Genomic DNA, 89,598 nt, shown 5'->3' on the forward strand with positions numbered 1-89,598 from the left:
CCCCGGCGCATCGCGCCGGGGCCGTTTCTCGTGCGCCGGCCGTGAGCGGCGCCAACGGCACCGTCTCGCGCAGCCTGCCGCCGACCTGAGGTCGCGCAGACGGTCGCACGGCGGGGATGTTGCGGGCAGTTCGCGCGACTCCACGATGTGGGATCGCGTGAACGGTCGCACCGCGGGGATGCCGCGGGCAGTCCGCGCGACTCCGCGATGCGAGTCGCACGAACGGCGGGGAGCGCCCCGGTGCCGGCCGAACGCGCGACTCCACCTCGCGGACGTCGCGGCCGCGGAGGCGGCGACCCGGCCCCGCGGACATGGGAACGGGCGGATGCCGCAGCATCCGCCCGTTCGTCGTGGTTCAGGAGCGGGTCACTCCTCGTCCTGACCGAGCGTGCCCAGGTAGAGGCCGATGACCTTCGGGTCGTTGAGCAGCTCACGACCGGTGCCGGTGTAGGCGTCGCGACCCTGGTCGAGCACGTAGCCGCGGTCGCAGATCTGCAGGCATCGCCGGGCGTTCTGCTCGACCATGATGGTCGTCACGCCCGCCTTGTTGATCTCCTTGACGCGGAGGAAGGCCTCGTCCTGCCTGACCGGCGAGAGGCCGGCGCTCGGCTCGTCGAGCAGCATCACGTGCGGGCCCATCATGAGCGCCCGCGACATCGCCACCATCTGGCGCTCGCCGCCCGAGAGCGAACCGGCCCGCTGGCTGAGTCGCTTTCCGAGCTCGGGGAAGATCGCCGTGACGAACTCGAGTCGCTCGCCGAGCCCCTTCGGGCGCAGGTAGATGCCCATCTCGAGGTTCTCGCGGATGGTGAGCGACGGGAACACGTTGTTCGTCTGCGGCACGAAGCCGACGCCCTTTGCGACGAGCTTGTTCGCCTTGAGGTTCGTGATCTCCTCGCCGTTCAGGAAGATGCCGCCTTCGCGCACCTTCACGAGGCCGAAGATCGACTTGAGCAGCGTCGACTTGCCGGCCCCGTTGGGGCCGATGATGCCGATCAGCTCGCCGGGCGCCGCGGTCAGCGAGCACCCGTTGAGGATGTTCACGCCCGGGAGGTACCCGGCCGTGATGCTGCGCACGTCGACGACGAGGTCGCCCGCGGGCGGCTGCTCGACGGCGGGGGCGGGGCTACTGTTCGTCATCGATGAGCTCCTTCAGCGCTTCGACGTGGCCGGTGTCGGTCGCGCCGAGATCCTGGTCGTGGTGCTGGCCGAGGTACGCGTCGATCACCGCCTGATCCTGCATGACCGTGTACGGGTCGCCCTCGGCGACGACCTTGCCCTCGGCCATCACGATCACCCAGTCGGCGATGTGGCGCACCATGTGCATGTCGTGCTCGACGAAGAGCACCGACATGCCCTGGGTCTTCAGGTCGAGGATGTGGTCGAGCAGCGACTGCGTCAGCGCCGGGTTCACACCGGCCATCGGCTCGTCGAGCATGACGAGCGTCGGATCGCTCATGAGCGCCCGCGCCATCTCGAGGAGCTTGCGCTGGCCGCCGGAGAGGCTCGCCGCGTAGTCGTCCTTCTTGGCATCGAGCTTGAACCGGCCCAGCAGCTCGAGCGCCTTCGCCTCGATCTCGTCGTCCTGCTTGCGCCAGAGGAACGGCAGCATGGCGCGGAAGAGGTTCTCGCCCCGCTGGCCGGTCGCCCCGAGCTTCATGTTGTCCATGACGGTCAGGAGCCCGAGCGCCTTGGTGAGCTGGAACGTGCGGATCAGCCCGAGCCGCGCGACCTTGAAGGCCGGCACGTGCGCGAGCGACTTGCCGTCGAAGCTCCACGTGCCGTGGTCGGGCTTGTCGAACCCGGTCAGCAGGTTGAAGAACGTCGTCTTGCCGGCACCGTTCGGCCCGATGAGGGCCGTGATGGCGCCGCGCGGGACCTCGACGTGCGCGACGTCGACCGCGGTGAGGCCGCCGAAGGTGCGCTTGACCCCGTCGGCGATGAGGATCGGATCGGTCTTCTTGCAGCCCGGCACGGCGTCGCCGACGTGCAGGCCGACGCTCTTGACCGGCTTCTTCGTGGGGATGGCGTCACTTGACAAAGGACATCTCCTTCTTGTTCCCGAGCATGCCCTGTGGTCTGAACACGACCATGAGCATGATCGCCACGCCGACCAGGATGAAGCGGAGCTGGCCCGACTGCACCTCGGAGATCGGCAGCCAGCCGGCCTCGACCGCACGGGCGACGAATCCGGAGAAGAACGAAAGCGCGACCCAGAACACGATCGAGCCGAGCACCGGGCCGAGCACGGTCGCAGCGCCGCCGAGCAGCAGGATCGCCCAGGTGAAGAACGTGAGCGACGTCGCGTAGTTCGAGGGCACGACGGCTCGCGGCAGGATGAAGATCATGCCGGCGAATGTGCCGAAGACACCACCGAGGATGAGGCTCTGCATCTTGTACGAGTAGACGTTCTTGCCGAGCGAGCGCACCGCGTCCTCGTCTTCGCGGATGCCCTTGAGCACGCGGCCCCACGGGCTCCGCATGAGCACCCAGACGAGCACGCACGCGAGGGCGACGATCGTCCACGCGACCACGATGTTCCACCAGTCGTTCGCGCTGAACATCCAGGGCCCGAAGCCCGCCTTGCCCGAGAAGCTGAACGGGTTGAGCGCCCGGAAGCCGGCCTTGTACTCGCTGAGGCCGTTCGCCGAGCCGGTGACGTCGCGGAAGGTGTTCGTGGTGAACAGCAGTCGCAGGATCTCGGCCGCCGCGATCGTGACGATCGCGAGGTAGTCGGCTCGCAACCGCAGGGTCGGGATGCCGAGGATGAGCGCGAACACGACGGATGCGCCGACGGCGACCAGCACGGCGGCCCAGACGGGGAAGCCGAAGGTGAGCACCGAGATGGCGTAGCCGTATGCGCCGAGCGCCATGAAGCCGGCCTGGCCGAAGTTCAGCAGGCCCGTGTAGCCGAAGTGCACGGCGAGGCCGAGGGCCGCGAGGGCGTAGGCGGCGGTGGTCGGGCTCAGCACCTCGACGGCCGCGTTCGAGAAGATTGCTCCCCAGTCGATCATTTCGGGCCTCCTAGCCGATCCGCTCTCGGCGACCGAGGATGCCCTGCGGACGCAACAGCAGCACGAGGATGAGGATCACCAGTGCCGCGACGAACTTCATGTCTGCCGGAAGCCAGAGCGTCGAGAGCTCGACGAACAGTCCGACGATGAGCGAGCCGACGAGTGCGCCGAACGCCGTGCCGAGCCCGCCGAGGGTGACGGCGGCGAACACGAGCAGCAGGATCTGGAAGCCCATGTCCCAGCTCACGCCCGGACGGTAGTAGGCCCAGAGGATGCCGCTGAGGCCCGCGAGCGCTGCGCCCAGCACCCACACAATGCGGATGGTGCCGTCGACGTCGATACCGCTCGCGGAGGCGAGGCTCGGGTTGTCGGAGACGGCGCGCGTCGCCTTGCCGATGCGGGTGCGCAGGAGGAACCAGGCGACGCCGAGCAGCACGATGATGCTGATGCCCATGCTCGCGACATCCACCCACGACAGCGACAGCGGACCGAGGTGGAACTCGGCGGGCGACGCACCCGGCAGCTGCCGGGTCTGGCCGCCGTAGAAGAACTGGAACGTGTAGCGCATCGCGAGCGCGAGGCCGATGCTCACGATCATGAGCTGGATGACGCCGACCCCCCGCTTCCGCAGCGGTTTCCAGAGTGCGGCGTCGAGCCCCCAGCCGAGGCCCGCGCTCAGCAGGATCGCGATGAGGATCGCGATGCCGATCGGCAGGCCCACGTCCGACGAGAAGGTCAGCGTCATGAGCGCGCCGAAGGTGATCATCTCGGAGTGCGCGAAGTTGCTGAGCCCGGTGGTGCCGTAGATGAGCGAGAGCCCGATCGCCGCGAGCGCGAGCAGCAGGCCGAAGTTCAAGCCGTTCACGACGCGATTGATCAACTGGTCGAAGAACGACACGGTCACCCGGGTGCCCTCGCCGAGGAAGAAGTTCACGGACTTGTTGTTCGTGAGCCCGAACTCCGCGGTGCGGGGGTTCTCGCCCTTCGCCACCACGACGCCGTCGGGCAGCGTGTCCTCGTCGAGCTCGACGGTGTACTCGGTCTTCTCGGGCACGCCGATCGTCCACTTGCCGTCGGCGTCGGTCTCGGTGTCGGCGGAGAATCCGCCGCCCTCGACCGTGATCTTCACGCCTTCGAGTGGTTCGTCGTTGTACTGCACATTGCCCGAGAAGTGGTACTCGTACTCATCGGAAGCCGAGGCCGCACTCCCATCCTCCGCCACCGCAGGGGACGCTGCGATGCCGGACAGAGTGAGTGCGGACAGGAGTATTCCGAGGAGTAGGAGCCACCTCCCGCGAGAGCGAGTCTGGACAGATCTCGTGGGTTCCACTGCACCTCCAAGGGGCCACCGGAGGGCATGGTGTGGACCTCCGGGACCGGTCCTTTCCGCCGACGGCGTCGTCGACGGTACCTGCCGATTATGGCCCATGCGCATCGCACGGACCCACATCAGGCCCTCGATTGTTATCCGGGGAATGCCCGCGGTGCAAACTCGCTTAACATTGATGCACCGCCACCCCCACCCACGATGCGCAGCGATCGGGTGTTCCGACACGAAGGGAAGTCATGGATCAGGCAGATCCGTTCGGATTCACGGGACTCACGTACGACGATGTCCTCCTCCTTCCGGGTCACACCGACGTGATCCCGTCCGAGGCCGACACGGCCTCGCGACTCACCCGCCGCATCACCGTCGCGACGCCGCTGCTGTCGGCCGCGATGGACACGGTCACCGAGGCGCGCATGGCGATCGCGATGGCGCGCCAGGGCGGCATCGGCATCCTGCACCGCAACCTGTCGATCGAGGACCAGGCCGACATGGTCGACCGCGTCAAGCGCAGCGAGTCGGGCATGGTCTCGAACCCGGTGACGACGACGCCGGATGCCTCCGTCGCCGATGTCGACGCGCTGTGCGCCATGTACCGCGTGAGCGGGCTGCCCGTCGTCGACGACGACGGCAAGCTCGTCGGCATCATCTCGAACCGCGACATGCGCTTCGTCGCCGACTTCGAGAAGGCGTCGACGAAGGTCAGCGAGGTCATGACCAAGATGCCGCTGATCACGGGCCGGGTCGGCATGAACCCCGACGAGGCGCTCGCGATCTTCGCGAAGCACAAGGTCGAGAAGCTCCCGCTCGTCGACGACGAGGGCCGGCTCACGGGTCTCATCACGGTGAAGGACTTCGACAAGAGCGAGCAGTACCCGAACGCGACGAAGGACGACGAGGGGCGCCTCCGCGTCGGCGCGGCGATGGGCTTCTTCGGCGACGCGTGGGAGCGCGCAGAGGCGCTGCGCGACGCCGGCGTCGACGTGCTCGTCGTCGACACGGCCAACGGCGAGTCGGCCGGCGTGCTCGACATCATCCGCCGGCTGAAGGCCGACCCGACGTTCGCCCACATCGACGTCATCGGCGGCAACGTCGCGACCTACGAGGGCGCGAAGGCGCTCGTCGAGGCCGGCGCCGACGCCGTCAAGGTGGGCGTCGGGCCCGGCTCGATCTGCACGACGCGCGTCGTGGCGGGCGTGGGCGTGCCCCAGATCACGGCCGTGTACGAGGCATCCAAGGCGACGAAGCCGGCCGGCGTGCCGCTCATCGCCGACGGCGGCCTGCAGTACTCGGGCGACATCGCGAAGGCACTCGTGGCCGGCGCCGACACCGTCATGCTCGGGTCGCTCCTCGCCGGAACGGCCGAGAGCCCGGGCGAGCTCGTCTTCCAGAACGGCAAGCAGTTCAAGGCGTACCGCGGCATGGGCTCGCTCGGCGCGCTGCAGACCCGCGGCAAGAAGACGTCGTACTCGAAGGACCGCTACTTCCAGGCCGACGTGCCGAGCGACGACAAGCTGATCCCCGAGGGCATCGAGGGGCAGGTGCCGTACCGCGGGCCGCTGTCGGCCGTCGCGTACCAGCTCATCGGCGGACTCCGCCAGTCGATGTTCTACGTGGGCGCGCGCACCATCGCCGAGCTGAAGACGAAGGGCCGGTTCGTGCGCATCACGCCCGCCGGGCTCAAGGAGTCGCACCCGCACGACGTGCAGATCGTCGTCGAGGCGCCGAACTACACCCGCTGATCACCCGCTGACGCGCGACGGGCCGGGCCCGACTCCAGCTCTCGGATGTAGCAGAGCATGCGGTAGTCGGTGCCCGGCTCGATGTTCACGAACCCGTGGCGTTCGTAGAACCGGCGGGCGTCGGTGTCGACCTCGTCGACGTTGATGTGCATCTCGCCGCCGCCGCGCCGGAGCACCTCGTCGACGGCGCGTTCGAGCAGTGCCGTGCCGATGCCGGCGCCGCGGAGTCCCGGCACGACGTACAACTCGTCGAGCACCGCGAGCGGGCCCTCGCAGTAGACCGTCGGCCGCAGCGTCACCACGGCGTAGCCGGTCGGGTCGGGGTCGCCGGCGAACAGCACGAACCCGTCGGGGTCGGCGATCAGCCGACGGAAGCGCGGCTCGAGCACGTCGCGGCTCGGCGTCGGCGAGTCGAACTCGAGCGCGAACTCGACCTGCAGCCGCGCCGCAGTCGCGGCGTCGGAGGGGTCGGCGAGGCGGATGCCTCGGGCCCGAGTCTCATCGGTCATCGTCGTGTGCTCTCGGCGGCGTCGGCGAGGCGCGCGATCGCCTCGCCGAGCACCTCGGGCGTGCAGGCGAAGTTGAGCCTGACGTGGCCCCGGCCCACGTCCTTGCCGAACATCGTGCCGATGCCGAGCGCCACCCGTGCGCGCTCGAGTGCGACCGCGGCTGGGTCGTCGCCCCAGCCGAGCACGGAGAGGTCGAGCCACGCGAGGTAGGTGGCGTCGGGGATGCGGTAGCGCACGCCGGGCAGTTCGTCGGCGAGCAGTTCGGCGAGCAGGCGCCGGTTGTCGTCGAGGCTCGCGAGCACGCCGTCGAGCCAGTGCCCGCCGTCGCGGAATGCGGCGACCGAGGCGATCGAGCCGAACTGGCTCATGCGCCACTCGACCTCGTACGGGAAGGCGCGCCGCACGGCGTCGCCGCGGTCGGAGGCCGTGACCACCATTGCGGCCTTGAGCCCAGCGAGGTTGAACGCCTTCGAGGCTGCGGTGACCGTGACGCCGTGCTCGCGCGCGGCGTCCGACACGGTGAGGAACGGGGTGTAGACCGTGCCCGGCTGCGAGAGCGGCCCGTGCACCTCGTCGGAGACGACCGTCACGCCGTGGCGCGCCGCGATCTCGGCGAGGGCCGCGAGCTCGTCGCGCTCGGGCACGCGACCGATCGGGTTGTGCGGGTTGCAGAGCAGCATGGCCTTCGCACCGGCGGCGAACGCGGCGTCGATGCCGTCGAGGTCGAGCGACCAGCCCTCGTCGATGCCGCCGCGCATCGGCACCTCGACGACCCGTGCGGATGCCTCGGTGACGATGTCGAAGAACGGGGGATAGATCGGCGGGGTGACGATGACCGGGTCGCCCGGCCCCGTCACCTGCCGCAGCACCTCGACGAGCCCCATCGCCACGTCGCCCGTGCAGGTGATGCGAGCGGGGTCGACCTCCCAGCCGAATCGTTCGGCGGCGAACGGGGCGAACGCCTCCGCCACGGGGCGGCTGCCGGCGGCGTACCCGGTGTCGGAGCGATCGATCGCCGCGTGCAGGGCGGTGGCGATCGGCTCGGCGAGCGGGTAGTCCATCTCGGCGACCGGCAGCGGCAGCACGTCGGCGTCGTAGTGGCGCCACTTCTCGCTCGTGCGGGTGCGGAGGACGTCGAGAGGCTCAGCGGCGATGCGATGCATGCCTCCAGCTTGCCGCAGATCGGACGGGACTGGCAGGGGGCACCCGAGCGCTGTATTCTGGTCGGCTGCCCAGCTCTGCGCGTCATCTGGCGGCGCGACCGCGGGCGTCCCGATTCCGGTCGCAGACCGATCGGATCACTGACCCATGGGCTTCATCGACGTCAACGGCGTCTCCTATTCGCTTCCCGACGGGCGACCGCTGCTCGCGCATCTCGCCTTCCGCGTCTCCGAGGGCGCGACGACGGCGCTCATCGGCGCCAACGGCGCGGGCAAGTCGACCCTGCTTCGCATCGTCCGCGGAGAGCTCAGGCCCGACGAGGGCAGCGTGCAGGTCGACGGCGGGCTCGGCGTGATGGACCAGTTCGTCGGCACGGGGCGTACGGTCGACGGCACGGATGCCTCGGTGGGAGGGCTGCTCGTCTCGGTCGCGCCGAGCCGCATCAGGGAGGCCGCGCTCGAGCTCGAGGCATCCGAGAACGCCCTCATCGAACGCGACGATACCGACGCGCAGATGCGCTACGCGACCGCGCTCGCCGAGTACGCCGAAGCCGGCGGCTACGAGCAGGAGGTCGTGTGGGACCACTGCACGCTCGCGGCGCTCGGCGTCCCCTACGAACGGGCGAAGTGGCGCGAGCTCTCGACCCTCTCCGGCGGCGAGCAGAAGCGCCTCGCCCTCGAGGCGCTGCTGCGCGGGCCGGAGCAGGTGCTGCTGCTCGACGAGCCCGACAACTCGCTCGACGTGCCCGGCAAGCGCTGGCTCGAGGATCGACTGCGCGAGACGCCGAAGACGGTGCTGCTCGTCTCGCACGACCGCGAACTGCTCGCGCGGGCCGCCGACCGCATCGTGACGCTCGAGCTCGGCGCCGCCGGCAACACCGCCTGGGTGCACGGCGGGAGCTTCGAGGGGTACCACGAGGCGCGCGATGCGCGGTTCGCCCGCCTCGACGAGTTGCGCCGCCGATGGGACGAGCAGCACGCGGCGCTCAAGACGCTCGTGCAGACGATGAAGGTGAAGGCGACGTACAACGACGGCATGGCCTCGCGGTACCAGGCCGCGGTGACCCGGCTGCGCAAGTTCGAGGAGGCCGGTCCTCCCGAGGAGCGACCACCCGCGCAGGCGGTCTCGATGCGGTTGCGCGGCTCGCGCACCGGCAAGCGCTCGATCGTGTGCGAGGGGCTGGAGCTCACGGGGCTCATGCGCCCGTTCGACCTCGAGGTCTGGTACGGCGACCGGGTCGCCGTGCTCGGCTCGAACGGCTCGGGCAAGTCGCACTTCCTGCGGCTGCTCGCGGGTGGCGGCACCGAACCCGATCGCACCCTCGGACACGTCACGAGCGTGGGAGAGCAGCTCGCCCGCGTGCCGCACGAGGGGCGGGCGGTGCTCGGCGCGCGCGTCGTTCCCGGCTGGTTCGCGCAGAACCACGAGCATCCCGAGTTCCGGGGGCGCACCCTCCTCGACATCCTGCACCGCGGCGACGCGAACCGGGAGGGGATGGCGCGCGAGGCCGCGAGCTCGGCGCTCGATCGATACGGGCTCGCCGGCGCGGCGCTGCAGACCTTCGAGTCGCTCTCGGGCGGGCAGCAGGCGCGCCTGCAGATCCTGCTGCTCGAGCTGTCGGGTGCGACCCTCCTGCTGCTCGACGAGCCGACCGACAACCTCGACCTCGTCTCGGCCGAGGCGCTCGAGGACGCCCTCGGGCGATTCGACGGCACGGTCGTCGCGGTCACGCACGACCGGTGGTTCACCCGCAGCTTCGATCGCTTCGTGGTGTTCACCGAGGCGGGCGAGGTCGTGGAGACCGATGCGCCCGTCTGGGACGAGGGGCGGGTCGCCCGAGCGCGCTGACCGCTGGAGGATGCGGTGGCGCTCAGCCGAATGCGACGACGAGGCAGGCCGCGATCCACACGATCTGCTCGATCGTGCGCGGCAGGAGCGGCGAGCTCAGGCTGCCGACGCGCTCGCCGAGGCGCGCCGCGCGCACGTTCGCGGGGAACACGGCCACGAGCAGCAGCGCGAGGCAGAGCGCCGCGAGGTCGTGGGTCGCGGGCACGAGGAGGCCGATCGCGCCGGCGGCCTCGAGCACGCCGGTCGCCGCCACGATGAGGTCCGGGCGCGGCAGCGCCGGCGGCACCATCGCGGCGAGTCCGGCGCGGAGCTTCGGGTGGAGCCGGCCGGACGCCGCGATGAGGAACATCGCGACGAGCCCTCCGGTCAGCCATGCCTGCCAGGCCGCGGCGGCGTCGGTGGCACCGAGCGCGGCGAGCACTGACCCCGTGAGCGCGGTGCCGAGGGTGCCGACGGCGAAGGCGATCGGCACGGGCGACACGAAGGTCTGAACCCAGGGGTTGCGGCCGGTCGGCCGGCGCGAGGCGGCGTCGGTCGCGGCCGTGGTCGCGGAATCGGATGAGGTGGTCATGCGCGGCTCCTTCCAACAGAACTTGTCAGTGACTAGATTGCAGGGCGCAAGGGAACTTGTCAATGCCTAGATTGGTCGCGTAGGGTCGACGCATGCCGTACCACCACGGGGACCTGCGTGCAGCGCTCATCGACGCCGCCGTCGACGCGATCGAGTCCGACGGCGTCGACCGGCTGAGCCTCCGCGACCTCGCGCGACGTGTCGGCGTCTCGCACGCGGCGCCCGCCCACCACTTCGGCGATCGCACGGGCCTGTTCACCGCCATCGCCGCCGACGGGTTCGACCGGCTGGTGCGCGAGCTCGAGGCATCCGGCGGCGACTTCGTGGCGGCCGGGGTCGCCTACGTGAGGTTCGCGACCGCCGAACCGGGTCGCTTCGCCGTGATGTTCCGGCCCGAGCTGCTGCGCGAGGACGACCCGGCGCTCGCCGCGGCCCGGGATCGCGCCGGCGACCTCCTGCGCGCCGGCGCGGGCGCCGCAGCCGGTGACACCCGGGCGAACGCGCTCGCGGCATGGTCGCTCGTGCACGGCTTCGCCACGCTCTGGAACGCCGGTGCGATCGACGCGCCTGCCGGCGCGGCACCCGACGAACTCGCCCGCGCGGTCGCGTCGCGGCTCTTCCTCCGGGGAACCGACGCGCCGTGACGTGAGCGGCGAGTCGTGGGCCGGGTATCGCCTCACCCGATCGGGTGAGGCGGGAAGGGGTGCCGACACCCAGACTCATCGGCATGACCAACCGGAGCATCGACAGTCCGAAGGCGCTCGCCGGACCGGCGTCCGTCTCGACGATCGCACTGGGGGCGGCGATGCTCGGCGCGCTCGGGATCGTCGTGTTCGCTGCGGTGAACATCGCGTTCGAGGCGACGGACCACTTCGCCGGCGGACCACTGGCGGCCTACGCCTCCGGTCTGGCCTTCATGAACTGGCTGGTCGTGGGTCTCAAGCTGTTCGGGGCGGTCGTCCTGGTGCTCTCGGTGCTCCCGCGGACGGCCGCGCGTGCATCGAACACGATGACGCTGCTGCTGTGGGGAGCCTTCGGAGCCTTCGCCATCTATGCACTCGGCACGATCGGCGAAGCCGCCGCGCTCGCGACCGGGATCACCGGAAGTCCCGACGAGATCGATGCGGCCGGCGTCGTCTACCTGCTGGGCGCGGTGTTCTTCGCAACCAGCTTCGGGGTCGTCGCGATCTCGCACGCGCGGCGCACGCGCTGGCGACCGGTCCCGATCGTGGCCGGCCTCCTCGGCGCGCCGGTCCTGCTCGCCGGCATCCTGGTGCTCGCGCCGATGCTGCTGGTCGCCGTGGGCGTCATGCCACCGTTCTAGATCGGGGCGCGGTCCGGTGCGCACGCTGTTCCTCTCAGCCGGCGGAGTATCGCCCGGGTAGGGTTGAGTGGTGACCCAGGAGATCGAGATCGGCCGCTCCAAGCGGGGCCGGCGAGTGTATGCGTTCGACGACATCGCGATCGTGCCGAGCCGGCGCACGCGCGACCCCGAAGACGTATCGGTCGCGTGGTCGATCGACGCCTACCAGTTCGACATCCCGTTCCTCGCCGCGCCGATGGACTCGGTGGTCTCGCCGCAGACCGCGATCATGATGGGCCAGCTCGGCGGCCTCGGCGTGCTCGACCTCGAAGGCCTGTGGACCCGCTACGACGATCCCGCACCGGTCCTCGCCGAGATCCGCAACCTCCCGGCCGACCGCGCCACCGAGCGAATGCAGCAGCTCTACGCCGAGCCGATCAAGCCCGAACTCGTGACCGAGCGCCTCGCCGAGATACGCGCGGCAGGGGTGACCGTCGCCGGCGCCCTCTCGCCGCAGCGCACGCAGGAGCTCTACGAGACCGTCGTCGCCGCCGGCGTCGACCTGTTCGTCATCCGCGGCACGACCGTCTCGGCCGAGCACGTGTCGAAGAACCAGGAGCCGCTGAACCTCAAGAAGTTCATCTACGAGCTCGACGTGCCCGTCATCGTCGGCGGTGCGGCGACGTACACCGCGGCGCTCCACCTCATGCGCACGGGTGCCGCCGGCGTGCTCGTCGGCTTCGGCGGCGGCGCCGCCTCGACGACGCGCACGACGCTCGGCATCCACGCGCCCATGGCCACGGCCGTCGCGGATGTCGCGGGCGCTCGCCGCGACTACCTCGACGAGTCGGGCGGCCGCTACGTGCACGTCATCGCCGACGGCGGCGTCGGCACCGCCGGCGACATCGTGAAGGCCGTCGCCTGCGGCGCCGACGCGGTCATGCTCGGCGCGGCGCTCGCGCGCGCCACCGACGCGCCCGGCGGCGGCTACCACTGGGGTGCGGAGGCGCACCACGCGAAGCTCCCGCGCGGCCGTCGCGTGCAGGTCGGCCAGGTCGCCCCGCTCGAAGAGGTGCTCTACGGGCCCGCGCCGGCCGCCGACGGCACCGCGAACCTCGTCGGTGCGCTCAAGAAGTCGATGGCGACGACCGGTTACTCCGACCTGAAGGAGTTCCAGCGCGTCGAGGTCGTCGTCGAGCCGTATCTCGGGTCGTAGTTCCAGCGGGGCTGAGTTCGAACGTGCCGTCGTCGAGCCGTATCTCGGGTCGTAGTTCCAGCGGGGCTGAGTTCGAACGGGTCGTCGTCGAGCCGTGACCCGGGCCGTCGTCCTCGCACGGCCGGGCTCGAAGCAGCCATCGTGACCCGCCGCAAGAGGCTTACCCATCCGCGGTCGCTCGGGTAGCGTGGAAACGGATCACGCGGCCGAGCCACGAGGCCGCGGGGATGGGGTGGCACGATGGCGCAGCTCAAGTCGGTGACGCGTTCGCAGAAGCTCGGACCGGAGGAACGCGACGCCGCGATCGCGCGACTCAAGGAGAAAGAGCTCGACGTGCTCGTCGTCGGCGGCGGCATCGTCGGCACCGGCGCGGCGCTCGACGCCGTCACGCGCGGGCTCTCGACCGGCCTCCTCGAGGCCCGCGACTGGGCCTCGGGCACCTCGAGCCGGTCGTCGAAGCTCGTGCACGGCGGCATCCGCTACCTCGAACAGCTCGACTTCCGCCTCGTGCGCGAGGCGCTCATCGAGCGAGGGCTGCTGCTGCAGCGCATCGCGCCGCACCTCGTCAAGCCCGTGCGCTTCCTCTACCCGCTCCAGAAGCGCGTGTTCGAGCGGTTCTACGTCGGCGCCGGCATGATGCTCTACGACATCTTCAGCTACACCGGAGGGCGCCCGCCCGGGGTGCCCCATCACCGGCACCTGTCGAAACGGCAGGTGATGCGTGCCATCCCATCGCTCTCGAAGGACGCACTCGTCGGCGGCCTGACCTACTACGACGCTCAGGTCGACGACGCCCGCTACGTCGCATCGCTCGCCCGGACGGCGAGCTTCTACGGCGCGCACGTCGCGAGCCGGGTCAAGGTCGAGGGCTTCATCAAGGTCGGCGAGCGGGTCGTCGGCGTGAAGGCGCACGACCTGCAGACCGACGAGCACTTCGAGGTGCGCGCGAAGCAGGTCGTGAACGCGACGGGCGTGTGGACCGACGACACCCAGCGCATGGTGGGCGAGCGCGGCACCTTCAAGGTGCGCGCGTCCAAGGGCATCCACCTCGTCGTGCCCCGTGACCGCATCCAGTCGGCGATGGGCATGATCTTCCGCACCGAGAAGAGCGTGCTCTTCGTGATCCCGTGGGGTCGGCACTGGCTCATCGGCACCACCGACACCGACTGGAACCTCGACAAGGCGCACCCCGCGGCGACCGCCGCCGACATCGACTACCTGCTCGAGCACGTCAACCGCGTGCTCGCGATCCCGCTCACCCGCGAAGACGTCGAGGGCGTCTACGCCGGGCTGCGGCCGCTGCTCGCCGGTGAGAGCGAGCAGACGTCGAAGCTGTCGCGCGAGCACCTCGTGGCGCACACCGTGCCCGGGCTCGTCGTGATCGCGGGCGGAAAGTGGACCACCTACCGAGTCATGGCGAAGGATGCGATCGACGCCGCCGTCGACGCGCTCGACGGCAAGGTCCCGGCGTCGACCACGCAGGACATCCCGCTGCTCGGCGCCGAGGGCTACCAGGCGGCGTGGAACAAGCGCGGCAAGATCGCGCGGGCGTTCGGCGTGCACAAGGTGCGCATCGAGCACCTGCTGAACCGCTACGGCACCCTGACCGACGAGCTCCTCGACCTCATCCGCGCCGACCCCGAGCTCGGTGAGGCACTGCCCGGTGCCGACGACTACCTCGCCGCCGAGGTGGTCTACGCCGCCTCGCACGAGGGGGCGCTGCACCTCGACGACGTGCTCGCACGTCGTACCCGCATCTCGATCGAGTCGTGGGACCGCGGAGTGTCGGCAGCGCCGGTCGCGGCGAGGCTCATGGGCCGGGTGCTCGGCTGGGACGAGGCGCGCGAGACGCTCGAGGTCGAGCGCTACCTGCAGCGGGTCGCCGCAGAGCGCGCGTCGCAGGAGCAGCCCGACGACGAGTCCGCCGACCGGGTGCGGCTCGAGGCGCCCGACATCGTGAAGGTGGACTGAACAGGGAGGCCGGTGGTCTCGACACGGCGCTGCGCGCCGACTCGACCGGCCGCTGGCCGAACGACCTCCCAGCCGCGCGCCGGTAGGCTTGTCCATCGTGTCCGCCGACTCACGCCGCGCCGTCGTGCGCATGATGCTGCGCCCGCGCTGGATCGCCGCGCTCGTCGCCGCGCTCGCCGTCGCCGCAGGGTTCGCCCTGCTCGGCCAGTGGCAGATCGAGCGGGCCGTCGAGCAGGCGGTCGTCATCGAACGGCCGACCGAGCAGGTGATGCCCTTCGACGGCATCGCCGAGCCCGACTCGCCGACGCGGCAGGCGGTCACCGCGCAGCGCGTCGAGGTCACCGGCACCTACGTGCCGGGCGACACGGTGATCGTCGAGGGGCGCCTGAACGACGGCGTCCTGGGGTACTGGGCGGTCGCCCACCTCGAGGTCGCGGAGGCGCCGGCCGGAGGCCTCCCCATCGCGCTGGGCTGGGCGGCCGACGAGCCGACCGTGCGAGCCGCGCTCGACGAGTTCGAGGCCGGGCTCGACGGCAGCACGCGGGTGAGCGTCGTCGGCCGGTTCCTGCCGACCGAGGCGCCGGTGCCGCCCGACACCGACGACGACCCGTTCGCGATGAACACCGTCGCGGTCGCGCAGCTCATCAACCTGTGGGCCGACTACGACGACCGGCCCGTCTACTTCGGCTACGTCACGGCCTCCGACCCCGTCGCGGGACTCGACGCGATCTCGTCGCCTCCGCCCGAGCAGACCACCGAGCTCAACTGGCTCAACGTGTTCTACGCGGTCGAGTGGGTCGTGTTCGCGGGCTTCGCGATCTACCTCTGGTACCGGCTCGTGCGCGACGCCGTCGAGCGCGAGCGCGACGAGGCGGAGGCCGCCGCGGACGCGACCTCGGCACCTGCGTCGGCCGCGGGGGCGCCCGGCGACGACTGATCGTCCGTCGGGAAGCGCGGCCGCTCACGCCCCGAACGCCGCCGCGAACTCGGGCGACGGCTCGATCTCGGTGATGACGTCGACGAGCACGCCGCCGGGGTCGCGCACGATCACGTGCCGCTGGCCGAACGGCTCGCTGCGCAGCTCCTGCACGATCGGCACGCCGGATGCCTCGAGCCGGGCCGCGATCGCGTCGACGTCGTCGACCTCGAGGTTGACGAGCACGCCGCGGGCCGTCACGCCGTAGCCGGCGGGGACCGACACGTGCGCGGGGTCGAGCAGCGCGAGCTCGTGTCCTGAGCCGGGGTGTCGGAGGCTCACGTACCAGCCTGACTCGAAGGCGTTCTCGAAGCCGAAGTGATCGCGGTAGAAGCGGGCGCTCGCCGCGACATCCGCGGAGCAGAGCACGGGATAGCAGCTGTGCAGCATGGGTTCCCCTGACGATCGAAAGATGCATACAGACTGTATGTATGTGTCATGATGGGTGACGTACAGTGTGCATGTCAACCGGGAGGCGACGTGGCGACGAAGGCCGAGCAGCGCGACCGCACGCGCAGCGAGATCGTGCGCCTCGCGACCGCCCGATTCGCCGTCGACGGCTACGCGGGGGTGGCCCTCGAAGACCTGATGGCCGAGGCGGGCCTCACCCGCGGGGCGCTCTACCACCACTTCGGCAGCAAGCGCGGCCTCTTCCAGGCGGTGGTCGAGCATGCGCAACTCGGCGTCGCCCGGGCCGTCGAGCAGGCGGCCACCGGTCACGACGACGTGCTCGACGACTTCCTCGCCGGCTGCCGCGCATTCCTCGAGGCGAGCCTCGCGCCCGAGGTGCGGCGCATCCTGCTCATCGAGGGGCCGGCCGTGCTCGGCTGGGGCGAATGGCGCGAGGGCGACCTCGAGTCGAGCGTGCGCCTGCTCGACGAGGGCGTCGCCGAACTCGCCGAGGCGGGCGTCATCGACGACCGGTCGCTCGACACGGTCGCGACGATGCTCTCGGGGGCGCTCAACGAGGTCGCGATCGCGAACGCGGCCGCGCCCGACCCGGCCCGCGGCATCGACGACGCGGTCGCCATGCTGCGCCGGTTCGTGCTGAGCCTGCGCCCAGCCGACGCCACGTAGACTGTGTTCATGCCCCTCGAGCCCAAACTCGCCGATCTGCCGCGCATTCGCGGGGCGCTGAAGTTCTACCAGGTGGCCTCGGTCATCACGGGCGTCATGCTGCTGCTGCTCTGCGCCGAGATGCTCGTGAAGTACGTCTGGCACTACGAGCTCTTCGCGTTCGGCCCGAACGGCGTGCTCTCGCTCGAGCCCGTGCTCGAGACGGCCTCGGGGCTCGAGTCGACCGGGCAGGGCGTGAACCTCTCGACCGGCATCCTCATCGCGCACGGCTGGTTCTACGTCGTCTACCTGTTCAGCGACTTCAGGCTGTGGAGCCTGATGCGCTGGCCGTTCACGCGGTTCATCGTCATCGCCCTCGGCGGCGTCATCCCGTTCCTCTCGTTCTTCCTCGAGGCGCGTATCGGGCGCGAGGTGCGTGCGTACCTCGACCGGCGCGAAGCCGACGCCGCGGCCGGCGACGACGCCGGCGCGGCGGGCGGCACCAGCCCCGAGGCATCCGACCCCACCCCCGACTCCGTGGAGGCCCAGCAGTGACCGACCAGCAGACCGAGCAGCGGCCCGTTCTCGTCGTCGACTTCGGCGCGCAGTACGCGCAGCTGATCGCGCGGCGCGTGCGCGAGGCATCCGTCTATTCCGAGATCGTGCCGCACACGATCTCGGCCGACGAGGTGCGCGCCAAGAACCCGATCGGCATCGTGCTCTCGGGCGGACCCAGCTCGGTGTACGAGCAGGGCGCCCCTCAGCTCGACGAGACGATCCTCGAGCTCGGCGTGCCCACCCTCGGCATCTGCTACGGCTTCCAGGTGATGGCGCGGCACTTCGGCGGCGAGGTCGCCGAGACCGGCGCCCGCGAGTACGGCGCGACCGCCGCGACGGTGACGGATGCCTCGGGCAACGCGCTCCTCGTCGACCAGCCGGCCGCGCAGACCGTGTGGATGAGCCACGGCGACTCGGTCGCCCGCGCGCCCGAGGGCTTCGAAGTGCTCGCCTCGACCGAGTCGACCCCGGTCGCCGCGTTCGCGAACGACGAGCGCAAGCTCTACGGCGTGCAGTGGCACCCCGAGGTGAAGCACTCGCCGTTCGGCCAGGGCATCATCGAGAACTTCCTGCACCGCGCCGCCGGCATCCCCGCCGAGTGGAACTCGGGCAACGTCATCGCCGAGCAGGTCGCCCGCATCCGCGAGCAGGTCGGCGACGCCCGCGTCATCTCGGCGCTCTCGGGCGGCGTCGACTCGGCCGTGTCGACCGCACTCGTGCAGCGCGCCGTCGGCGACCAGCTGACCGCGGTCTTCGTCGACCACGGGCTGCTGCGCAAGGGCGAGCGCGAGCAGGTGCAGAACGACTACGTCGCCGCCACGGGCGTGCGCCTCGTCACGATCGACGCCGAAGCGACCTTCCTCGACGCGCTCGCCGGGGTCACTGACCCCGAGGAGAAGCGCAAGATCATCGGTCGCGAGTTCATCCGCGCGTTCGAGGCCGCCGAGCGCGACCTCATCGCCGAGGCCGCCGCCGACGGCAAGCCGATCAAGTTCCTCGTGCAGGGCACGCTGTATCCAGACGTCGTCGAGTCGGGCGGCGGCTCGGGCACCGCGAACATCAAGAGCCACCACAACGTCGGCGGCCTCCCCGAAGACCTGCAGTTCGAGCTCGTCGAACCGCTGCGCACCCTCTTCAAAGACGAGGTGCGCGCGATCGGCCGCGAACTCGGGCTTCCCGAGGCGATCGTCGGCCGCCAGCCGTTCCCCGGCCCTGGCCTCGGCATCCGCATCGTCGGCGAGGTCACCCGCGACCGGCTCGAGCTGCTGCGCGACGCCGACGCGATCGCCCGCGAAGAGCTCACGAAGGCCGGTCTCGACGGCGAGATCTGGCAGTGCCCGGTCGTGCTGCTCGCCGACGTCCGCTCGGTCGGCGTGCAGGGCGACGGCCGCACCTACGGCCACCCGATCGTGCTGCGCCCGGTCTCGTCGGAGGATGCGATGACCGCCGACTGGACCCGACTGCCCTACGACGTGCTCGCTCGCATCTCGAACCGCATCACCAACGAGGTGCGCGAGGTCAACCGCGTCGTGCTCGACGTCACCTCGAAGCCGCCGGGGACCATCGAGTGGGAGTGATCGCTCCCGTCCCCGTCGTGCTGGGTGGGGGGGGGCGAGGGGCGCGGGCGGTGGGGCGGGCGCCCTTCGGCGTTCACGGGGAGTGCGGCAGACTGGCCGCATGGGAGTCGTCGAGAACAGCAAGCTCACCGTCGTCGGCGCGGGGGCGGTCGGATCGAGCCTCGCCTACGCCGCGCTCATCAGGGATTCGGCAGCCGAGATCGTGCTCTACGACATCGCCGCCGAGAAGGTCGAGGCCGAGGTGCTCGACCTCGCGCACGGCACCCAGTTCACCCGGGCACGGGTCACGGGCGGTGCCGACGTGTCCGTCGTCGAGGGATCGCACGTCATCGTCGTCACCGCCGGGGCGAAACAGGCTCCGGGCCAGAGCCGCATGGATCTCGCCGCGACGAACGTCGGCATTCTCGAGCGGCTGCTGCCCGCCCTCCTCGAGCGGGCGCCGGACGCCGTCGTCGTGCTCGTGACGAACCCGGTCGACGTGCTCACGGTCGCGGCGCAGCGCATCACCGGGCTCCCTGTCGAGCGCGTGTTCGGATCGGGCACGGTGCTCGACACCTCGCGACTGCGCTGGCGGCTCGCCGAGCGGGCGGGCGTGTCGACGTCGAGCGTGCACGCCAACATCGTCGGCGAGCACGGCGACACCGAGTTCCCGCTGTGGTCGGAGGCGCGCATCGGTCCGGTCCCGATCCTCGACTGGGAGGGCGGTCGACGGTTCACCGCCGAGGAGCTCGACGGCATCGCGCGGGAGGTGCGCGATGCCGCCTACACGGTGATCCGCGGCAAGGGGGCGACGAACTACGCCATCGGGCTGACCGGTGCCCGCATCGTCGAGGCCGTGCTGCGCGACGAGCACGCCGTGCTGCCGGTGAGCACGGTGCACGGTCCGGAGATCCCCGAGCTCGAGGGGGTCGCGTTGTCGCTGCCGAGCGTCGTCGACGGCGAGGGCGCGCGCCCGATCGTCGGCACCCCGTTCTCCGATCGCGAGCGGGCGCAGCTCGCGGCATCCGCCGAGGCGATCCGAGCTGCCGCGTCGGCCTTCGGGTACTGAGCGCCGGAAACGCCGAACGGCCGCCCGAGGGCGGCCGTTCGGGTCTCGATACGGCGCTGCGCGCCCACTCGACCGGCGAGGAGCCTAGTCGCGCGCGATCGCGAGCATGCGCAGGATCTCGAGGTAGAGCCAGATGACGGTGACCATGATGCCGAAGACGCCGGTCCACTCGTACTTCTTCGGAGCGCGGTTGCGCACGCCCTGCTGGATGAAGTCGAAGTCGAGCACGAGCGAGTAGGCCGCCATGATCACGACGAGCACGCCGATGATGAGGCCCCACTCGATACCGAAGATGGGGCTCGGCATGGAGCGCACGTCGCCCACCACGCCGAAGAGCTGGAGGCCCCAGGTGACGAGCGAGAACACGAGGTAGCCCACCATCGCGATGAGGAACACCTTCGTCGCACGCTTCGACGCCCGGATCTTGCCGGAGGCGAACAGCGCGAGCGTCACGCCGAACACGACGAGCGTTGCGATGACGGCCTGAGCCACGATGCCGCCGCCGTACATCATCTCGTACCAGGCCGAGATGCCGCCGACGAAGACGCCCTGAACGCCCGCGTACGCGAGGATCAGCGCGGCCGACGGCTCGCGCTTGAAGACGTTGACCATCGCGAGCACGAAGCCGACGATGCCGGCGCCGATCCAGAGGAACGGCACGCTCTCGACGGTGAGCCAGCCGATCGCTGCACCGACGAGCAGCAGGCCGAAGCCGGCGACCGACTTCGCGAGCGTCGACTCGACCGTCATCGTCTCGCCGGCGGGCGGCGTCGCGGGCTGGTTGTACATCTCCTGCAGCTGCTGGGCCGAGATGTCCTGCGATGCGGCCACGGCTCCCTGCTGCGAGAAGGCGGAGTTCCGCGAGAATGCGGGGTTGTCGAGAGCCATGGGTTCCTCTGCTTTCGGCTGTCGTCGGATGCGGGGGATCGGCGACCGGATGCGGCATCCGCGCCGGTTAACAAACCTACCCGAGTTGTTCGAGACAACGCCGAGAGTTCCCGCGGAATTCCGGGCCGCGCGCACGGCCGCTGGCTACGCTGGGCAGATGCAGCACGACCTGGCCGGGCGCCCCCTCGTCATCGGGCACCGCGGTGCGCCGGGCTACCGGCCGGAGCACACCCGTTCGGCCTACGAGCTCGCATTCGCGCTCGGCGCCGACGCGGTCGAGCCCGACATCGTGTCGACCCGCGACGGCGTGCTCGTGCTGCGCCACGAGAACGAGATCTCGGGCACCACGGATGTCGCGTCGAGGCCCGAGTTCGCGGGCCGGCGCACGACGCGCGAGGTCGACGGCGCCCCGCTCACCGGCTGGTTCACGGAGGACTTCACGTGGGCCGAGCTCGCCACGCTGCGCGCCCGCGAACGGCTCGGCTCGCTGCGTCCCGCGAGCGCGAGCTTCGACGGGCGGTACCCGGTCATCAGGCTGCGCGACCTGTTCGGCCTGATCGACACCGCCGCCGACGAGCAGCGCCGTCTCATCCGCATGGTCGCCGAGTTCAAGCACGCCGCCCACTTCGCCGCGCTCGGGTTGCCGCTCGACGAGCTCTTCGCGGCCGAGCTCGAGGCCGCGGGCTGGGGGAGGGGCGACGAACGGCTCATCATGGAGGCGTTCGAGCCGACCCTGCTCGAGCGGCTCGCGGCCCGAGGCATCCGGGGCAAGCGGGTCGCGCTCATCGAGAACACCGGCAGCCCATGGGACCTCGTGCTCGCACAGGGCCGGCATGCCCCACGCTACGACGCGTTCCTCACCGCCGACGGCCTGCGCGGGCTCGCCGGCCGGTTCGACGGCGTGAGCGTCGGCAAGGGCCGCCTGGTGGGCGCGCCGCCGAAGCGCGCGAAGGATGCCTCGGCGCCGCCCCTGCGTGGGGCGGCGCTCGTCGTCGCGGCCCATGCGGCGGGGCTCGAGGTCTACACGTGGACGCTGCGACCCGAGAATCGATTCCTCGTACCGGCGAACCGGAAGGGTTCCACTCGAGCCGGTTACGGCGACTGGGCGACCGAGTTCGCCGACGTGCTCGCGACCGGGGTCGACGGCATCTTCGTCGACCACCCAGATCTGGGCGTCGAGGCGCGCGCGGACTTCGTGAGGCCGGTCGAGTAGCGACGAAGGAGCGTACCGAGACCACGTCCGCGGCGTGGTCTCGATACGGCGCTTCGCGCCTGCACGACCGACGGGCGGCGTGGTTTCGAGACGGGCGCCGCTTCCCGACGGCGAACCTCATGTCGGGGGCCGCGCCTAGACTTGAAGGCGACATGACGCTGATCCTCGACCCCGACGACCCGGCCGGCTGGCGCGAGGCGCCGCCCGCACGTTCCGCCGACGCATCCGGCCCCGGTTCCCGCCTCACCGACGGGCTCAACCCGCAGCAGAAAGAGGCCGTCGAGTACCGCGGACCGGCCCTGCTCATCGTCGCCGGAGCGGGGTCGGGCAAGACCCGCGTGCTCACCCACCGCATCGCGCACCTCATCGAGACGCGCGAGGCGTGGCCGAGCCAGATCCTCGCGATCACCTTCACGAACAAGGCCGCAGCCGAGATGCGCGAGCGCGTGCAGGCGCTGCTCGGCGACAGCGCATCGGGCATGTGGATCTCGACGTTCCACTCGGCGTGCGTGCGCATCCTGCGCCGCGAGGCCCAGTCGCTCGGCCTCTCGTCGACGTTCACGATCTACGACTCGGCCGACCAGCGCACGATCCTCAAGCGCATCATCAAGCAGCTCGACGCCGACACGATGGGCTTCACGCCCGCGAGCGCGCAGGCGAAGATCTCGAAGCTCAAGAACGAGCTCGCCGACGTCGAGACGCACGCGCGGAACGCGAACATGAACGACCCGCAAGAGGCCATGTTCCTCGAGATCTTCCGTCAGTACACGCGGCGCCTGCGCGAGGCATCCGCCCTCGATTTCGACGACCTGATCGCCGAGACCGTGTATCTCTTCCGTGCCTTCCCGAAGGTGGCCGCGCTGTACCAGCGCCGGTTCCGGCACATCCTCGTCGACGAGTACCAAGACACGAACCACGCGCAGTACGCACTGATCCGCGAGCTGACGCGGCCGATCGAGCCGGCCGTCGTGCGCGAGCTCGACGAGCACGGCATCCTGGTGCGGGGCCTCGTGGATGCCTCGGGGTCGATCCCGGGCGCGAGCCTGACCGTCGTCGGCGACTCCGACCAGTCGATCTACGCGTTCCGCGGCGCCGACATCCGCAACATCGTCGAGTTCGAGCGCGACTTCCCGGGCGCTCGGGTCGTGCTGCTCGAGCAGAACTACCGGTCGACGCAGAACATCCTGTCGGCGGCGAACGCGGTCATCTCGAACAACTTCGACCGCAAAGACAAGAAACTCTGGACGGCCGACGGAGACGGCGACCAGATCGTCGGGTACACGGGCTACACCGCGCACGACGAGGCGCAGTTCGTCGCCGACGAGATCGAGGCGCTGCACCGTGACGGCATCGCCTACCGCGACATCGCCGTGTTCTACCGCACCAACGCGCAGACGCGTGCGCTGGAGGAGATCTTCGTGCGGTCGGCGCTGCCGTACCGGGTCGTCGGCGGCACCAAGTTCTACGAGCGCGCCGAGATCAAAGACGCGATGGCCTACCTCATCTCGGTCGCCAACCCGCTCGACGAGCTCGCGCTGCGGCGCATCCTCAACACGCCGAAGCGGGGCATCGGCCCGGCCACCGAGACCGCGATCGCGACCTTCGCCGAGCAGAACGAGGTGAGCTTCCGCGAGGCGATGCGCGCGGCCGGCGGCCTCGGGCTCGGGCCGAAGGTGACGGGCGCGATCCTCGCGCTCGCCGACGTGCTCGACGAGGCGGCGGCCATGCTCGCCGCGCCCGGCGGGTCGACCGACGCCGAGGGCGACCCGACCGCGGGCGCCTCGGCCGGGGCCGCGACGGGCGTCTCCGGCACCAAGGTCTCCGACGTGCTCGTCTTCCTCATGGAGCGGTCCGGCCTGCTCGAGGCCCTCCGCAACAGCCGCGACCCGCAAGACGAGACGCGCGCCGAGAACGTCGAAGAGCTCGTGGCGCAGACCCGTGACTTCGACCGCGAGAACCCGGGGGCGACGCTCGTCGACTTCCTCACGCAGGTGTCGCTCGTCGCCGCGGCCGACGAGCTCGACGACGCCTCGGGCACGGTCTCGCTCATGACGCTGCACACCGCGAAGGGGCTCGAGTACCACGCGGTGTTCCTCACCGGCATCGAAGAGGGACTGCTGCCGCACCAGATGTCGGCCTCCGAGCCGGGCGGTCCTGCCGAAGAGCGACGCCTGTTCTACGTCGGCATCACGCGGGCGCGCAAGCGCCTCTACCTCTCGCTCGCGATGAGCCGGGCGCAGTTCGGCGAGGTCGCCGTGGCGATGCCGAGCCGCTACCTGCAGGAGATCCCCGAGGGGCTCATCGACTGGCGGCAGTCGCCGGGCATGGCCACGAGCCGGGGCGGAACCCAGCCGCGCGCACTCAACGCACGTCGCGACGGCGGCGCCTGGGGCACTCGTGATCGCGATCTCGAGCGGTTCAGCGTCACACGCTCGGCCAAGCCGAAGGCCGAGTGGGCGAACAAGGTCACCGGCACGGTTCGCGACAACGGCGACCTGACCCTCGAGGCGGGCGACCGCATCCGCCACGCCGACTTCGGCGAGGGCAAGGTGACCCAGGTCACGGGCGAGGGCACGAAGAAGATCGCGCACGTCTCGTTCGACCGCGCGGGCCAGAAGAAGCTGCTCATCAAGATCGCGCCGATCGAGAAGCTCTGAGGCCCGCCCGCATGTCCTGGCCGACCCGTTCGTCGCGCACCGTCTACGAGAACCGGTGGATCCGGGTGGTCGAAGACGAGGTCGTCCGGCCCGACGGCGAGGCCGGCATCTACGGCGTCGTCGAGCTGGCGCACCCGGCGGCGTTCGTCGTCGCCGTCACCGACGCCGACGAGGTGCTGCTCGTCACGGTCGACCGCCACACCGTCGGCACGAGCGTCGAGGTGCCGGCCGGCGGCACCGACGGCGAAGACCCGCTCGTCGCTGCGCGACGAGAACTCGCGGAGGAGACCGGGTACGAGGCAGTCGAGTGGCGTGAGATCGGTCGCATGACCGCGCTCAACGGCATCGCCCGCGCCGTCGAGCACGTGTTCCTCGCCACGGGGCTGCGCCGCTCCCGCGCTTCCGACGACGGCAGCGTCCCCCAGGCCTCGCACGCGACGCGGCTCGAGGAGGGCATCACCGGCGTGCGGGCGGTGCCGTGGCCCGAGGTCATGCGCATGGTGCGCGAGGGCGAGATCGCCGACGGCGAGACCATCGCCGCGCTGGGCTTCGCGGCGCTCGAGCTCGGCCGCCTGGCGTGAGTCGAGTGCTCGCGACCCTCTCAAGGTGGTGGCGTTCGGCACGCGCGCTCGACCTCGAAGTGGCATTGCGCGCCGCCGTCGCCGCGGCGGTGCCGCTCGCCATCCTCGTCGCGGTCGGCCGCATCGACTGGGCGTCGTACGCGGCGTTCGGCGGCATGGTCGCCATCTTCGGCCGAAGCGAACCGTACGGCATCCGGTTGCGCACGGTGACCGCGGCGGCAGCCGCGCAGCTCATCGCGACCGGGCTCGGCATCCTGCTCGCGGCCTCGGGTGCGCAGCCCGCCGCACAGGCCGGTGCCCTCGTGCTCGTCGTCGGCACGGTGATCGTCGGCTTCAACCTGCTCGGTGTGACGCCCTCGACGCCGCTCTTCGCGGTGTTCGGCCTGCTCGTGTGCGCGGCCCAGCCCGTCGACGACGGAACGGGCTGGCAGCGATGGGGCGTGGCATGGGCCGCGGCCGGTTTCGCGTGGCTGCTCGCGATGTCGGGCTGGCTGCTGCGCCGGCTCGCCGGCGATCGTGCCCGCCGCGCCTTCAAACCTCTGCCACGTCGCACGCCGACCCGCCTGCGCGGATACGCCGACCCCAGGCTGTGGCTCAACGTCGCGCAGAACGCGCTCGCCGCGCTCGCCGCGGGCGGCATCGCCGCCGCGCTCGGACTCGGCCACCCGTACTGGGCCGTGGTGAGCGCGATCGCGGTCATCCCGCCCGCCCGGGCCGCGCACACGATCTCCCGCGCGGTGCACCGCGTGCTCGGCACGATCGCGGGCGTCGCGGCGACGGCGCTCGTGCTGTGGCCGGAGCCGTCGGTCTGGGTGCTGGTCGCCGTCGTGGCGGTGTGCCAGTTCGGGGCGGAGGTGCTCGTCACCCGCCACTACGGCACCGCGCTCGTGTTCGTCACCCCGATGGCGCTGACGGTCGCCCACCTCGCTTCGCCCGTGCCGGTCGCGACCCTCATCGGCGATCGCGTCGTCGAGACGCTGCTCGGCGCCGCCGTCGGCGTCATCGCGGTGCTCGCGGCCCGCCGGTTCGTCGAGGCGGTGCCGATGCCGCCGCCGACGACCGCGACGCCGAGCGTCGGCCCGCACGGTCCGCCGAGCGGATGACCGGGATCCGCGTGCTCGACCTCCCAGCCCGCGCATAGCGAACTCACCGCCCCGCGATAGCTCGGCGGCGCACGATATGGCCATGGCATTCCTCGTGCATGACGCCCGGCACCTCGAGCGGCCCTCGCGCCGACTCGTGGACCGCGCCGCGCGGGGCACGAGGCGACTGTGGCGCGTCGACGTGCTGCAGGCGCTCGCGGTGGCGTCGGTCGCCGTCGCGCTCGCACTGTTCCTCGCCGACGGCGGGGCGACCCGCTTCGCTGATCCGGGTGCGGCGCTCACCTCGCTCGGCATCATCGCCGGGCTCGTCGCGACCGACCTCGTGCTCGTGATGCTGCTGCTCGCGGCGCGGGTACCGCTCATCGAGCGCGCGGTCGGGCACGACGCCGCGATGGCGCTGCACGGCCGGCTCGGCAAGCCCGTGCTGTACCTGTTGGTCGCCCACGGCATGCTGCTCGTCGCGGGATACACCGCCGCCGACGGCATCGACGTCGTCGCGGAGGTCGTGACGATCTGGAACCTGCCCGACCTCCCGCTCGCGATGCTCGGTTTCGCGCTGTTCGTCGTGGTCGTCGTCACCTCGCTCGTCACAGTGCGCCGGCGCCTGCGCTACGAGGTCTGGCAGCTCGTGCACCTGCTGTCGTACGCCGCCGTGCTGGCTGCGCTGCCGCACCAGTTCAGCGTCGGTGGACTCTTCGCCGAGGGCGGTTGGCAGCGCTGGTACTGGCTCGTCTTCGCCGTGGGCAGCTTCGCCGCGATCGTCGTGTTCCGGGTCGTGGTGCCGATCGCGACGTCGATGCGGCACCGGCTCGTCGTCGAGTCGGTCGTGCCCGTCGGCCGCCCGATCGACGGGGTGTTCTCGATCACGATGCGGGGGCGTCGGCTCGAGACGCTCGCGGCCTCGGGCGGGCAGTTCTTCATCTGGCGCTTCCTCGCCGGGGGCCAGTGGTGGCAGGCGCACCCGTACTCGCTCTCGGCCGTGCCGCACAGCGACCGGCTGAGGATCACCGTCAGGGCGCTCGGGGACGGCTCGTCGTCGCTCGCCCGCATCGCGCCCGGCACCCTTGTCGCCCTCGAGGGGCCGTACGGCATCTTCAGCGAGGCCGCGCGCACCCGTGACCGCATCGCCCTCGTCGGGGCGGGCATCGGGGTCACGCCCATCCGTTCGCTCCTCGAGCAGGCGACGTTCCGGCCGGGGGAGGCGACGGTCGTGCTTCGTACCACCGCACCCGGCGACGGCTGGCTGCTCGACGAGGTCGCCGACCTCTGCCGGTCGCGCGGCGCCACGCTCCTCACCGTTCCCGGGCCGCGCGGCCGCGGCTGGCTGCCGGATGCTGCCGAGCGCGAGGGGCTCGGCCTCGCCGCGCTCGTTCCGGCGGTCGCCGACAGTGACCTCTACGTCTGCGGCCCGCGCGGCTGGGCCGAGCAGCTGATCGCCGAGGCACGTGCGGTGGGCCTCGCACCCGAGCAGATCCATCACGAGAGGTTCGACTGGTGAGACGACGCGCGGTCCTCCTGGCCTCGGCGGCGTCGGCCGCCGCGATCCTCGGTGGCTGGCAGCTCGGCGAGGTGGCGACCGACGGTCTGACCGCGACCGGCACGCCGACGGTGACGAACGCGTCCGCGGGCTCGGCCGACGACGGAACCGGTGGAAGCTCGGGCTCGGGATCGGGTTCCGTCGACTTCAACGCCCTGACGCCGAAGGGCACGACCTCCGGGACCGGCGGCACGGATGCGGGCGGCACCGGCGCAGTCGCGACCACCGTCGACGGCACCTTTGAGGGCCCGACCGTCTCGACCCGCTTCGGCGACGTGCAGGTGCAGGTCACGATCGCGGGCGGGGCGATCTCCGACGTGACGGCGCTGCAGCTCACCGACCACGACGGCCGCAGCGTGCAGATCAGCAATCGCGCCGAGCCGGTGCTGCGCTCCGAGGTGCTGCAGGCGCAATCGGCATCGGTCTCGCTCGTGAGCGGTGCGACCTACACGAGTGCCGCCTACCTGCAGTCGTTGCAGTCGGCGCTCGACGCGGCGGGTTTCCCAGGATGACGACCGTGCCGCCCACGATGAAGCTGCCGCCGGGGGCGTTCGCCGCGATGGGCACGGTCGTCAGCGTGCGGCCGGGCACCTCAGCCGTCGGCGACCGCGATGCGTCTGCGTCACCGCCGCTCGACGACCAGGGGGCGCTCGGCCTGGTCGCCGACATCTTCGCCCGCTGGGAGCGCCGGTTCAGCCGCTACGAGGCGGGCTCCGAGCTGAGCCGGGTCGCGCGCGGCGAGCTCGCGCTGCCCGAGGCGAGCGCAGAACTCCGTGCGGTGTACGCGCGGGCGCTCGCGTGGCGCGCCCGCACCGACGGGTGCTTCACGCCTCACCGGGCCGACGGCGTCATCGACCTCGACGGCATCGTGAAGGCGCTCGCCGTCGAAGACGCGGGCGACGCCCTCGACGCCGCGGGCCGCACGGGCTGGGCGCTCGACGCGGGTGGCGACATCCTCATCGCCGAGGGGTCGACGGTGCGGGTCGGCGTCGCCGACCCGCACGACCGCAGCCGCCTGCTCGCCGGATTCGACCTCGACGGGGCGCGACGCCGCGCGCTCGCGACCTCGGGCAGCGCCGAGCGCGGCGATCACATCTGGACGACCGCGGGGCTCGAGCACACCCCGTTCGTGCAGGTGAGCGTCGCCGCAGCCGACCTCGTGACCGCCGACGTGCTCGCCACCGCGATCGTCGCGGGCGGGTACGCCGCCCTCGACGAGCTCGCCGAGCGATTCGACGTCGACGTGCTCGTCGTGGGGCATGGGCGCGAACTGCGTGCGACGCCAGGATGGCCGCGGGCCGGCGAGGCGCGGGCCGACTGAACGGGCCGGAAGGCCCCGGTATCAGGGCAGCGCCGGCCGCAGCTCCCGTGAGAGCGGTTCGTCGGGCTTCACTGGGCGAGCCGGGCGTCAGACCACGCCGCCGAGCAGCCCGCCGATGACCCACGTCACCACGAGCGCGAGCGCCCCGCCGATGACGACCCGCAGCACCGCCTTGCCGCGCGGGGCACCGCCGATCCAGGCCGAGAGCCAGCCGGTGATCGCGAGCGCCACCACGACCGCGACGAACGTCGTCGCGATGCGCCACTCGGGCGGCGGCAGCAGGATCGCGAGCATCGGCAGCACCGCGCCCACGAGGAACGACAGGGCCGACGCCCCGGCGGCGTGCCACGGGTTCACGACGTCGTCGGCCGAGATGTGCAGCTCCGCCTCGAGATGGGCCGCGAGCGCATCGTGCGCGGTGAGCTCGCGGGCCACCCGGTCGGCGGTCTCCTCCGAAAGGCCCTTGGCGCGATAGATGCCGACGAGTTCGGCGAGCTCCTGCTCGGGCATCTCGGCGAGCTCGCGGGTCTCCTTCGCGATGAGCGCGTGCTCGGTGTCGCGCTGGGTCGACACCGAGACGTACTCGCCGAGGCCCATCGAGATGGCTCCCGCGACGACCGACGCGATGCCCGCGACGAGGATCGCGCCGAGGTCGGTCGTTGCGGCTGCGACGCCGACGACGAGCGCGGCGACCGAGATGATGCCGTCGTTCGCGCCGAGCACGCCCGCGCGCAGCCAGTTGAGCTTCTCGTGCACCTTCGGGTCGTGCGGGTCGTCGCCGTGCGCGGGTTCGATCGAGGCATCCGTCATGTCGGCAGTCTTGCAGCGGTCGCCCGGCGCCGCCAGCGTGGCGAGGCTCGCCTCACCCCGGTGCGCCGGGTCGGGGAAGCCGCGCGATGAGCGCCATCGCGTCGAAGGGGGCGCGGACCTTCACGTCGTTGTCGAAGAAGAGGTACGCGTCGCGGCCGGCGTCGAGCTGCGTGCGCGCCCAGTCGGCCCAGCGGTCGAGCGCCTCGTCGTCGTAGCCGGAGGCGTAGAGCTCCTCCTCGCCGTGCAGCCGGGCGTACGCGAAGTCGGCGGTGACGCGATCGATCCGCGGGTACCGGCCGGCCGTGTCCGCGACGACGCTCGCCACGCGGTGCGCGGCGAGCAGGTCGGCCCATTCGTCGCCGGCCGCTTCGAACGACGGATGGCGCACCTCGACCGCGTGCCGGAGCGGCGCCTCCTCGCCGGCGCGGTAGGAGGCCCGGCCGCGCATCCGGTCGTCGTGCCGGGCGGCGAGGCGCGACGCCGCCGACCGCGTCGGGGGCAGCGAGCCGAGGAACCGCTCGAGCAGTCCGCGGTCGTAGGGAAGGGTCGGCGGCAGTTGCCAGAGGATCGGACCGAGCTTCGCGCCGAGGTCGAGCACACCCGAGGCGAAGAAGTTCGCGAGCGGTGCGTCCGACTCGTGCAGTCGCTTGATGTGCGTGATGAACCGCGGCCCCTTGACGGCGAACACGAAACCGTCGGGAACGGTGTCGCGCCAGCGCGCCCAGCTCGGCGGCCGCTGCAGCGCGTAGAACGAGCCGTTGAGCTCGATCGCCGACATGCGGTCGGCGGCATACGCGAGCTCGTCGGCCTGCCGGAGTCCGGCCGGGTAGAACTCCCGGCGCCAGCGCGGGTACACCCATCCCGAGATGCCGATCCGCACCTCCGGATGCCGCGTTCCACCGCCGCCGCGCGCCACCCCGCCAGTCTCGGGAAGCGCGCCCGCGCCGCCAAGGGGGTTGCCGTCCGGACACCGAGACACCGAGGCATCCCGCCCGATTCTCGGCCCGCCGAGGCGGGGAGTAGCATGGTAGTCGGCCCACTTGTCTTGACGTCGAGATGTTTTTCGTCGCCCTCCGGGCCGAAACCCACCAGCCCCTGTGCGCGATCGCGCGTGCGGACCGATTGGAAGTAGAGCGTGGATCTTTACGAGTACCAGGCCAGAGACCTGTTCGAGCAGTACGGGGTCCCGGTGCTCCCGGGCATCGTCGCCGACACCCCCGACGAGGTGCGTGCGGCGGCCGAGAAGCTCGGCGGCGTCGTCGTGGTCAAGGCCCAGGTGAAGACGGGCGGCCGCGGCAAGGCCGGCGGCGTCAAGGTCGCGAAGAACCCCGACGAGGCGTACGAGGCGGCCAAGGCCATCCTCGGCCTCGACATCAAGGGCCACGTCGTCAAGCGCGTCATGGTCGCCGGCGGCGCCCGCATCGCGCAGGAGTTCTACTTCTCGGTGCTGCTCGACCGCGCCAATCGCTCCTACCTCTCGCTCACGAGCGTCGAGGGCGGCATGGAGATCGAGCAGCTCGCCGTCGAGAAGCCCGAGGCGCTCGCGCGCATCGAGGTCGACCCGATCGCCGGCGTCGACGCGGCCAAGGCCCGTGAGATCGCGGTCGCCGCGAACTTCCCGGCCGAGCTCGTCGACAAGGTCGCCGACGTCTTCGTGAAGCTCTACGAGGTCTACAAGGGCGAGGACGCGACGCTCGTCGAGGTCAACCCGCTCATCCTCGACGAAGACGGCAACATCATCGCCCTCGACGGCAAGGTCTCGCTCGACGAGAACGCCGAGTTCCGTCACCAGAACCACGCCCTCCTCGAGGACAAGGCCGCGGCCGACCCGCTCGAGGCCGCCGCGAAGGCCCTCGACCTCAATTACGTCAAGCTCGACGGCGAGGTCGGCATCATCGGCAACGGCGCGGGCCTCGTCATGTCGACGCTCGACGTCGTCGCCTACGCGGGCGAGAAGCACGGCGACGTGAAGCCCGCGAACTTCCTCGACATCGGCGGTGGCGCCTCGGCCGAGGTCATGGCCAACGGCCTCGGCATCATCCTCGGCGACCCGCAGGTCAAGAGCGTGTTCGTCAACGTCTTCGGCGGCATCACCGCGTGCGACCAGGTCGCCAAGGGCATCGTCGGCGCGCTCGCCGAGCTCGGCTCGGCCGCGAACAAGCCGCTCGTCGTGCGCCTCGACGGCAACAACGTCGTCGAGGGCCGCCGCATCCTCGAAGAGGCCGCGCACCCGCTGGTGACGCTCGCCGAGAACATGGACCAGGGCGCCGACAAGGCCGCCGAGCTGGCGAACGCGTAAGGGACTCACAGAGAAATGACGATCTTCCTCAACAAGGACTCCAAGGTCATCGTCCAGGGCATCACCGGCGGCGAGGGCTCGAAGCACACCGCGCGCATGCTCGCGGCCGGCACCCAGGTGGTCGGCGGCGTGAACGCCCGCAAGGCCGGCACCACGGTGCTGCACACGGATGCCTCCGGCAACGCCGTCGAGCTCCCCGTCTTCGCCACCGTGGCCGAGGCCATGGCCTCCACCGGCGCCGACGTCTCGATCGCGTTCGTGCCTCCGGCCTTCACGAAGGACGCTGTCGTCGAGGCGATCGACGCCGAGATCCCCCTGCTCGTCATCATCACCGAGGGCGTGCCCGTGCAGGACTCGGCCGAGTTCTGGGCCTACGCCAAGGAGAAGGGCGGCACGACCCGCATCATCGGGCCGAACTGCCCCGGCATCATCAGCCCCGGTGAGTCGCTCGTCGGCATCACCCCGGCGAACATCACCGGCAAGGGCCCGATCGGCCTCGTGTCGAAGTCGGGCACGCTCACGTACCAGATGATGTACGAGCTGCGCGACCTCGGCTTCTCGACCGCGATCGGCATCGGTGGCGACCCCATCATCGGCACGACGCACATCGACGCGCTCGCCGCGTTCGAGGCCGACCCCGAGACCAAGGCGATCGTCATGATCGGCGAGATCGGCGGCGACGCCGAAGAGCGCGCGGCCGACTTCATCAAGGCGAACGTCACGAAGCCGGTCGTCGGCTACGTCGCGGGCTTCACCGCGCCCGAGGGCAAGACGATGGGCCACGCCGGCGCGATCGTCTCGGGCTCGGCGGGCACCGCGCAGGCGAAGAAGGAGGCCCTCGAGGCCGCCGGCGTCAAGGTCGGCAAGACCCCGAGCGAGACGGCGCAGCTCCTCCGCGAGGTCTACGCCGCGCTGGGCGCGTAGGGCCGACGCCGAGGCATCCCGGCCGGATCGACAGAACCCCGCAGACCGATGGTCTGCGGGGTTCTGCGTTCGGCGGGGCGAATCGGGGGGACGCACCCGCCGGGTCGGTTACCTCATTTCGGTTACATTGCCTCCGATCACGGGTCGACGACGACCGTGCACACGTAGGTGCCCGGCTCGAGGTCGTTCATGCTGAACGAGCCGTCGCCGTTCGCGCCGGTCGACGCATCCGGGTCGTCGGCACTCGCGCCGCACTCGATCGTCGAGGCCGTACCGCCGTCGACCTGCGAGTCGACGCTCACCGTGATGTTCGTCAGCGGCATGTTCGTGAACGAGACCGTGGCAGCCGCACCGACATCGGAGCAGTCGTCCTCGCTCGTCGCGACCGCGGCGTACTGCGGGTTGTCACTCGTGACCTTCTCGCCCGCGGGCACCGTCTCGGTGACGGTGTAGGTGCCGGCGAAGGCGCTCACGAGCAGGCCGGGTACGCACACGGTGCCGTCGCTGCCCGTCTCGACCACGATCGGGTCGACGAGCCCGCCGCCCGTGACCGTGAACTCGACGCCCGACTCGGGGTGATCGCCGGGGCCGTCGGCCGCGTGCTTGTGCGTCTTCTCGATCAGGATCGCGCCGACGTTGCGGTCGTTGTGGAAGGTGCAGACCACGTCCTCGCCGGGGTCGAGCACGATCGTCGCCGGGTCGGTTCCGTCATCGTCACCGGTGCAGCTCGCGCTGACCAGGTGCCAGTTGGCGGGAACCGTCTCAGCCACGTCGTACGGTCCGGGAACGAGGTTCGTGAACTGCTCCGAGTCCTTGCCCGCATCACCGGCGCCGGTCGTCGTCAGCGTGAACGGCGAAGTGAGCGTGCCCGATGTGAACTCGAACGCCCCCTGGCCGCTGTCGGTGACCTTCTCGACCGTGATCGATCCGCGCGCCTTGTTGTAGTACGTGCAGTCGACCGTGTCCGCCGCGGTATCGAGGCTGAAGGTGATCGTCGTCCCGTTGGTGGAGACGTTCGAGCCGTCGGAACTCGCCGTGCAGTCGATCTTGTCGAAGTCCCAGCCCGGAGGCAGGGCGGACTCGCTCACATGCCCGGTCGTGTTGATGGGCACCTTCGAGAAGGACGCCGACTCTCCGTCGCTGAGCGTGAACGTGGTCCCCGCCGGATCGCTCGAGAAGTCCTTCGTGTAGCTGAAGTCCTCGGTCGAGGGACTCGGATCGGTGACCTTGCGGATGATGACGCCGCCACACGTCGGGAAGTTGGTATCGATCGGGGCGATGAAGTCCTTCAGCGCTGCCGTGAACGAGTCGGAGGACCGGCTCTTCAGGTAGGCGCTGCCGAACGTCGCGCATTCGTCGAGGGTGCTGGCGAGCGCCGTGAAGTCGAGCGACGCCTCCCCGAAGGTGCGTGCCGAGATCGAGCCGAGTCCGTCGGCGTTGCCGCTCGTGATCGCGGTCGTGTTGATCGACCCGGTCGCGAGCCCCTGGGCGGTGAAGTTGACCTTCGTGGACCAGCACGGCAGGCTCCCCGCCTCGCAGGCGTTGAGCGGTGGCGCCTCGAAAGCGGTGAGCCATCTCGACACCGAGAGCTGGGGGTTGGTGCCGCCGTTCGACAGGTCGTACTGGATCAGCACGTCGCCGGGCGTCCGTTGAGGCGTGACGCCGTTGCCCGAGTCGATGCTCGACTGGTTGAACTCGAAGTCCATGTTCGTCGTGCCGGTCGGATCCTGGACGCGATGCCAGAACAGGTGCAGGTACTGGTGTCCGCCCGCAGTCGTCTCGAGGTAGAACCCGAAGTTCTTGAGGTCGCTCTTGTTCGGCGGGATTCCGCCGGTGACGACCGAGGGAACCTCGGTGTCCTCCTTCGTGCCCTGACCGAACGAGTTGTCGTTCTTCGGGTTGGTGATGTCGGACGTCCGCTCCTCGGTGACGGTCGCCCAGTCGAGGTTGCCGGCGTGGTCGACGACCAGGTTCGCGTTGGTGTCGATCTCGAAGGAGCTCGTGCCGAACGGGACGTGGCTCGCATAGGCCGGCGAAATCGCGAGGCCGGCGAGCACGAGCCCGCCGACGGCGGCCACGGCGATCAGCGGGGAGCGCCGACGTCGCCGGCGCACGGGTGGGGTGGGACAGATCTCGGGTTGGTTGCGCAGTGGCATCGTCGCCTCCGGGTTCGCGCAGCGTCGTCCGGTCCGGGCGGACCGGACGGTCCTCCGCGGGGCGATGGGTTGCGAGGCGGCTGTGCGCGGGCGTGGCAGGGCGTGCGGGTGAGAGTCGTCGGGCCCGTCGTCGCGGGTAATCGACGGCGGGATTCATCGGACCCGAGGGGGAGTCTCAGGGCTCATCTGAGACGGTACACCGGCCCGTGGCGATATGACAGAGTAATCGAGCATTGCTCATGAACCCAGAACAGGGGGTACCGCGCACCCTGTGAGAGAGTGGCGGAATGAGCATGGAGAACCGGGATGCCTCGGCCGGGGCGTCGCAGGCGGGACAACCACGGGAGAGCCTCGTGCGCACCGCGTTCGTGACCGAGGAGTCCGTCTACGGAGTGCTGCTGGTCTCGGGCATGATCGTCGTCGCGGGCTCGCACGGGTCGAGCTCGTGGCAGGTGTTCTGGACGGTGATCGTCACGGTGATCGTCTTCTGGGCCGCGCACGTCTACGCCGGCACCGTGGCCCGCCACGGCCTCGCAGTCGAGGGGGTGATGGGCCTCAGGCAGGCGTTCTCCGAGGCGTTCCGACGCTCGCTCGGCCTGCTGTTCTCGGCGCTCATCCCCTCGGCCATCCTGCTGCTCGGGGCGCTGGAGGTCGTGCCCGACGCCCTGACCATCTGGATCGCCCTGTGGGCGGGCGTCGTCGTGCTCGCAGTGCTCGGATTCGTCGCCTACCGTCGTCGGGGCGCGCCCCTGCACCTGCAGCTGCTCGGCGCGTTCGGCACCGCGGCGTTCGGGCTCGTCATGATCTTCTTGAAGGCCGTCGTCCACTGACGGTGTGTTCGCGGCCCGCGAACCGATATCGTCGTGCCAAAGGGGGCACGATGCCGAAGATGACGAACGCCGAGCTGCAGGCTCGGATCGCAGAACTCGAGGGCGAGAACGCACGGCTTCGCGACGCGGCCGAGGCCGCCGAGGCGGCGGCCGCAGCCGAGTCGGAGGGGGCGGGCGCGGCGCTCGAGCCGGCCGCCGTTCCGCGTGCGAAGCGCGGCCGCGGCCGTACGGCCGGGGCGATCGTGCTCGTCGTGATCGGCCTGTTGCTCGCGCCGGTCGCGGTGGTGACCGGCTGGGCAAGGGCCGAGCTCGTCGACACCGACCAGTTCGTCGCGACCTTCGCTCCGCTGGCCGACGACCCTGCCGTGCAGAGCTTCGTCGCCGACGAGGTGACGGCGGCGATCGAACAGCAGGTCGACATCCCGCAGCTCACCTCCGACGTGTTCGACGGCATCCGCTCGCTCGACCTGCCCCCGAAGGCCCAGCAGGCGCTCGGCCTGCTCGAAGGGCCGGCCACGCAGGGCCTCCAGTCGCTCGTCTCCGGCGTCGTCGACCGGGTCGTGACGAGCGACGCGTTCGCCGACATCTGGGCGAACGCACTGCGCGTCTCCCACAAGCAGTTCGTGGCCGCCATGCAGGGCGATCCGAACGCCGCGCTCGAGATCGGCGGCGACGGCACCCTGTCGGTGCAGCTGGGGCCGATCATCGAGGCCGTGAAGGACCGGCTCGTCGAGAACGGGGTCGGCTTCGCCGAGCAGATCCCGGTCATCGACAAGAGCATCGCGATCGCACAGGCCGACGCCTTCGTCTTCGTGCGCACGGTCTACTCGCTCGCCGTCGCCGTCGGCACGTGGCTGCCCTGGGTCGCGTTCGGCTTCATCGTCGCCGGCGTCTTCGTCGCCAAGCGGCGCTCGGCCGCCCTCTTCTGGACGGCAGGTGGGTTCGCACTCGCCATGGGACTGCTCGCCGCGGGCTTCGCGGTCGGCCAGATCGTCTTCCTCGGGCTCGTGAGTCCGAGCCTGATCCCGGCCGGCGCCGCGACCGCGATCTACGGCTACGTGACCGAGGCGATGTCGTCGACGGCTGCGGCTGCCCTGGTCCTCGGCATCCTCGTCATGATCATCGCGTGGTTCGCCGGCCCATGGCGGCCGGCGCGCGCCGCTCGCTCGCTCGCGGGTTCGGGCTTCTCCGCACTCCGGCGCACGGCGGCCGCGCACGGCATCACGACGGGTGCCTTCGGCATCGCGCTCGACCGCGGGCGCGGCTTCGCCTACGGTGCGATCGCGCTCATCGCGGCCGCCGTGCTCATGTTCAACCGTCCGGTCACGACCGGGTCGGTCTGGGGCACGATCGTCGTCGCGCTCATCGCCGTGCTGCTCGTCGAGCTCCTGCGGCGGCCGGCCGACGAGATCGAGGCGGACGCCCTGGCGGCGACGGCGAGCACCGGCAGCAGCACCGGCGGCGGCGAACCGTCGGGCGACGTCGACGGCGATGCCGACACCGCGGTGCTCGACGTCGACCGGCAGGAGACGGAACCGCTCGACACCTCCCTGCGCGGGTGATCGACGTCCCTGCGCGGGTGATCGACCTCGCCGCGGCGCGGTCGGTCGAACCATCCGCACGCCTGTAGGCTCGACGGCGTCATGAGACGCACGACGATCGCCCTGCTCGCCGCCCTCGAAGCCGCCGTTGCCGCGCTCATCGGGCTCGGCGTCGCGCTCGTGCCGCTGCTCGTCGTGTGGGCCGTGCATTTCGGGCTGGCGGTCGACGTCTCGTCCTTCTTCCGCGCCGCCGCCGACGGCTGGCTGCTCGGTCACGGCGTCGACGTGGTCGTGCAGCTCGATGAACTCACGGCCGCGCGCATCGCGCTGCCGGGTGCGGGCGACCCGTTCCCCATCACGATCGCGCTGCTCGGGTTCGCTCTGCTGACCGTCGTCGCGGGCCGCCGAATCGGTCGCCGCTCCGCCGCAGGCGGGCACTCGATCACGGGCTCGGTCGCCGCGGTCGTCGTCTACGCGGCCGCCGGCGGCGTGCTCGGCCTCTCCGCGAGCACGGGTTCGGCAGCGGTGCCGTTCTGGCAGGCGCTCCTGCTGCCGGCGTTCGCGATGGCGATCGGCGTGGTGCTCGGGGCCGGCCTCGAGACGCTGCGCGAGGCCGGTGCCGGCGACCTCGCCGGCGGCTGGGTGCGCGCCCGCCTCGACGACCTCTCGCCCGCCCTCGTCGCCTCGGTGCGTCAGGCGACCCGCATCGGCGCGGGTGCCGCGTTCGGCGTGCTCGCCGTCGCCGGGGTCGTGGTTGCGGTGCTCATCGCGGCCGACTACGCGACGATCGCAGGGCTCGCCCAGGCGCTCGGCGCCGGCGTCGACGGCGGACTCCTGCTCCTCGTCGCCGAGTTGGCATTCCTGCCGAACTTCGTGATCTGGGTCGCGTCGTGGCTGCTGGGGCCCGGCTTCGCGATCGGGACGGGCACGACGGTCGCCCCCGGGGGCACGGTGCTCGGGCAGATCCCCGGCATCCCGCTGCTCGGCGCGCTGCCGGGCGATGCGCCCGCGTCGGGCGTGCTGTGGCTTCTCGTGCCCGTCGCGCTCGGGTTCGTCGGAGCGTGGTTCGTGCTGCGCGCCGGGTCGCCCGTCGACGAGCACGACCCGTGGTGGCGCCCCGTGGCCGTCGGAGCCGGCGCCGCTTTCGTCGCCGCGATCGTGCTCGGGCTGCTCGCCTGGTGGTCGGGCGGCGCGATCGGGCCCGGTCGGCTCGCGGTCGTCGGCCCCGATGCGTGGGCCGTCGCGCTCGTCACCGCGGCGACCGTCGGCACCGGGGCGATCGTGGGCGGCGTCGCCGCTCGCGTGCAGCAGCGCACGGGCCTCGCCGCCGCCGAGACGTCACGCCCCGATCTCGGCCGGTAGGCTCGAGGAGTGCTCAAGCTCGTCGTCCTGATCTCAGGTGGAGGGTCGAACCTCAAGGCCCTGCTCGAAGCCGCCGAAGACGCCGAGTTCCCGGCGCGCGTCGTCGCGATCGGCGCCGACCGCGAGGCATCCGGTCTCGTGCTCGGCGAGGACTTCGGCGTACCGACCTTCACGGTGCCCTTCACGGCCTACCCCGACCGCGACGCCTGGGGCGACGCGCTCATCGAAGAGGTGCGGCGCTGGGAGCCCGATCTCGTCGTGCTCTCGGGCCTCATGCGACTCGTGCCGCCCGCGGTCGTCGACGCGTTCTCGCCGCAGCTCATCAACACCCATCCCGCGTACCTGCCCGAGTTCCCGGGCGCGCACGGCGTGCGCGACGCACTCGCCGCGGGCGTCTCGCAGACCGGGGCGAGCCTCATCGTCGTCGACAACTCCGTCGACGGCGGCCCGATCATCGCGCAGGAGCGCATCCCGGTGCTGCCGGGCGACACCGAGTCGAGCCTCCACGACCGCATCAAGCCCGTCGAGCGCCGCCTGCTCATCCAGGCCGTGCTCGACATCGCCAATTCGCACCTCGACCTGAAGGACCTCGCACGATCATGAGCGGCCACGCCATCGACCCCAGCCTCTACCGCGAACGCGACCTCGTGCCCGTGCGCCGGGCGCTCATCGCCGTGAGCGACAAGCGCGGGCTCGTCGAGCTCGCGACCGCGCTCGTCGGTGCGGGCGTCGAGATCGTCTCGACCGGCGGCACCTCGAAGGCGATCGCCGACGCCGGACTTCCGGTCACGCAGATCGCCGAGGTCACGGGCTACCCCGAGCACCTCGACGGGCGTGTGCGCACCCTGCACCCGGCCGTGCACTCGGGTCTCCTGGCCGATCTGCGCCTCGAGCACCACGAGCGGGAGCTCGCCGGCCTCGGCATCGCGCCGTTCGAGCTCGTCGTCGTGAACCTCTACCCGTTCGTCGAGACCGTCGCCTCGGGCGCCGAGCCCGACGCCGTCGTCGAGCAGATCGACATCGGCGGGCCCGCGATGGTGCGCGCCTCGGCGAAGAACCACGCGAACGTCGCCGTCGTCGTCTCGCCCGACCGCTACGACGAGCTCGCCGCCGCGGTCGCCGCGGGCGGCACGACGCTCGCGCAGCGCCGCGAGCTCGCCCGTGAGGCGTTCCGGCACACGGCCTCGTACGACGTCGCGGTCGCGAGCTGGATCGGCAGCGTCGTCGCACCCGACCAGCCGGCGGAGGAGTCGCCGTTCCCCGCCTGGGTCGGCGGCACCTGGACGAAGGACGCCGACCTCCGCTACGGCGAGAACTCGCACCAGAAGGCGGCGATCTACGCCTCGCAGGGCGGCCGCCCCGGCATCGCCCAGGCCGTGCAGCTGCACGGCAAGGAGATGAGCTACAACAACTACGTCGACGCGGATGCCGCGGTGCGTGCCGCGTTCGACTTCGACGAGCCCGCGGTCGCGATCATCAAGCACGCCAACCCGTGCGGCATCGCGGTCGCCCTGCCCGGCGCCGTCGACGCCATCGCCGACGCGCACCGCCGCGCCCACGAGTGCGACCCCGTGTCGGCGTTCGGCGGGGTGATCGCGGCGAACCGCACCGTCACGCGCGAGATGGCCGAGACCGTCTCGGGCATCTTCACCGAGGTGCTCGTCGCCCCCGCCTTCGAGGCCGAGGCGGTCGAGCTGCTCACGCAGAAGAAGAACATCCGCCTGCTGACCCTGCCCGAGGGATTCGTGCCGACGGCGGTCGAGCTCAAGCAGGTCTCGGGCGGCATGCTGCTGCAGCAGGCCGACCGTCACTTCGCACCTGCGTCGGAGTGGACGCTCGCCGCGGGCGAGGCCGCCGACGAGGCGACCCTCGCCGACCTCGAGTTCGCGTGGCGCGCGTGCCGCGCGGTGAAGTCGAACGCGATCCTGCTCGCCTCCGGCGGCGCCTCGGTCGGCGTCGGCATGGGGCAGGTCAACCGGGTCGACTCGTGCAAGCTCGCCGTCGAGCGGGCCGGCGACCGTGCGGCCGGTTCGGTCGCGGCATCCGACGCGTTCTTCCCGTTCGCCGACGGCCTGCAGATCCTCATCGACGGCGGCGTGAAGGCGGTCGTGCAGCCCGGCGGCTCGGTGCGAGACGATGAGGTCGTCGCGGCGGCGAAGGCGGCGGGCGTCACGATGTACTTCACGGGGGAGCGGCACTTCTTCCACTGAGCGCGGCCGCGCGCGACGGCCGGTCGTCGTCGCCCGCGACCATGCGCCCTGCGGCATCTGCCCGGAGGTACCCTTGAATCGACCCTGCGCAGACCACGCGCGGGCCAGGTTCCGCCCACGAAGCGGATGATTCGAGGAGAACGATCGATGTCGATCACCCACGCCCCGGCGCGAGCCGCCGAGGTCAGCGCCACCCTGCCGAGCGACGCTCCCGACCACGAGCGGGTGCTCATCACCCGCGGTCCCCGCTCCGGTCTCACCGTCATCGTCGCCGTGCATTCGACCCGGCTCGGCCAGGCGCTCGGCGGAGCCCGCGTCTGGAACTACGGGCACTGGACCGACGGCCTCGCCGACGCGCTGCGACTCTCGCAGGCCATGACCATGAAGAACGCGGCCGCCGGCCTCATGCGCGGCGGCGGCAAGTCGGTCGTCGTCGTCCCGTCGGGCGTCGTGCTCGACGAGGCGCAGCGGCGTGACGCGATGCTCGACCTCGGCGACGCGGTCGAGTCGCTCGGCGGCGCGTACATGACCGCCGAAGACGTCGGCACGAGCGCCGAGCTCATGGCCGTCGTGCACGAGCGCACCGAGCATGTCTGCGGACTCCCGCCCGAGCAGGGCGGCGTGGGCGAGCCCGCCGACGCGACCGCCGCGGGCGTGCACGCCTCGATCCTCGCGACGCTCGGCCACGTGTTCGGCTCGACCGACGCCGCAGGTCGCCACTTCGTGATCTCGGGTCTCGGCCAGGTCGGCGGTCGCCTCGCGCGCAGCCTCGCCGCCGCGGGCGCACGGCTGACCGTGACGGATGTCGCGGAGTCGAAGCGCGCGCTCGCCGACGAGCTCGGCGCGACCTGGGTGGAGCCGGCCGACGCCCACCGGGTCGAGGCCGACGTCTTCGTGCCGTGCGGGCTCGGCGGCGTGCTCACGCCCGAGGTCGTCGACGAGCTGCGGGTCGCGGCCGTCGTCGGCGCCGCGAACAACCAGCTCGCCTCGCGCGACGTGGCCGAGCTCCTGCGTGCCCGCGGCATCGTCTGGGCGCCCGACTTCGTCGTCAACGCCGGCGGCGTGATCTACCTCGACGTGGCCGGCCAGCCCGGTGCCGACCAGGCCGCGCTCGACGCGCGCATCGCGGGCATCGGCGACGTGGTCGCCGCCGTGCTGCAGGACGCCGTCGCGACCGGTACGACGACGCTCGACGCCGCCGAGCGCCTCGCCCGCGCACGCCTCGACGCCGGGCGCTGAGCCGCACCGACCGAACCGATCCGGCCGGAGGGCGCACGAGCGCCCTCCGGCCGGAGCCGTTCGGGGTGGCCGAGCATCGACCGACGCGCCGGGGCATCCGATGCACCTGACGGCGCCGTGCCGAGCGCGCCGCCGGGCACCGGGCCGTCCGACCGGCCAGTAGGCTCGTCTCCATGACGTCCCCCGCCTCACCGTCTTCGACCGCGCCCGCACGACCGTCGGCGAGGTACGCGCCCGCGGCGGGCCGGGGGCGTCGGGTGGCGGCGGTGCTCGTGTCGGCGGCGGTCGTGGCCGTCGTCGCGATGAGCGTCGCGGCGCTGGCCTTCTTCATCGGCAACGGCCAGTCGCCCGCCGTCTTCCAGCAGGTGTTCGGGCACTTCGCCCTCGCCGCGTTCTTCGCGTGGGCGCTGCTCTCGATCGCGAACGGCCTCGGCGCCACCCGAGCCTGGTTCCTCGCGCTCATCACCGGGTTCACGTCGGCCTGCCTCGCCGCGCTCATCGCGACGAGCGTCATGATCGTGGTCGCGGCGCGACCGCTGTACGGTCCCGCGGTGCTCTTCGTGATCGGCTCGCTCGTGAGCCTCAACCTGATCTTCGTGATCGCGGTCGTGCTCGGCGAGGTGTTCCTCGCGCCGCGCATCATGCGGGGCATCATCGACCACCGCCGCGAGCGGGCGCCCCGGCGCCTCGCGCTCGTGCGCATCCCCGCCTCGAACCTCGACGAGGCCGAGCTCACCCACCTCGAACGCCGCCCCGTCGACCAGGCGCGCGCCGACGAGCAGTGGGACAACTACTGCGCCGCGCTCGTCGCCGAGGGGTGGGAGACGGTCGAGGTCGACGCCGCGCCCGAGATGGCCGACTCCGTCTTCGTCGAGGACGCCGTCGTCATGTTCGGCGACCTCGCGGTGCTCACCCGGCCCGGCGCCGAGTCGCGACGGGGCGAGGTCGACGGCGTCGAACGGGCGGTGCGCTCGATCGCGGGGGTGACCGTCCGCCGCATCGAGGAGCCGGGCACCCTCGACGGCGGCGACGTGCTGAAGGTCGGCGACGTGGTGTACGTCGGGGCGTCGGCCCGCACGAACGGAGAGGGCGTCCGGCAGCTGCGCGAACTGCTCGCCCCGCACGGATATCGCGTCGTCGGCGTGCCGATGACGAAGGCCCTCCATCTGAAGAGCGCCGCGACCGCACTGCCCGACGGCACGGTCATCGGCGACCCCGCCCTGCTCGACGCCGCCACGGTGTTCGACCGGTTCCTGCCCGTGCCCGAGCCGCAGGGCGTCGCCGTGGTCGAGCTGTCGGAGACGTCGCTGCTCATGTCCGCTTCGGCACCGCGCACCGCGGCGATGCTCGCCGGCCTCGGTTACCGGGTGGTCACGGTCGACATCTCGGAGTTCGAGAAGCTCGAGGGATGCGTCACCTGCCTGTCGGTGCGGGTGCGCTGACTCCGCCACCGCTGCGGCGTCGGGCGCGGGGTCATCCGGCTGCGGTCGCCGTCTCGGGCTCGCGCGTCCGCCCGTCGTGCAGTTCGATCACTCGATCGGCCCGGCGCACGAGCGCCGCGTCGTGGGTGGTGACGACGGCGGCGACGCCCCGTGCGTGCACGAGCTCGCCGATCAGGTCCATCACGGTCGCCGCCGTGCCGCTGTCGAGCTGGCCCGTCGGCTCGTCGGCGAGGAGCACCTGCGGGCGCGCGGCGAGCGCGCGGGCGATGCCGACGCGCTGCTGCTGCCCGCCCGAGAGCTCGTACGGACGCTGCGCGGCGTGCGCTCCGAGCCCGACGAGGTCGAGGGCTTCGGCGACGCGGCGGGCGCGGTCGGCGGGATCGGTGCGCTGCAGGCGCAACGGCACCTCGACGTTCTCGGCCGCCGACAGCACGGGGATGAGCCCGAACGACTGGAACACGTAGCCGACGCGATCGCGGCGCACCGCGGCGAGCCCGTCTTCGCCGAGCTTCGACAGGTCGTCGTCGCCGAGCAGCACGCGGCCCGAGGTCGGCCGGTCGAGCCCGCCGAGCAGGTTGAGCAGCGTCGTCTTGCCGGCGCCCGAACGGCCCGTGACGACCACGAGTTCGCCCGGCGCGACCTCGAGCGAGACGCCGTCGACGGCGTGCACGCCACCGCCCCGGCCTTCGAAGATGCGGCTGACCGATTCGGCGCGCAGGGTGGTCATCGTTCCTCCTCGGATGTCTCGGCGCTCGCGCCGTCGTCGGCGGTGTGCCGCCCGTGGCGTGGCGGAGCCGTCGTCTCCTCGCCCCCCGTCGCGGGCGGATCCGCATCGTTCGGGCTCGGCGCCGCGGCATCCGCCGGTCGCTCGTGCCCCGGCCAGACGCCCACGTGATCGCTCTCGAGGGCGAGCCTGACGCGGTCGCGCAGTTCGAGGCTCTGCATGAAGTCGTGCGGCAGCTGCAGGCGGCCGACGCGGTCGAGCACCGCGAACTCCTCGGCCACGTGCTGCTCATCGCCGTGCTCGTCGACGCGGGTCGAACGCAGCACCTCGGTCGAGGTGCGGCCGTCGCGGATCTGCACGGTGCGGCGGACGTGGCCTGACACGGCGGGGTCGTGGGTGACGATGAGCGTCGTGACGCCGAGCTCGTCGTTGACCCCGCGCATGGCCTCGAGCACGGCCGACGACATGCCCTCGTCGAGTTCGCCGGTCGGTTCATCGGCCAGGAGCACGAGCGGGTCGTTCGCGAGGGCCACGGCGATCGCGACGCGCTGCTGCTGTCCGCCGGAGAGTTCGCCGGGCCGCCGGTCGCGCTCGGCGCCGACCTCGAGCAGCTCGAGCAGCTCGTCGACGCGGCGCGCCCGCGCGGCACCTCGGCGCGTGCGGGCGACGTTCATCGCGAGTGCGACGTTCTCGGCCGCGGTGAGGTAGGGGAGGAGGTTGCGCGAGGTCTGCTGCCAGACGAAGCCGACGGTGCGGCGGCGGTACGCGACGCGCTCGCGCGAGCCCATCGTGAGCAGGTCGTGCCCCGCGACCCGGGCGACACCGGCCGTGGCGGTGTCGAGGCCGGAGAGGATCGTCAGCAGGGTCGACTTGCCTGATCCCGAGGCGCCGACGACGGCGACCATCTCGCCGGCGTCGACCCGCAGGTTGAGCCCCTGCAGGGCCTGCACCTCGACGCCGTCCGCGGTGAAGATGCGCACGAGGTCGGCGCACAGGATGTGCGGCTCGCCCGGTGACGCGGCGCGCGGGGTCGTCGCGCCGGCCGGGGCGCGATCGGCGACCCCGCTCTCGACGCCGGATGTCTCGGCCATGGTTCAGCCCTCCTCTTCCTTGCGCATCGCGCGGGCCGCGCTCTGCTCGCCGCCCATGCGAGCGGCGAGCAGCACGGCGACGCCCGTGACGATCACCGCGCCCACGAGCACGGCGCTGACCAGCCACGGGTCGAACACGACGACGGGCTGCTGGTCTTCGCCCGTGAACGGTCTGAGGTCGATGCCCTGGAGCACGATGAACGGCAGCGCCGCTCCCAGGGCGGCGCCCGCGACGAGTGCCGCGGTGACGACCGGCCCGATCTCCCAGGCCACGAGCGCCCGCTCCCCGCGGCGACGCAGGCCCAGCGTCGCGACGAGCGGCAGCAGTCGCTCCCGCGCGGGCCGTCCGACGACGAGGGTGAGCACGATCGCGAGGGCGGTGAGCAGCGACGAGAGCACGATCGCACCGACCAGCGACACGACGAGTCCCTGCGTCGCGGCCGTGGCACCGAGCTCCGAACGCACCATGCCGGGCGTCGTGACGGTCGAATCGGCGCCCGCGATCTCGGCGAGCCCGGCCGTCACCTCCGCGGTGTCGGCGCCGGGTTCGAAGCGAACGAGCACGCGCTCGGGGACGAACGTGCTCGCGAAGCCGTCGGCGTTCGCCTTGTCCATGAGCACCCAGCTCGTCCGCGGCCAGTAGGCGGTGCGTCCGTCGACGACCTCGAGCACCTCCCACGGCTTGCGGTCGAGCTCGACGTCGTCGGCGCCCTCGATCGAATCGGCGATGACCTGCGAGACGACGACGGGAACGGCCTCGCCGCCGGTCTTCGCCAGCCTCTCGGGCAGCGGGGTCGCACCCGTGCGGCCGGCCTGCACCTCGCGCATCTCATCGGAGTCGACGACGATGAGCGTCGTCGACCGGAGCCGCCCGTCGATGCCGACCTGGATCGACGAGGTCGAATAGACGGGTGCAGTGGCCTCGACGCCCGGCACCTCTGCGAACGCCGCCTGCTGCTCGAGCGTGAACGGACCGCCCACGATCGCCGCGTCGGCACCGACCCTCGCGTCCGCGGCGCGGTCGACCCCGGTCTGCACCGTGCCGAGGAGGACGGCCGAGAACATCGCGATCGAGACGCCGACCACGACGGTCAGCACGGGTACGACGCCCGCCGACGGGTCGCGGAGCGCGCGCGCCGAGCCGAGGAACGCGACGAGACCCCGGGCTTTCGCGGCCGCCCGCACGATCGCGGCGAGCGGATAGGGGTAGAGGCGCAGCACGATGAGGCACGCGAGCACGGCGAGCAGCAGCGGCACGGCGGCGAGCAGGGGGTCGACGCCGATCTCGGCGGACTGCGTTGCGAGGCCCCGGCGCAGGAGCAGGACGACCGCCGCTACGGCGATGACGGCGACGAGGGCCTCGAGGATCCAGCGGAGCCGCCCGCCGCCGCGCGGAGCGAAGTCGGCACGGGCGCGTCGCAGCGGGCTCAGGGAGGGAGCCGACGCGATGAGCAGCGCCGCCGGGGTCACGGCGAACAGCGCGGCGACGAACCATCCGAACGTCCCGCCCTCGGCCGGGACGGCGAGGGTGCCCGCGACGGCGCCCGCCACGGCGGCCGGCACGCCGATCATGACGCCCTCGATGGCGAGGATGCCCTGGAGCTGCCCGTTCGACGCGCCGCGCGCGGCGGCGAGCTCGAGGCCGGTGCGTCGACGCTCGAACACGACCCGCGCGCCGAGCACGAGCACCGCGACCATGACGCCGATCGGCCCCGAGGCGACGGTCGCGAGCACCGCGTCGCTCGCGCCGGCGGCGATCGCCGCGTCGGTGAGGGCGTCGCCGAGGCCGCTCGAGAATCCGACGACGCCGACGGTCGAGAAGTAGTACTGGAAGTCGCCCGGCCCGACCGGGTAGGCGACGCTCATGAACTCGTCGAGGTCGGTGCGGAGTTCCGCCGATCGGTCGGCGCGGATGCGGTCGGTCGCGACCGGATACCAGAGCTCGAGCGTCGACGGCAACTGGGCCTGCTCGAGCGCCTGCCACGAGTTCGGGTGCGTGAGGCCGAGGCCCGTGATGCGGAGGGTGCCGTCGGGGGTGAAGGCGACCGAGGGCTCGAGGGGCACGGGCAGGTGGGTCCAGAATCCGTCGTCGGGGTCGATCGCGTCGAACGTGCCGACGAGCTCGACCGGCTGCTCGTCGGTGCCGACCGGGATCGACCGCACCTCGCCGATCGCCCAGTCCATCTCATGTGCGAACGCCTCGGTGGCCACGAACTCGAGCGGTTCCGCGGTGGCGGAAGGCCCGAGCACCGTCGGCCACTCGCCGCTCGTGAGCTCGACGTGCTCGGCGATCCGCGGGTCGAAGCCGAGGTACAGCTCGTAGTCGGTCGACCCCGGCCCGGCGCCGTCGGGCAGGGCGCGGTTCGGCCCGGCGACGACGGTCGCGAGCGGGTCGTCGGTCACGCGGTGCAGCTCCGCGGGCATCTGCTCGCGGATGCCGAGCAGCGCCTCCTCCTGCCCGCCCCACACCGCGTCGATGTCGTCGGGCAGCGTGGTGCCGCCCGACGACGGGCCGAGGTCGGGCAGCGTCGCCCGGTTCGGCGACGACACGTCGAGCTCGCGCGCCGGGAACTCGGCCAGGTGCTCGTCGAGCGCCGCCGTGTGCTGCGCCGCGACGGCACGGGGCACGGCCGTCGCGAGGAACGCGCCGCCGGCGACGAGCAGCACGAGCATGATCGAGGCGACCGGTGCCGCGAAGAACTGCCGGCGCAGCAGCCCGGCCGGCGTCAGTCGCGAATGATGGCGCGCGCTCATCGCTCCTCCTCGCGAAGCCCGGGCTGCGACGCCGTCCGCCGGACTCCGCGCGCGGCGAGGCCGGCGGCGAGCGCCGCGAGCAGCATGAATCCGACCGTGCCGGCGAGCCAGGGCCACCAGTCGAGGGCGAACGGCGCATGCAACGACGACGGTGCATCGGCGATCGTCGCCCTCGCGAGCTCGCGTGCCGTGAACCAGGCGGTCACGGCACCGACGACCGCGCCGAGGACGATCGCGCCGCCGACGGTCGCGGCGAGCTCCGAGAACCTGGCTCGCGCCTGCACGCGCGGCGCGACGCCGAGCACGCGCAGCACGACGACCTCACCGAACCGGCTGGTCGACAGGGCGCTCGTGAGGGCGACGAGCGCGATGAGGGCGAAGAGCAGGGCGCCGGCGGCCCCCGTCCAGAGCGCGGCGACCGCGGGGCCGATGAGGGCCGCCGACGAGACGTCGCCGCGGGTCGTGGCGACGCTCGCGACGCTCTGGTCGCGTCCGATCTGCTCGGCCGTCCGGCCGGGGTCGGATGCCGCGAGCCAGCGCTCACCGAACTGCGGAACTCCGCTGCCTGCGTCGAAGGCGACGCGTTCGAGGGCGCCGAGGTCGGCGAGCAACGAGGTCGATCCCGCGGTCGGCACGGCGGGCACGACGCCCGCGACGACCGCCTCGACCTCGACCCCGCCCGCGATCGTGCGGAAGTCGAGCGGGTCGCCGACCTCGGCGTTCACGCGAGCGGCGAGCGCCGCGCCGATGACGACGGGCAGCCGCCCGCGATCGCCCGGCAGTGCGGCCCGAGCGGTGGGCGTCGTCGCCGACAGCTCGACGACGTCGAAGGCGCCCGCGAGCGCGGTCGAGGGCGCCTCGCCGTCGAGGCCGAGGCCATCGAACGAGACCCGCACCTCGCGCGCGCCGGGGGCGTCGACGAGCGCGGCCTGCAGGCCGAGCAGGCGGATGCCCGCGGCATCCGGCAGTTCGATCTCGACCGTGCCGCCGCCGTCGGCGATGGCGACCTCGCCGGCTTGGACGGGCGAGGCGGCGCCTCCCTCGGAGAGAAGCCAGACGTTCACCGCGACCTCGCCGGGCGTTCCGGCCGGGGCGCGGACGCCGACCTCGACCTCGAGCGTCGCCGCACCCTCGGGAAGGGGGACGCCTGCACCGGCCGCCGATTCGGCGAGCGCTGCCGATGCGGCGGCGAGCCCGGTACCCGGGGCGGCGCCGTCGAGGCCGGTGGCCGGTGCTGCCACGAGCGTCGCCGGATCGGACCCGAGGCGCACCTCGCCGCGGAACACGGGTGCGTCGACGGTGACGCCGGGCAGCTCGCCGAAGGGATCGGCGAAGGCGAGCGGGTCGGGCGCCTGCACCGTGTCGCGGCCGGGAAGCGCGACCCGCACCTCGGCGCCGTTCGCGAGCGCCGCGGCCTTCGCGTCGACCGACTGCCAGGCCCCGGCGAAGGCGGCCGCGAGCGTGAGCCCCCCGATCGCGAGCATCGCGACGAGCGACGCCGACGCGAACAGCGAGCTGCGCCGCGCGAGCTGTCGCATGGGCAGGGCGGGCACGAGCGCGGGCCCTGCCGCGGCGACGCGCTCGAGGACGGTGCCGATCGGGCGGGAGAGACCGAGTGCGACGAGCGCGAGTGCGAACAGCACGAGCACGGGTGCGAGCACGGCGATCGGGTCGACGTCGACGGAGCCCGACGCGCTCGTGACGAGCGGCGAACCGTAGAGGCTGAACTGCCACAGCGAGAGCGCCGCGACCACGACGACGAGCAGCACGCCGCCCGCGATCGCCGTGCGCGGTGCGCGCCCGACTTCGTCGCCGGCGCCGCGGTGGACCGGGCGGGCCGCGTCGACGAACGCCCGGCCGGCGACGAGCACGACGGCCGCCGCGACCGCGATCGCGGCGACGAGCCAGGTGATCGCGGGTTCTCGGGCGTCGCCGGGGCGCACGAGCCCGACGACCAGTGCGGCGGCCGCACCGCCGATCGCCGCCGCGGGCACGCCGACGGCGAGCACCTCGAGCGCGGTGTCGCGGGCGAGCCGGGTCGCCGAAGCGCCTCGCGCCCGCAACAGCACCGTCTCCGACCGGCGTGCGGCCCCGAGCAGCGCCGCGAGGCGCCACAGCGTGGCGAACCCCGTGATGGCGAGGAGCAGCACCGGCACCGGCGCCAGTGCGCGGACCGCACCGATGCCCGCGAGCAGTCGCGTGAGCGTGCCGCCGAGCCCGCCGGAGGCGCTGAGCCCGCTCGCGCCCATGTCGGGCTGGTCGCGGAGGGCGGGCTCGACGTCGGGCAGCACCGCCCGCAGCGCGGCGGCCTCGTCGACCGCGATCACCGGGTCGGCCGTGGCCGTCCACCGCACGATCGCCGCGGCGGGCACGCCGACCGTCGCCGGCTCGTCGACGAGGAACGGTCCGGAGCCGCCGTCGGCCGAGCCGGTCGAGACGATGGGTTCGCCGAACCACCTCGGATCGAGGACGTCCTCGGGCTGCCAGAGGCCGACGACCTCGAGCTCGATCCCGCCGTCGAGCGCGACCGTCGAGCCGGTCTCGAGCCCGAGCGCCTCGGCGGCGGCGGCGTTCACGGCCGTCGGCACCGCGTCGCCCGACGTCGCGGCGTCGGCCGGCCAGTCGCCCTCGACGAGCTCGGCGCGCCCGGGCACGGCCGGGTCCGCGGTCAGCACGGCGCCGAACGTCGCGTCGCCCGCGGTCGCCGCGACGGGCATCGTCTGCACGCTGCGTTCCCAGGCGGCGCCGTGCGGCACGATCATGCGGTCGAGCACCGCGGCCGCCTCGTCGGACTGCGCCTCGGCGTCGCTCGCGAGGCGGATCTGCCAGCGCGTCGCGCCGCTCGAGCCCGCGGCGGCGGCGACGCCGTCGCGCAGGCCGCTCGCGGCCGATCCTGCGAGCGACTCGATGACGGCGCTGCCGAGCCCCGAGAGCAGGAGCACCACGGCTGCGATGCCGGCCAGCACGCCGATCCGGGCGTTCGCGCGAGCGAATGCCGTACGTGCTGCTCCCACGCGCGCTCCTCATCGAATCGGGTCCGGGCACGCGGGCGGTGCAGGGCCGGGCGCGCCACCGAAGGGGAGAGCGGTTGCACGCGAGCCCGCGTGACGACGAATCCGCACAGCCTACTCCCGAGGACGGTCTTGCACGCCACAGCGAAATGGTCCTAGTCTGTAAGGCTGGCCGACGCCGCCCTACTGCGCGGCCACGAAGGTTTCGAAGACGACGACGCAGGAGGACATCATGCAGACAGACATCCACGCCCGCCCCGCGGCCGGTGGTGCTGCCCGCACCCGATCCTCGCTCGTCGGGGCCGTGCCCGCACCCGCCGAGTTCGCCGGGTAGCGCCGCCCGCACGCCCCGCAGGCTCCGCCTGCCGCGCTCCGCGGCTCCGTCCGCGCATCGACGCCGAGTGCGTCGCGACCTTCCATCCTTCCGCCGCAGAGGCTCGTCGACCGAGCCCGCGGCCACCCCCTCTCGAGAGGACCCGTCCTTGTCCGAACAGCCCACACCCGAGCGACTCGGCGCGGTGCGCGCGCTCTGGCGCCTGCGCGAGTTCGCCGGGCCAGCGATGCCCGCGTTCATGGCCAGCATGGCGGCGGCGCTCGTCGCGCAGCTCATCGCCCTCACCATCCCGCAGGTCTTCGAGCAGATCGTCGACGGCCCGCTCGCCGACGGCGACGCCTCGGCGATCGTGCCGCTCGCGCTGCTCGTGTTCGCGCTCGGTGCGGCCGAGTCACTGCTCTACGCACTGCGCCGCTGGCTCGTCGTCGGCCCGGGCACGAAGGTCGAGGCGCGCATGCGCAACGCGCTCTACGCGAAGCTGCAGGACCTGCCGGTGAGCTTCCACGACCGCTGGCCGAGCGGCCAGCTGCTCTCGCGCGCGGTGAGCGATCTCGGCCTCATCCGCCGTTGGCTGAGCTTCGGCCTCGTGCTCACGGGAGCGAACCTCGTCATCATCGTGGTCGGCGTCGGCATCCTCATGTCGATGAACTGGATGCTGGGACTCATCTTCCTCGTCTGCTCGCTGCCGCTCTGGTGGGCCGGCTGGCGGTTCGAGGGTCGCTATTCGGAGAAGTCGCGCCTCAGCCAGGACCAGCAGGGCGACCTCGCGACCGCGGTCGAGGAGTCGGTGCACGGCATCCGCGTGCTCAAGGCGTTCGGCCGCGGCAAGTACGCGCTGTCGAGCTTCCGCGCCCAGGCAGAGTCGCTGCGGTCGACCGAGATCGAGAAGGCGCGCCTCGACGCGAACATCTGGGTGTGGATCATGGTCGTGCCGACCGTGGCGCTCGCGCTCTGCCTCGTCGTCGGCATCTGGCTCTCCGCGAACGGGCAGCTCTCGGTCGGCGAGCTCGTCGCATTCTTCGCGACCGCGACGGTGCTCGCGTGGCCGATCGAGTCGATCGGCTTCATGCTCGCGTTCGCGCTCGACGCGCGCACGGCGACCGACCGGTTCTTCGACATCATCGACAGCGAGAACACGATCGTCGATCCGGCCGACCCGCAGCACGTCGACCGCCCGCGCGGCGAGCTCGCGTTCACGGGCGTGCACTTCCGCTACCAGGACTCGCCCGAGCGGTTCGGCGACCTGCTCGACGGCGTCGACCTCGTCGTCGAACCGGGGGAGACGATGGCGCTCGTCGGCCTCACCGGCTGCGGCAAGACGACGATGACGGCGCTCACGACGCGTCTCTACGACGTCACCGGCGGCTCGGTGACCCTCGACGGCGTGGATGTGCGCGCCTTCACGAGAGAAGAGCTGCGCAGGCACATCGCGATGGCGTTCGAGGACGCGACGCTGTTCAGCGCGTCGGTGCGCGAGAACGTGCTGCTCGGCCGGCCCGAGCTCGCCGGCGACGACCCCGACGTGCGCGCCGAGGCGGAGCGGGTGCTCGACGAGGCCCTGCGCATCGCCCAGGCCGGCTTCGCGTACGACCTCCCCGACGGCGTCGACACGAAGGTCGGCGAAGAGGGCATGAGCCTCTCGGGCGGCCAGCGCCAGCGGCTCGCGCTCGCCCGGGCGGTCGCGGCGAAGCCCGCGGTGCTCGTGCTCGACGACCCGCTGTCGGCGCTCGACGTCGCGACCGAGGCGAAGGTCGAGGCCGAGCTCCGCGCGGTGCTCGCCGAAACGACCGCGCTCGTCGTCGCGCACCGGCCGTCGACGGTCATGCTCGCCGACCGGGTGGCCCTCCTCGAGGCGGGTCGCATCACGGCCGTCGGCACCCATTCCGAGCTCCTCCGCGAGAGCGAGCACTACCGCTTCGTCATCTCGAGCCTGGAGGACGAGGAGCGCCGCGACCTCGAGTCGCGTCCGCACCCCTCGCCGGCGTCCCGGCCGGCAGACGGGGGCGATGCCGACGAGGCATCCGAATTCGAACGAGAGGAGGCCGCATCATGAGCGTCACCGGCGTGCAGGGCGAAGAGCGCGACCAGTACTCGAAGGCCGAGTCGCGACACATCCGCGTCCGATCGCGGCGTCTGCTCGGGTCGCTGCTGCGACCGCTCACGGGCAAGCTGTGGCTGACCGCGGCGGCGGTCGTGGTCTCGTCGGCGGCGCAGGTCGCGGGCCCGGCGATCATCGCGTACGGCATCGACCAGGGCATCCCAGCGCTCATGGCGCAGGACTGGATGCCCGCGGCGTTCGCCGGGGTCGCCTACCTCGTGACCGGCCTCGTCGGGGCGTTCCTCATCTCGGCGTACATCAGGCTGTCGGCGCGCGTCGCCCAGGCCGTGCTCATCGACCTGCGCACGCGGGTGTTCCTGCACACGCAGAAGCTGTCGCTCGAGTTCCACGAGACCTACACCTCCGGGCGCATCATCTCGCGGCAGACGAGCGACCTCGACGCCATCCGCGAGCTCATGGACGAGGGGCTCACGCTGCTCGTGCGCGGCCTCATGTACATGGTCTTCACCGCGATCATGCTGTTCATCCTCGACGCGCCCTCGGGGTTCGTGCTGCTCGTCGCCCTCATCCCGCTCGGCATCCTCACCCGGTGGTTCCAGGTGCGGTCGCAGTCGCTGTTCCGCCGCTCCCGGGTGGCGTCGGCGAAGCTCATCGTGCAGTTCGTCGAGACGATGACGGGCATCCGCGCGGTGCAGGCCTTCCGCAAGGAGCGCCGCAACGAGCACGAGTTCGGCGGCCTCGTCGAGGACTACCGCGACGTCAACGCGAAGGTGCTCGGCCTCTTCGTCGTCTTCAACCCGGGCCTCGCGCTCATCGGCAACACCGCGGTCGCGGTGACGATCGTGCTCGGCGGATTCCGGGTCATCGACGGCGGCCTCGAGGTCGGCGTGCTGCTCGCCGCGGTGCTCTACACGAAGCGGTTCTTCGACCCGATGGAGGACCTCGCGATGTTCTACAACGGGTACCAGTCCGCCTCATCGGCGCTCGAGAAGATCTCGGGCGTCCTCGAGGAGGAGCCGAGCGTTCCCGACCCGGCCCACCCGGTCGACCTCTGGAACGCCGAGGGCCGGGTCCGGTTCGACGGCGTCGAGTTCTCGTACGTCGAGGGCCGCAGCATCCTGCCCCGGTTCGACCTCGACATCCCGGCCGGCCAGACGATCGCGCTCGTCGGCTCGACGGGCGCCGGCAAGTCCACCCTCGCGAAGCTCATCGCCCGGTTCTACGACCCGAGCGAGGGCGTCGTCTCGCTCGACGGGGTCTCGCTCGCCGAGCTCCACCCGAAGGACCTGCGCCGGGCGATCGTCATGGTCACGCAGGAGGCGTACCTGTTCTCCGGCTCGGTCGCCGACAACATCGCGCTCGGCAAGCCCGACGCGACGTTCGACGAGATCGTGCGGGCGGCCATGGCGGTCGGCGCCCACGAGTTCATCGAGGGGCTGCCGAACGGGTACGACACCGACGTGAACAAGCGCGGCGGGCGCGTGAGCGCGGGGCAGCGCCAGCTCATCTCGTTCGCGCGCGCGTTCCTCGCCGACCCGGCGGTGCTCATCCTCGACGAGGCGACGAGCTCGCTCGACATCCCGAGCGAGCGACTCGTGCAGGAGGGCCTGACGAAGCTGCTGGCCGACCGCACCGCGATCATCATCGCGCACCGCCTCTCCACGGTCGCGATCGCCGACCGGGTGCTGGTCATGGAGCACGGCCGCATCGTCGAGGACGGCGCGCCCGTCGACCTCATCGGCGGCGAGGGGCGGTTCGCCGCGCTGCATGCCGCGTGGCGCGACTCGCTCGTCTGAGCGGCCGCAGCCCTGCTCGCGGAACGCCCCGCACCCGGTGACGGGTGCGGGGCGTTCCCGTTCGCGTCGACGCGCTCAGGCCGCGCGCCGGGCGACGACCCGGTAGCGCCGAGCGGCTCCGCGCACCGCCGCGTGCAGGTCGCGGCCGAGTCGCGCGCGGGATGCCTCGTGGCGGGCGTCGAGCCCGCCGAGGTCGAGGTCGAGCGTGTCGAAGGCGGACAGCCCGCCGCGTTCGAGCCGCCGCATGATGGCGACGGTCCTGCGGATCCTGCGTCCGCGCCGATGCGCGACTCCGTCGAGCTGGAGGGTGAACCCGGCCACCCGGATCCCCGCCGCCCGGCAGGCGCGGACGGTGCGTGCGGCGGCGCGCGGGGCGACGCCGCGGTCGTGACGCCGGACGCCGCCGAACGAGAGCCGCACGAGCACCGCGACCTCGGGAAGCTCCCGGAAGTTCGCGAGCTCGTCGGGGCCGCCGATGACGAACAGGCGGACTCCGCGCAGGTACGCGCCCGTGATCTCGGCGACGGGGGCGGCGGGCCGTGCGTGCAGGCACCGGCCGATCGTCACGCGCTCGCGCTCGAGGCGGTCGATCTCGCGGTGCGAGTCGACGGCGAATGCGGCGCCGAACGCGTCGGCCGCCCGGATGCCCGCCGGGTCCTGCAGCGACCGGGTCGACACGACGAGACCGGCCTCCGGCAGCTCACCCCGCAGGGCGAGCAGGCGGTCGGAGATCGGGGCGGTGGCGGTCGTCGCGGAGGAGGTGCGCCGACGGGCGCCGGCCACGCGGCGGCCCGCGGCGGGGGAGATTCGGAGGCGCTCGATCGTGGACATGCCGGAAGTGTCGCGCACGGTCGCGGTCGCCGCGTCATGGCCGCCCACGAAAACGATCAGGTGCTGACCCTGATCCTCCGGCGGCGCGCACGTCGCCCGGGCAGCCTGCCACACCCTCGCCCCGACCGGATCCGGGTACCCCCTGAATCGGGGGCGCGGCGCGGCGCGCGAACGCGCTACGGTCGAGTCAGGCGGGGGCGACCGGTCCGGTCATCCGCGCCTTCAGACCGGTTCGTTCCCTGCGGTCCGGATCGGCGAAACGAGAAGAGGTGCGATGGTCGAGGCATCCCGGCCGCTGCGGGTGGCCATCGCCGACGACGCGCTGCTGCTGCGCGAGGGCATCGCCAAGGTGCTCGAGGGCGGCGGCCTCGACGTCGTGGCCTCGGTGGGCACGGGCGACGAGCTCGTCGAGACGGTACGGGCGGGCGGCATCGACGCCGCGGTGCTCGACATCCGCATGCCCCCGAGCTTCCGCGACGAGGGCATCCTCGCGCTGGAGGAGCTGCGCGCGGGCGGATCGACCATCGGCGTCCTGCTGCTCTCGATGTACGCGACCCCCGAGTACGCGCTCCGCGTCATGGGCGCGGGCAGCGGCACGGGCTACCTGCTGAAGGAGCGGGTCTCCGAGCCGCAGACGCTCGTGCGGGCGGTCGAGACGGTCGCCTCGGGCGGATCGGTCGTCGACCCCGAGGTGGTCGAGCAGCTGGTGCACCGCACCCGGGCCGATGATCCGCTGTCGCGCCTGACCGAGCGCGAGCGCTCGGTGCTCGAGCTCATGGCGCAGGGGTACTCGAACGGCGGCATCGCGCAGACGCTCTTCCTCGGACTGAAGACGGTCGAGACCCACGTCCGGTCGATCCTGCAGAAGCTCGACCTCGAGGAGTCACCCGAGCACCACCGGCGCGTGCTCGCGGTGCTGACGCTCCTCGGCGCGAGGTGATGGCGCCCGGCCGCAAGGGCCGGATCATCAGGCGCAGCATCACGATCGGCATCGTGGTCGCGCTGAGCCTCGGCATGGAGGTCGCCGGCTTCGTCGCGACCCCCGCGGCCGAACGCCCCGAGGTCGGCTACACGACCCTGCACGCGATCGTGCCGCTCGTGTTCGCGGCGTGCGCGGGCGTGGCCTGGGCCATCGGGCCGTCGCGGGTGCCGGCCCGGCTCATGGTGCTGTTCCCCGTGTTCTGGATCCCGGTGCCGTTCCTCCGCGTCGTGGAGGGCCTCGGCTGGCTGTGGCCGCTGCTCTACGGCGTGCATCTCTGGTGGGGGGTGCTCACGGGCGTCCTCGTGCTGCTCTACCCGCGCGGCGACCTCGACGGGCGCCTCGCGCGCTGGGTCGCCGGCATCGCGTTCGGCGCCTCGCTCGTGTTCCTGCTCGGCACGGTGCTGCTCGCGCAGCCGCCGGAGGAGATCTGCTCGTGCGCACCGAACCCGTACGCGGTGGGCGAAGCGCCGGTCCTGTACGCCGCGATCGACATCGGGTACCGGCTCGTCGGGGTGCTCCTCGCCCTCGTCATCGCGGCGCGCCTGCTCGTTCGCTGGGTGCGCGGCAGCGTGCCCGCCCGCACCGTCGCCTTCCTCATGCCCCTCGCGCTGTTCGCGTGGGCGACGACGCTCGCCGCGCAGGCCGTCACGTACGCGGCGTCGGGCACCGCCGACCAGGTGCTCGCGACGGTCTCGCTCGTCGCCATCGCGTCGATCCCCGTGAGCTTCGTCGCGGGGATCGCGCACACCCGCAACATGCGTGCCCGCGTCGCCGACCTCATGCGCATCACGCGCGAGGGCGCCGACCGCGGACTCTGGGCCGAGTCGCTCGCCCGCACCCTGCGCGACGCCTCCGTGCGGGTGTACTGGTGGGACGAGGAGCGCGGGCGGTACGCGGATGCCTCGGGCGAGCCCATCGTGCACGATCCCGCCGACCGTCACGGAGACCACGGCCTGCTGCCCGTCGCCTCGCCGACCGGCATGCCGATCGCACTCATCCGCCACGACCGGGTGCTCACCGACAACATGCGCCTGCTCGACGGCGTGTCGAGCGCGCTCCGCCTCTCGGTCGACAACGGGCGGCTCCGGTCGGAGATCGAGCGCACGCTCGATCAGGTGCGGCAGTCGCGAGCCCGCATCGTCGAGGCGGGCGACGAGGCGCGCCGCCGCATCGAGCGCGACCTGCACGACGGCGCCCAGCAGCGCCTCGTCTCGCTCGGCATGCGACTCAGGCTCGCCGCGAACCAGGCCCGTGACCGCGGCATGGAGCCGCTCGGCGTCGAACTCGACGGCAACATCGCGATGCTGAACGATGCGCTCAAGGAGCTGCGCGAACTCGCGCACGGCATCCACCCGTCGCTGCTCTCGTCGGGCGGTCTCGCGCTCGCCGTGCCCGAGCTCGCCGGGCGCTGCCCCGTGCCGGTCGAGATCGACGTCCAGGCCGAGGGGCGGCTGCCCGAGGTCGTCGAGTCGACCGCGTACTTCGCCGTGGCGGAGTCGCTCGCGAACATCGCCAAGCACGCGCAGGCGACGCGCGCGTGGGTGCGCGCCCACCTCGTCGACGGGGTGCTCGAGATCGTCGTGCGCGACAACGGCGTCGGCGGGGCCGCGCCCGACGGCGGCGGCATGCTCGGCATCGCCGACCGAGTCGACGCCGTCGGCGGCGACCTCGCGATCGACAGCCCGCGCGGCGCCGGCACGACGATCACGATCCGCATCCCGGTGCCGTCACCCGCCGCCGGTTGAGCGGCGCCGACGCACAGGGGCGACGCGCATCGGAGCGGCGATGACGGCGTGGGTCGTCAGGGGCGCCAGCGCGCGGCGGCGAGGTCGACGCGGTAGCCGTCGTCGTCGCGGGTCGCGATGAGCGGCGTGCCCTCGCGGTCGTAGTGCTCGCGGGCGCGCTCGGCGTGGCCCGACGGCGGGCGGCCGCCGGCGCGGATCACGCGCCACCACGCGACATCCGCCCCGTACCTGGCCATCACCTGCCCGACCGCGCGGGCGCCGCGCGAACCGAGCAGCGCGGCGACGTCGCCGTAGGTGGCGACGCACCCCGGCGGGATGTCGGCGACGACGGCGAGCACCGCCTCCACGAAGCCCGCGGCCGGCCCCTCGACGTGCCCCGGGAACTCGTTCAGAGTTCGAGCGCCCCGATGATGTCGCCGTACTGGGTCTCGCCGACGTCGACGAAGCCGACCCGGTGGAAGAACTTCTCGGGGCCGAGCTCGCCCGGCTCCCACAGCACCGTGATGCGGTCGAAGCCGCGGCGCTTCGCCTCTTCGGCGAGCGCGGTCGCGAGGAACCGGCCGACGCCCTTGCCCTGCACCTCGGCGTCGACGTTGATGCGCCAGATGCACGCACGGAACTCCTCGTGCGGGTTCTCGGGGTCGAAGTTGCCGTGGATGAAGCCCACGACCTTCTCGTCGGCGTCGAGGGCGACGCGCTGCCACGCGGTCTGCGGATTCACGACCGAGGCCTCTGCGGAGTAGGTGACGGGTGCGATGAACTGTTCCTGGCCGGGCTTCAGCGACAACGTGTTCGCCGCCACGATGTTCGAGGCGGACAGTTCTTCCAGTCTCAGCTCAGCCATGCGCCAAGGCTAACCCGTCGATCGCGCACCGGGGTAGCAGGGATGACCCCGAGCCGACCCCGAGCGGACCCCGAGCGGTCGCATCACGCATGCACGAGGCATCCGGGTTTGTCTCGATGTCGAGATATCTGCGTGACGCGGTAAGCTGGCAGACGGCGTATCCGCCCTACGAGACTTCCTCGATTCCCCGAGAGATCCAAGGAGAGATCCACGTTGTCCAAGATCAAGGTTGAAGGCACGGTCGTCGAGCTCGACGGCGACGAGATGACCCGCATCATCTGGCAGGCCATCAAGGACCAGCTCATCCACCCGTACCTCGACGTGAACCTCGAGTACTACGACCTCTCGATCCAGAAGCGCGACGAGACCGACGACCAGATCACGGTCGACGCGGCCAACGCGATCAAGAAGCACGGCGTCGGCGTCAAGTGCGCGACCATCACCCCCGACGAGGCCCGCGTCGAGGAGTTCGGCCTCAAGAAGATGTGGCGTTCGCCGAACGGCACGATCCGCAACATCCTCGGCGGCGTGATCTTCCGCGAGCCGATCATCATCTCGAACATCCCGCGCCTCGTGCCCGGCTGGAACAAGCCGATCGTCGTCGGCCGTCACGCGTTCGGCGACCAGTACCGCGCCACCGACTTCCGCTTCGAGGGCGAGGGCACCCTCACGATGACCTTCACCCCGAAGGACGGCTCGGAGTCCCAGCAGTTCGAGGTCTTCCAGTCGCCGGGGTCGGGCGTCGCGATGGGCATGTACAACCTCGACGAGTCGATCAAGGACTTCGCGCGCGCGTCGCTCAACTACGGCCTCGCCCGCAACTACCCGGTGTACCTCTCGACGAAGAACACGATCCTGAAGGCGTACGACGGCCGCTTCAAGGACCTCTTCCAGGAGGTGTTCGACACCGAGTTCAAGGAGCAGTTCGACGCCGCCGGCCTCACCTACGAGCACCGCCTCATCGACGACATGGTCGCCTCCTCGCTGAAGTGGGAGGGCGGCTACGTCTGGGCGTGCAAGAACTACGACGGCGACGTGCAGTCCGACACGGTCGCGCAGGGCTTCGGCTCGCTCGGCCTCATGACGAGCGTGCTGGCGACGCCCGACGGCAAGGTCGTCGAGGCCGAGGCGGCGCACGGCACCGTCACCCGTCACTACCGCCAGCACCAGCAGGGCAAGCCCACCTCGACCAACCCGATCGCCTCGATCTACGCCTGGACGCGCGGCCTCGCGCACCGCGGCAAGCTCGACGGCAACCAGGAGCTCATCGAGTTCGCCGCGACCCTCGAGGACGTCGTCATCAAGACCGTCGAGTCCGGTGCGATGACGAAGGACCTGGCGCTCCTCGTCGGCCCCGAGCAGGGCTACCAGACGACCGAGGAGTTCCTCGACACGATCGACGCGAACCTCAAGGCGCGCCTGGGCGCGTAGGTCCCGTCGGCCGCCCGCGCGGCGCTCGACGAAGGGACGAAGGGGTGGATGCTCTCGGGCATCCGCCCCTTCGTCGCGTTCGCGGCCCGCACGGGGGAGGATGGGACGCATGGCTCGCCTCGTGAAGCTCGCCCGCCGGTACTGGGTCGTCACGCTCACGCTCGCGATCGGACTCGTGGGCATCGTGCTCGCGCTGTCCGGAGCGGGCGTCGCCGTGCAATGGCTGTTCAGCGCGTACGCGCTCGCCGTCGCCGCGTGGCAGGCGGTGCTGATGGTCCGCGACATCCTGCGCGGGCACTGGGGACTCGACATCCTCGCCGTGACCGCCATCGTCGCGACGGTGCTCGTCGGCGAGTACGTGGCGGCACTGCTCGTCGTGCTCATGCTCACCGGGGGAGCGGCGCTCGAGGACTACGCCAACCGCCGCGCGAAGCGCGAGCTCGACGCCCTGCTGACCCGGTCGCCGCAGCTCGCGCACCGGCTCGAGGGCGACGAACTCGTCGAGGTGCCGGTCGACCGGGTCGTCGCGGGCGACGTGCTGCTCGTGCGCCCGAGCGAGATCGTGCCGGTCGACGGCGAGCTGCGCTCGCACGAGGCGGCGTTCGACGAGTCGTCGATCACGGGCGAGAGCGTGCCGGTCGAGAAGCGCGCGGGCGACGCAGTGCTGAGCGGATCGGTGAACGGCCAGTCGGCGGTCGAGATCAGGGCGACGGCGACGGCCGCCGACAGCCAGTACCAGCAGATCGTCGCGCTCGTCGCCGGCGCAGCCGAGTCGAGGGCCCCCGTCGTGCGCCTCGCCGATCGGTACGCGGTGCCGTTCACGCTGTTCTCGCTCGCGCTCGCGGGCGTCGCCTGGTGGCTGTCGGGCGATCCGGTGCGGTTCGCCGAGGTGCTCGTGCTCGCGACCCCGTGCCCGCTGCTCATCGCGGCGCCGGTCGCATTCATCGGCGGCATGAGCCGCGCCGCAAGCAACGGCGTCATCGTGAAGGCGGGCGGCGTGCTCGAGTCGCTCGCTGCAGCGAAGACGGCCGTGTTCGACAAGACGGGCACGCTCACGCACGGCGAGCCGACGCTCGTCGCCGTCCGCCCGGCGGGCGGACTCGGCGACGACGAGCTGCTGGCGCTCGTCGCGTCGGCCGAGCAGTACTCGTCGCACGTGCTCGCCGCGTCGATGATCGACGCGGCTCGGGAACGCGGACTCGCGCTCGCCGAGGCCGATGCCGCGCGCGAGGAGGCGACGAACGGCGTCGTCGCGACGATCGGCGGACGCGAGGTCGTCGTCGGCAAGTTCGCGTTCGTCCGCGCGCACGCGCCGGAGGCCGAGCGCACGCCGATCGCCCCCGGCGAGCTCGCCGTCTACGTCGCGGTCGACGGCCGGTACGGCGGGGCGCTGCTCGCGAGCGACCGGCTGCGCGAGAATGCGCGATCGACCCTCGAGCGCCTCGACGAGCTCGGCGTGCACGACACGATGATGCTCACGGGCGACGCGAAGGCGACGGCCGACCACATCGCCGCCGAGCTCGGCATCTCGCGCGTGCACGCCGAGTGCCTGCCGGCCGACAAGGTGCGCGAGGTCGCCGCGATCGCCGCCCGGCCGGTCATCATGGTGGGCGACGGCGTCAACGACGCGCCGGTGCTCGCCGCCGCCGACGTCGGCATCGCGATGGGCGCGAAGGGGGCGACGGCGGCGAGCGAGTCGGCGTCGGCGGTGATCCTCGTCGACGACATCTCGCGCACGGCGAAGGCCGTCGAGATCGGCCGCGACACCGTGCGGATCGCACTGCAGAGCATCTGGATCGGCATCGTCGTGAGCGTCGCGCTCATGCTCGTCGCGGCCTTCGGCGTGATTCCGGCGACCGTGGGCGCGCTGCTGCAGGAGGTGGTCGACCTCGTCACGATCCTCGCGGCGCTGCGCGCCATCGGCGGCCGTCTGGATGCCGCGAGCGAGGCCCGCGCCGAGGCATCCGCCCCCGCTCGTCAGGCGGCCTGAGCGACGCCCGGCCGGTGACCGTCACAACTCGGTAACGGGCCGAGAAAATCCGGGCGAACACTTGCGCGAGGTTTGTTCGTAATGTTTACTAACAAACGTGACTGCAACGGAAACGCAGCGAGGCCCGGTCACCGCGGAGCCGACGCACACCACCTCGGTGGCGGCTTCCGACCTGCTCACCGTTCCGTTCGCGGGTGCGCCGATCTTCACCCGCTCGCGCGCCCTGCGGCCCACGAGCAAGGTGCTGCCCGAGCACGCCCGGAGCCACAACCGCGCGCTCGTGCTGCAGACCCTCTACACGGCGGGCGGCCAGAGCCGCGCCGACGTCGCACGTGAGACCGGGCTGACCCGGGTCACCGTCTCCGACCTCGTCGCCGAGCTCATCGCCGAGGGCCTCGTCGTCGAGCTCGGCCCGCGCGAGGGCGTCCGGCCCGGCAAGCCGGCGACGATCATCGACGTCGACCGCGCCGCGTTCCAGATCCTCGGCCTCGACCTCTCGGGGCACGAGGTGTTCCACGGCGTCGTGACCGCCCTCGACGGCACCATCCTCGAGCGGGTGTCGCTCGAGCGCGCCGGCGCCACCGGCGAGCAGGCCGTCGAACTCGTCGAGTCGATCGTCGAGCGCCTGCTCGGCCTCGCGACCGCGCCGGTGCTCGGCATCGGCGTCGGATCGCCCGGTGTCGTCGACCCGCTCGGCGTCGTGCGGTCGGCGCCGAACCTCGGGTGGTTCGACCTGCCGCTGCAGGCCCGGCTGGCGGCCCGCACCGAACTGCCCGTGCACGTCGCGAACGACGCGAACGTCGCCGTGCTCGCCGAGCACGGCGCGACCCCGCTCGACGACCTCCTGCTCATCAAGATCGGCCACGGTGTCGGCGCCGGCCTCATCGTCGGCGGCCGCCCGGTCATCGGCGGCGGCTTCGCGGCCGGCGAGATCGGCCATGTCGTGGTCGGCACCGACGGCGGCCCCCGCTGCGCGTGCGGCAAGGACGGATGCCTCGAAGCCTGGCTCGCCGTTCCGCGACTGACCGAGCAGCTCGACTCGCTCGCGGGCGAGCCCGCCGCCGTGCAGGCCGCGCGCGACGAGATCCTGCGCGAGGCCGGGCGTCGGCTCGGCATCGTGCTCGCGCCCGTGGTGGGCGCACTGAATCTGACGGAGGTCGTGCTCAGCGGCCCCGCCGAACTGCTCGACGGCCCGTTCCACGACGCGACCGTCGACACCCTCCGGCAGCGGACGATGGCGGTGCTCAACCGTGATCTGAGGCTCCGGATGTCCGAGCAGGCGGAGGACGTCGTCCTCCGCGGCGCGGCCGTCATGGTCCTCTCCGGACAACTCGGGGTCTCGTGAGGGACTCCACGCACCAAGGGTGACAGCGAACCCCCGCTGCCAGCCCAACCCCCATGAAAGGAAACGACAAATGAGGAAACTCGGCATTGTGGCCCTCGGTGCCGCGGCTGCCCTGACCCTCGCCGGTTGCAGCACCGGTGGCGGCGACAACGGTTCCGCCGACGGCGGCGAGATCACCGTCTGGGTCGTCGGCACCGACACCCCGAAGGAGGCCCGCGCCTACCTCAAGGACACCTTCGAGTCCGAGAACAAGGGCTGGACCCTCAACGTCGAGGAGAAGACCTGGGCCGACGTGAGCGACACCTACGCCGCCGCGCTCCAGTCCAACGACTCGCCCGACGTGGTCGAGGTCGGGAACACCCAGACGGCGAGCTTCGCCGACCAGGGCCTCTTCCTCCCGCTCGACGACTTCGACAGCTCGGCGTACCTGCCGGGCCTCGTCGACTCGGCGACCTACGACGGCGAGCTCTACGCCGCACCGTACTACGCCGGCGGCCGCATCGTGTTCTACAGCCCCGAGGTCCTCGGCGACACCGCCCTCCCCACGACGCTCGACGAGTACGTCGCGACGGGCGAGGCTCGCAAGACCGACACCGTCTCGGGCATCTGGGCTCCGGGCCGCGACTGGTACAACGCGCTGCCCTACGTCTGGGAGCACGGCGGCTTCATCGCCGAGCAGGAGGGCGACGAGTGGAAGGCCGGCTTCTCGAGCGAGGGCGGCATCGAGGGCCTGACGCAGCTGCAGCAGGTCTACCTCAAGGCGTCGAACGCGCCGAAGGACGGCGACGAGACGGACCCCCAGGTGCCGTTCTGCGCCGGTGAGGTCCTCTTCCTCTCGGCACCCGCGTGGGTGCAGTGGTCGATCACGGCTCCGGCCGACGCCGAGGCGCCCGGCTGCCCCGACACCTACGGCAAGGACCTCCAGGCCTTCCCGCTCCCGGGCGGCACGGCCGGTGAGACCGCGCCGATCTTCGCCGGTGGCTCGAACATCGCCGTCGCGACGAAGAGCGCGAACCCCGAGCAGGCTCGCGCCGCGCTCGACATCATGGCGGGCGAGGGCTACCAGAAGCTCCTCGCCGAGGGCGGACTCACCCCGGGTCTGACGGCGGCTGCGTCGTCGCTGCCCGACACCCCGATCGCGAAGGCCCAGGCCACCGCGCTCGAGAACTCGAAGGTCACCCCGACCACTCCGAAGTGGGCCGAGGTCGAGGCCTCGCAGATCATCCAGGAGGCGCTCGTGAAGATCGCCCAGGGTGGCGACGTGCCGACCATCGCGGCCGACCTCGACAAGCAGATCGAGGAGATCCTCAACAGCTAGCCTGTTGAGCCCCGCGGGGGCGGAGTCCCACACAGCTCCGCCCCCGCTCCTCTGCCCGGCCACGGCCGGAAGCGGATCGAGCGGCGCCGGTGCCGCGAGTCGTACCATCAGTCATACCCGCGTCCCCCTCGCGGTCACCCAGAGGAGCAGCCATGAGCGCAACCCTCACCGAGCCTGACGCAGCGCCGCGCACGCCGACCACCAGACCACCCCGTCCCCCGAAGGGCTCCTCCGCAGGCGCCCGCAAGAAGAAGCCGCTGCCGTGGGCGCCCTGGGCGCTGCTCGGCCCCAGCATCGCCCTCCTCATCGTGATGGTCGTCTACCCGACGATCGTGATGTTCATCACCTCGTTCACGAACCTCGAGATCAAGAACAAGATGCTCGGCACGGCGCCCGACTTCGTCGGGTTCGACAACTACCTCGAGATCTTCACCGACTCGCAGTTCCCCCAGGTGCTCGCCCGCAGCCTCGGCCTCATGGTCGTGCTCACCGTGCTCATCGTCGTGTTCGGCATGCTCATCGGGCTGACCCTGACGAAGCTCTCGAAGGCCTGGCGCCTCGCCGTCTCGATCGCGCTGCTGTTCGCCTGGGCGATGCCGCCGCTGGCCGCGACCGTCGTCTGGGGCTGGATGTTCGACACCGACTACGGCGTCGTCAACTGGGCCCTCAACACGATCACCGGCACGCAGGACTGGCGCGGCCACGGCTGGCTCGAGAACCCGTGGTCGTTCATGATGGTGCTCGTCATCATCGTCACGTGGCAGAGCATCCCCTTCGCCGCGATCACCTTCTACGCGGGCCTCGGCCAGGTCCCCGACGAGGTCATCGAGGCGTCGTCGCTCGACGGCGCGAGCGCCTGGCAGCGGTTCCGGCTCATCATCCTGCCGTACATGCGCAACGTCATCACCGCCGTGCTCGTGCTCGAGACCATCTGGAACCTGCGCATCTTCACGCAGGTGTACTCCCTGCAGCAGCAGGGCGGCCTCGCGAGCGAGACGAACGTGCTGCCGACCTACCTGTTCCGCCAGGGCATCGGCGAGTTCGGCACGACCGCCGCGATCGGCGTGTTCATGATGATCCTGCTGATGAGCATCTCCTACTTCAACGTCCGCAACTCCCTGAAAGACGAGGAAGAGCTGTGAGCATCAGTCCCGGAATGCAGCTCGCCGAAGAGCCCGGGTCGGTCGCGGCCGACACGCGCGCCGCCACCACGATCCGCGACGGCGGCCGCCTCGGCCGGCGCGCCGGCCGCCGCAAGGGCCTGTTCGGCCGCATCGGCCTCAACGCCTGGGCACTCGTCATCATCGTGTGCTCGATCTTCCCGGTCTACTGGATGGTGAACATGTCGTTCACCCCCTCGAACCAGATCATCAGCCGCAACCCGAGCCTGCTGCCGCTCGACTTCACGTTCAAGAACTACGTCACGGCATGGACCCGCGAGGCGGCGCCCGGCCAGACCGACTTCCCGCACGCGCTCGGCTCCAGCATCATCGTCGCCGTCGCGGTCGTCGTGGTGGGCGCGGTCTTCGCCTTCCTCGCGTCGATCGCGCTCTCGCGCTTCGCGTTCCGCGGCCGGGTGTTCTTCATCGTCGCGGTCCTCGTCGTGCAGATGGTGCCGGGCGAGGCGATGATGTTCACGATCTACAACATGATCGACGACTGGCGCCTCATGAACACCCTGCTGGGCCTGTTCATCGTGCACCTCGCCGCGGTCGTGCCGTTCACGATCTGGACGCTGCGCGGCTTCGTCAAGGGCGTGCCCGAGGAGCTCGAGGAGGCGGCCATGATCGACGGCTGCACCAAGGCCCAGGCATTCTGGAAGGTCACCTTCCCGCTCATGGCGCCCGCGCTCGTCTCGACCGGCATCTTCGCCTTCATCCAGAGCTGGAACGAGTTCCTGATGGCCCTGCTCCTGCTCAAGGGCTACAACCTCACCCTCCCGCCGTGGCTGAACTCGTTCCAGTCGGCGACCGAGGCGACCAACTGGGGCGCCGTCATGGCCGGTTCGACCCTCATCACCCTGCCCGTCGTGATCTTCTTCCTGTTCGTGCAGCGGCGGATGGTCGGCGGCCTCGTGGCCGGAGCCGTCAAGGGATGAGCGCCGCCACTCAGACCGGTGATGCCGCGGCGCTGCACCGGGACATCCTGACGACCCTGCTTCCCGCATTCGTGGGGCCGGTGGCCCCCGAGTGGGTGCTCGCCCGGCTGCGCGCCGGCCTCGGCGGCATCTGCCTCTTCGGCGAGAACGTCGTCGACCCCGAGCAGTTGCGCGCGCTCAACGCGAGCCTGCGCGAGGCGAACCCCGAGGCCGTCATCGCGATCGACGAGGAGGGCGGCGATGTCACTCGGCTCTTCTACGACCGCGGGGCGCCGTTCCCCGGCAACGCCGTGCTCGGCCGCATCGACGAACCCGAGCTCACCCGTCGGGTCGCGGCCGAGGTGGGTCGTGCGCTCGCCGCGACCGGCTGCACGGTGACCTTCGGGCCCGACGTCGACGTGAACGCCAACCCCGACAACCCGGTGATCGGCGTGCGGAGCTTCGGCGCCGACCCGGCGCTCGTCTCGCGGCACAGCGCCGCATGGGTCGAGGGCCTGCAGCAGACCGGCATCGCCGCGAGCGCCAAGCACTTCCCCGGGCACGGCGACACCGCGACCGACTCGCACCTCGCGCTTCCGGTCGTCGACGTGCCGCTCGCGACGCTGCGCGATCGCGAGCTCGCGCCGTTCGAGGCGGCGATCGCGGCGGGCACCCGCACGATCATGACCTCGCACATCCTCATCCCGCAGCTCGATGCGGAGAACCCGGCCACCCTCTCCCCGCGTATTCTGCACGGCCTGCTCCGCGGGGAGCTGGGGTTCGAGGGCGTCATCGTGAGTGACGCCCTCGACATGAAGGGGGCGAGCGGCGTGCACGGCATACCCGAAGCCGCTGTGCGCGCCCTCGCCGCCGGTTGCGACCTGCTGTGCATCGGCGCCGACAACACCGACGCCCAGATCAGCGAGATCGTCGACGCCGTCGCACAGGCGATCGCGTCCGGCCGGCTCCCGGTCGATCGGGTTCGCGACGCCGCGGCACGGGTGCGTGCCCTCGGGGCCACGGCCCCGGCGGTGCCCGAGGGCCCCGCCGCGCCCGATGTGATCGAGCCCGCCCACGACGACGAGGAGATCGCCCGCGTGGTCGGGGCGTTCGAGGTGTCGGATGACGCGAGCGAACGCCTCTCGCGAACGTCGGGCATCGGCACGGTGATCCGCGTCGACACGGTGGCGAACATCGCCATCGGCGTCGCGCCGTGGGGGCCGTTCGCGGCCGAGGCGGTCGCCGAGCGCCCGTCGTGGCTGAGCCGTGCCGAGATCGTCCCCCTCGCCGAGGGGTCCGGACTCGCCGACCCCGCCGCCCTCTCCGGCTCGGTGCTCGTCGTCGGCAAGGACCTGCACCGGCATGCGTTCGCCCGCGCCGCGATCGACGCGCTCCGCGCCGTGCGCGACGACGTCGTGACGATCGACATGGGCTGGCCGTCGCACGATCGCGCCTATGCGGACGTCGCGACCTTCGGGGCCTCCCGTCTGGTCGGCGATGCGGTGCTCGCCTTCGTCGACGGCGCACTCGCGCCGTTGGCGGCCCGGTGAGCCTCGGTGGCGTCGTGCGGCTCGGCATCGACATCGGCGGTACGAAGACCGCCGCAGTGGCGATCGGCGACGGCGGCGAACTGAGCGACCAGGTGCGCATGCCGACCGGGTTCGGCGCCGACGCGGTGGTCGAGACCGCCCTGCGCACCGTCGAACGCATGGCGGAGGTCTCGGGGCTCGGCACGGGCGCCTTCACCTCGATCGGCATCGGCATCCCCGGAGCCGTCGACAACGAGACGGGTCGGGTCGCGCACGCCGTGAACCTCGGGCTCGAGGGCCTCGACCTCGGCGCGCGGCTCGCCGACCGGCTGGGCATCGACGTGCGCATCGAGAACGACGTCAAGGCCGCGGCGCTCGGCGCCCACCACCTGCTCGGCCGCACGGACGACCGGGCGGACGCAGGCGTCGTCGGCGAACGGTCGATGGCCTACCTGAACCTCGGCACCGGTCTCGCCGCGGGCATCGTGCAGGGCCGGCGCCTGCTGCGCGGCGGGCACGGCGTCGCCGGCGAGATCGGGCACATCCCGGTCGATCCGGCCGGTGATCGGTGCGGGTGCGGGCAGCGCGGCTGCCTCGAGACGTTCGCGTCGGGGTCGGCGATCGCGAGAACCTGGCCGACGCTCGCCGAGCTGCCCGCCCGAGAACTCTTCGACGCGGCCGAGGCCGGTGACGCCGAGGCGGTGCGGGTGCGCGAGCGGTTCCTCTGGGGCGTCGCCGCCGCGGTGCGGCTCCTCGTGCTGACCGCCGACGTCGACGACGTCGTCATCGGCGGGGGGCTCGCCGCGCTCGGCGACCCGCTCGTCGTCGGCACGCGCCGTATCCTGAACGAGTGGGCCGCCGACTCGGCGTTCCTCGCCTCACTGGATCTCGCTGAGCGGGTCCAGGTCATCCCCCTCGGTTTCCCGGCAGCGGCAGTGGGCGCTGCCCTGGTTGGAGTAGCGCAATGGCAGAAGTCGTAATCGTCGACAGCGACGAGGCCGCCGGCGAGCTCGTCGCCGACGCGATCGTCTCGCTCATCAGGCGGAAGCCCGATGCGGTGCTCGGGCTCGCCACCGGTTCGACCCCGCTCGCGAGCTATCGCGCCCTCGCCGCGCGAATCTCGGCCGAGTCGATCGACGTGCGGGGCGTGCGCGGGTTCGCGCTCGACGAGTACGTGGGGCTCCCGGCGGGCCACCCCGAGAGCTATCGGGCCGTCATCACCCGCGAAGTCGTCGAACCGCTCGGCCTCACGCCCGAGCTCGTGCGAGTGCCGAACGGCGACCCGGCGACGATCGAGCACGCGGGCGCGGACTACGAGGCCGCGATCACCGCGGCCGGCGGGGTCGACCTGCAGATCCTCGGCATCGGCCGCACGGGCCACATCGGCTTCAACGAGCCGGGTTCGTCGCTCGCGTCGCTCACCCGCGTGAAGACGCTCACCGAGCCGACCCGCATCGACAACGCACGGTTCTTCGACTCGCCCGACGACGTGCCGATGCACTGCATCACGCAGGGGATCGGCACGATCCTGCGGGCGCGGCATCTCGTGCTCCTCGCCTTCGGCGAGGCCAAGGCCGAGGCGGTCGCCGCCGCGGTCGAGGGCGGGGTCTCCGCGAGCCAGCCCGGATCGGCGATCCAGCTGCACCCGCACGCGACGGTGATCGTCGACGCCGCGGCCGCATCGCGGCTCGCCAACCTCGACTACTACCGGCACGCCTGGGCGAACAAGCCGGCCTGGCAGGGCATCTGACCGCCGCTCCGCGGGTCAGTGGGGGAGGGCCTCGGGGAGGGCTGCGAGGTACGCATCCTCGTCGAAGCCGTCGACGAGCTGCCGTTGCACGACGAAGCCCGGCCCGAGGGCGATGAGCACCGGCGTGAGGCGAGCCGCCCATGCCTCGGGGTCGCCGTCGATGCGGTCGGCATTGGCCTCGCCCCACTCGACGAGCTGGGTGCGCAGCGTCTCGCGCAGGCGCACGAGCACGCCCTGCACGAGTTCGCGGATCTCGTCGTCGATCGCGGCCTCGGCCCAGAGCTGCAGCAGGATGCGGCTGAACCCCTCGTGGCGCATGCCGTCGACGATCGTGGCCATGACCTCGCCGGGCGAGAGCGGGCGCCCGTCGTCGGCGCGGCGGGCGAGCAGCTCGGATCGACGGGCCTCGAGCGTTCGCGCGGCGACGGCCGCGACGAGGTCGCGCTTGCCGGTGAAGTGCCCGTAGATCGCGCCCGCCGACAAGCCCGACTCCGAGATGATGTCGGCCATCGAGGTGCGCTGGAAGCCCTTCTCCGAGAAGGCGCGCAGCGCGGCGTCGAGAATCTCGTCGCGGCGGGCGGCGCGATGCTCGGCGGTGACCTTCGGCATGGTCGCCTCCTCGTCGCAAACAGAATGAACGTTCTTGACAAGCATAGGCTGCGGGCGCATCCTTATAAAGAACGAACATTCGTTTTATAGATGCCGATGAGGCAGGGCGGCCGGGCCGAACGCCGCTGCCCGCCGCCACGGCCGCTCGCCCTGAGGAGGCGCCAACCATGCCCCACGCCGATGCCGTGAACCGGCATACCCCCATCGCACGCGTCGTCGGACTCGGCCTCGCCCTCGCCGCCGTCGTCGCGGTCATCGTGCTCGGCTTCTCGTGGCCGTCGGTCACGGCGGAGGCGAAGGACCTGCCGATCGCGATCACCGGCCCGGCCGAGGCCGTCGATGCGGCCGAGGCGGCCGTCGACGAGCAGCAGCCGGGCGCGATCGCGTTCGTCGAGGTCGACGACCGTGATGCCGCCGTCAGCGCGATCGAGACCCGCGAGGTCTACGGCGCCGTGGTGCTCGGCCAGGCGCCAGAGGTGCTCACCACGTCGGCCGGGAGCCTCGTCGTCGCCCAACTGCTCGGCACGGTCGCGACGAACCTCGAAGAGGGCGTCAACGCGCAGGCGGCGGCGGCCGCAGAGGCGGCCGGTGCTCCGACCGCGCCGCCGCACATCGACGTCGCGGTCACCGATGTCGTACCGCTCGCCGACACCGACCCGCGCGGCACGGGGCTCGCGGCCGCGCTCTTCCCGCTCGTGCTCGGCGGCATGCTCGGCGGCATCGCCATCTCGCTCTCGGTGATCGGCGCGATGCGCCGGGTGCTCGCCGTCGTGGTCTACGCCGCCGCGGGCGGGCTCGTGCTCGCCGGCATCCTGCAGGGCTGGTTCGGTGCGCTGCAGGGCGACTACTGGCTCAACGCCGCCGCGATCGGACTCGCCCTCGCAGCGATCGCGGCGCCGATCACGGGCTTCGTCGCCCTCTTCGGCCGGGCCGGCATCGCCGTGGGTCCCGTCGTCATGCTGCTGTTCGCCAACCCGATCTCGGCGGCGGCGATCCCGAAGGAGTTCATCGCCGAGCCATGGGGCGAGATCGGCCAATGGTTCCCGCCGGGCGCCGCCGCGACGCTCGTGCGCGACCTCTCGTACTTCCCGGCGGCCGACACGACCTTCCCGTGGCTCGTGCTCGCCGCGTGGGCCGTCGGCGGGCTGCTGCTCAGCGTGGTGGGGCACTTCCGCACGGCGGGCGGCGCGGAGCCCGATGCCGAGGCGGCCGTGGAGGCCTGAAGGCTCGGCAGCGACCACGCACCCCGCCCGCCCGGCAGGCGGAGCGGGGTCGCGTCGTCAGCCCGCCAGTTCCTTGCGCCCGTTGATGATGCCGCTCACTGCGGCGATCACGGCGAAGACGACGGCGACGACGGGCTGGCCCATGATCCACCACGCGATCGCGGCCGACGAGAACACGGCGATCTCGACGAGCGCCTTCACGAACGGGTCGACCCGGAAGACGGCCTTGGGTGAGCGGAACAGGCCCCAGAGCAGGATCGCCAGCGCGGGGGCGCCGATGCCGACGAGGATGCCCGGCCACGGCAGCGCGAACGCGGTGAAGCCGAAGATGCCGAGCGAGACGATCGCGAACAGCTCGAGGAAGAACCGCAGGATGTCGTTCGGCCCGATCTTCGGCTGGGCGGACTGCGCGGGCTGGGGTGCGTTGCTCACAACCCTCGAGTCTACCCGCGCGACTCAGCGGAAGATGATGGTGCGGGCGCCGTCGAGCAGCACGCGGCGCTCGGCGAACCACTTGACCGCCTGGCTGAGGGTGCGGCTCTCTTCGTCTTGACCGATCGCGACGAGCTCGGCGACGGATCGCGAGTGGTCGACGCGCACGACGTTCTGCTCGATGATCGGGCCCTCGTCGAGGTCGCTCGTCACGAAGTGCGCCGTCGCCCCGATGAGCTTCACGCCGCGCGCGTGGGCCTGCCGATAGGGGTTCGCGCCCTTGAATCCCGGCAGGAACGAATGGTGGATGTTGATGCAGCGGCCCGCGAGGGCCTCGCACAGCTCGGGGGAGAGGATCTGCATGTACCGGGCGAGCACGACGAGCTCGATGTCGTGCTCGTCGATCGCGGCGAGCACGCGCCGCTCGAACTCGGCCTTCTCGGCGGGGCTCGTGACCGCGGCCGACTCGAACGGGACCCCGTAGAAGTCGACGAGGTCGCGCAGCGTGCCGTGGTTCGAGAGCACGAGCGGGATCTCGACCGGCAGCTGCCCCGCACGCTGGCGGAACAGCAGGTCGTTGACGCAGTGCCCGGCCGTCGAGGCGAGCACGAGCGTGCGCAGCGGCCGGCCGACCTCGTCGAGGTGCCACTGCATGCTCCACCGCTCGGTCACCGGCGCGAGCGCGGCCTCGAAGTCGGCACGGGTGGCCGGCGACTCGACCTGCAACCGCATGAAGAAGCGGCCGGTGTCGAGGCTCGCGAACTGCTGGCTCTCGGTGATGTTGCCGCCGGAGGCGACGATGGCACCTGAGATCGCGTGCACGATGCCCGGTCCGTCGACGCAGCTCAGGGTCACGACCCAGTGGTACAGGCGTTCTGGCGCGGCATCCGTCGTCATCCGCCCAGATTACCGGGCGCGCGGCCTCAGCCGGCGCTCGGGGAGGCCGTGACCGGCTCGTCCTGGGAGGACGTGGCCTGGCCGACGGGACCCACTCGGTCGCCGACGCGGTAGCGCACGGTCATCGACCGGAGCGACTCGGCGTCGTCGACGAGCCGGAAGCGCGCCGAACCGCGTCGGTCGAGCGTGAACGTGTGCCACGTCGAGCCGTCGACGACGAGATCGGCGTCGGCGCCCGCGATCCCGTCGCTCACGTCGATGCGCCAGAGGATGCCCTTCCAGACGAAGAGCTTGAGCCTCGGCGGCGTCGCGAGGTGCACCGCGAACTCGGTCGGTTCGGATTGGTTGCCCGCCACGTCGACCTGCACGGCGCGGTAGACGGAATCGCCTGCAGGCACGCCGTCGAGGGTCAGCGACCAGGCGCCATCGGCGTCGGCGGTGGTCTGCCAGCCGCCCGCGGTCGAAGACGTCGCCGCGATTCGTGCGGCTCCGGCGCCGGCGCTCACCGTGACCGTCGCTCCGGGCTCGGCGGTGCCCGAGACGACGGGCTCGACGAGCCCGCCGCCGGTGTCCGGTTCGAAGAGCTCGGGCGCCAGCGCCTCGGTGTCGATCGGCGTCGGCGTGGGCGTGGGCGTGGGCGTGGGCGTGGGCGTCGGCGTGGGGGTCGGCGTCGGCGTGGGGGCCGGCGTGGGCGACGGTGTCGGTGCGGGAGCCGGCGGCGTGGATCGCGCCTCGGTGTCGCCCGGCGCAGGGGCGGGGTCCGCGACGGCATCGTCGTCGGGCGGAACCGGCGCCGACTCGTCGACGGGTGGGGGCGGTGCGGCGGGGGCCGGCGCCTCGGCCGCCTCGGGGGCTGCCGGCGGCTCGCCGACGGCGTCGTTCACGGGAGCGGCGACGGGATCGTTCGTCGCGACCAGGCTCGGTGCGATGACGGCGATCGCGACGGCCGCCGCGGCGAGCACCAGTGCCCCCGCGCCGATCGCGACACCCGTGCCGACCGCGACCCCCGAGCCGGCGGCACCGGCCGAGCCCGCGGCTCCCGTCGACGACGCAGCACCAGAGGAACCGGCCGCGCTTGCCGCGCCCGCCGTCCCGGTCGACGCGGCGCCGGCTCCTGCAGCGCCCACGCCGCCGGCACCCATGGCGAGGGTCGTGACGGCCGTGCCCTGGGACAGCCAGGCCGAATAGGCGGTCGCACCGCCGATGCCGGCCGCGAGCGGCAGCAGCACGAGCGCGAGGCGCGAACCGACCTCCCGGGCCTCGGCCGCCACGATCGTGCAGCGGGCGCAGTCGTCGAGATGGGCCTCGAGCTTCGCCGTGTCGCGGGCGCGCAGCTTGCCGCGGGTGTACGTGCCGAGCCGATCGATCGTCCAGCGGCACTCTGGCTCGGTCGCGTTCTTGAGGTGCGCCTGGATCCACGCCTGGCGGAGACCCTCGCGCGCCCGGTACGCGAGCGCAGCCGTCGAGTTCGCGCTCATGCCGACGAGCGGAGCGATCTGCTGCGGCGTCATCCCCTCGACCTCGCTGTACCAGAGCACCTCCTGCCACCTGGTGGGCAAGGATCGGAAGGCCTGCGCCGTCGTCGAGCGGTCGAGCGCCTCGAGGGTCGCCGACTCGCTCGTCTCGGGGTCCTCGAACGACTCGAGGGTCTCGAGGTTCGTCTCGTGGCGTGCACGGCCCCAGCTCGCGGCCGTGTTCCGGATGGTCGTGAACAGATACGGGCGGAACGCGGCCGTCGGGCCCTTGCCCGCGAGGATCGCGTCGTAGATGCGCGTGAACGACTCGGCGACGAGGTCGTCGGGATCGAGCGAGCTGTACGAGCGGGCGACGGTCCTGCCCGAGGCCGCATGCCGCTGCCAGAGCTCGCCGTACGCCGCGGAGTCGCCCCGGCGGGTGCGCTCGATGAGCGCCGCGTCGGCGGCATGGTCGGTGCGCACGGGGGGCACGCGGCTCCTTCTGATCAGTGGGGTGCGGTCGGCGGATCGGGTCGTCACCCGCGGGCGCGAGTGGTGGCCCACCCGAGAGACGCGAGAACGGGCTGATCATGACGCGCCCGGGCGGATGTCACCAATTCCAGCAGATTTCTCCGGGAATCGCGTCATAGATCCGCATCGACCCCGTCTCATGGGGTGAGGGCGTGAGAATCGCCCTCCGAGAACCGCCGTCTCGGGGACCCGAAGACCGAGACGGCCGCCGGGTACCCGCCGGCGGAGCAGCGGTCGCGCCGGGGGAGGCGCGTCGCTCGATCGGGCTGGGGTCCGGAGGCGATGGGGAACACGCCTCGGGGCCCCGCCCTCGCTCTCGACTGGCCCACCCTCTCTCGTCAGACGCGATCGGGAACAGGGCAGCCCTCAGGACTGCGCGCCCCCGGAGATCAGACCAGCCGGACGCCGCCCGACCACACGGCCTGCACGTCGAGCTGCTCGCCGAGCAGCACCGCATCCGCCGCGTAGCCGCGATCGAGCCGGCCGAGGTCGTGCGCTCGGCCGATCGCCGCTGCGGGCACCATCGTGAGCGCCGCGATCGCCTGGTCGAACGGGATCCCGCACTCGACGACCGTGCGGCGGAGCGCCTCGTCGAGCGTGAGCGTCGAGCCGGCGATCGATCCGCCCTCGCGCAGGCGCGCGATGCCGTCGGCGACGACGACCTCGAGCGACCCCAGGACGTACTCGCCGTCGGCGGCGCCGGCCGCGGCCATCGCGTCCGTGATGAGGGCGACCCTGCCGGGGGCGCCCGAGAACGCGAGCCTCACGACGTCGGGGTGCACGTGCACGCCGTCGTTGATGATCTCGAGGGTCACGTGGTCGGCGTGCATCGCCGCCACGACCGGCCCGGGGGCACGGTGGTGGATGCCTCGCATGCCGTTGAACGCGTGCGTCAGGATCGACGCCCCCGCATCGAACGCCGCGAGCGCCGTCGCGAAGTCGGCGCCCGTGTGCCCGACGGCGACGACGACCCCCGCATCGACGAACCGCGCGATCGCCGCGGCGGCGCCGTCGTGCTCGGGGGCGATGGTGATCTGGCGCAGCGTTCCGCCCGCGGCGGCGAGCAGCAGGTCGACCGCCCCGGTGTCGGGCGCACGCAGGAGCGCCGGGTCGTGCGCACCGCGGTACCCGTCGTCGAGGAACGGCCCTTCGAGATGCGAACCGAGCACCCGCGGGTCGCGCGCCGCGAACCGCGCGATCGAGGCGACCTGCTCGGCGAGCCGATCGACGGAAGCGGTCACGAGCGAGAGCACCGAGCGCGTCGTGCCGTGCGCGTTGTGCACCGCGAGGATGGCCTCGATCGCCTCGTCGCCCTCGTCGACGGCGAAGCCGCCGGCGCCGTGGCAGTGCAGATCGATGAACCCGGGTACGAGGAACCGCCCCGAGGCATCCGTCACGCTCGTCGCCGGGTCGAGTGCAGCGCGCCATCCGTCGCCGAGCCCGCGCTCGGCGACGCGGCCGCCCTCGAACCGCACCCACGCGTCGGGGACGCTGTCGAAGCCCGACACGAGGCGCGCCGAGTGGATGACGGTCGAAGCAGGCGAGGATTCGTCGGGGGTGCTCACCTAAGCAACGATAACGTCGTACCCGTGGTCGGCGAGACGGGCCAGCTGCTCCTCGGTGACCCCCGAATCGGTGATGATCGTCGAGAAGAGCCGCCGCGGTCCGATCGCCGCGAATGCCCGCTTGTCGAGCTTCGACGAGTCGGCGACGATCACGGGGTGCGTCGCGCGCGACGCCATCAGCGCGTTGACGGCCGCCTCCCGTTCGTCGTGCGAGGTCGGGCCGAGCGCCGGGTCGATGCCGTTGACCCCGATGAAGGCGTAGTCGAGCGTGACGCTGCCGAGCACCGCGTCGGTGTAGGCGCCGACGAGCTCGTACGAGCGCGCGTGCACGACACCGCCCGTGACGACCGTCTTGATCTGGGGCCGGATCGCGAGCTGCATGGCGATGTTGATCGCGTTCGTCACGACGGTGAGGCTCGGGTCGGTCGCCGGCTCCATGATGTCGGCACGCGACATGAGCGCCTCGACGATCGCGGTCGCCGTCGTGCCGCCGCACAGCCCGATCACGGCGCCGCGCGGCACCATCGCGCTCGCGGCCCGCGCGATCGCGGCCTTGGACTCGGGGTTCTGCTGGTTCTTGTACCGGATCGGAAGGTCGTACGCGACCGAATGCGCGACCGCGCCGCCACGGGTGCGGGTGAGCAGCTGCTGGCTCGCGAGCGCGTCGAGGTCGCGACGGGCGGTCGCGGGCGACACGTTCAGCCGTTCGACGATCTGCTCGACCTCGACCTGCCCGCCGTCGGCGAGAAGATCGAGGACGGCGCTCAGCCGTTCCGCGCGATTCATCCGATCCCGTCCTTCCCGGCCCCGGCCCCGGCCGAGGCGAAGAGCCGCAGCATCCGGCCCGCTTCGATGCGCACCGCGTCGCGGCCCGCCGCGACGTACTTGCGAGAGTCTACGGCGGCGGGGTGCTCCGCGAGGAACTCCCGGATCGCCCCCGTGAACGCCTTGTTCAGGTGCGTCGACACGTTGATCTTGGTGAGGCCGGCGGCGATGCCGGCGACGATCGTCTCGTCGGGCACGCCCGACGACCCGTGCAGCACGAGCGGCACCGGCACGGCGGCGCGCAGCCGGGCGATGAGCTCGAGGTCGAGCGCGGCGACGCGCTCGGTCATCGCGTGCGACGAGCCGACGGCCACCGCGAGCGCGTCGACGCCCGTCTCGGCGACGAATCGGGCCGCCTCGTCGGGGTCGGTGCGGACGCCGGGGGCGTGCGCGCCGTCCTTTCCGCCGATCTCGCCGAGCTCGGCCTCGACGAGCACGCCGCGCGTCGCCGCTGCGTCGACGACCCGCTGCGTGGTCGCGACGTTGTCGGCGAAGTCGAGCTTCGCCCCGTCGTACATGACCGAGCCGAACCCGAGGTCGATCGCACGCAGCGCGAGCCCGGCGTCCTCCGCGTGGTCGAGGTGCACGGCGACCCGCGCCGTCGACGCCTCGGCGACCGCGAGCGTGGCCCGTGCGATCGGTTCGAACGCGCCGTGGTAGCGCACGCAGTTCTCCGAGAGCTGCAGGATCACGGGCAGCCCGGTCTCCTCGGCGGCGCCCGCGAGCGCCTCTGCCGTCTCGAGGTGGAGCACGTTGAACGCGCCGACGCCCGTGCCGGCGGCGGCCGCGGCCTCGAGGATGGTGCGGGTGGACGTGAGCGTCATGCGGTGGCCTTCGGTTCGGAGGTGGAGAGCGGGGTCTCCGGGCCGCCGTCGATCTCGACGACGACCCGGGACTCGAGGCTCGCGTGCTCGGGCGAGAGCGCGCCGGCGAGCGGCATGAGCACGGCCGACGCCGACCACGCCGTGGCCCGGCGTGCGAGCGCGACGCGCGCCCCGTGCTCGGCCGGGTCGGTCGCGAGTGTCGGTGCGGCGGCGAGGGCCGCGGCGATCGCGGCGACGGCGGCGTCGCCGGCGCCGGTCGCGTTGCCGCGCAACGGCTCGGCGAGGCGGGCGCGGATGCCTCCGACCGCCGCCGCGGCGACGACCATGAGCCCGTCGGAACCGAGCGAGACGACGACGAGGCGGGCACCGGCCTCGATGAGGACGCGGGCGCCCGCCATCGGGTCGGTGAGGCCGGTGACCTCGGCGAGTTCGTCGCGGTTGGGCTTCAGCACGGTCGCACCGGCACGGGCGGCCGCGACGAGCGCCGGGCCGCTCGTGTCGACGATGACGGCGGTGCCGGCCGCGACGAGCTCCGCCACGAGGGCCGCGAGATCGGCGGGGTCGAGCCCCGGCGGCAGGCTGCCCGAGACGGCGACGACCGAGGCCGTACGACCGAGCCGGGTGGCCTCGGCGAGGAACTGCGCGGACTCCGCGGCCTCGAGCGGGGCGCCGAGCTCGTTGAAGATCGTGGTCTCGCCGCTCGCCTCGTCGACGAACGCGAGGCTGCGCCGGGTCTCTCCCGCGACGGTCACGGTGCGGTGGGCGATGCCGCTGCGTTCGAGATCGGCGACGAGCCGGTCGCCGGCTGCGCCCCCGGCGGTCGTGAGCGCGAGCACGTCGTGGCCCTCGGCGGCGAGCACGCGCGCGACGTTGAGGCCCTTGCCGCCCGCGCGCGAGACTCCCGCCGGCACACGGTGGGTCTCCCCGGGGCGCAGCGCGTCGACGTGCCAGGTGAGGTCTTCGGCGGGGTTCGCCGTCACGGTGAGGATCACGATGCCGTCTCCTCGCCGGGGTTTCGAGGCACCCGCGCGTCGTTCTCCGAACCATGGGATGCCGCGAGGTCGCGCGCGGCGAGCGCCGTGCCGAGCAGGCCCGCATCGTCGCCGAGCGACGCGCGCACGAGCACGGGCCGCCGGTGGAAGCTCAGCAGCGCGTCGAGGCGGTCGCCCAGGGGGTCGAACAGCGCCGGGCCGGCCTGCGACAGGCCGCCGCCGATGACCACGGCCTCGGGAGCGAGGTTCGCGACGAGTCGCGCGAGGGCCTGGGCCAGAGCCTCGATCGCGTCGTCCCAGATGCCGCGCGCGGTGGCGTCGCCGGCGCTCGCGGCAGCGAGCACCGCCCGTGCGCCCGCGACCGGCCGACCGGTCGCGGTGGCGTACCGGCGCGCGATCGCGCCGGCTGAGGCGATCGTCTCGAGGCATCCGATCGCCCCGCACGCGCAGCGTTCACCCGCCGGGTCGGCGAGCGAGTGCCCGAACTCCCCGGCGTAGCCGCCGCCGGCGTACGGACGTCCTCCGATCAGGATCGAACTCGCGATGCCCGTGCCGATCGCGAGCACGACGGCGTCGTCGTAGCCGCGCGCCGCGCCGAGCCGGTGCTCGGCGTCGCCCGCGGCACGGACGTCGTGCCCGAAGGCGACCGGGAGGCCGAGCGCGCCCTCGGCGAGGTCGCGGATGGGCGCATCGCGCCAGCCGAGGTTCGACGAGAAGATGCCGATGCCGGCCACTTCGTCGACGAGCCCCGGAACACTGACGCCGACGGCGACCGGGACGACGCCGGGCGCGTCGGCGCGGAGCGCGTCGGCGAGCTCGGCGAACGATCGCGCGATCGCGCCGGCCGGGTCGCCCGCGTCGAGCGGGGTCGGCGTGCGGCGGAGCCCGAGCACCCGGCCCGAGGCATCCACGAGACCCGACTTGGTGTCGGTGCCGCCGACGTCGAATGCGAGCACGGCGGCGCCGGGACCCAGCGGAGCCGGGTCCTCCCTCATCGGCTCGGCGGTCATCGGGTCAGCCCTCGAGGATGACGGACCGCGTGAGGTTGCGGGGCTGGTCGGGGTCGAGCCCGCGGGCGAGCGCACGGGCGAGCGAGACGCGCTGCGCGCGCACGAGGTCGGCCATGGGGTCGAGCGTGCTCGTCTCGAACCGGGCGCCGGTCGCGGCCACATCGGCGGCGAGGCCCTCGGGCGCCTCGCCGAACTGCCAGGTCACCCGGCCGGGCGCGGCGATCGCGATCGGCCCGTGGCGGTATTCCATCGACGGGTACGACTCGGTCCACGACTGCGACGCCTCGCGCATCTTGAGCGCCGCCTCGTGGGCGAGGCCGACGCCCCAGCCGCGGCCCAGGAACGTGTACTGGTCCGCCTCGACGAGCGCGGGGTCGAGGTCGCTCGCGAGCGCACGCTCGGCATCGGCGATCGCGGGGGCGAGGTCCTCGCCGAGCGAGGCGCGGAACAGGGCGAGCGCCGTCGTCGCGAACCGGGTCTGCACGACCGACTGCTCGTCGGCGAACGGCAGGGTGATCGCGTCGTCGACGAGGCCGACGAGCGGCGACGAGGCGTCGCCGATGACCCCCACCGTGCGGACCTCGCCGCGCAGCTCCTCGACGAGTTGCAGCACCTCGGTCGTGGTGCCGGAGCGCGTGAGGGCGACGACCGCGTCGTAGCCGCGGAGCGCGAACGCCTCGGAGGCGGCGAACGCGTCGGTCTCGCCGTGGCCGCCCGACTCGCGCAGCCACGCGTACGACTGCGCCATGAACCAGCTGGTTCCGCAGCCGACGACCGCGATGCGCTCGCCGCGCCGGGGGAGGCGCGACTGCTCGTCGCGCAGCTCGGCCGCGCGCGCCCACGTCTCGGGCTGCGAGGCGAGCTCGGCGGCCATGTGGGCGGCGGGGGCGGATGCGCTGGGCACGGTCACGGGATCTCCAGTCGGTGGGGCGGGCCCGGCGACGCAGGGCACTGACGCAGCAATGATTGCAGATGACTGCAATCCGTGTCCAGCGATCATTGAAAAGATCGTTTCCCATCACTACCCCGCAAACACGGGGTTTGTGAGGGATCTGAACAAAATCTGATAACAAATGGCTTCCGCGGCTTGACGGCCGTGAGGCATCCGGAATAGATTGCCCAGCGTCGAATGAACGCACCTGATCATTTGTTCGACGAAACGTTCATGAAACTGCAATTGATTTCACGATCACTGCAGCTTTCGAGCGAACGCACCGGCGCGTGACCCTTCGCCGCCGGTGCGCCGACCACCAGAGTGAGGAAGCATTCAATGAAGAAGTCACTGCGCCTGGGCGCCGCGATCGCGCTCGCGGCCACCGCGTCGCTGACGCTCGCGTCGTGCGGTTTCGGCGGCGGCAACGGCAGCGACGGCGGCGACGCCTCCGGCAAGACCACGCTCAACATGCTCGTTCCGAGCTACTCCGACGCCACCCAGGACAACTGGGACACCGTCATCGAGGGCTTCGAGAAGGAGAACCCCGACATCGACGTCAAGCTCGAGGTCCAGTCGTGGGACAACCTCGAGTCGGTCATCACGACGAAGATCCAGGGCGGCGAGGCCCCCGACATCTACAACGGCGGCCCCTTCGCCGGCTTCGCGGCCGACGGCCTGCTCTACGAGACGAAGGACGTCGTCTCGGACGACACCTACAGCGACTTCCAGGACTCGTTCCTCGCGAACGCCGAGGTCGACGGCACCGCGTACGCGCTGCCCCTCATCGCCTCGGCCCGCGCGCTGTTCGTCAACAACGACCTCCTCGAGCAGGCCGGCGTGAGCGCTGCGCCGACCAACTGGGACGAGCTGCTCGACGCGGCCACCAAGATCTCGAAGCTCGGCGGCGGCGTGGCCGGCTACGGCATGCCGCTCGGCTCGGAAGAGGCGCAGGCCGAGGCGGCCGTGTGGCTCTGGGGCGGCGGCGGCACCTTCGGCGACGCCGAGGAGATCACGGTCGACATCCCCGAGAACCTGCCGGGCGCCGACCAGATCAAGAAGATGATCGACGCGGGCGCCACGCAGGCCGACCCGGGCTCGACCGACCGCACCCCGCTCATGGAGATCTTCGTCCAGGGCAAGATCGGCATGCAGGTCGGCCTCCCGCCGACCGTCGGCCAGATCGAGGACGGCAACCCCGACCTGAACTACTCGATCGTCCCGATCCCGACGAAGGACGGCTCGCCCTTCACGCTCGGCGTCATGGACCAGCTCATGGCCTTCCAGAACGACGGCGACAAGCAGGACGCGATCAAGAAGTTCTTCGACTACTACTACTCGGCCGACGTGTACGTGCCGTGGGTGCAGGCCGAGGGCTTCCTCCCCGTCACCAAGTCGGGTGCCGAGCAGCTGAAGGACGACGAGGCGCTCGCGCCGTTCCTCGAGGTGCTGCCCGACGCGCAGTTCTACCCGAGCTCGAACCCCAAGTGGCAGGCCACCGACGGCGCGTTCAAGTCGCTGTTCGGCCAGATCCAGTCGAAGCCCGCGCAGGACGTGCTGACCGAGATCCAGGCGCAGGTCGACGCGAGCTGACGCTCGCCTCGATCCCACACGGAAAGGGTTCGGTGATCCTCGCACCATGAGCTCCACGACCGACGCATCACCGAACCCGACGGGGGCGGCCGCCGGCCGCCCCCGTTCCGGGGGATCGCCGGCAGGCGGGAAGGGCGCGAAGCCCGCCCGCCGAGGCAAGCCCGGCGGCCGCGACCTCGCCGCCGCCCTTCCCTGGATCACCCCCGCGCTGATCCTCATCTTCGGCGTCGTGCTGTTCCCGGCCGTCGTCATGTTCTACAACTCGACCCGCGACATCTCGCTCTCGGGGCTCGACAAGGGCTCGGTCGGCTTCGACAACTACGTCGAGGTCTTCCAGTTCCCGTACTTCTGGCCGATCTTCTTCCGCACGATCGTCTGGGTCGTCGTGGTCGTGGCGTTCACCGTCGTGATCTCGCTCGGCCTCGCCCAGATCCTCAACAAGGCCTTCCCTGGCCGACAGCTCGTGCGGCTCGTCGTGATCATCCCGTGGGCGGCCTCGGTCGTGATGACGACGATGGTCGTCTACTACGGCCTCGAACCGTACTTCGGCATCATCAACAAGTTCCTCGTCGACATCGGACTCGTCGACACCCCCGAGGGCTACGGCTGGACGAAGAACCCGACCACCGCGTTCATGTGGTCGATCATCGTCGCGATCTTCGTGTCGCTGCCGTTCACGACCTACACGATCCTCGCGGGACTCGCGACCGTGCCCGGCGACACGCTCGAGGCCGCGAAGATGGACGGCGCTGGCTCCGTGCGCACCTACTTCACGATCGTGCTGCCGCAGCTGCGCGGGGCGCTCAGCGTCGCGGTGCTCATCAACATCATCAACGTCTTCAACTCGCTGCCGATCCTGCGGGTGATGACCGGGTCGATCCCGGGCTACGACGCCGACACGATCATGACGATGATCTTCAAGTACATCCAGAACCAGCACAAGGTCGACGTCGCGTCCGCGCTCTCGGTCGTCGCGTTCGTCATCGTCATCGTGATCGTCGCGGTGTACGTGAAGGTCGTCAAGCCCATGAAGGAGGTCTGACCGTGACCGTCACCGAAACCCGCGCGATGCTCGCGAGCGACGCCGGCCACGGGGCATCCGGCCGCCAGACCCCGCCCCGCAAGCGTCGCTACACCGAAGACCAGGTGCCCCTCGGCCGTGTGCTGCTGCGCATGTTCGCCGGGCTCATCGTGCTCGCGGTCTTCATCGTGCCGTACCTCATCATGTTCTTCGGCTCGGTGAAGACGAAGTCGCAGATCCTGTCGGTCGACCCCACCTACTTCCCCACGGAGTGGCACTGGGAGAACTACCTCGACATGTGGTCGACGCCCGAGACGCCGCTGCCGCAGAACATGGTCTCGACGATCGTGATCTCGGTCTTCGCGACGCTGCTCGTGCTCGCGGTCGCGCTGCCCGCGGCGTACTACACGGCGCGGTTCAAGTTCCCGTTCCGCTTCGTGTTCCTCTTCCTCGTGATCGTCACGCAGATGCTGCAGCCGGCGGTGCTCACCTCGGGCCTGTTCCGGCAGTTCACCGCGCTCGGCATGATCGACACCTGGGCGGCGATGATCTTCATCAACGCGGCGTTCAACCTGTCGTTCGCCGTGTGGATCATGCACTCCTTCTTCGCGGGCATCCCGAAGGAGGTCGACGAGGCCGCCCAGATCGACGGCGCCGGCCGGCTCACGGTGCTCTTCAAGATCAACCTGCCGCTCGTCTGGCCGGGCATCGTGACCGCGATCGTGTTCACCTTCGTCGCCTGCTGGAACGAGTTCGCGGCCTCGCTCGTCATCCTCTCGACGGCGGGCAACCAGCCGATGTCGGTCGCGCTCACCAAGTTCGTCGGCCAGTACTCGACGAGCTGGCAGTACGTGTTCGGCGTGTCGATCGTGGCGATCATCCCCGTCGTCGTGCTGTTCATGCTCATCGAGAAGCGCCTCGTCGGCGGCCTCACGGCGGGCAGCGTCAAGTAGGCGCTCGTCGTAGTGCAGAGGGCGGATGCCTCGGGGCCGACCCGAGTCGTCCGCCCTCGTCGTTCACGGCGATCGTCGGGGCACGGCCCCGGGGAATCCCGGCCTTGACGGGGACCGCCGGCATCTCCTAGGTTCGAGCCAACTTAGTTTGTTTACTCAATGAAGTTGACGAGGACGAGGAGGTCCAGGGTGAGCGGCACACGAACTCCCAGTACGCATCGAGCGGCTCGGCGAAGGGGCGCGGCGGCGATCGCGGCGCTCGGGCTGATGGCGGGACTGCTCGCGACGACCCCCGCGCCGGCGCAGGCGGCGACCAACGACGCCCCCGAGGTCATTCCCGCGCTGCAGACGTGGACCGGGGGCGAGGGCGCCTTCGTCCTCGGCGCCGAGAGCCGGATCGTCGCCGACGCCGACCTCGAGTCGGTCGCGCGCCAGTTCGCCGACGATCTCGAGGCCACGACCGGCTTCGCGGCCGAGGTCGCGGTCGGCGCCGATGCGCGCCCCGGTGACCTCACGCTGGATCTCGACCCGGGCCTCGAGCACGCCGACGGCGGCGAGCTGTTCCGCGCCGAGGGCTACCGGCTGACGATCGACGGCGACGGGGTGGAGATCGTCGCCCCGGCCTCGCAGGGCGCCTTCTACGGCACGCGGACGGTGCTGCAGGGGCTCGTGCAGTCGCCCCAGCGCAACTCGCTGCCCGCGGGCGAGACCGTCGACTGGCCGAACCACGGCGTGCGCGGATTCTCGCTCGACGTCGGGCGCCGCTTCTTCACGCCCGAGTTCGTGCGCGACTACATCACCATGATGAGCTGGTACAAGCTCAACGAGTTCCAGATCCACCTCAACGACAACGAGATCGCCCGCCCGGCGGGCGGCTGGGAGGACGCGTACGACGGCTTCCGGCTGAAGAGCGACGACCCCGCGTTCGCCGGGCTCGCGTCGGAGGACGGCGCCTACGACCGCGCCGACTGGCAGAGCTTCGAAGACACCGCGGCCGCGCACGCGGTCGTGATCATCCCCGAGATCGACGCACCGGCGCACTCGCGCTCGTTCATCCGATGGAAGCCCGAACTCGGCTTCAACGGCGGCGACTCCGACCACCTCGACCTCTCCAAGCCCGAGTCGACCGAGACGATCAAGGCCGTCTTCGACGAGTTCGTGCCCTGGTTCGAGGGCCCCGACGTGCACTTCGGCGCCGACGAGTACCCGCGCTCGGGCGCCGACCAGTACCGCGAGTTCTTCAACACCATGGCCGAGCACATCCGCTCGCTCGGCAAGCAGCCGCGGGCCTGGGGCAGCATGAGCGTCATGCACGGCTCGGCCGACGGATACGACCGCGACGTGATCATCAACGCCTGGAACAACGGCTGGTACGGCATGGCCAAGGCCGAGGCCGACGGGTACCGCTACATCAACACGAACGACGGCGACCTCTACGTCGTGCCGTTCGCGAACTACTACCACGGCAACGGTCTGAACAACGCGGGCCTCTACGCCACGTGGCTTCCCAACCGGCTCGGCTCGACGGCCGTCGTGCCCGAAGGGGCGCCCGAGGGTGCGATGTTCGCGGTCTGGAACGACCTCGTGCACGAGGAGTACACCGAACTCGACGTGCACGGCCTCGTGCGCGACTCCTTCCCCGTGATCGCGCAGAAGACCTGGGACTCGCAGACCCCGACACGGTCGTACGGCGAGTTCGTCGCCGTGCAGCGGCGGATCGGCTCGGGTCCGGGGCTCACGACGATCGACCAGACGGGAGTCGCGCGGTCCGGCGAGCTGAGTCTCGGGGCGGCCGTCACCGCGTCGTCGAGCGGCGAGGGCACGCCGGCCGAGTCGTTGACCGACGGTCTCGCCCTCACTCGGTGGGCGACGACCGAGGACACGGCGGACGTCCGGATCGAACTCGCCGAGGCGGCGCCGGTCGGCCGGTTCGAGGTCGACTGGGCCGGGATCGCGCCGGCGAGCTACGACGTCGCGGTCTCCGACGACGGCGTGTTCTGGCAGCAGGTCGCCGACGACGTGGACGGCACCGCCGCATCGGTCGAGCTGGGCTCGCTGTCGGCGCGGTACGTCGCCGTGCGGGACATCCGCGCCGACGGCGGCGACCTCGGCGCCTGGCGGATGTCGGTCTTCGCACCCGAGCCGCTCACGAGCGGCGCCACGGCGACCGCCTCAGGCGTCGAGGCCGCAGCATTCCCGCCGAGCCTCGCGATCGACGGGGACGACAAGACGCGCTGGTCGGCGAACTACGTCGCACAGCCGTGGATCGCCGTGGACCTCGGGTCGGAGCAGCAGTTCGGCGAGGTCGTGCTCGCCTGGGAGGGAGCCTCGGCGAAGGACTACGTCGTCGAGGTCTCCGACGACGGGGCGACCTGGACCACCGCCGCGACGATGACCGGGCAGGCCGCGGGGGCGCGCGTCGACACCGTGGCGTTCGAGCCGGTCGACGCACGCCATGTCCGCGTGACGGTCACGGCGAAGAACCTGAGCCCGTACCTCAGCCTCTTCGAGCTCACGGTGCCGTCGATCGCGGAGGCCGGGGCATGGATCTCGGCCGAACTCTCGCCGGAGGCCCCGGACGGCCCCGACGGCTGGTACACCTCCGCCCCGAGCGCGAGCTTCGCCGCCGGCGGCACCGAGGGCGCGCCCTCGGGCGTCGAGGTGCGGATCGGCGACGGCGAGTGGTCGGCCGCCGACGGCCCCGTCGAGATCGGCGCACAGGGGGAGCAGCGGGTCGAGTACCGGGCGACCGTCGGTGATCGGCGGGTCGCGGGATACGGCATCGTCAAGGTCGACACGGTCGCACCGTCGGTGGAGGTCGGTGCAGACCGCCGGCCCGCGGTGAGCAGCCCGAGGAGTCCGGTGCGGTTCACGATCGAGGCGCACGACGACGGCGCCGGCATCGCGAGCGTCGAGTTCCGCCTCGACGGCGGCTCCTGGACGGCGTGGGACGGTGAGGATGTGGTCGTCGATGCCCCGGGACGCCACACGCTCGAGGCGCGTGCCACCGACCTGGTCGGGCACGTCTCCCCGGTCGCGAGCTCGCCTGCGCCAGGTCGCGGCTGAGATCGCGTGCGGGCCGCCTCGGCCCGCACGCGCACGGCGGATGCCTCGGGGTCGGCCCCGAGGCATCCGCC

74 protein-coding genes are annotated in these 89,598 nt (G+C 71.8%); 45 read left to right on the forward strand and 29 right to left on the reverse strand.

Features of this window, described 5'->3' with window-relative positions; genetic code table 11:
- Positions 1–366: 366 nt before the first annotated feature.
- Genes ACWGPE_RS09780 through ACWGPE_RS09795 form a run of 4 tightly spaced genes read right to left on the reverse strand, consistent with a single transcriptional unit; the run spans position 367 to position 4,344 of the window.
- A complete protein-coding gene (locus ACWGPE_RS09780) occupies positions 367–1,140 on the reverse strand; it encodes an ABC transporter ATP-binding protein (RefSeq protein ID WP_275505473.1) in 774 nt (257 codons plus the stop codon).
- Positions 1,127–2,026 carry an ABC transporter ATP-binding protein gene (locus tag ACWGPE_RS09785; RefSeq protein ID WP_231432277.1) on the reverse strand — a complete coding sequence of 300 codons (900 nt, stop codon included), beginning with the start codon at positions 2,024–2,026 and terminating at the stop codon, positions 1,127–1,129. The genes ACWGPE_RS09780 and ACWGPE_RS09785 overlap by 14 nt, the downstream gene beginning before the upstream one ends.
- A gap of 4 nt (positions 2,027–2,030) precedes the next feature.
- Positions 2,031–3,011 (reverse strand): branched-chain amino acid ABC transporter permease, encoded by a 981-nt coding sequence (locus ACWGPE_RS09790; protein WP_231432278.1) that lies wholly within the window; start codon positions 3,009–3,011, stop codon positions 2,031–2,033.
- 13 nt (positions 3,012–3,024) lie between these two features.
- Complete coding sequence (locus ACWGPE_RS09795; RefSeq protein WP_374201099.1) at positions 3,025–4,344, reverse strand: branched-chain amino acid ABC transporter permease; 1,320 nt, start codon at positions 4,342–4,344, stop codon at positions 3,025–3,027.
- Between the two features lie 236 nt (positions 4,345–4,580).
- On the opposite strand from ACWGPE_RS09795, the gene guaB reads away from it, so the two are divergent.
- Positions 4,581–6,083, forward strand: a complete 1,503-nt coding sequence (gene guaB, locus ACWGPE_RS09800) for an IMP dehydrogenase (protein ID WP_231430133.1) — start codon at positions 4,581–4,583, stop codon at positions 6,081–6,083.
- Here guaB and ACWGPE_RS09805 read toward each other — a convergent pair.
- Positions 6,071–6,592 carry a GNAT family N-acetyltransferase gene (locus ACWGPE_RS09805; protein ID WP_231430134.1) on the reverse strand — a complete coding sequence of 174 codons (522 nt, stop codon included), beginning with the start codon at positions 6,590–6,592 and terminating at the stop codon, positions 6,071–6,073. The two genes, guaB and ACWGPE_RS09805, sit on opposite strands and share 13 nt — an antisense overlap.
- On the reverse strand, positions 6,589–7,755 hold the full coding sequence (locus tag ACWGPE_RS09810) for a MalY/PatB family protein (RefSeq protein WP_275505475.1): 1,167 nt from the start codon (positions 7,753–7,755) through the stop codon (positions 6,589–6,591). The genes ACWGPE_RS09805 and ACWGPE_RS09810 overlap by 4 nt, the downstream gene beginning before the upstream one ends.
- A gap of 145 nt (positions 7,756–7,900) precedes the next feature.
- Between ACWGPE_RS09810 and ACWGPE_RS09815 the strand changes: the two genes are divergently transcribed.
- Positions 7,901–9,601, forward strand: a complete 1,701-nt coding sequence (locus ACWGPE_RS09815; protein WP_452048598.1) for an ABC-F family ATP-binding cassette domain-containing protein — start codon at positions 7,901–7,903, stop codon at positions 9,599–9,601.
- A 22-nt stretch (positions 9,602–9,623) separates the two neighbouring features.
- Here the strand turns inward: ACWGPE_RS09815 and ACWGPE_RS09820 are convergent, their stop codons facing one another.
- Positions 9,624–10,172: a DoxX family protein gene (locus ACWGPE_RS09820; protein ID WP_275505477.1), complete on the reverse strand. Its 549-nt coding sequence runs from the start codon at positions 10,170–10,172 to the stop codon at positions 9,624–9,626.
- Between the two features lie 92 nt (positions 10,173–10,264).
- Between ACWGPE_RS09820 and ACWGPE_RS09825 the strand changes: the two genes are divergently transcribed.
- From ACWGPE_RS09825 to ACWGPE_RS09845, 5 genes are all read left to right on the forward strand, one after another.
- Positions 10,265–10,816 (forward strand): TetR/AcrR family transcriptional regulator, encoded by a 552-nt coding sequence (locus tag ACWGPE_RS09825; RefSeq protein ID WP_376931262.1) that lies wholly within the window; start codon positions 10,265–10,267, stop codon positions 10,814–10,816.
- Between the two features lie 161 nt (positions 10,817–10,977).
- Entirely contained in the window at positions 10,978–11,496 is a 519-nt protein-coding gene (locus tag ACWGPE_RS09830; protein ID WP_452048599.1) for a hypothetical protein, read from the forward strand.
- Positions 11,497–11,566: 70 nt separating this feature from the next.
- Positions 11,567–12,691 carry a GuaB3 family IMP dehydrogenase-related protein gene (locus ACWGPE_RS09835; protein WP_231430140.1) on the forward strand — a complete coding sequence of 375 codons (1,125 nt, stop codon included), beginning with the start codon at positions 11,567–11,569 and terminating at the stop codon, positions 12,689–12,691.
- Positions 12,692–12,931: 240 nt separating this feature from the next.
- On the forward strand, positions 12,932–14,662 hold the full coding sequence (locus ACWGPE_RS09840; RefSeq protein WP_231430141.1) for a glycerol-3-phosphate dehydrogenase/oxidase: 1,731 nt from the start codon (positions 12,932–12,934) through the stop codon (positions 14,660–14,662).
- Between the two features lie 97 nt (positions 14,663–14,759).
- Complete coding sequence (locus tag ACWGPE_RS09845) at positions 14,760–15,599, forward strand: SURF1 family cytochrome oxidase biogenesis protein (protein ID WP_231430142.1); 840 nt, start codon at positions 14,760–14,762, stop codon at positions 15,597–15,599.
- 24 nt (positions 15,600–15,623) lie between these two features.
- On the opposite strand, the gene ACWGPE_RS09850 is transcribed toward ACWGPE_RS09845, so the two are convergent.
- The gene (locus tag ACWGPE_RS09850) at positions 15,624–16,028 is read right to left on the reverse strand and encodes a VOC family protein (RefSeq protein ID WP_376931264.1); all 405 of its coding nucleotides are present in this window, start codon (positions 16,026–16,028) and stop codon (positions 15,624–15,626) included.
- A gap of 90 nt (positions 16,029–16,118) precedes the next feature.
- On the opposite strand from ACWGPE_RS09850, the gene ACWGPE_RS09855 reads away from it, so the two are divergent.
- The 4 genes from ACWGPE_RS09855 (at position 16,119) to ACWGPE_RS09870 (ending at position 19,877) form a co-directional block, all read left to right on the forward strand.
- Complete coding sequence (locus ACWGPE_RS09855) at positions 16,119–16,715, forward strand: TetR/AcrR family transcriptional regulator (protein WP_275505482.1); 597 nt, start codon at positions 16,119–16,121, stop codon at positions 16,713–16,715.
- A gap of 9 nt (positions 16,716–16,724) precedes the next feature.
- Positions 16,725–17,249: a DUF3817 domain-containing protein gene (locus ACWGPE_RS09860; protein ID WP_231430145.1), complete on the forward strand. Its 525-nt coding sequence runs from the start codon at positions 16,725–16,727 to the stop codon at positions 17,247–17,249.
- Positions 17,246–18,829, forward strand: coding sequence for a glutamine-hydrolyzing GMP synthase (guaA, locus tag ACWGPE_RS09865; RefSeq protein WP_231430146.1), 1,584 nt, complete (start codon positions 17,246–17,248; stop codon positions 18,827–18,829). Before ACWGPE_RS09860 ends, guaA begins: the two co-directional genes overlap by 4 nt.
- Positions 18,830–18,929: 100 nt before the next feature.
- The gene (locus tag ACWGPE_RS09870; RefSeq protein WP_275505483.1) at positions 18,930–19,877 is read left to right on the forward strand and encodes an L-lactate dehydrogenase; all 948 of its coding nucleotides are present in this window, start codon (positions 18,930–18,932) and stop codon (positions 19,875–19,877) included.
- Positions 19,878–19,961: 84 nt separating this feature from the next.
- Here ACWGPE_RS09870 and ACWGPE_RS09875 read toward each other — a convergent pair whose 3' ends face one another.
- Entirely contained in the window at positions 19,962–20,765 is an 804-nt protein-coding gene (locus tag ACWGPE_RS09875; protein ID WP_231430150.1) for a Bax inhibitor-1/YccA family protein, read from the reverse strand.
- Between the two features lie 157 nt (positions 20,766–20,922).
- Between ACWGPE_RS09875 and ACWGPE_RS09880 the strand changes: the two genes are divergently transcribed.
- The 7 genes from ACWGPE_RS09880 to ACWGPE_RS09910 all read left to right on the forward strand — a co-directional run bounded on the left by ACWGPE_RS09880 (position 20,923) and on the right by ACWGPE_RS09910 (position 29,177).
- Positions 20,923–21,978, forward strand: coding sequence for a glycerophosphodiester phosphodiesterase family protein (locus ACWGPE_RS09880; protein WP_275505484.1), 1,056 nt, complete (start codon positions 20,923–20,925; stop codon positions 21,976–21,978).
- Positions 21,979–22,130: 152 nt separating this feature from the next.
- Positions 22,131–24,635, forward strand: a complete 2,505-nt coding sequence (locus tag ACWGPE_RS09885) for an ATP-dependent helicase (protein WP_231430152.1) — start codon at positions 22,131–22,133, stop codon at positions 24,633–24,635.
- Positions 24,636–24,646: 11 nt separating this feature from the next.
- Positions 24,647–25,216, forward strand: coding sequence for an NUDIX domain-containing protein (locus ACWGPE_RS09890; RefSeq protein ID WP_231430153.1), 570 nt, complete (start codon positions 24,647–24,649; stop codon positions 25,214–25,216).
- Positions 25,213–26,319, forward strand: a complete 1,107-nt coding sequence (locus ACWGPE_RS09895) for an FUSC family protein (RefSeq protein ID WP_452048600.1) — start codon at positions 25,213–25,215, stop codon at positions 26,317–26,319. The genes ACWGPE_RS09890 and ACWGPE_RS09895 overlap by 4 nt, the downstream gene beginning before the upstream one ends.
- 82 nt (positions 26,320–26,401) lie before the next feature.
- Complete coding sequence (locus tag ACWGPE_RS09900) at positions 26,402–27,817, forward strand: ferredoxin reductase family protein (protein ID WP_452048601.1); 1,416 nt, start codon at positions 26,402–26,404, stop codon at positions 27,815–27,817.
- On the forward strand, positions 27,814–28,368 hold the full coding sequence (locus ACWGPE_RS09905) for an FMN-binding protein (RefSeq protein ID WP_275505488.1): 555 nt from the start codon (positions 27,814–27,816) through the stop codon (positions 28,366–28,368). The genes ACWGPE_RS09900 and ACWGPE_RS09905 overlap by 4 nt, the downstream gene beginning before the upstream one ends.
- Before the next feature lie 5 nt (positions 28,369–28,373).
- Positions 28,374–29,177: an FAD:protein FMN transferase gene (locus tag ACWGPE_RS09910; protein WP_231430157.1), complete on the forward strand. Its 804-nt coding sequence runs from the start codon at positions 28,374–28,376 to the stop codon at positions 29,175–29,177.
- Between the two features lie 87 nt (positions 29,178–29,264).
- On the opposite strand, the gene ACWGPE_RS09915 is transcribed toward ACWGPE_RS09910, so the two are convergent.
- Together ACWGPE_RS09915 and ACWGPE_RS09920 are read right to left on the reverse strand one after the other, a co-directional pair.
- Positions 29,265–29,987, reverse strand: a complete 723-nt coding sequence (locus ACWGPE_RS09915) for a VIT1/CCC1 transporter family protein (protein ID WP_231430158.1) — start codon at positions 29,985–29,987, stop codon at positions 29,265–29,267.
- A 52-nt stretch (positions 29,988–30,039) separates the two neighbouring features.
- Positions 30,040–30,903, reverse strand: a complete 864-nt coding sequence (locus tag ACWGPE_RS09920; RefSeq protein WP_452048602.1) for a DUF72 domain-containing protein — start codon at positions 30,901–30,903, stop codon at positions 30,040–30,042.
- A 219-nt stretch (positions 30,904–31,122) separates the two neighbouring features.
- Between ACWGPE_RS09920 and sucC the strand changes: the two genes are divergently transcribed.
- Positions 31,123–32,286, forward strand: coding sequence for an ADP-forming succinate--CoA ligase subunit beta (sucC, locus tag ACWGPE_RS09925; protein WP_452048603.1), 1,164 nt, complete (start codon positions 31,123–31,125; stop codon positions 32,284–32,286).
- Positions 32,287–32,301: 15 nt separating this feature from the next.
- Positions 32,302–33,210, forward strand: a complete 909-nt coding sequence (gene sucD / locus ACWGPE_RS09930; RefSeq protein ID WP_231430161.1) for a succinate--CoA ligase subunit alpha — start codon at positions 32,302–32,304, stop codon at positions 33,208–33,210.
- A 137-nt stretch (positions 33,211–33,347) separates the two neighbouring features.
- On the opposite strand, the gene ACWGPE_RS09935 is transcribed toward sucD, so the two are convergent.
- On the reverse strand, positions 33,348–35,288 hold the full coding sequence (locus ACWGPE_RS09935) for an MSCRAMM family protein (RefSeq protein ID WP_452048604.1): 1,941 nt from the start codon (positions 35,286–35,288) through the stop codon (positions 33,348–33,350).
- Positions 35,289–35,653: 365 nt separating this feature from the next.
- Here ACWGPE_RS09935 and ACWGPE_RS09940 point away from each other — a divergent pair, with 365 nt between their 5' ends.
- The 7 genes from ACWGPE_RS09940 (at position 35,654) to ddaH (ending at position 43,990) form a co-directional block, all read left to right on the forward strand.
- The gene (locus ACWGPE_RS09940) at positions 35,654–36,196 is read left to right on the forward strand and encodes a hypothetical protein (RefSeq protein WP_231430163.1); all 543 of its coding nucleotides are present in this window, start codon (positions 35,654–35,656) and stop codon (positions 36,194–36,196) included.
- 50 nt (positions 36,197–36,246) lie between these two features.
- The gene (locus ACWGPE_RS09945) at positions 36,247–37,758 is read left to right on the forward strand and encodes a hypothetical protein (protein ID WP_452048605.1); all 1,512 of its coding nucleotides are present in this window, start codon (positions 36,247–36,249) and stop codon (positions 37,756–37,758) included.
- Between the two features lie 81 nt (positions 37,759–37,839).
- The gene (locus ACWGPE_RS09950; protein ID WP_452048606.1) at positions 37,840–39,099 is read left to right on the forward strand and encodes a cell division protein PerM; all 1,260 of its coding nucleotides are present in this window, start codon (positions 37,840–37,842) and stop codon (positions 39,097–39,099) included.
- A gap of 9 nt (positions 39,100–39,108) precedes the next feature.
- Positions 39,109–39,702 carry a phosphoribosylglycinamide formyltransferase gene (gene purN / locus ACWGPE_RS09955; protein WP_231430166.1) on the forward strand — a complete coding sequence of 198 codons (594 nt, stop codon included), beginning with the start codon at positions 39,109–39,111 and terminating at the stop codon, positions 39,700–39,702.
- Positions 39,699–41,309 (forward strand): bifunctional phosphoribosylaminoimidazolecarboxamide formyltransferase/IMP cyclohydrolase, encoded by a 1,611-nt coding sequence (gene purH, locus ACWGPE_RS09960; RefSeq protein ID WP_275505494.1) that lies wholly within the window; start codon positions 39,699–39,701, stop codon positions 41,307–41,309. Before purN ends, purH begins: the two co-directional genes overlap by 4 nt.
- Before the next feature lie 147 nt (positions 41,310–41,456).
- A complete protein-coding gene (locus ACWGPE_RS09965) occupies positions 41,457–42,548 on the forward strand; it encodes a Glu/Leu/Phe/Val dehydrogenase family protein (RefSeq protein WP_231430168.1) in 1,092 nt (363 codons plus the stop codon).
- Between the two features lie 173 nt (positions 42,549–42,721).
- On the forward strand, positions 42,722–43,990 hold the full coding sequence (gene ddaH, locus ACWGPE_RS09970) for a dimethylargininase (RefSeq protein WP_275505495.1): 1,269 nt from the start codon (positions 42,722–42,724) through the stop codon (positions 43,988–43,990).
- 31 nt (positions 43,991–44,021) lie between these two features.
- On the opposite strand, the gene ACWGPE_RS09975 is transcribed toward ddaH, so the two are convergent.
- Genes ACWGPE_RS09975 through ACWGPE_RS09990 form a run of 4 tightly spaced genes read right to left on the reverse strand, consistent with a single transcriptional unit; the run spans position 44,022 to position 51,573 of the window.
- Entirely contained in the window at positions 44,022–44,717 is a 696-nt protein-coding gene (locus ACWGPE_RS09975; protein ID WP_231430169.1) for an ABC transporter ATP-binding protein, read from the reverse strand.
- Positions 44,714–45,805 (reverse strand): ABC transporter ATP-binding protein, encoded by a 1,092-nt coding sequence (locus ACWGPE_RS09980; RefSeq protein WP_452048607.1) that lies wholly within the window; start codon positions 45,803–45,805, stop codon positions 44,714–44,716. Before ACWGPE_RS09980 ends, ACWGPE_RS09975 begins: the two co-directional genes overlap by 4 nt.
- Before the next feature lie 3 nt (positions 45,806–45,808).
- The gene (locus tag ACWGPE_RS09985; RefSeq protein WP_452048608.1) at positions 45,809–48,559 is read right to left on the reverse strand and encodes an FtsX-like permease family protein; all 2,751 of its coding nucleotides are present in this window, start codon (positions 48,557–48,559) and stop codon (positions 45,809–45,811) included.
- The gene (locus ACWGPE_RS09990; protein ID WP_452048609.1) at positions 48,556–51,573 is read right to left on the reverse strand and encodes an FtsX-like permease family protein; all 3,018 of its coding nucleotides are present in this window, start codon (positions 51,571–51,573) and stop codon (positions 48,556–48,558) included. The genes ACWGPE_RS09985 and ACWGPE_RS09990 overlap by 4 nt, the downstream gene beginning before the upstream one ends.
- A gap of 557 nt (positions 51,574–52,130) precedes the next feature.
- Between ACWGPE_RS09990 and ACWGPE_RS09995 the strand changes: the two genes are divergently transcribed.
- Both ACWGPE_RS09995 and ACWGPE_RS10000 read left to right on the forward strand, forming a co-directional pair.
- Positions 52,131–53,957 carry an ABC transporter ATP-binding protein gene (locus tag ACWGPE_RS09995; RefSeq protein WP_376931457.1) on the forward strand — a complete coding sequence of 609 codons (1,827 nt, stop codon included), beginning with the start codon at positions 52,131–52,133 and terminating at the stop codon, positions 53,955–53,957.
- The gene (locus ACWGPE_RS10000; protein WP_452048610.1) at positions 53,954–55,759 is read left to right on the forward strand and encodes an ABC transporter ATP-binding protein; all 1,806 of its coding nucleotides are present in this window, start codon (positions 53,954–53,956) and stop codon (positions 55,757–55,759) included. Before ACWGPE_RS09995 ends, ACWGPE_RS10000 begins: the two co-directional genes overlap by 4 nt.
- A gap of 75 nt (positions 55,760–55,834) precedes the next feature.
- Here ACWGPE_RS10000 and ACWGPE_RS10005 read toward each other — a convergent pair whose 3' ends face one another.
- Complete coding sequence (locus ACWGPE_RS10005; RefSeq protein WP_452048611.1) at positions 55,835–56,590, reverse strand: hypothetical protein; 756 nt, start codon at positions 56,588–56,590, stop codon at positions 55,835–55,837.
- A gap of 274 nt (positions 56,591–56,864) precedes the next feature.
- On the opposite strand from ACWGPE_RS10005, the gene ACWGPE_RS10010 reads away from it, so the two are divergent.
- Both ACWGPE_RS10010 and ACWGPE_RS10015 read left to right on the forward strand, forming a co-directional pair.
- Positions 56,865–57,530: a response regulator transcription factor gene (locus ACWGPE_RS10010; RefSeq protein ID WP_231430175.1), complete on the forward strand. Its 666-nt coding sequence runs from the start codon at positions 56,865–56,867 to the stop codon at positions 57,528–57,530.
- The gene (locus tag ACWGPE_RS10015) at positions 57,530–59,317 is read left to right on the forward strand and encodes a sensor histidine kinase (RefSeq protein ID WP_231430176.1); all 1,788 of its coding nucleotides are present in this window, start codon (positions 57,530–57,532) and stop codon (positions 59,315–59,317) included. The genes ACWGPE_RS10010 and ACWGPE_RS10015 overlap by 1 nt, the downstream gene beginning before the upstream one ends.
- A gap of 56 nt (positions 59,318–59,373) precedes the next feature.
- Here ACWGPE_RS10015 and ACWGPE_RS10020 read toward each other — a convergent pair whose 3' ends face one another.
- Together ACWGPE_RS10020 and ACWGPE_RS10025 are read right to left on the reverse strand one after the other, a co-directional pair.
- Positions 59,374–59,664 (reverse strand): MGMT family protein, encoded by a 291-nt coding sequence (locus tag ACWGPE_RS10020; protein ID WP_231430177.1) that lies wholly within the window; start codon positions 59,662–59,664, stop codon positions 59,374–59,376.
- A gap of 41 nt (positions 59,665–59,705) precedes the next feature.
- Positions 59,706–60,161, reverse strand: coding sequence for a GNAT family N-acetyltransferase (locus ACWGPE_RS10025; RefSeq protein WP_231430178.1), 456 nt, complete (start codon positions 60,159–60,161; stop codon positions 59,706–59,708).
- Between the two features lie 213 nt (positions 60,162–60,374).
- Between ACWGPE_RS10025 and ACWGPE_RS10030 the strand changes: the two genes are divergently transcribed.
- The 9 genes from ACWGPE_RS10030 (at position 60,375) to nagB (ending at position 71,601) form a co-directional block, all read left to right on the forward strand.
- On the forward strand, positions 60,375–61,592 hold the full coding sequence (locus tag ACWGPE_RS10030; RefSeq protein ID WP_452048612.1) for an NADP-dependent isocitrate dehydrogenase: 1,218 nt from the start codon (positions 60,375–60,377) through the stop codon (positions 61,590–61,592).
- 109 nt (positions 61,593–61,701) lie between these two features.
- A complete protein-coding gene (locus tag ACWGPE_RS10035; RefSeq protein WP_452048613.1) occupies positions 61,702–63,582 on the forward strand; it encodes a heavy metal translocating P-type ATPase in 1,881 nt (626 codons plus the stop codon).
- Between the two features lie 172 nt (positions 63,583–63,754).
- On the forward strand, positions 63,755–64,927 hold the full coding sequence (locus ACWGPE_RS10040) for an ROK family transcriptional regulator (RefSeq protein ID WP_376931458.1): 1,173 nt from the start codon (positions 63,755–63,757) through the stop codon (positions 64,925–64,927).
- Positions 64,928–64,997: 70 nt separating this feature from the next.
- Entirely contained in the window at positions 64,998–66,245 is a 1,248-nt protein-coding gene (locus ACWGPE_RS10045) for an extracellular solute-binding protein (RefSeq protein WP_231430181.1), read from the forward strand.
- Between the two features lie 152 nt (positions 66,246–66,397).
- Positions 66,398–67,387: a carbohydrate ABC transporter permease gene (locus ACWGPE_RS10050; RefSeq protein WP_231430182.1), complete on the forward strand. Its 990-nt coding sequence runs from the start codon at positions 66,398–66,400 to the stop codon at positions 67,385–67,387.
- Entirely contained in the window at positions 67,384–68,343 is a 960-nt protein-coding gene (locus ACWGPE_RS10055) for a carbohydrate ABC transporter permease (RefSeq protein ID WP_231430183.1), read from the forward strand. The genes ACWGPE_RS10050 and ACWGPE_RS10055 overlap by 4 nt, the downstream gene beginning before the upstream one ends.
- Positions 68,340–69,872, forward strand: a complete 1,533-nt coding sequence (locus ACWGPE_RS10060) for a glycoside hydrolase family 3 protein (protein ID WP_452048614.1) — start codon at positions 68,340–68,342, stop codon at positions 69,870–69,872. Before ACWGPE_RS10055 ends, ACWGPE_RS10060 begins: the two co-directional genes overlap by 4 nt.
- Entirely contained in the window at positions 69,869–70,831 is a 963-nt protein-coding gene (locus tag ACWGPE_RS10065) for an ROK family protein (protein WP_231430185.1), read from the forward strand. Before ACWGPE_RS10060 ends, ACWGPE_RS10065 begins: the two co-directional genes overlap by 4 nt.
- Entirely contained in the window at positions 70,816–71,601 is a 786-nt protein-coding gene (gene nagB / locus ACWGPE_RS10070) for a glucosamine-6-phosphate deaminase (protein WP_231430186.1), read from the forward strand. Before ACWGPE_RS10065 ends, nagB begins: the two co-directional genes overlap by 16 nt.
- 15 nt (positions 71,602–71,616) lie before the next feature.
- Here nagB and ACWGPE_RS10075 read toward each other — a convergent pair whose 3' ends face one another.
- Positions 71,617–72,210, reverse strand: coding sequence for a TetR/AcrR family transcriptional regulator (locus tag ACWGPE_RS10075; RefSeq protein WP_452048615.1), 594 nt, complete (start codon positions 72,208–72,210; stop codon positions 71,617–71,619).
- Between the two features lie 167 nt (positions 72,211–72,377).
- Between ACWGPE_RS10075 and ACWGPE_RS10080 the strand changes: the two genes are divergently transcribed.
- Positions 72,378–73,433: a hypothetical protein gene (locus ACWGPE_RS10080; protein WP_452048616.1), complete on the forward strand. Its 1,056-nt coding sequence runs from the start codon at positions 72,378–72,380 to the stop codon at positions 73,431–73,433.
- Between the two features lie 57 nt (positions 73,434–73,490).
- On the opposite strand, the gene ACWGPE_RS10085 is transcribed toward ACWGPE_RS10080, so the two are convergent.
- The 9 genes from ACWGPE_RS10085 to ACWGPE_RS10125 form a co-directional block, all read right to left on the reverse strand.
- Complete coding sequence (locus ACWGPE_RS10085) at positions 73,491–73,865, reverse strand: YrdB family protein (RefSeq protein ID WP_231430189.1); 375 nt, start codon at positions 73,863–73,865, stop codon at positions 73,491–73,493.
- A gap of 24 nt (positions 73,866–73,889) precedes the next feature.
- Positions 73,890–74,762, reverse strand: coding sequence for a formyltetrahydrofolate deformylase (gene purU, locus ACWGPE_RS10090; protein WP_231430190.1), 873 nt, complete (start codon positions 74,760–74,762; stop codon positions 73,890–73,892).
- Positions 74,763–74,788: 26 nt separating this feature from the next.
- Entirely contained in the window at positions 74,789–76,708 is a 1,920-nt protein-coding gene (locus ACWGPE_RS10095) for a sigma-70 family RNA polymerase sigma factor (RefSeq protein WP_452048617.1), read from the reverse strand.
- A 428-nt stretch (positions 76,709–77,136) separates the two neighbouring features.
- Positions 77,137–78,312, reverse strand: coding sequence for an N-acetylglucosamine-6-phosphate deacetylase (gene nagA, locus ACWGPE_RS10100; RefSeq protein ID WP_452048618.1), 1,176 nt, complete (start codon positions 78,310–78,312; stop codon positions 77,137–77,139).
- Positions 78,313–79,098: a DeoR/GlpR family DNA-binding transcription regulator gene (locus ACWGPE_RS10105; RefSeq protein ID WP_231430194.1), complete on the reverse strand. Its 786-nt coding sequence runs from the start codon at positions 79,096–79,098 to the stop codon at positions 78,313–78,315.
- Positions 79,095–79,961, reverse strand: coding sequence for a class II fructose-bisphosphate aldolase (locus ACWGPE_RS10110; protein ID WP_452048619.1), 867 nt, complete (start codon positions 79,959–79,961; stop codon positions 79,095–79,097). Before ACWGPE_RS10110 ends, ACWGPE_RS10105 begins: the two co-directional genes overlap by 4 nt.
- Positions 79,958–80,953, reverse strand: a complete 996-nt coding sequence (locus ACWGPE_RS10115; RefSeq protein ID WP_376931288.1) for a 1-phosphofructokinase family hexose kinase — start codon at positions 80,951–80,953, stop codon at positions 79,958–79,960. The genes ACWGPE_RS10110 and ACWGPE_RS10115 overlap by 4 nt, the downstream gene beginning before the upstream one ends.
- Positions 80,950–81,963, reverse strand: coding sequence for an ROK family protein (locus tag ACWGPE_RS10120; RefSeq protein ID WP_376931289.1), 1,014 nt, complete (start codon positions 81,961–81,963; stop codon positions 80,950–80,952). Before ACWGPE_RS10120 ends, ACWGPE_RS10115 begins: the two co-directional genes overlap by 4 nt.
- A gap of 4 nt (positions 81,964–81,967) precedes the next feature.
- Complete coding sequence (locus ACWGPE_RS10125; protein WP_231432282.1) at positions 81,968–82,837, reverse strand: SIS domain-containing protein; 870 nt, start codon at positions 82,835–82,837, stop codon at positions 81,968–81,970.
- Between the two features lie 396 nt (positions 82,838–83,233).
- Between ACWGPE_RS10125 and ACWGPE_RS10130 the strand changes: the two genes are divergently transcribed.
- The 4 genes from ACWGPE_RS10130 (at position 83,234) to ACWGPE_RS10145 (ending at position 89,527) form a co-directional block, all read left to right on the forward strand.
- Complete coding sequence (locus ACWGPE_RS10130) at positions 83,234–84,487, forward strand: extracellular solute-binding protein (RefSeq protein WP_231430198.1); 1,254 nt, start codon at positions 83,234–83,236, stop codon at positions 84,485–84,487.
- A gap of 46 nt (positions 84,488–84,533) precedes the next feature.
- A complete protein-coding gene (locus ACWGPE_RS10135; protein ID WP_231430199.1) occupies positions 84,534–85,529 on the forward strand; it encodes a carbohydrate ABC transporter permease in 996 nt (331 codons plus the stop codon).
- A gap of 2 nt (positions 85,530–85,531) precedes the next feature.
- Entirely contained in the window at positions 85,532–86,461 is a 930-nt protein-coding gene (locus tag ACWGPE_RS10140; RefSeq protein ID WP_231430200.1) for a carbohydrate ABC transporter permease, read from the forward strand.
- A 189-nt stretch (positions 86,462–86,650) separates the two neighbouring features.
- Positions 86,651–89,527, forward strand: coding sequence for a discoidin domain-containing protein (locus tag ACWGPE_RS10145; RefSeq protein ID WP_452048620.1), 2,877 nt, complete (start codon positions 86,651–86,653; stop codon positions 89,525–89,527).
- Positions 89,528–89,598 lie beyond the last annotated feature (71 nt).

The sequence above is a fragment of the Agromyces sp. NPDC055658 genome, from assembly GCF_053618155.1.

Bases quoted from the DNA above. Each gene is read 5' to 3' on its own strand.
- ACWGPE_RS10035 (WP_452048613.1), top strand. From the start codon at position 61,702: ATGGCTCGCCTCGTGAAGCTCGCCCGCCGGTACTGGGTCGTCACGCTC.
- ACWGPE_RS10130 (WP_231430198.1), top strand. From the start codon at position 83,234: ATGAAGAAGTCACTGCGCCTGGGCGCCGCGATCGCGCTCGCGGCCACC.
- ACWGPE_RS09780 (WP_275505473.1), bottom strand. From the start codon at position 1,140: ATGACGAACAGTAGCCCCGCCCCCGCCGTCGAGCAGCCGCCCGCGGGC.
- ACWGPE_RS09950 (WP_452048606.1), top strand. From the start codon at position 37,840: ATGAGACGCACGACGATCGCCCTGCTCGCCGCCCTCGAAGCCGCCGTT.
- ACWGPE_RS10050 (WP_231430182.1), top strand. From the start codon at position 66,398: ATGAGCGCAACCCTCACCGAGCCTGACGCAGCGCCGCGCACGCCGACC.
- ACWGPE_RS09915 (WP_231430158.1), bottom strand. From the start codon at position 29,987: ATGACGGATGCCTCGATCGAACCCGCGCACGGCGACGACCCGCACGAC.
- sucD (WP_231430161.1), top strand. From the start codon at position 32,302: ATGACGATCTTCCTCAACAAGGACTCCAAGGTCATCGTCCAGGGCATC.
- ACWGPE_RS09860 (WP_231430145.1), top strand. From the start codon at position 16,725: ATGCCCCTCGAGCCCAAACTCGCCGATCTGCCGCGCATTCGCGGGGCG.
- ACWGPE_RS09980 (WP_452048607.1), bottom strand. From the start codon at position 45,805: ATGGCCGAGACATCCGGCGTCGAGAGCGGGGTCGCCGATCGCGCCCCG.
- ACWGPE_RS10075 (WP_452048615.1), bottom strand. From the start codon at position 72,210: ATGCCGAAGGTCACCGCCGAGCATCGCGCCGCCCGCCGCGACGAGATT.
- ACWGPE_RS09985 (WP_452048608.1), bottom strand. From the start codon at position 48,559: ATGAGCGCGCGCCATCATTCGCGACTGACGCCGGCCGGGCTGCTGCGC.
- ACWGPE_RS09810 (WP_275505475.1), bottom strand. From the start codon at position 7,755: ATGCATCGCATCGCCGCTGAGCCTCTCGACGTCCTCCGCACCCGCACG.
- ACWGPE_RS09825 (WP_376931262.1), top strand. From the start codon at position 10,265: ATGCCGTACCACCACGGGGACCTGCGTGCAGCGCTCATCGACGCCGCC.
- ACWGPE_RS10010 (WP_231430175.1), top strand. From the start codon at position 56,865: ATGGTCGAGGCATCCCGGCCGCTGCGGGTGGCCATCGCCGACGACGCG.
- ACWGPE_RS09815 (WP_452048598.1), top strand. From the start codon at position 7,901: ATGGGCTTCATCGACGTCAACGGCGTCTCCTATTCGCTTCCCGACGGG.
- ACWGPE_RS09820 (WP_275505477.1), bottom strand. From the start codon at position 10,172: ATGACCACCTCATCCGATTCCGCGACCACGGCCGCGACCGACGCCGCC.
- ACWGPE_RS09875 (WP_231430150.1), bottom strand. From the start codon at position 20,765: ATGGCTCTCGACAACCCCGCATTCTCGCGGAACTCCGCCTTCTCGCAG.
- ACWGPE_RS10120 (WP_376931289.1), bottom strand. From the start codon at position 81,963: ATGACCGCCGAGCCGATGAGGGAGGACCCGGCTCCGCTGGGTCCCGGC.
- purH (WP_275505494.1), top strand. From the start codon at position 39,699: ATGAGCGGCCACGCCATCGACCCCAGCCTCTACCGCGAACGCGACCTC.
- ACWGPE_RS09805 (WP_231430134.1), bottom strand. From the start codon at position 6,592: ATGACCGATGAGACTCGGGCCCGAGGCATCCGCCTCGCCGACCCCTCC.
- ACWGPE_RS10045 (WP_231430181.1), top strand. From the start codon at position 64,998: ATGAGGAAACTCGGCATTGTGGCCCTCGGTGCCGCGGCTGCCCTGACC.
- ACWGPE_RS10135 (WP_231430199.1), top strand. From the start codon at position 84,534: ATGAGCTCCACGACCGACGCATCACCGAACCCGACGGGGGCGGCCGCC.
- ACWGPE_RS10015 (WP_231430176.1), top strand. From the start codon at position 57,530: ATGGCGCCCGGCCGCAAGGGCCGGATCATCAGGCGCAGCATCACGATC.
- ACWGPE_RS10000 (WP_452048610.1), top strand. From the start codon at position 53,954: ATGAGCGTCACCGGCGTGCAGGGCGAAGAGCGCGACCAGTACTCGAAG.
- ACWGPE_RS09885 (WP_231430152.1), top strand. From the start codon at position 22,131: ATGACGCTGATCCTCGACCCCGACGACCCGGCCGGCTGGCGCGAGGCG.
- ACWGPE_RS09940 (WP_231430163.1), top strand. From the start codon at position 35,654: ATGAGCATGGAGAACCGGGATGCCTCGGCCGGGGCGTCGCAGGCGGGA.
- guaB (WP_231430133.1), top strand. From the start codon at position 4,581: ATGGATCAGGCAGATCCGTTCGGATTCACGGGACTCACGTACGACGAT.
- ACWGPE_RS09870 (WP_275505483.1), top strand. From the start codon at position 18,930: ATGGGAGTCGTCGAGAACAGCAAGCTCACCGTCGTCGGCGCGGGGGCG.
- ACWGPE_RS10105 (WP_231430194.1), bottom strand. From the start codon at position 79,098: ATGAATCGCGCGGAACGGCTGAGCGCCGTCCTCGATCTTCTCGCCGAC.
- ddaH (WP_275505495.1), top strand. From the start codon at position 42,722: ATGACGTCCCCCGCCTCACCGTCTTCGACCGCGCCCGCACGACCGTCG.
- ACWGPE_RS09890 (WP_231430153.1), top strand. From the start codon at position 24,647: ATGTCCTGGCCGACCCGTTCGTCGCGCACCGTCTACGAGAACCGGTGG.
- ACWGPE_RS10060 (WP_452048614.1), top strand. From the start codon at position 68,340: ATGAGCGCCGCCACTCAGACCGGTGATGCCGCGGCGCTGCACCGGGAC.
- ACWGPE_RS09965 (WP_231430168.1), top strand. From the start codon at position 41,457: ATGTCGATCACCCACGCCCCGGCGCGAGCCGCCGAGGTCAGCGCCACC.
- ACWGPE_RS10005 (WP_452048611.1), bottom strand. From the start codon at position 56,590: ATGTCCACGATCGAGCGCCTCCGAATCTCCCCCGCCGCGGGCCGCCGC.
- ACWGPE_RS09850 (WP_376931264.1), bottom strand. From the start codon at position 16,028: ATGCTGCACAGCTGCTATCCCGTGCTCTGCTCCGCGGATGTCGCGGCG.
- ACWGPE_RS09945 (WP_452048605.1), top strand. From the start codon at position 36,247: ATGCCGAAGATGACGAACGCCGAGCTGCAGGCTCGGATCGCAGAACTC.
- ACWGPE_RS10125 (WP_231432282.1), bottom strand. From the start codon at position 82,837: ATGGCCGCCGAGCTCGCCTCGCAGCCCGAGACGTGGGCGCGCGCGGCC.
- ACWGPE_RS10110 (WP_452048619.1), bottom strand. From the start codon at position 79,961: ATGACGCTCACGTCCACCCGCACCATCCTCGAGGCCGCGGCCGCCGCC.
- ACWGPE_RS10080 (WP_452048616.1), top strand. From the start codon at position 72,378: ATGCCCCACGCCGATGCCGTGAACCGGCATACCCCCATCGCACGCGTC.
- ACWGPE_RS09880 (WP_275505484.1), top strand. From the start codon at position 20,923: ATGCAGCACGACCTGGCCGGGCGCCCCCTCGTCATCGGGCACCGCGGT.
- ACWGPE_RS09840 (WP_231430141.1), top strand. From the start codon at position 12,932: ATGGCGCAGCTCAAGTCGGTGACGCGTTCGCAGAAGCTCGGACCGGAG.
- nagB (WP_231430186.1), top strand. From the start codon at position 70,816: ATGGCAGAAGTCGTAATCGTCGACAGCGACGAGGCCGCCGGCGAGCTC.
- purU (WP_231430190.1), bottom strand. From the start codon at position 74,762: ATGACGACGGATGCCGCGCCAGAACGCCTGTACCACTGGGTCGTGACC.
- ACWGPE_RS09995 (WP_376931457.1), top strand. From the start codon at position 52,131: ATGCCCGCGTTCATGGCCAGCATGGCGGCGGCGCTCGTCGCGCAGCTC.
- ACWGPE_RS09900 (WP_452048601.1), top strand. From the start codon at position 26,402: ATGGCATTCCTCGTGCATGACGCCCGGCACCTCGAGCGGCCCTCGCGC.
- ACWGPE_RS09975 (WP_231430169.1), bottom strand. From the start codon at position 44,717: ATGACCACCCTGCGCGCCGAATCGGTCAGCCGCATCTTCGAAGGCCGG.
- ACWGPE_RS10025 (WP_231430178.1), bottom strand. From the start codon at position 60,161: ATGGCTGAGCTGAGACTGGAAGAACTGTCCGCCTCGAACATCGTGGCG.
- ACWGPE_RS09830 (WP_452048599.1), top strand. From the start codon at position 10,978: ATGCTCGGCGCGCTCGGGATCGTCGTGTTCGCTGCGGTGAACATCGCG.